The organism is Luteibacter sp. NPDC031894, from assembly GCF_050273135.1.
Taxonomy (GTDB): domain Bacteria; phylum Pseudomonadota; class Gammaproteobacteria; order Xanthomonadales; family Rhodanobacteraceae; genus Luteibacter.
Genome location: NZ_JBNNMV010000001.1, coordinates 903,154 through 1,014,097 on the forward strand (window position 1 = coordinate 903,154; position 110,944 = coordinate 1,014,097).

A 110,944-nucleotide genomic window follows, 5' to 3' on the forward strand; every position below is an offset into this window, starting at 1 on the left:
CACCGACGGGCGTGCCTGCGGCACGCTCGTTGTCCTCGCGCACGTCGACCAGCAAGGCGCCACGGCGTAGCCGCGCGAACGCCTCCGACGCGACGACCTCGTCCACCTTCGCACGAAGGTCGGCAAGCCATCGGTCGCGATTGAGGTCCTCGGTCATGCGTGGCTCCCGTCGAGGGCGCCGCTTACTTCTCGCGGCGTTTCGCGTTGCGGATCATGCGCTGGCGGCGGCGCTGCTGGCCTTCCGTCAGGACGTTCTTGCGGCCCGCGAACGGGTTCTCGCCGTCGCGGAAGTCGATCCGGACCGGCGTGCCCTCGAGGCGGAAGCGCTTCCGGAAGAAGCCTTCCAGGTAGCGACGATACGCCGGCGCGATGTGCTTTGTGCGGCTGCCGTGGATGACGATGGTGGGCGGGTTGGAGCCACCCGGGTGCGCGTAACGCAGCTTTGGCGCGTGACCGCGGACCAGCGGCGGTTGGTAGGCCTCGTAGGCCTTCTCCAGCGTGCGCGTCAGCTCGCTCGACGAAAGCTCCTTCGTCGCGGCGGCATGCGCCCGGACCACGGCCTTCATCAACTCGCGGAGGCCGGAACCATGCAGCGCCGAGATGAACACCGTCTTCGCCCATTCCGCGAACTGCAGGCGCCGCTCGAGGGCCTTCTGGGTCTGTTCGCGCTGGTAGCTGTCCATGCCGTCCCACTTGTTGACGGCGATGACCAGCGCCCTGCCTTCCTCGATGGCATGGCCGATCAGCGTGAGGTCCTGGTCTGCCAGGTTCTCGCGCGCGTCGATCATGACGATCGTGACCTGCGAGGCAGCAATAGACTGCAACGTCTTGATGACACTGAATTTCTCTACTGCCTCTTCGACACGGGCGCGGCGACGCACGCCCGCCGTGTCGACCAGCGTGTAGCGACGGCCATCGCGCTCGAGCGGCACCCGGATCGGATCGCGGGTGGTCCCGGCGACGTCCGACACGATGAGGCGATCCTCGCCGAGGAGGCGATTGATCAGCGTGGACTTGCCGGCGTTCGGGCGGCCGACGATCGCCACGCGGATGCCCTGGTCCTCGAGGGCGGGATCGTCGTCGCGGTCGTCGGGCAGGTGCGGCAGCGCGCTGGCGACGAGCGTGTCGACGCCGCGGCTGTGCGCCGCCGACATCGGCAGCGTTTCCGCAATGCCGAACGAGGCGAACTCGCCGAGCGCGACGATCTCGTCCACGCCGTCGGTCTTGTTGACCACGACGATGATCGGCTTGCCGCTGCGACGGAGTTCCGTGAGGATCGTGGCGTCGAGCGGCAGGATGCCCTCACGCGCGTCCACCACGAAGACGAGCAGGTTCGCTTCCGCGATCGCGGCGCGAACCTGCAGGGCGGTGAGACCTTCGATACCTTCGTCGCTGCCGGACAAGCCACCCGTGTCCACCACCACGAAGGGTCGGGGACCGAGGCGGCAGACACCGTAGTGCCTGTCGCGGGTGACGCCGGGCATATCGGCGACGAGGGCGTCCCTGCTGCGCGTCAACGCGTTGAAGAGGGTCGACTTACCGACGTTGGGGCGGCCGACCAGGGCGACGACGGGCAACATGGGGGTACATCATTCCTTGGATCAGTTCGCCGGGATGCGGTAGGCGCCGATATGGCCCTCGACATCCTCGACGTAAACGGTATCGCCCACCACGACCGGCTGGGCACGAATAGCTTTCTTGGACAGGCGCTCGCGGGCGACGATCTTGCCGTCGCTGCCGTTGAGCCAGTGGATATGACCGTCGAGGTCACCCACCACCACGTAGTTGCCCTGCACCGCCGGACCCGTGAGCCAACGGTACTTCAGACCGTCCTGCTTCCAGATGTTGGCGCCACCGGACTTGTCGTAAGCGACGACCTGGGAGACATCGTCCACGCCGAACACGGCATTGCCGTGGACATCGAGCGAGGTGAAGGTCGACAGCGCGTGGTTCCACAGCGGGCGGCCGCTGGGGCCGTCGATCGCCGTGAGCTGGCCATGGTAGGCCGCGCCATACAGCGTGCTGCCGTCCAGGACGAGCGCGCCGTCGGCATCGGACAGGCGGTCGATCTCGGTACGGCCTTCGCCCGTGGCGAGGGTCTGTTCCCAGAGCTTCTCGCCCGTGTCGAGGCGCAGGGCCACGAGCTTGCCGGCGTCGCTGCCGAAGAACACCACACCGTTCGCGACGAGCAGGCGGCCATTGCCGCGCAAGCTGAGCAGCGGCACCTGCGACTGGTCGTAGACCCAGCGGCGCTCGCCCGACTTGGCGTCGATGCCATACACGCGACCATCGTTGCAGCGGATGACCACGAGGTCGCCCACGATCACCGGCGCGGTGATGACCTCGGAAGACACCTCAGCGGCCCAGCGGCGCTCGCCGTCCTTCGCGTTGATGCCGTAGAGGTGACCGTCGAGGGTACCGATGGCGACGAGATCGCCGGCGGCACCCGGGCCGCCGGAGAAGCGGGCATCCTCGCGCTTGGCATCGCCCCAGCCGAACCAGCCGTGCTGGCGGGTGCTCTTGGACCAGAGTTGCTTGCCGGAGGCCGCGTCGAACGCGGCGATCTTTCCATCGGTGCTGGCGGCGTAGACCACGCCGTCGGCCACCGCGGGACGCATGCGCACACCGGACTCGGCCGCGCCGTCACCGATGCTGGACTTCCAGATGCGCTCGACCTTGAGCGTCGGCTCGAACTTCTTGTCGAGCGGGGTCGGCGGTTCGACGTTTTCCTTCTTGAACGAGTGGCAGCCGGCCAGTACGACCAGCGATGAAGTCAACGCGATTGCCCAAAAACGTTTCATGCACCCTGCTTCCCGGCCACGGCCAGATCATCAAGTTTGGTTTGGACCACACCGCGCTGCGGTGCACTGTCGCCCATGGCGGCGATAGCCGCCTGGTAGGCCTTGCGCGCATCGTCGGGACGACCCAGCTTGACCAGCGCATCGCCGCGGAGTTCCTGCGAGAGCGCTACGAATGACTTGCCCTGCATGGCGTCGAGGGCGGCAAGGGCTTCCTGCGGCTTGCCCTGCGCGTACTTCAGCTGCGCGCCGCGCAGCTCGACCAGCGTCTTCAGCGTGGGATCCTTGGCGTGTGCCTTGGCCCAGTCGATGTCGCCCGCGGCCTTGTCGAACTGGCCGGCCATGACATTGCGCTGCGCCCGCTCACCGGCCGCGAACACCGACCAAGCCGTGTCCGAGTAGTCCTTGAGCAGGGTTTCCGTGCGCATGTCGATCTCGTTGCCGCGGCTCTGCGAGACCGCGAGCTGCAACGCCGAATACTCGGAAGCGGCGGCCTGCTCGTGGTTCGCCCGATGTGCCTTCCACTGCTGCCAGCCAAAGATCAGCGCGAGGCCGAGGCCGATGCCCACGGCAATGGAAATGCCATTCTTGCGCAGCCACTGCTGGACGCGTTCGCCCTGTTCGTAGTCGTCGTATACGTCGAATGCCATGCAATCACCCACTGCGCTCCGCGCAGCAAATCGAGGGAGGGAACGAGCCCGCGCCGGCCATCGGACGAAGGCGGCGGGGGTCAATAGGTAAGGATACCCGAAAGCACGGGCGGGCGGCGCCGCGCGGAGAGCGCGCGGCGGCCCAGGGGATCAGAAGGCGACCGGCGCGGCCTTGCCGTCGCGGACGTCGACGCGAAAACGGGCCACGTTGGCACGGCGGAACGTGTCGAGCTGCACGGGCTGCCCGTCGATCGACACCTGGGCGCCGCTGGCGTTGCCGATGCGCACGTCGAGCTGCGCGTCGCTGCGGTAGGACTTCTGCGTGCCCGCCGGCAGGATGCCGTACTCGAGGCGCGAGCCGTCGGCGGCCGTCACTTCCACCCAGCTGGCGGATGGCAGGTTCAGGGTAAGGCTGTGGGCGCCCTGCCCGGCGCCGGCGTCCGGCGCCGGCGCGGCGGAGGCCAGCGGCGCCTTGTTCGCCGTGGCGTGGTCCAGCGGCGGGAACATGGCCATCGAGGCCATCAGCGGCTGCTGGTCCTCGGCGCGCTGCTCGGGAACCGCGGCCGGCTTCGCATCGGTGGTGGCAGCGACATTGCCGGCAGCGCTGGACGACGCCGGCGCCGGCGCATCCTGCTGCGCGACCGGCGACGCATCGAGGGGCGACAAGCGCGCCATGTCGCGATCGAGCGTGCCGCGCACGCCCAGCCACACCATCGGCACGATGATCACCGCTGTCAGCACCACGTACGTGGCCGCCGTGAGGTAGCGCTCGAACAGGTAGCGGGAATGGGAAATGCCGCCGGTCACCACGAGGTCCGGCTGGCGCGGGGTCAGGCGGGCGAGTTCGGCCTGGATGGCCTCTTCATCGACGCCCACGTGGCGGCCGTATTTGGTGAGGTAGCCGGCCAGGTAGACCTGGTAGTCGATGCCGCCGTATTCCCCGGCCTCCAGCTGGCGCAGGAGTCGCGTCGGCAGGCGCAATGCCTGGCCGCAGGCTTCGATGCTGTAGCCACGAGCCTCGCGGGCGGCGCGAAGACGCGCGCCGAAGCCGGCGGTGGGGCCTGCGTGGTCGATCAGCACCCGGCCCTCTTCAGCTGGGGCGTCGAGTTGGGGGTCCATGGCGTGTTCCCTGTCTGCATTGGGCTCGAGCCCGGCGAACATGTCCTGTTCGCGTCCGTCCCGACCGGAAGAATTCGAAGATACTGGGGTCATTGACGTGCGGTGGCTTCGAGTGCGTGCGCGGGATCCGAATCCGGGAACCTTTCGCGCAGGCGTTTGGCGTAGTCCTGGGCAACCTCCCCGTTGCCCAGACGGAGCTCGATGTCGTGACCGAGCTTCAACGAATCCGGGCTGGGCGCCCCCAGCGCCTCGTAGCGCTGCAGGAAGGCACGTGCCCGGAATGCATCGTTCTTAAGGTACAACACGTGCGCCATCTGATACAGGGCGTCCGCATTATTGGGGTTGCGGTCCAGCGCCTTGCGGAAATAGCCCTCCGCGGCGTCGTAATCCTGCGACTGCAACTGGCAGGTACCGGCATTGGAAAGCGCGAGGTCAGGCGTCTCGTAGAACGGGTCGGCCAGGGCGCGGTCGAAGAACGGCCTCGCCTCGGCGGGCCGATGCTGGGTACACAGGAAAACGGCAAGATTGTTGTTCACCGAGCCCTTCTTCGGGTCGTACTCCACGGCCTTCCGGTAATGCAATTCGGCATTCACCGGATCGCTGATCCGTTCATAGAGCACGGCGATGACGGTATGGGCCGGGACGTACTTCGGGTCGAACTGGAGCGCTTTCTGCAGTTTTTCCATGGCGCCCTTCAGGTCACCGTTCTGCATGTAACGCTGGCCCAGTTCCGTATGGACCTCCGCCCCCTTGGCGCGATCGTCGGCGGCCGTCGAAGGCCGCAGCCCCGAACCGTCACCCACGCAGCCGGCGCACGCGAACGCGAGCGCCGCCAGCATCCCCCACCGCTCAAGCCGCATTCACCACTCCCTCTCCGAGTTTCTTGCGGAACTCCGCCTGGCGGCGGGTACGGTCGACCACTTGTCCCTTCAGCTGCCCACAGGCGGCGTCGATGTCGTCGCCGCGGGTGCGACGCAGCATCGTCAGCACGCCGGCGTTGAGCAGCTGGGTCTGGAATGCGCGGATGTCTTCCTGTCCCGAGCGCTCGAAGCGCGTGCCGGGGAACGGGTTGAACGGAATCAGGTTGACCTTGTTCGCCCCGGGCAGGCGACGCATGAACTTGATGAGCTGGCGCGCGTGCTCGGGCTGGTCGTTCACGCCCTTCATGAGCGTGTATTCGAAGGTGATGGAGGTGCGCGGCGCCCGCTGGATATAACGCTCACAGGCTGCCATGAGTTCGGCCAGCGGATAACGCTTGTTGAGCGGTACCAACTCGGTACGCAATTCGTCGTTGGCCGCGTGCAAGGACACGGCGAGCGACACGTCGCTCTCGGCGGAGAGGCGATCGATCATCGGCACCAGGCCGGCCGTGGAGAGGGTGACGCGCTTGCTCGCCAGGCCGAAGCCCAGGTCGTCGCGCATCAGGCTCATGGCCTTGACCACGTTGTCGAAGTTCAGCAACGGCTCGCCCATGCCCATCATCACCACGTTGGTGATGCGGCGCTGCTGGTGCGGCACGTTGCCGAGGTGTTTGGCCGCGACCCAGACTTGACCGATGATCTCGGCCGTCGACAGGTTGCGGGAGAAGCCCTGGGTCGCCGTGGAGCAGAACTGGCAGTTCAGGGCACAGCCGACCTGGGACGACACGCACAGCGTGCCGCGGGTCGGCTCCGGGATATAGACCGTCTCGATGGCGTTGCCGCCATCCATGCCCAGCAGCCACTTTTGGGTGCCGTCGACCGCGGCTTTCTCGAACACGGTCTTCGGCGGGCCCACGTAACAGCTGGCACTCAGCTTTTCGCGTAACGCCTTGCCGACATCGGTCATGTTCTCGAAATCGCTTTCGAGACGGTGGTAGATCCACTTCATGACCTGCTCGGCGCGATACGGCTTCTCGCCGAGCTGGGCGAAGAAATCGCGCAGCCCCTGGCGATCGAAGTCGAGCAGGTTGACCTTTTCGGCGGGCGTGTTCACGTCATTACTCAGTGCGAAACGACTTCCGAGTCGTTGAAGAAGAACTTGATCTCGATCGCGGCGTTCTCGAGCGAATCCGAGCCGTGCACGGCATTGGCATCGATCGACTCGGCGAAGTCGGCGCGGATGGTGCCGGCCGCCGCTTCCTTCGGATTGGTGGCGCCCATGAGGTCGCGGTTCTTGAGGACCGCGCCTTCGCCTTCCAGCGCCTGGATCATCACCGGCCCGGAGATCATGAAATCGACGAGCGCCTTGAAGAACGGACGTTCCTTATGGACGGCGTAGAAGCCTTCGGCCTCCTCGCGGGTCAGCTGCTTCATCTTGGCGGCGACGATCTTCAGGCCGGCCTTCTCGAACCGGGCGAGGATTTCACCGATGACGTTCTTCTTGACGGCGTCCGGCTTGATGATCGAAAGGGTGCGCTCCAGCGCCATACGGGTGCTCCGGGAAAGATTAAGACGGAAAAAGATAACCAGGACCTCTTTGGGCCCCCGGTGAGAGTTTACGGCTAAAGCCGTCCGGAATGACTGACTTAGCACACGAAATCTTGACAGATTCTAGCTCAAGCGCAACTCGATTGCAGGAGTGTGCGGTCGCAGATTGACCGGCCCGGCCGCCCGGGCGTACTCTCAAACGATCGTTTGATTCAAACTACGCCGCCCGCGGAGTCCGCCGATATGACGAGCGCACCTTACGCCTCCCGTGAACGCAGTACGAAAGAGCGGATCCTGGGCGCCGCCGAGGCCCTTTTTGCCACGCACGGGTTCGCCGGTGCGTCGCTGCGCCAGGTCACGGCTGCCGCGAAGGTCAACCTTGCCGCGGTGAACTATCACTTCGGATCCAAGGACAAGCTCATCGAGGAGGTGTTCCGTCGCCGCCTCGACGAGCTCAACAGCCGCCGCCTCGCCGCCCTCGGAAAAATCTCAAATCAGAATGAGACCCAGCTGGAGGACGTGCTGGACGCGTACATCCGACCTGCCCTGGACCTGTCCCGCACCGACGGGGGCGGCGCGGCGTTCGTTCGCGTCCTGGCCCGGGCTTATGCCGAACACAATGACACGTTGCGGCGCTTCCTTTCGGACAATTACGGCCACGTCCTCCGCCAATTCGCCACGGAGTTCGGCCGGCTGTTGCCGACGCTCGCCAAGGAAGAGATCTACTGGCGCCTGGATATCGTCACCGGCGCCCTGACTTACGCCATGGCCGACTTCGGCATCATCCAGCGCAAGAGCGACGTCGCCGAACGCGACCACCGCGAAGCCGCCGCCGAACATCTCATCCGCTTCGCCGCCGCCGGCCTGCGCAACCCTTCCGTTTCCCCTTCCCCTTCCCCGGCCACGCGCTGACCGCGGAACGATCATTGAGCCATCGGAGATCACCATGACCGCAACACCGTTACGCATTCGCAAGGCCGCGGTTCTCGGCGCCGGCGTCATGGGCGCGCAGATTGCCGCGCACCTGACGAACGCCAACGTGGAAACCGTGCTGTTCGACCTTCCGGCGAAGGAAGGCCCGAAGAGCGGCATCGCCATCAAGGCAATCGCCAACCTCGCGAAGCTCTCGCCTGCGCCGCTTGCCGAAAAGGCGCTGGCAGCCGCCATCGTGCCCGCAAACTACGAGGAAGACCTCGCCCTGCTGGCCGACGTCGACCTGGTGATCGAAGCCATTGCCGAGCGGATGGACTGGAAGCTCGACCTCTACACGAAGATCGCTCCGCACGTGTCGAAGACCGCCGTGCTCGCCAGCAACACATCGGGCCTCTCGATCAACGGGCTGGCCGAGGCGCTGCCGGAGGCGCTTCGTCACCGCTTCACCGGTGTGCACTTCTTCAATCCGCCGCGCTACATGCACCTCGTGGAACTGATCCCCACGAAGCTCACCGACCCGTCGGTGCTCGAGGGGCTCGAGGCGTTCCTCACCACCACCCTCGGAAAGGGCGTGGTGTACGCCAAGGACACCCCGAACTTCATCGGCAACCGCATCGGCGTGTTTTCGATGCTGTCGACGATGCACCACACGGAAAAGTTCGGCCTCGGCTTCGACACGGTCGACGCCTTGACCGGCCCGGCGATCGGCCGGCCGAAGAGCGCCACCTTCCGTACGGCGGATGTCGTGGGCCTGGATACGCTCGCCCATGTCGTCAAGACGATGAGCGACACCTTGCCCGACGACCCGTGGCATGCCTATTTCCAGGCACCCGCCTGGCTGAAGGCCCTGATCGAGAAAGGAGCGCTGGGCCAGAAGACCGGCGCCGGCGTCTATCGCAAGGCCGGCAAGGACATCGTGGTGCTCGACCTGCAGAAGCAGGACTACCGCGTCTCCGAGCAGAAGGCTTCGGATGAGGTCTCCGCGATCCTTGCCATCAAGGACCCGGCCGAGAAGTTCGCGAAGCTGCGCGGGTCGGCCGACCCGCAGGCACAGTTCCTCTGGGCCGTGTTCCGCGACCTGTTCCATTACTCCGCGTACCACCTCGCGGACATCGCCGACACCGCGCGCGATGTCGACTTCGCCATCCGCTGGGGCTACGGCTGGAAGCTCGGGCCGTTCGAAATCTGGCAATCGGCGGGCTGGCAGCAGATCGCGGGCTGGATCGCCGAGGACATCGCCGCCGGCAAGACCATGAGCAGCGCCCCGTTGCCCGCCTGGGTCACCGACGGTCGCACCGGTGTGCATGGAACGTCGGGCTCGTATTCGGCTTCCACCGGCACCGACCGGCCGCGTTCCAGCCATCCGGTCTATCAGCGTCAGGCCTTCCCCGACGCCATCCTGGGCGAGACGTTCGACCAGGGCACGACCGTGTGGGAAAACGAGGGCGTGCGCCTTTGGCACTCGGGTGACGACATCGGAGTGATCTCGTTCAAGACCAAGATGCACACGGTCAACGACCAGGTCCTCGACGGCATCCAGCACGCCATCGGCCTGGCCGAGGAGCAGTTCCGGGGCGTGGTGCTGTGGCAGCCGTCCGAGCCGTTCTCGGCCGGTGCTGACCTCAAGGGTGCCCTCGGCCTGCTGCAGGCGGGCAAGCTGGCCCAGTTCGAGGCGATGGTGGCGAATTTCCAGGCCACCAGCATGCGCATAAAGTATTCGCTGGTGCCGGTCGTCGCCGCGGTGCGCGGCCTCGCCCTCGGCGGCGGTTGCGAATTCCAGATGCATTCGGCCCGCACGGTCGCGGCGCTGGAAAGTTACATCGGCCTCGTCGAGGCCGGCGTCGGCTTGCTGCCTGCCGGCGGCGGTCTGAAGGAACTGGCCGTGCGCGCCGCGCAGGCAAACCCGGACGATCCGTTCGAGTACCTGAAGAAGGTCTTCGAGACGGTGGCGATGGCGAAGGTCTCCACGAGCGCGCTGGAAGCCAAGTCGCTCGGCCTGCTGCGCAAGGAAGACATCGTGGTCTTCAACAGCTACGAACTCCTGCACGTGGCGAAGGCCCAGGCTCGCGCCATGGCCGAGTCGGGCTATCGCCCGCCGATGCCGGCGCGCGCGATCCCGGCCGCGGGCGACACCTCCACCGCTACGTTCAAGGCGTCGCTCGCGAATCTCGCCGAGGGCTATTTCGCCTCCGCGCACGACATCGACATCGCCAGCCGCATCGCGGACACGCTGTCGGGCGGCAAGATCGAACGGGGCTCGGCGGTCGACGAGGCTTGGCTCCTCGCCCTGGAACGCCGCCACTTCGTGGAACTGGCCCAGACCGAGAAGACCCAGGCCCGTATCGCGCACACGATGACGACGGGGAAGCCGTTGCGTAACTGACGCGCCCAGCGCTCTTACCCAACCGACCTCCCCACTTAAAGGAAACACTCCCATGAGCAAGCAAGTGCAAGACGCCTATATCGTCGCCGCCACCCGTACTCCGGTAGGCAAGGCGCCGCGCGGCGTGTTCCGCAACACCCGCCCCGACGACATGCTCGCGCACGTCATCCGCGCCGTGCTCGAACAGGCACCCGGCATCGATCCGGCCATGATTGCCGACGCAGTCATCGGCTGCGCCATGCCGGAAGCCGAGCAAGGCATGAACGTGGCGCGCATCGGCGTGCTGCTCGCCGGCCTGCCCGAGCAGGTGCCGGGCGTCACCATCAATCGGTTCTGCTCGTCCGGCGTGCAGGCCATCGCCATGGCCGCCGACCGTATCCGCCTCGGCGAGGCCGACCTCATGCTCGCCGGCGGCACCGAGTCGATGAGCATGGTGCCGATGATGGGCCACAAGATCGCCATGAATCCGGCGATCTTCGAGAACGACGAAAACCGCGCCATCGCCTTCGGCATGGGCATCACCGCCGAAAAGGTGGCCGAGCGCTGGAAGGTCGGTCGCGAGGACCAGGACGCCTTCGCCCTGCAGTCGCACCAGCGCGCCATCGCCGCCATCGCGGCGGGCGAGTTCAAGGACGAAATCACGCCGTTCCAGCTCGACGACCGCTACCCGGACCTGAAGAACCACAGCGTCCGCGAGGATCGTCGCATCATCGAAATCGATGAGGGCCCGCGTCAGGACACCTCGCTCGAAGTGCTCGGCAAGCTGCGCCCGGTATTCCGTAACGGCCAGTTCGGCGGTTCGGTCACCGCGGGCAACTCCTCGCAGATGTCCGACGGCGCCGGCGCGCTGCTGATCGCCAGCGAAAAGGCGACCAAGGATTACGGCCTCACGCCGCTTGCCCGCTTCGTCGGCTTCTCCGTGGCCGGCGTGGCGCCCGACATCATGGGCATCGGACCGAAGGAAGCGATCCCGAAGGCGCTGAAGCAGACCGGTATCAGCCAGGACCAGTTGGACTGGATCGAGCTCAACGAAGCCTTCGCCGCGCAGGCGCTGGCGGTCATCCGCGACCTCGGCCTCGACCCGGCCAAGGTGAACCCGCTGGGCGGCGCCATCGCCCTCGGCCACCCCCTTGGCGCCACCGGCGCCATTCGAGCCGCCACGCTGATCCACGGCCTCCGCCGCCGCAAGCAGAAGTACGGCATGGTCACCATGTGCATCGGCACGGGCATGGGCGCGGCCGGCGTCTTCGAGGCGCTGTAACTTGCACGCTCCGTTCATGGCCTTGGGGTAACCTGAGGCCATGCACGGCATCCATACCATCGACACCGGCTTCGGCCGCCCCTCCTTCGATGCGGCCTACCTCGTGGTGGAGCGTGGTCGCGGCGCCTTCATCGACACCGGCACGGCACACGCTTTGCCACGCTTCCTCGAAGCGATCGAAGCGGCCGATCTGGAGCCGAAGGACATCGACTGGGTGGTCCTCACCCACGTCCACCTGGACCACTCGGCCGGCGCCGGCCAGTTGATGCAGCACCTGCCGAACGCACGGCTCGCCGTCCATCCGCGCGGCGCGCGGCACATGATCGATCCCTCCATCCTCATCGCGGGCGCGGCTGCCGTGTACGGCGGCGAAGACATCGTCCGCCGCGACTATGGCGAGATCGTTCCCGTACCGGAGGATCGCGTGGTGGAAGCAACGGACGGCTTCGCCATCGACCTCGCCGGCCGCGCCCTGCTCTGCCTCGATACGCCTGGTCACGCACGCCACCACAACGCCATTCATGACGAACGCGCGAATGCGTTCTTCACCGGCGACATCTTCGGGCTGTCGTATCGCGAACTCGATTCGCCCGGCGGCGCCTTCATCATCCCGACGACATCGCCCGTGCAATTCGAACCGGACGCGGCGCACGCGTCCATCGACCGCCTCATGCGCTATGAGCCGGAAGCGATGTACCTCACGCACTACGATCGGGTGACGGACGTGCAGCGTCTCGCCAACGACCTGCACGAGCAGATCGATACCATGGTGGCGATCGCGAAGCGGCACGCGGCCGCGCAGGATCGCGAGCAACGCATCGCGTTCGACTTCATCGACCTTTACGTGGACCGCGCACACCGCCAGGGTGTGACGCTAACGACGGCGGAGATCGTGAAGATCCTCGAGGTCGACATCCGGCTGAATGCGCAGGGTGTGATCGTGTGGCTCGATCGAGGCTCGCGCTGATTTGGATCGACGCACGGCGCGATAGGCAGTGCGATGCCGGTGGGAGCCGACCCTGTCGGCGATGGGAGCTCGTGGCGACGTGGTTATCGCCGACAAGGTCAGCTCCCACCAAGCCTGCTTACCACGCTTCTAAGTGAATACGGCTAGGCCAGTCGCGTCCCGTTCGGCACGGCGCGCTCCGTCGTCGTTATCACCACGCCCTCGTCCGTGTGGAACCCCGTCAGCAGGAACTGCGAACGGAACGGGCCGATCTGCTTTTCAGGAAAGTTGATCACACCGACGACCTGCTTGCCGACCAACTCGTCGGCACTGTAAATCGCCGCCACCTGGGCACTGGTCTTCTTCTCGCCGTACGGGCCGAAATCCGCCCAGATCTTGTAGGCCGGCTTGCGCGCCTCCGGAAACGCTTCCGCGCGTAGGATCGTTCCCGCCACCAGCAACACCTTCTCGAAGTCGGCCCAGCTGATGGCCTCGCTGTTCGCTTGTTCTTGACTCATTCATCCTTCCAATCGCGACTTGAACCAGTCGCTCAGTTCGTATTTCCAGTAGGTGCCTTGTGCCGCCAGGTAGCCGAAGGGCCGATGGACCGGATCCAGCCCGAAGCCCTCATAGGCGTCGAGCGCAGGCTCCCCGCTGGCGATCGCCTCGGCCAGCGCTTCGCCTGCCGCGCAGGTCGGCGCCAGACCGTGCCCGCCAAACGCCTGCGCGTACCACAGGCCATTGCCATGCGTACCAACCTGAGGCATCTCGTGCCGGGCGTAACTCATGAGGCCGGACCATGCTTGCTCGACACGTGCGTCCTTCAAGGAAGGAAAGACACGCGCGAGATCGCGCTTCAGCAACCGCTGCACGGCCCTCGGCGAGCGATCGCGTATCGAGATTCGGCCGCCCCACAACAGGCGTGTATCGGACAGCGGCCGATAATAATCGAATGCAAAACGCGTATCGTAGACGGCGGCGCGCGTGCGCAGGCACTCGCCCAGCCGCTCGCCGAGCGGTTCCGTCACCATCACGTAGGTCGCGATCGGCAGCACCGCCCGGTCGATGTGGCGGTCGAGCCCTGCGAGGTAGCCTCCGCAGGCGAGCACCACGTTCGCCGTTTCCAGTTCGGCGTCCCCGACGCGCAGCACCCATCGTGGCCCGCGCCGTTCCAGCATGCGGACACGCGACGACTCGTGGATGCTCACGCCTGCCCGTTCGGCCGCGTGGGCCAGTCCGCGGGCATAGGCGAGGGGGTCGATGTGCAGCGCGTTCCGTTCATAGAGGCCGTCGTGGTAGCGCGGGCTGCGCACGAACTCGTGCATGGCGTCGCGCGGGATCCACTGCCAGTCGGCGCCATAGTGCTCGGCGAGCAGGCGTTGCCGGGCCCGCAGGACCTCGGCATCGCGGAACCAGTTGGCCCAGACGACACCCGCGTCCACGGCGTCGCAGTCGATCGCCAGGGCCGCGATGCGCTCGCGGATCAGGTTCACCGCGTCCACGGTTCGCGTGTATAGCTGCCGGGCCCGTTCCGCTCCGGCGCGCTCGAGCAACGCTTTCTCGCCGAGCGAATAGCCGGCGAAGACGAAGCCCCCGTTACGTCCGGACGCACCGAAGCCGATCCACTTCGATTCCAGCAGGACGACGTCGCGGACACCTCGCGCCGCCAATCCCAGGGCGGTGTTCAGTCCCGCGAAACCGCCGCCCACGATCACGACCGCGGCTTCGCGGCGGCCTTGCGGCGGCGGGCGAAGCGCGGGGGTGGTGGTTCGATCGTGGTACCACGACGGCATGCGACAGTTCCTGGACGCCAGGGCGCCGTTGTACAAGACAGCGTGGCGGGGCGAAAGGTCCGTTCGACACGCCGTTCAGGGGTATGATCCCCCAACGTCCCAACTCAGCCATGCCATGAGCCTGCTGCCACCCATCGACCTCGAACGTTGGATCGACGAAAACCGCGCCCTTCTCAAGCCCCCGGTCGGCAATAAGTGCATCGTCGACGGCGACTTCATCGTCATGATCGTGGGCGGCCCGAACTCGCGCACGGATTACCACTACGACGAAGGGCCCGAGTTCTTCTACCAGCTCGAGGGCGAGATGGTCCTGAAGGTACAGGACGAGGGGCAGGCCCGGGATATCCCCATCCGGGCCGGGCAGATGTTCTACCTCCCTCCCCGCGTACCGCATTCACCGCAGCGCATGCCGGAATCGATCGGGCTGGTGGTCGAACGTCGCCGCGTCGCCGGCGAAAAAGAAGGGCTGATGTGGTTCTGCCAGGTCTGCAACCACAAGCTGTACGAGCAATACTTCCCGCTGGGCAGCATCGAAACCGACTTCCCGCCGGTTTTCGAGACCTTCTACCGCTCCCTGACGGCGCGCACCTGCGCGAAATGCGGTGCGGTACACCCGGCGCCGGCGAAATATACCGAGTAATTGCCCGGCTCCTACATGGCCGCCTTCCTGCGTAGCCACTTGTTCGCCATGCGACGGAGCGAACCTTCGAGGGATGGGTCGGTCGCGATGTCCACAACGGGCCGCCAGGCCAGTTCCAGCGATTCCTCGTTGACCAGGAAATCCTCGCTGCCACCGGCTACCACGGCGTAGCGGACGTCGTAATGCCAGTGCTCGGGCTCCTGCCCCCGTGCCGGAATGACGTGACGGTCCACGTCGAAGATCTCCGGAAGCACCTCGAGGTCGCGGAGCCCCGTTTCTTCCTCGGCCTCGCGCAGCGCCACGCCCGGCAGGTCCGCTTCGCCGTCGGCATGCCCGCCCGGCTGCAACCAGCGTCCCAGCTTGCGGTGAAGCATCAGCAGGGCGCGCTCGCCGTCCGCGCTGACCAGCCATGCGGACGCGGTGAAGTGCCCTTCAAGTGTCTCGCGGTGGAACGGCCGGGCCACGTCGCGCAGCCAGGCAGCGAAGTGACGGACAGCCTCTTCGTCCGTGTGGCGTCCCGCGTACCGGTCAAGGGCATCCATCAATTGCAGTCGCGCAGCGTCCATCGAGAACACGCCTTCAGAAGAGCCTGACATTTTCGCACGGCTTTTTCGGATTAGTCCGATGTCGCCACCAGTAGAGGCTTGCCTAGGATGTCCGAGGGCGCAAGACGCGCTCCATCCGCAGCGTCCGCTGTGCAATGCAAGGAATCGCGCATGTCGCAGAAACTGAAATCCGCCGCCCTCCTCGCGGCGGTGTGTGCCTGTCCGGCCGCTTCCTGGGCCGCGGCCCTCCCGGGCGAAGCCAACTTCACCGGCCCGCTCGTCACGCCAGCGGTCAATGCCATGCCGGCCGGCATGGTGAACATCGAGCCGTACCTCATCCATACCAATACCCGCGGCAGCTACGACAACGTCGGCGACCGCAGGGAAGGCAAACCGATGGTGCGCCAATGGCAGATCGCGCTGCCCATGACGTACGCACTCACCGACACGCATTCCGTGCAGGTCATCCTCAACGCGGCCCGGACGTCCGGCGCGGGCCAGCATAGCGACGGCTTGCGCATGGGCGACACCACCGTCCGGGTACAGCAACGCCTGAAGGGCCCGAACGCCGACGGCACCGGCTTGGTGCTCGGGCTCGCCTTGGCCCAGCGCCTGCCGACGGGTCGATACCACCGTCTCGACACAAATCCCCTCAACGGTACCGGCAACGGCGCCATGCGCACCACGTTCGCCTTTGGCGCCCAAAGCCTCTACTGGCTGGACGGCGGCCGCGCGATCCGTTGGCGCGGCCAGCTCGCGTGGAGCCCGTCACCGGGACGAGTCCGCGTGCGCGACAGCAGTGTCTATGGCACCGACTCCGGTTTCCGCGGCTTCGCGCGCCTGGGCCAGGCCTGGAACGCGTCGGTCGCGGCGGAGTACGCGATCAACCCGCGCTGGGTCCTCGTCGGCGAAGCCATCTGGAACCGCGCGAGCGCCATCGATGTCACGGGCACGACGGCCGATGCCTCCCACGACGCGCGCCGCCTCGCGCCGAGCCAGGAGTTCAGCCTCGCTCCCGCCGTGGAATACCACTTCACGCCCAATACCGGCCTCATCGCGGGTGTGCAGTTCACTGTCGCCGGTCGGAACACGGCCGATTACGTGGCGCCCCAGGTGGCGCTGAACATGGTCTTCTGAAACATTGCGACGCGAGATGCACAACCGCCGCAAGTCATGGTCGACACTTCCGCCCACCGCAGGCAACGCATTGGCAGGCCTCGCATTGCAGCTTGTACGGCCAAGGCCCCCTGGGCTATGGTGCCGTGCCAGCGCTTCCGGGCAGCGGCGTGTCCACCGTAACTCACGCGGCGGTCCCAATAATAAAAGGCACCATTCCGGCTGTAGGGGATTTACATGTTGAAACACCTGTTCGCGACGCATCCCATCGAGGCAGCGCCGCACGTCGACGCTGGCGAACACATCGAGACCGGCGCGCATGGAGGCGGTGAACTCAAGCGAGTCCTCACGGCGAAGCACCTTGTCCTCCTCGGCGTCGGCGCCGTCATCGGTGCGGGTATCTTCGTCATCACCGGCCAGGCCGCCGCACTGCACGCGGGCCCCGCGCTGGTCATCAGCTTCCTTATCGCAGGATTCGCCTGCGCCCTCGCCGGGCTCTGTTACGCCGAGTTCGCCGCGATGCTCCCGGTATCGGGCAGCGCCTATTCCTATTCTTACGCCACGCTCGGCGAATACGTCGCCTGGTTCGTCGGCTGGAACCTCGTCCTCGAGTACCTTTTCGCGGCCGCCACCGTCGCGGCCGGCTGGTCCGGCTACTTCAACGAACTGCTCGGCATGCTCGGCCAGATGAGCGGCACGAACCTCGCCTTGCCGCTCTCGCTGGCCTCGGCGCCGTTCCAGTTCATCGACGGCCATATCCAGGCCACCGGTACGCTGATCAACCTGCCTGCGGTGGTCATCATCGCCGCCCTGTCCGGCCTCTGCTACGTCGGCATCACGCAGTCCGCCTTCGTCAACTCGATCATCGTGGCGATCAAGGTCACCGTGATCCTGCTCTTCCTCGCCTTCGCCATCCAGGTCATCAACCCGTCCAACTGGCACCCGTTCATTCCGGAAACGGAAGGCCCGGGTACGTTCGGCTGGAGCGGCATCTTCCGTGCGGCGACCATCGTCTTCTTCTCCTATGTGGGCTTCGACGCCGTCTCCACCGCGGCCGGCGAAGCGAAGAACCCGCAGCGCGACATGCCCATCGGCATCCTCGGCTCGCTGGCCATCTGCACCGTGCTGTATATCGCCGTCGCACTCGTGCTCACGGGCATCGCCCCGTTCCGCATGCTCAACACGCCGGAGCCGGTCGCTACCGCGCTGGGCCTGTATCCGCACCTGTCCTGGCTGAAGGCGATTGTGGTCCTCGGCGCCATCACCGGCCTGTCCTCGGTCATCCTCGTGATGCTGATGGGCCTGCCGCGCATCTTCTTCTCGATGGCGAAGGACGGCCTGCTTCCGCAGACGATGGCCAAGGTGCATCCGAAGTTCCGCACCCCGTACATCGGCACGATCATCGTCGGTGTCGCGGCAGCGGCCATGGCCGGCCTGTTCCCGGTGAGCGTCCTGGGCGAACTGGTTTCCATGGGTACCCTGCTCGCCTTCGCCACCGTCTGCATCGGCGTGCTGATCCTCCGTTACACCCGCCCGGACCTGAAGCGCAGCTTCCGCGTGCCCTTCGTCTGGCCGATCTGCATCACCGGCGCCCTCGCCTGCGTCTACCTCTTCTGGCAGGCGTTCGAGGAGCACTGGCGCCTGATGGTCGGCTGGATCGTCATCGGCCAGGCGATCTACTTCGGTTACGGCTACGCCCATAGCAAGCTGCGCAAAGCCCTCGGCTGATAGAACCACCCAGGGAAAGGCCGGCGGCTGTCCGCCGGCCTTTCCCTTTGCAGTTATCCTTTCCGCACCCGACTCCCAGGCTGTCCATGCTCCAGCAGTTACTTGCCAAGAAAGCGCCCCAGGCCGAACCCGACGACGCGCACGGCCCTGCCTTGCGACGTACCCTGGGGCCGTGGGGGCTCACGGCGCTGGGCATCGGCGCGGTCATCGGCGGTGGCATCTTCGTCATCACCGGCGTCGCCGCGGCGGAACACGCCGGGCCGGCCATCATCCTCTCCTTCATCCTGGCGGCGATCTGCAGCACGTTCACGGCGCTCTGCTACGCCGAATTCGCCTCGATGATCCCTGTATCGGGCAGCGCGTATTCCTACGCGTATGCCACCCTCGGTGAAGGTGCCGCCTGGTTCATCGGCTGGAACCTGATCCTCGAATACGGTGTGTCCGCCTCCGCCGTGGCCGTGAGCTGGACCGGCTACTTCGTGAGCCTGCTCGACCACGTCGGCATCCACATCCCCCCGGCACTGACCAACGCACCCGTGGATTGGGTCGACGGGCACATGGTCCTGACCGGCGCGCTGTTCAACGCGCCCGCCGTGGGCATCACACTCGCCCTTACCTGGGTCTGCTACGTCGGCATCCGGGAGTCGGCGGGCATCAACATGGCGATGGTGCTGCTGAAGACCGCGCTCATCATCCTCGTGATCGTGGTCGGCGCCAGCCACATCGACACGTCGAACTGGCATCCGTTCATCCCCGCCAACGAAGGCGGCGACAAGTACGGCTGGAACGGCATCCTGCGCGGCGCGTCGATGGTGTTCTTCGCCTACATCGGTTTCGAGGCGACCTCGACGGCGGCGCAGGAATCGAAGAACCCGCAGCGCGACATGCCCATTGGCACGCTCGCCTCCCTCGCCATCTGCACCGTGCTCTACATCGCCATGGCGGCCGTGTTGACGGGCCTGGTTCCGTTCGCCCAGCTGGGCACGTCCGAACCCGTCGTCACCGCCATCAGCCACCACCCGGAACTCGGCTGGCTGCGTGGCGTCGTCGAGGTCGGTGCGCTCATCGGCCTCTCCTCGGTCGTGCTGGTAATGATCATCGCGCAGCCGCGCATCTTCATGATCATGGGTCGCGACGGCCTGATGCCGAAGGTGTTCACGACCATCCACCCGAAATACCGCACGCCGCACATCAACACGGTGATCACCGGCCTCGGGATCGCGCTGCTGGCGGCTGTGTTCCCGCTCAACGTGCTCGGCGACCTGACCTCGATGGGTACGCTCGTCGCCTTCAGCGCCGTGTGTGCCGGCGTCATGATCCTGCGCAAAACGGCGCCCGACCTGCCACGCACCTTCCGCGTGCCGTGGGCGCCCGTCACGTGCGTGCTCGGCATCCTCAGCTGCATCGGCCTCCTGTGGTCGATGGGCATACGGAACTGGGTGCTGATGGGCGTGTGGACCGCGCTCGGCGTGGTCATGTACCTCGTGTACGGCTACCGCAACAGCAAGCTGAAGCGCCATCCCTGAGGGGGCACGGATTTCCCCTCAAAACCTCGAGCCGTGTCGAGGTTCAGGCCATATTTAACTGTTTCTAAACGATTAATGCGATGAATCGGGCCGTCATTTAATTGCCATTGGCCGGTCGCCGTCGGAGGGGAGTATGATCCCGAGTCCGAGGGTAAATCACTTGGCAGTGGGCCCCGGATTGCCGCCCGGCGCGTCAGGCGGGTCAGCTCCTCGGCCTGGCGCGCTTGGGCTGCATTTTGTGAAGAGACAAGGAAAGGCCAGCCCTCGGCTGGCCTTTCGTCCGTCTGGGGCAGGCCCTCAGATCATCACGGCGTGCGACACGCACCAGCCCTTCGCGGCGACAGCCCTCCCCGGGAACAGCTGGCACGGCCCGTAGGCGGCGCCGGCTTTGCCCTGGTAGAAGTTGCAGTTGAAGCAGGCGTCCTTGGGGTCTTTCCTGCCGACGGCCTTGCTGGCGTCTTCGGTGTACTTCAGGGCCGAAGCGGTGGGATCGGAAGGCGACACGTGCGGCAGGTCCTGGGCCAGGCCCATCCGCGGGATCGTGCCGAGCACGGTGGCCACCGCCACTCCGCCCGTGACCACCTTGAGAAAGCGGCGGCGCCCCTCATCGTTCTGATCGTGTTGCGACATGCATGAACCTCCATCGATGGTGAACCGGTTCCTCCCTCCGGTGCTGACGGGATCGTAACCGGTTACCGGAAAAACGAGTGGTTCGCATTAACCTCGGGCCATACCGCGGCCCATGCTATGATCGGAGCCTGTTTGGACGTCCAAATCCCCATGTCGAAGACCCCTCCGCCAGCCGTGTCCGCCTTGCTGGCCGACCGCGCCGATGCCATCGCCGATGCCGCTCGCGAACTGGCCGCCTTCGGGTGGACGCCTGCCACCAGCAGCAACTTTTCGATGAGGATCGACGACGATCATGCCGCGATCACGATCTCCGGGCGCGACAAAGGGCGCCTTGGCCGTGACGACATCATGCTCATCGACATGGACGGCAAGGCCGTCGGTTCCGACCATCGCCCATCGGCCGAAACCGGCCTGCACACCCAGGTGTATCGCCGCTTTCCCGATGCGAACGTCGTGCTGCATACGCACTCGCGCACGCAAAGCGTCGCCTCCCGGCTGTTCGCGTCCGAGGGGCGCGTGCGGCTCGAAGGGTGGGAGCTGCAGAAGGCCATTGCCGGTTACACCACGCACGAGAGCGTGCTGGACATCCCTGTCTTCCCCAACACCCAGCAGATGCCGGAACTCGAGGCCCAGGTGGATGCGTGGATCGACTCGGGCAAGCCGCTCTACGCCTACCTGATCGACGGCCACGGCATCTACACCTGGGGCCGCGACATGGCCGAAACACGCCGGCACCTCGAGGCGCTGGAATTCCTGCTGGGCTGCGAACTCGACCTGAGGAGGCTTGCACCATGAGCCGTCTGCGCATTTACGACGACACCCGTCACGACACCCCCATCGCGGTCCATGAGGACCACGACGCCATCGCCCGTGCGCTCGGCGCGGTGGGCGTCCGTTTCGAACGATGGGAAGCGAACCAGCCGATCGCGCCGGGCGCGAGCCAGGACGAAGTCATCGCGGCTTACCGCACCGACATCGACCGGCTCATGGGTGAGAACGGCTACAAGGCCGTGGACGTGATCAGCCTGAAGCCGGACCACCCGGACCGCGCGACCTTCCGCCAGAAGTTCCAGAACGAGCACACGCACAGCGAGGACGAGGTTCGCTTCTTCGTGGCGGGCGCCGGTCAGTTCACGCTGCACATCAAAGGCAAGGTCTACGAAGTGCTGTGTGAGAAGGGCGACCTGATCGGGGTTCCGGATGGCACGCCGCACTGGTTCGACATGAGCGAATCGCCCTACTTCGTCGCCATTCGCCTGTTCACGAACACGGAAGGCTGGGTCGCGGCGTTCACCGGTGAAGACATTGCCGAGCGGTTCCCCCGGATGAACCCGCACCCCTCGGCCTCCGCGGTTTCGTAAGCGCGCCCTCTCGTTTATCCTGCGGAGCTACCCGCTCCGCAGGCTTTCCGCATGTCCGATATCCGCGCCATCCTCACCGACATCGAGGGCACCACCAGCTCGATCGACTTCGTGAAGGATGTGCTCTTCCCGTATGCACGGCGGCACCTGCCGGCCTTCGTGGAAACGCATACCGACCAAGCGGAGGTCCAGCACTGGCTGCACGAGGCCGCGAAGGAGGCGGGCATCGTCGAGGCCACACGGGGCGAAATCATCGACCTCCTGGTCCGCTGGATCGACGAGGATCGCAAGTCCACCGCGCTCAAGGCCCTGCAAGGGATGATCTGGCGCGAAGGCTACGAGTCCAACGCTTACGTCTCGCACATGTACCCGGAAGTGGCGGCTCGCCTGCGGGCATGGCACGCGCAGGGGCTGAAGCTCTACGTGTACTCGTCGGGATCGGTACCGGCGCAGAAGCTGCTGTTCGGCTTCAGCGAAAGCGGCGACCTCACGCCGCTTTTCTCCGGCTATTTCGATACACAGACGGGGCACAAGCGCGAGGTCGCCTCGTATCGCCGCATCGCGGAAGCCATCGAACTACCGGCGGAACAGGTGCTCTTCCTGTCGGACATCCGCGAGGAACTCGATGCCGCGCGCGAGGCCGGCATGCGCACGATCCAACTCATCCGCCCGCCCCTGCCCTTGAACGACAACGGTCATCCTGCCGTGGCCGACTTCGATGCCATCACCCCCTGATCCCCGCCGCCGGACGGCCATCTATGTCGTTCTGGCCTTCGTGGCAGGCGTCCTGCTCACCGTGGGCGTTTTTCACCACGGCCGTGGTTCGCTGACGGGAAGTCCTGCCCCGGCGGTCACACCCGCTCCCGCGTCGCCCCTGTCCGCCGCGCCGCCGGCCAGCAGCGGCAGTACGGCGACCGACCAGGCCGCTGTCGATCTCGACGTGGCGGACGCGTGGCCCGATGACGCCCCTACACCCGAACAAGTATTCACGGCCCAGCCGGAGGCGCTACGCCGCGCCGTCAGTACGCTCGCTCCACGGACACCCGGCAAGACAAACATCTATGCCCTCGCCTTCGGTGCGGACGGATCCGAAGACGTCTTCCGCAACGAAGTGGAATACCTCGACGCGCTGGTCGCGAAACGGTTCGGAAGCCCGGGCCATACGCTGGTGCTGGAAAACAATCCCGCGACGCTCGCGAAACGCCCGCTGGCGAGCTGGACAAACCTGGAGTCGGCACTCGACGGCCTGGCGAAGGTGATGGATCCGGACCAGGACGTGCTCCTGCTCTACATCGCCACGCACGGCGGCAACGACCATACGCTGCTCGTCGACATGGACCCCATCCCGCTCGACCAGCTCGATCCGGACGGGCTGGCCGATATCCTCGCCAAGCACCCGTTCCGTTGGAAGGTGCTGGTGGTGAACGCGTGCTACTCCGGTGGCTACGTGCCGAAGCTGCGTGGTCAGGGCACGCTGGTGCTTACGTCCGCGCGCAAGGACCGGACGTCGTTTGGCTGCGGCACGGATTCCGACATCACGTATTTCGGCCGCGCCTGGCTGACCGACGGGCTGAACGCGACACCGGATTTCGTGGAGGCCTTCGGCAAGGCGAAGGCGGAGATCGCGGGTTGGGAGACGCGCGACAACCTCGAGCCATCGGAACCGCAGATCGATATCGGCGAGGGAATCCAGGGCAAGCTCGAGGCGTGGCGGAAGTCAGCCACGATCGGCCCCTCCGTCCCCTTCAAGCCCGCGAACTAGGCAACGCCCATCGCCGACAGGGTCGGCGATGCTCTTATGCCGAGGTATCCAACGAGAAGCGGTCGGCGTCCATCCACGCCGGGAAGCGGTCGCGGTGTGCCTTCAAGGGCGCCGGATCGAGCACGATCGTGACCACCTGCTCCTGCGTGCCCAGTTCGACCAGCGGCTCGCCGACCGGATCGACCACCGCGCTATCGCCCGCGTACGGTAGATCGTTGCCGTCCACGCCGACGCGATTCACGCCGATCACATAAGCCAGGTTCTCGATGGCTCGCGCACGCAACAGCGTGCGCCACGGCTGCCTGCGCGGTGCCGGCCAGTTCGCCACGAACAAGGCCAGGTCGTAGTCCATGCCGCCCGCGGCGTCTTCCCTGCGACCGTTGCGCAGCCACACGGGGAAACGCAGGTCGTAGCAGACCTGCGGCAGGATGCGCCAACCCTTCAACTCGACGATCAGGCGCTCGTTGCCGCCGCCGTAGCGCGTGTGCTCGCCGGCCATGCGAAACAGGTGACGCTTGTCGTACCAGGCCATGGCACCGTCCGGGGACGCCCAGATCAACCGGTTGTAGACCGTGTCCCCGTCGCGGATGACCAGGCTGCCGGTGAGCGTGGCGTTGACCTCTGCCGAGAGCGCACGCATCCACGCCACGCTGGGACCGTCCATCGCCTCCGCGTTCGCAAGCGTGTCGTTGGTGAAGCCCGACAGGAAGGTTTCCGGCAGCACGATGAGGTCGCTCGGGGCAGCGCCGCGCACGAGGTTGCCGTAGTACTCGCGGTTACCGGGGGCGTCGTGCCAGCGCGTGGCGCCCTGGATGAGGGAGACGGTCAGAGTTTGCACAGGAGCTCCGCGGCGGCTTCCATCGTGGCGTCGTTCTTCGCGAAACACAGGCGGACGAGGCGTGTGTCGGGCGCATTTTCGTAGAACGGGCTGAGCGGGATCACGGCGACGCCTCCCTCGCGGACGAGCCACTCGCTGAAGTTGATGTCGTCGACGTCACGGATGGCGCTGTAATCCACGAGCTGGAAATAGCCGCCCGGCACGTCGAGGAGCTTCAGCCGCGACGGCGCGAGCAGCTCGCGGAAGCGGTCGCGCTTGGCCTGGTAAAACGCCGGCAACTCGAGGTAATGCTGCGGCGAGGATTCGAGGAACTCCGCGAAGGCCCATTGCGCGGGGCTGAAGGTGCAGAAGGTCAGGTACTGGTGCACCTTGCGGAATTCGGCCGTGAGCGCCTTGGGCGCCACCGCGTAACCCACCTTCCAGCCCGTGCAGTGATAGGTCTTGCCGAACGAGGACACCACGATGCTGCGGGCCGCCAGTTCCTCGTGGCGCAGCACGCTCTGGTGTTCCTGGCCGTCGAAGACGATGTGCTCGTAAACCTCGTCCGACAGCACCACGATGGACGTGTTGCGGACGATCGCCGCCAATTCGTCCAGGTCGGCCCGCGAAAGCACGGCGCCGGAGGGATTGTGCGGCGAGTTGATGAGGATCATTCGCGTGCGCGGCGTGATGGCCTCGCGCACACGCTGCCAGTCGATGGCAAACGCCGGCAGGGTCAACGGAAGGTGCACAGCCGTGGCGCCCTGCAGTTCGATCGCCGGCTCGTAGCTGTCGTAGCAGGGGTCGAAGACGATGACCTCGTCACCTGCCCGCACCACCGCGGCAATGGCCGAGAACAATGCCTCGGTGGCGCCGGATGTCACCGTGACCTCCGTGTCCGGGCTCACCCGATGGCCATACAGCCGCTCGGTCTTGATCGCGATCTGCTCGCGCAGCTTCGGGATGCCGACGCCGGGCGCGTACTGGTTCTTGCCTTCCGCCATGGCACGCGTGATGGCGTCGCGCAGGGCTTCTGGCGGTTCGAAGTCGGGAAATCCCTGGCCCAGGTTGACGGCCTTGTGTTCCAGGGCCAGCTGGCTCATGACGCTGAAGATCGTGGTGCCGACCTTGGGAAGCTTGGTTTCGAGCTGCATCGAACGCCCTTATTCGTTTGGACGGCCAAACGCCGTCGAATGGCCTGATCCTACCATGCGCGACATCTGGATCGCGCCCGCCTGCTCCGGGTTCGCCGCGACCTTGTCGCAGTCCTTGTGGAACTCGGCCTGGGCCTTGGGCAGACGCTCCGCGAGGAAGTCGACGAAGCTGCGCACGGCGGGCAACAGGCCGCGCCGGCTCGGGTACACGAAATGCAGAGTACCCTGCGCCGTGGTGTATTCCGGAAGCACCCACTCCAGGTTGCCGGTGGCGATCAACGGGCCGCAATAATCTTCGGGCAGCAGCGCCACGCCGCAACATTGCACGGCCGCGGCGATCAGCACCGAGAAATCGCCGCTCACGAGGCGCGGCGTGACTTCGACCGCGGCTTTCTTGCCGCTCGCGTCCACCAGCTCCCAGACCTGCGCGCCCTCGTGCTCGTACATCGAGAGGGCCGGCAGCTTGGCCAGTTCCTCCAGCGTCTTCGGACGGCCGTTCGAATCCAGGAACTTCGGGCTGGCGACAAGCAGGCTGCGTGCGTAGCCGATGCTGCGCAGGACCAGGGTGGCGTCGGTATCCAGTTTCTCGCGCACACGGATGGCGATGTCGAAGCCCTCGCCGATCAGGTCGACGCGGCGGTTTGTCGCCGTCACGCGCACCTGCACTTTCGGGTGCTCCAGCATGTAGGCCGGGAGCATCGGCCCCAGGACGTTCTGCGCCAACGAAATAGGACAACTCACCCGGATGACGCCACGCGGTTCCGTGCGCAGCTCGTCCACCGCATCCTGCGCGGCGCGGGCCTCCTCCAGCACCGCCCGGCAGTGTTGGTAGAAGCGTTCGCCGATCTCGGTCACGACGAAGCGCCGGGTGGTGCGCTGGAGCAGGCGCACGCCAAGGCGGTCCTCCAGCTGGGCGATGCGCTTGCTCAAGCGCGACTTGGGGATCCCGAGGGCGCGCCCGGCAGCGGAAAAACCGCCGTGCTCCACCACCGAAGCGAAGAAATACAGATCGTTGAGGTCCTGCAGGGCACCTTCCATCGGGGTATCCGTCGTTTCGTGTACGAAACAATCAGTCTACTCCAAGCCGACTAATCAAGGGATTGTCTGGCGCGTATCGTTCCTCCCATACCGCCACGGCGGCCCATCTACGAGGGATAACCGATGAAACTCCTGCATATCGATGCCAGCGCCCTTGGTGCCCATTCCGTGTCGCGCGGCCTGACTGCCGCCGTCGTGGCGGAGTTCGTCCGCAATCATCCCGGTATCGAAGTCACCTATCGCGACCTGCATGCGGCTCCCCTCGCCCCCTGGGCCCTGCCCACCGGGGAAGACGATCCCAATGCCCTCGAGGGCGCCAAGGTGATGGACGAGTTCCTCGCCGCCGACGTCGTGGTGGTTGGTGCGCCGATGTACAACTTCGGTATCTCCAGCACCTTGAAAGCCTGGATCGACCGCATCGCCGTGGCTGGGAAGACTTTCCGCTACACCGCTTCGGGCCCCGAGGGCCTGGCCGGCGGCAAGCGGGTGATCGTTGCCTCGTCGCGCGGTGGCATCTATGCCGAGGGCAGCCCGGCGGCCGCCATGGATTTCCAGGAGCCCTACCTGCGTGCCGTATTCAACTTCTTCGGCATCACCGAGGTTGAATTCGTGCGGGCCGAGGGCGTCGCCATGGGCGACGACCACAAGGCGAATGCCATCGGCGGAGCGATCGAAGGTATCGGTGGGCTGCTGCGCAAGGCGGCTTGATCTAAAGGCGAGCACCTCACGGGGAGTTTTGCTTTCCCGGCTTTTCTTTCGGCATGTTCTGGTCTTCCTGCGGATGACCCTCCCCGGGAATCTTGGGATTGCCATGCGAAGGCTTCGGGTTGTCTTCACGATAGCCCGGGGTCTGCTGCTTGCCATCGGTCGTCACGAGGTCACCTCCGTTCGCTCAAGGGCGTTGTTGGCAGGCTGCGTGCCCGCACTCGCAGGCGCTACCCACGTTCTGGCTTTCGGCCGCCATGCGGCAGCTCTCGCTGCAGAAGTCCTGCGAGACCGGGACCTTGCAATGGCAACCGGCGTGGTCGCAGGGTTTTGTCGCTTCGTTCATGCGTTCGCTCCGTGCTGTATGGAGACGAGCGTGCGCGGGCCGACGTCTATTTTTCGTTACCGCGCGGCGAAACAACGTGAACGTCGAGGGCTGCCCAACCATGGGCTTCGACCAACAGTCCACTCAGGCTGCGCACGTCCTGCAGGTTGTGCTCAGCGACGCGGACGAGGTTCGTCGACGGACCGCCCCGCAGGTAGGTAAGCCATGCCCGTGGCGCCTCCGAACCCGGCAGGTCGTCCTCGCGCACCACGCGCAACAACCGGCGTTCGGCCGTCTGCATGCGGCAGTTCTCCCACACGTGGCGATAGCGGCGGCGCATCGGGTGCAGCAGGTCGACGTGCGGCAGGCCCTTGAGCGGATTCTCCTGTCGCGCGAGTCGGTAGCGCGTGGCCAGCAAGGGCGCGTCGTAGGATTTGCCGTTGTAGCTGACCAACACCGTGTCCGGGTCGATCCAATCCGCGAAGGCACGCAGCATCGCGGATTCCGCTGCCATGGTGGTGATGTAGAGCTGGCGGACGCGGAGCGATCCGTCGTGCCAATCGGCGGCGCCGACCATGAACGCGCGCGTGCCGGTGCCGCCGGCGAGGCCGGTCGTCTCCGTGTCGAAGTGCAGCAGGTGCTCACGCCGCGCCGTCGTCATGCGGGCGAAGGTGAGGTCGAGCTCGTCCGGTGGCTCGGGCCACGCGAAACGCTGCTCGAGGTAGCGAAGGCCCGGGGCGATCTCTTCGCCGGGTACCTCGCGGCTATGCGCCGGCGCGAGCGTACGCGGCTGGGCCAGTCGTTCGCGCACACCCGCCATGCGGCGCAGGGCTGCCAGGTCGGGCCTGGGACCCTTCGCCGCCTGGGTTGGCGAGGCCTGCGGAGCGCCCACGCCCGCTTGCTTGCGGAGGATAGCCAGACGGGAAGCGAGATCGCTCATGCGGCCGTGGCGCCCAGCAAGCGCAGCACGCGGGTCGCGAGCACACGCGGTGTGTCTTCCCGACCCTCGTCCGCCGCCAGTACCGGCCCGACGCAGCCGGGGCACCCGGCCTTGCAGGCGCACCCTTCCACCGTGGCCAACGCGTGCCCCAACAACTCCTGCGCGCGGTGGAACAGCGGCTCGCTCAGGCCGACGCCACCGGGGAAGTTGTCGTAGAGGTAGACCGTGGGCAGGAAGCGCTCGAGCGCATCGGGCAGCGCCAGGCTGCCATCCGGCGCGCGCAACTGCCCGCGACCGGCCGCATCGACCTGCGCCGACCAACCGCCGTCGCCGGAGCCCACGGCCTTCTGCAAGTCGCGGGGCTCCGCCATGACCGCGACGACCGCCGCGGTGTGCAGTGCGTAGGCGGCGCCAAGGAAGCCATCCAGCGCGTGCTGGCGCGAGCGGAATGCGTCGTCGAGCACGGTCTGCGGCAACTGCCACCAGACCGCGGTCGAATGCAGTTCCTGGTCGGGCAGGTTCACGGGGCCGTAGCCGATGTTTTCGTGTGTGTAATAACGGATCTTCTTGTAGCCGGACACGCGGCGGACCACATGCACCTCGCCATGCCGAGCGCTGCCCTGGCCCGAGGTCCTGCCGTCGAAGCACTCCAGCTCCTTGAGCTTCGTATAGTCGATGGCGTCGGTGTAATAGTCGACGCGGGTGCGCGTGCAATATGCCTTGCGCCCCTCCCAGTCGAGTTTCTCGACCTGGTACGGCACCGACTGGATCATGTGGATGGCGCCCTCGTAAAGCGTGAGCGCTGCCGCGGAATAATCCACTTCCGCGATGATCGTCTGCCGCCCCTCGGTCCGGTCCACGACGACGAAGTTGCCGTCGGCCACCGAGCGGAGGCTCACCGCATTGGCGGGATAGCTGTCGGCAATCCATTCCCAGCGGTCGCCCTCGCGATGCAGCACCTCGGACTCGGCCAGCACCTGCAGGTAATCGCCCGCGTCATCGGGACCGAAGCGGTCGCCGGCGAGGAACGGAAGTTCGAACGCCGCGCAGCGGATATGGTCGAGGAGGATCAACGGCTGGTCGGGCTGGATGCGCGCATGCTCCGGGCTGGCCTCCGTGAGGAACGCCGGGTGCCGCATGAGGTACTGGTCCAGGGGTGCACTGCTCGCCACCAGCACACCCAGCGACGGTTGCTGCCTGCGCCCTGCCCGGCCGAAACGTTGCCATGTCGCCGCGATCGATCCGGGATAGCCATTGAGCACCACGGCATCGAGGCTCCCGATATCCACGCCCAGTTCGAGCGCCGACGTGGACACGATCCCGTCCACGTTCCCCGCACGCATCTCACGCTCCACCTCGCGACGCTCGGTCGGCAGGTAGCCGCCGCGGTACGCGCGAATGCGCGCGGGCTTGCGCGTGTCGTGGTCGAAGACGTCCTTGAGGTACTTGGTCAGCACTTCGACCATCAGCCGCGACTGCGCGAACACGAGCGTCTTCATCTTGGCCTTGATCGCCACACGGGCGATGAGGCTGGTCTGTGATCGCGCCGAGGCCCGTAGCCCCAGGTCCGGGTTGATCACCGGCGGGTTCCACAACAGCACGTGCTTGTCGCCGCTGGGCGCGCCGCTGCGGCTGATCGTGACCACATCGTCCTCGATCAGCGCCTCGGCATGTTCCGTCGCGTTGCCGATGGTGGCGGAGCAGAGGATGAATTGCGGACGCACGCCATAGAAGGCGCAGATGCGCTTCAGCCGGCGCAGCACGTTGGCGAGGTGCGAGCCGAACACGCCACGATACGTGTGGATCTCGTCGATCACGACGTAACGCAGGTTCTCGAAAAATTGCGCCCACTTCGTGTGGTGCGGAAGGATCGCCTGGTGCAGCATGTCGGGGTTGCTGACCACCACATCGCCGTGGAGGCGGATGGCCTGGCGCGCATCGCCCGGCGTGTCGCCGTCGAAGGTGAATGCCTTGACGCCCAGGTCGCCCGCGCGGTTGATGTCGAGCAGCTCGGCCACCTGGTCCTGCGCGAGCGCCTTGGTCGGGAACAGGTACAGCGCCTTGGCGCCAGCCTCGAGCACCGACGAAAGCACCGGCATCGTGTAACACAGCGTCTTCCCTGAGGCGGTCGGGGTGGCGACGAGCACGTGCCGGCCTTCGCGCGCCGCCGCCCACGCCTCCTGCTGGTGGCTGTAAAGACGGTCGATCCCGCGCGCGGCGAGGGCACGGGAAAGCCGAGCGGGCATGTCTTCCGGCAAGGGGGCGAAGGTCCCCTCCCGCCCGAACACGGTAAAGGCGGAACAGACCCGGTCCCCGTACTTGTCGGTGAGGCGGTGCGCCAGGGTTTGCCCGTCGTGCCGGGTCGCAAGGACGGCGTCGGCCTCGTCGGCGCGGAGGGCTTTGAGGTAGGCGGCCATGCGGGATACCGGGCGGCGGAGGGACGCCCGTTATGACCTCCTGTCGTCTCAGATGCTGCGACGGCCTCAGATCACTTCGCTGTCGGCACCCGCATCGGCGTCCGCGGAGTCCGCGTTCGCAAGACGCCAGACCCCCGATTCGTCTTCAACCTTGATGTCGACCACCTGGCCTTGGTTGCGGATGGCGGTGGTGAGCGTCAGGGCGTGTCGAATGGCCTCCTCACGCGTCGGGAACTGCCCGACGAGGTCGGCATTGCGCCTGAGGCTCCACTGCCCACGGGACGATGCATTGAACGGTACGTAGAGGATCGTGCGCTGCAAGACATGCGGCTCCGTCGGGAAGGGCCCCCTCGGCCCTTGACGGCACGAAACTAGGTGCCGCGCCGTCGCGGGCGCGTTATGGCGGAGTCGCCAGCGCGGTCACGTCAGCCGGTATAGGTCCGGCGAGCGTTGTCCAGCCAGTCGGCGTGCCGCGTGCCCTTCTCCATGGCGGCGTCCACGGCCGCGCGCTCGTCGGCGAACTCGTCGAGGAGGGTGATCATCACGAAGTCGCGCGGGCCCGCGTGGCCGACAGGCTCCACGATATAGGCGGATTTCCAGACCCCGGTGGGCGTCTTCAACGTGCGCACTTCCACCGAATACTGGCCGACGGTACGTCGATGCACGATACAGCCCCCTGTACGGTGTCTAGGCGACGGTCGATTCTTGCGCCGTCGCCGTGGAAATGACAAGTGGCTAGGCGTTGGGTGCCGCGGCGGCCGTCAGGCCCGACCCGCTGGCCGGGATGGAGAAGTTCTTCGTTTCGCCCTGGCCCAGGGTGGCGTCCACGTCCACGCGGTCCGGACTACATGCCCCATGGGCCATCATGCCCAGCTTGCGCGCGCCCGAAGGCACGTGGAGCACGAGCTGCTGTCCGATCTCCATGTCCGCGACCACCTTGTCGTCCACGTAAATGGCGCTCGAGCAACCGGCGCCCCAGAGGCCTTGTTCCCGAACGATATTCAAGGTGGCATCGCCGCCATTCGGATTCTGGTAATCGAAGACGGTGCTCGATGGAACGTCGTGGATGCCGACGTGGCGCTCGTTCTGGGTGGCGCAGCCGGCCAGCACGACGAGGCCGGCGATGGCGAGATAACGCATGGCGTGACTCCTCTGGGACCAGGGAAGCATTGGTTCGGCCATGTCGAAAGGGAGTGAAATCCGCTATGTCCTTCGGTTATAACCTGACCACGGCGCTGCGCCAGAAGCTAGAATCCCACCCATGACCGCCGATGCTCCCTCGCCCCGAACAGCCCTCGTTTTCGACCGTGCCCACATGGTCGCGGAGACCATTGCCATGGTCCTGGACGATGCCGGCTATGCGGCGCATCCCACGGTGACGTACCGGGACGCCAAGCGGGCCTTTCACGAATTGCCGGAATTGGCCCTGCTGGTCATTCACGCGGACACGCCAGGCGAGCGCCGGGGCCGCATGCTCCTGCAAGCCGCCTTGCGGGAACGGCCCTCCACAGGGATGGTCGTCATCTCCAGCCGCCTGCCCGAAGATCTCGAACCGTTCCCGCGGACGGCCGTTTTCCTGGAGAAACCGTTCGATCGGGCGCAACTGCTCGAGGCAGTCGAGCGGGCACGCGCGTCGCGCGCCTACGCCTGAGCGGAAAGTCAGCGTTCCAACCGCGCCAGCGATTCCCGGGCCATGCGCCACCCTTCGGACAGCGCCATCTTTTCGGAGTCGTAAGACACGCCTCCACTGTCGCTGGTGTCGATCACCGTCGTCCCGTCCTGTGCGAACACCCGGTAATCCCAGGTGAAGCGCGGCACGCCGTCCGCGCTGCTGTCGCGCATGCACTCCACGTCAATGCGGGAATCTTCATCGAGTTCGTGGCTCATGACTTGCTCCGGTCGCCCTCTGGGGAACCGATGCAACCAATGCGGCGATCAAGACAGCGCGAAAGGCCGGGGAAGAAAGCGTGGGACGGTGCGGATCAGAGGCAGGAAATGGCTTCGTCGCGGAAGCGGCCGTCGTAATCCGGGCTGTCTTTCGTGCGCTTCTGGATTTCGTACATCACGACCTGGGCACCGGCGCCGCTTGCCTTCACGTCCAGACGCTCGTGCTTGCCGTCGTCGTTCGCGGTCACCCGGCCCTCGTCATCCTTGGCATTGCCCTTGGCACTCTTGGCCAGCGCCTGCCACTTCGGCTCCACGCACTGCACATAGGCCGTCACGCTCTTGCCCGTCTTGCTGCTGAGCTTGGGCAGGGTATCAGTCATGCCGCTGGTGGCGCAGCCGGCGAGGACGGTGCAGGCGGCGATCGCAAGAACGTATTTCATGCTGGATTCCACGGTGAGGTTCCGGGAATTCTAGCGCGACGGAGCGCTGCTGCGATCAGCTGCCCGCGCGAGCCATCGCGGTCGACTCGGCCTTCGCAAGCTGCCCGTTGCTGCACTTGAGGTAGTGCGACGACGAAAGCCAACGCTTGTCCGGGTAATACGAGAACACCATCTGGCCGCCCTTGAGGGCGTCGATCAGCTTGTGCGCGATCGCCGTGCGCACCGCCGGACAACCCCAGCTGCGGCCGATCCGCCCCGCGACCTTGGCCATGGCCTCGTTCACGTAAGCCGCTCCATGGATGACGATCGCGCGGGCCATCGCCTGGTCGTTCACGCCCGGCTCCAGGCCTTGCATGCGCAGCGAGTAGCCGTTCTTGCCGGTATAGGTATCGGACGTGCGAAAGAGGCCGAGGCTGGATGCCAGGCTGTTTTGCGCGTTGGAGAATTGGGTCGCTTTGGCGTCGCCGCTGTTCTTCCCATGCGCCACCAGTTCCTGGAACAGGAGCCTGCGGTTCACTGTGTCGAATACCCACAGGCGCGGCTCGGACGACGGCTTCGAGTAGTCGATCACGGCCAGGCGATCCGCCGGCGGGCCGCCCTGTGTCTGCGCGCACTCGGCGGCTTTCACGGCAAGGCCGATGACATGCGGGTCCGCGGCCGGGGCCAGGCGAGCCAGGGCGTCGCCGAGCGAGTCAGCGGCGTGCACCGGTTGGGAGAGGAAGAACGAGGCGCCGAGAAGGGGCGCCGACGCGAGGAGCGTGCGAAGCGATCGGATCATGCGGCCAGCCGTGTAAGCACCAACGGACATCCTAACGTGCTGGTCATTTCTTGACCACAATATCGTCACACCATGGCCCTTCAGATGTGTGAAAGCCTGATAGGGCATCGCATGAATTTACGGATACGATAGGCAATGACTATGGAAAAGACGTTGCGCGGCATGGTTGCCGCGGCATGCATGGCTGCCCTGCCCCATCTGGTTCTCGCCCAGGATCTTGCGCCAGCCGCTTCGGCGGCCGCCCCGCCACCGATCGTGGCGCAGAACCCAGCGCCGGCGATGAGCGCGGCTACCCCGCCGCCGTCGGACGATCCCCTGGCCCAGGCGATCTTCGCGCGGTTGCAGCAGATGACGCCGATAGGCGGCGGCCCGCTGCCCCGTTCTGACGCGGCGCTTGGCAAGGCCGTCGCCGACTTTTACGCGCAGCGCCACTATGCCTCGGCATGGTCGGACGAAGCCAACGTCCGGCAACTCCTGACCGGGCTGGCCTCCGTCGATGCCGACGGGCTGCTGCCTGAGGATTACCACCTCTCCGAACTGAGCCTGATGGCGGAAGCACTGGAAGATCCTGGCCTGTCCCCGGCGGCCCGTGCGGAGTTCGACGTCGCGGCAACCAGTGCCTATATCACCGCCCTCGTGCAACTCGCCCGCGGCAAGGTGGACCCCTTCCGCCTGGACCCCACCTGGAACTTCGACCCGGCCGCGATCGACCCGCAACAAGGCATGTCCCTGCTGCAAACCTCCATCGACGAACGCAGTGTGGACCAGGCCTTCGCCATGGCGCGTCCGCAGAACCCGCTCTACGCGAAGCTCCGCGACGCGCTGGCGCAGCTGCGCGCCACCGCCGCCGATGGTGGCTGGCCACCGGTACCGGGGGGCCCCACCCTCAAACCGGGCATGAAGGACCCACGCGTCTCAGCCTTGCGCGCCCGCCTCGTTGCGGGCGGCTACCTGGACCCGACCCTGGCTCAGGGCGAAACGTACGACAATCCGTTGAAGGATGCCGTGCGGCGGTTCCAGGCGGACCAGTATTTGGACACCGACGGCAACGTCGGTGCGGACACGCTCGTCGCACTCAACGTGCCGATCGCGGTACGTATCGGCCAGGTCCGCGCCAACCTCGAACGAGCGCGATGGCTGCTCCATGCGTTGCAGGGCACCTTCGTCGTCGTGGACGTCGCCGGCTACAAGGTCAGCTTCTACCGCGACGGCCAGCCCGTGTGGAAATCCCGCGTGCAGGTCGGGAAGCCGTATCGGAGCACGCCGATCTTCCGCTCGCAGATCACGTACGTCACCTTCAATCCCACGTGGACGATCCCACCAACGATCCTGAAGAACGACGTCCTGCCCAAGATCCGCAAGAACCCTTCGTACCTGGCAAACAACCGCATTCGGGTGCTAGACCGCAGCGGCAACGTCATCCGTCCGTCCAGCGTCGATTGGGCGCACCCGCGCGGCATCACGTTGCGCCAGGACGCCGGCCCCGGCAACTCCCTCGGCCAGGTGGTCATCCGCTTTCCCAATGCCTTTGCGGTCTACCTCCACGACACGCCGCACCAGGAATTGTTCGAGAAGGCGCGTCGGGACACGAGCTCCGGATGCATCCGCGTCGAACACCCGCTCGACCTCGTGGAACTGCTGTTCAACGATCCCGAGAAGTGGAACCGGCAAGCGATCGGCGAGCGCATCGCCCAGAAGACCACACAGAACGTCACGCTTCCCACGGCGATCCCGGTATTGCTCGCTTACTGGACGGTCGACATCGGCGACGACGGCAAACTGGCGTACAAACCCGACGTCTACCAGCGCGACGGCGCACTGCTCGCCGCCCTGGACAAACCGCAGCCGTTGCGCACGCCTTGATCCTGCACGACTCAACCGGCGCTGGATCCGTGCGCTTCATCCTTCCGGATAAAGGTGATCTTTCCGTTGGGTTCCAGGCGGGCGATCACCACCGAGCCTTCGTGCTCCATCCCTGCCGCGTGCAACGCGCGATTGAAGGCCGCTTCCGGAAGGGCCTGTCGTCGTAGCTCCTCCACATCCCGGCGACCGTTGCGCACCAGGACAGCCGGCAAGCCTTCCACGATGCGGTTGAACCGTGGGTGGCGGGTGCATATCCAGGCCAGCGCCTTGTTCGTCAGCAGGATGCTCGCCACGCCGATGAAGGCACCGAGGTAGGTGTGGTCGTCGCCGATGATCGCGGTACGCAAGGTGCCGCCGGCGAGCACGAGGACGAGCAGGTCGAAGGCCGACATTTCCCCGAAGCTGCGCTTCCCGGAAAGTCGCATCAGTACCAGGAGGCCCAGGTAGGTGAGCACGCCGCGGACCGCGAAATGCCACCACGGCTCCGACAGTTCAAACCATTCGTTCATCGCCAGACTCCTAAGGGGACGCTTAACGCCTTCGCTCGTGCTTCACGGATCGCGCAACACGCTTTGCATGTTGTCGTCGCTACGGCGCATTGGCGAAGTGAACGTTCCCGGGCTTAGCAGGAGACCGACATGGCACAGAACAGCAAGGACCAGAGCTTCTTTACCCGCATGGCGATGGCCGTGGCGAAGGCCTCCGGCAAACCGGCCACGTTCGCCATCGCGGTGCTGATCGTGGTGGTGTGGGCGGCGAGCGGGCCGCTGTTCGGCTTTGGCGATACCTGGCAACTGGTGATCAACACCGGCACCACCATCGTCACCTTCCTCATGGTGTTCCTGATCCAGAACACGCAGAACCGGGACACCGAGGCCATCCAGATCAAGCTGGACGAACTCATCTATGCACTGGAGGGCCCTAACGCGGCGCTGCTGGACCTGGAGGAGCTGGACGAGAAGACGCTCGACAAGATCCGCGGCACGTACATCAAGCGTGCGCTGGAAGCGCGCCGGAAGCTCGGTTGCGAAGGCGCGCCGGAGCGCGAAGCCGACGCCTCGCGCAACGGGGGCTGAAAGCCGACGGAGGTGGCTGGTCGTATACTTCGCGGATGAACGTCCCCCAGGCAGCGACCGAAACCTCCCTCCACGACCAGGTGCGCGACGAGGGCTTCGCCTTCGTGCACGGCCCGGAGATGCGTGCGCTGGTCGAGCACCTGGCGCCGCTGGCGGATTGGGAGGCCTTCGCCGCCAGTTGGAACGCCCTGGAGCCGGATACCTACCTCGCCGCCACCGGCCGGTTCCGGCGCCGCCGGCATGCGACCTTCGCCGCGTCGCGCTTCGGCCACGTGGAGCCACGCCCACACCAGGCCCACTACCAGACGCTGGCCTATAACACCTTGCAGGGCGACATCGAGCGCTGGTTCGAACCCGTCCTCCCGGAAATCGCCACCGGCGCCACGATGGGGGCCATCCTCGATTTCTGCCGCGACTTCTTCGGCGGCCTCTCGCCGGACGTGGCGCATTGGCACGTCGAGGTCCACCAGTTCCGCATCGAGGCTACCGCGGGTGCCGCCGGCGAGCCCACGCCGGAGGGCAGCCACCGTGACGGCGTCGATTACGTGCTGGTCCTGCTGGTCGACCGCGAGAACATCGCCAGCGGCACGACCACCATCCACGGACCGGACGGACGTGCCCTCGGCGAGTTCACCCTCGCCCAGCCGCTGGACGCCGCGCTGATCCATGACCCCCGCGTCTTCCACGGCGTGACGCCCGTGACCCCGCTGGATCCTGCGAAAGCCTCGCATCGCGACGTGCTCGTGGTGACCTTCCGCGCGGCCGACCCTGGCTGAATCCGTAACGGGGCACGCCTCCGTCGCGTGGTTTGCACCAGCGGTTCACGCCGGTCCCGGCGTACTGCGGGCCACCGCAGCCACCTCACGTCGACGACCGGGACCGCCATGAAAGCTTCCGTTTATTGCATGACTCGCACCGTGGAACAGGCCGAGAAGATCGTCCTCGAACTGAAGCAGGCCGGCTTCACCAGCGACGATATCTCCGCCCTCCTGCCGGATCGCCGCGGTTCTCGCGACTTTGCCCACGAGCACCACACCAAGGCGCCTGAAGGCGCGACGGCCGGCGGCGTGGTTGGGCTCGGACTGGGTGCGGGCCTCGGTTGGCTGGCCGGCATCGGCGCACTCGCCATTCCTGGCATCGGGCCGTTATCGCCGCCGGTCCGATCATGGCTGCCTTGAGTGCCGCCGCCGTGGGCACGGCCACCGGCGGCGTCATCGGCGCCCTGGTCGGCATGGGCATCCCGGAATACGAAGCGAAGCGCTACGACGCCAAGGTGCGGGAAGGCAGCATCCTGATTTCCGTGCATACGGAGAGCAGCAAGCAGCGAGACGCCGCCAAGGAGATTTTTCGGGCCAACAACGCCGACGACATCTCCACCGGGTCCGAGGCCAGCGCGACCTGATATCCACAGCCACTGTGGAAAGAGGCTGGACAACCGTGTGGATAACTCTTTTGCCGCCTTTCGCGGCAAGGACTTGCATCGCATTGGTTACATACTGCTCAAGAGTAACGGCTGGGTAAGGCGCGAGACTGTCCCTTCGTCTCAAATGCCGGTCCCGAGGGCATGCCACAATAGTCGTTCCACCGGTTCCAACCAGCGTGATGATGAATTCGTCCGGCAAATATGACTTCAGGCAGTTCCAGGAGGAGCTCGCCGCCCTCGAGCGCAAGGCCGCCGAAAACAAGCCTGCTGCCGCCAAACCCCCGGCTCCCGAGCCTCCCGCCCCGAAGCGACGCGGCCGACCACCCAAGGTCGATCCGCTGGCCGGTGCACGGGCCGAGTTCGAGGTGCTCCGCCTTCGCCACGGGCTGACGGTCGCGGATGTCGTGTCCTGGTTTCCGGCCGAGGAAGGCATCGCCTACCTGCAGGGACTGATCGCCGCCAGCGAGCCGAAGCCAAGGCGGCGCCGCAAGACGGACGCGCCGGCTGCCGAGGGCAGCGAGGACTGAGCCCCCCGGGGGCCGTCGGATGACGTGCCGGCCCCGGTCTGATATCTAGAGGGCATGAGCCCTGACAAAGCGCCGAGCATCGCGGCCGTGCTCGCCTCGTTCGCCGCCAGCGAATGTCGCAAGGCCGTCCGTTCCCTCGCGGACGCCAGACAGCAACACCGGGGCATCCACGAGGCGCGAAAAGCCATTCGCCGGCTCAAGAGCCTGCTGGTCCTGGCGGACGAGCCGTTCGCCGACGCGATGCCCGTCATAAAGGCAATCCTGGGTCACCTTGCCGAGGGCCTTTCGCCTCTGCGCGACGCCTATGTCGCCCTGAACACAGCGCGCACGCTGGCGGGTCCGAGGCCGTCACCCGAATGGCGCCATGTGCTCGTGAAGCTGGAACATCGAAGCGACGGCCGGTTGGCCGCCGCCCTCCACGCCGATCCCCGCTTCCTGAAGCGACGCCGCCAGCTGCGCGAGCTGGCTGTCCTGGTCGAAGGCCTTCCCTGGCGCACGATACGCCAGCGCACGATCGACGCCGCGCTCGCACGCTCGGAGCGACGCGTGGCCAAGGCGCACAAGCGGGCGACCAAGGCAGCCACCCCCGCCAACGTGCACGATTGGCGCCGTAAGGCCCGTCGTCTGCGCATGCAACTGGACCTGTGGCGCCGCGTGCAGAAGGCGCGGGGAAAGACGGGACACCGCCACGTGCAGGGAACGAAGGAACGCGCGCACGAGATGTCCAGGCTTTCCGATGCCCTCGGCTTGAAACAGGACCTCCGCGCCCTCCGCGTCGTGCTTCGATCGTTCCGCGAACCCGATGCGGTGGCGCCCCTGCTCGAACAGATCCGGGTGGAGCTGAAGAAACATCGTAAGAAATCGTGAGGACGGATGGAAGTCCAGACGTCCGTTCTGCGGTACGCTCGCCCTTCCATCCCCGGAGTTACCTCATGATCCGTACGTCCCTGAAGATCATTGCCGCCTGCTGCGTGGCCGCCCTTCCCGCTTACGCCGCCGCCGATGGCGCCGCGAAGTCCGAAGGATGGACCAGCCTGTTCGACGGAAAGACGCTGTCCGGCTGGCATTCGTTTGGCCAGAAGGGCGTGGGCAAGGACTGGAGCGTGGTCGACGGCAGCATCGAGCTGCATCGCGATCTGAAGGCACCGCGGGAAGACTTCGCCGACCTCGTGACCGACAAGGAATACGAGAACTTCGACCTCAAGCTCGAATGGAAGATGACCCCGTGCGCCGACGCCGGCATCATCTTCAACGTGCAGGAGACGCCCAAGTATCGCGAAACCTGGGAGACCGGGCCGGAGATGCAGATCGCCGACCTCGTCTGCACCAAGCCCGACAGCTATACGCTCTACGAGCGCTCGGGCGATCTCTTCGACCTCATTTCGTCCGACATCGAGAACGTGAAGGAGCACGGCAACTGGAATGCGGTCGAGATCATCGTCGACCACGGCCACGTCCAGTTCTTCCAGAACGGCCACAAGACCGTTGACACGACCTTCTGGACGCCGGAGTGGAATGCCCTCGTCGCGAAGACCAAGTTCGCGAAAATGCCCGACTACGCGCGCTTCCACAAAGGTCGCATCGCGTTGCAGGGCGGCGAGGACAAGGGCATCGAGCCGATCCGGATTTCCTTCCGTAATATTCGGATCAAGGAGCTCTGAGCCTCTGAGCTTGCTTACGGCGCGAAAATAAAAAACGCGAACCACGCGAAGACCAGCAGGTGGACCGCGCCCTGGAGCAGGTGCGTGCGAGGGCTGGAGAAGGTGACGACGGACAGGACCAGGGTCAGCACGAAGAGGACCAGGTCCGTCCTCTCCAGGCCGAGGGTCACCGGGTGGTCGGTCAGCCGGCTGATGATCAGGATCGCCGGTATCGTCAGCCCGATCGTCGATAGCACCGACCCCAGCAGCACGTTGACCGAGCGCTGGAGCTGGTTGCGGTTGGCCGCGCGAATGGCTCCCATGCCTTCGGGCATGGCGACGAGCACGGCCATCGCGAGGCCACCGAGGAGTGCGGGAGCTCCCATCGTCTCCACCACGTAATCGACCGGTACGGCGAGCTTATCCACGAGGAACACCACGGGGACCATGTACGCGACGAGGAACGCGGCGGCCACCCTAGGCCCTCGTCCCGCCGTCCGCTCTGGCCTCTCCTCGTGCGGTGCCGGCTCCGCGGCGGTGAAATAACTGCGCATTCCCCGTGTCTGCAGGAACAGGAAGGTGGCGTACACGGCAACGGCGGACACAGCCAGGAACAGCTGGTGGGACAGTTCCGACCGCGAATCGATCGGGTCGTGCGCGAACGTCGGCATCACCATGCCGAGGACACCGAGCGGAATGATGAGCCCAAGGTAGGCGTTGGCGCCCTGCAGGTTATAGGACTGCTCACGATGCTTGAGGCCGCCCAACATCAGGGCGAGCCCGACCATGCCGTTCAAGACGATCATCGCTACCGAGAACAGGGTGTCGCGCGCGAGGGTCGGATTATTCGCGCCGTGCAACATCACGGCCGCGATGCTCATGATCTCGATCGAGGTCACCGCGAGCGTCAGGATCAGCGTGCCCCGGGGTTCGCCCAGATGGTGGGCAAGGTGCTCCGCATGGCGCACGACGGCGATCGCCGAGCCGAGGATCACCACGAACAGCCAGGCGAAGATGATGACGAGGCGGCCGGGCGACTCCATGCCGGAAAGCAGCACCTCGGGAGCGATCAGAAAGATGGCGCAGGAGACCAGGCTCACCGGAAGGAAGCTCTCGCCGCGCAACGCGAACAAAAGGCGACGCAGCGTGGCGCCCCTTGGCGCCGTCCCGACGGGTCCTGGCGATGCGTCCATCTCTGCCTTCCGATCCTGGCGGCGGATGAGCGCATCCTAGCATCGGCCGATGGGGGAAGCAGAACGCGACAAGCCGGCCCCTCGGCGCCCTGCGACAATCGAGCATATGCCAAAGTGTCGCGCCGGCAGCCCGCCCGCGCGCAACGGCCTAGACTGTGCGCGAGACGGAGATTCCCATGAACGTTCCCGACACGGCACTCCTCCTGGCACGTTGGCAGTTCGCCTTCACGGTGTCATTCCACATCATCTTCCCGGCCATCAGCATCGGCTTGGCGAGTTACCTCGCCGTACTCGAGGGCCTGTGGCTCAAGACGGGCAAGGTCGTATACAAGGAGTTGTTTTTCTTCTGGTCGAAGATCTTCGCCGTCGGCTTCGCGATGGGCGTCGTGTCGGGCGTGGTGATGAGTTACCAGTTCGGCACGAACTGGTCCGGCTTCTCCGCTGTCGCGGGCTCGGTCACCGGCCCGCTGCTTACCTTCGAGGTCATGACGGCGTTCTTCCTGGAAGCGGGCTTCCTCGGCATCATGCTCTTCGGCTGGACGAAGGTTGGCCCGAAGGCGCACTTCTTCGCGACGCTCATGGTCGCCACCGGCACCCTCATCTCCACGTTCTGGATCCTATCGTCCAACAGCTGGATGCAGACGCCTCAAGGGCACGCGCTGGTCGATGGCAGGATCGTTCCCGTCGACTGGTTCAAGATCGTCTTCAATCCCTCCTTTCCCTATCGCCTGGTGCACATGTCGCTGGCGGCGTTCATCGTGGCCGCGTTGCTCGTCGGGGCCTGCGCGGCCTGGCACCTCTTGCGCGGCCGGAAGGACGCGGGGATTCGAAAATCGTTCTCCATGGCGCTGTGGATGCTGCTGGTCGTCGTGCCGATACAAGTAGCCGTCGGCGATGCACACGGCCTCAACACACGCGAGTACCAACCGGCCAAGATCGCAGCGATCGAGGGCATTTGGGAAACCGAAAAAGGCGCATCCCTCAATCTGGTGGGCTGGCCCGACATGGAAGCCGAGACCACGCACTACGCCGTGCAGGTACCGCACCTGGGCAGTGTGATCCTCACGCATAGCTGGGACGGCGAAATACGCGGACTGAAGAGTTTCGCGCCGGAGGACCGCCCCAACTCCACCATCGTTTTCTGGAGCTTCCGCATCATGGTGGGCATGGGGCTGCTGATGCTGCTCCTCGCTCTCCTCGGCCTCGTGCTACGGCGTCGTGGGCGCCTCTACGAGGTCCGCTGGTTCCAGCGCTTCGCCTTGCTCATGGGACCGTCCGGCCTCGTCGCACTGCTCGCCGGTTGGGTGACCACGGAGGCCGGACGACAGCCGTGGGTCGTGTACGGTGTGCTGCGTACGCGGGATGCGGTGTCGTCGATCACGGTGCAGCAGGTGGGCACCTCACTGATGATCTTCGTGATGGTGTACTTCCTCGTCTTCGGTACCGGCATCTATTACATGCTGAAGCTGATGGCGAAGGGACCGAACCTGCCTCAGGACGAAGCGGACGCGGAAGCCGGGGACACCGGCCACGGACGGGAACGTTTCGATCATCGTCCGCTGTCGCGGCCCACCGATCCCATCGACGAGTAACCGCCATGACCATCGACCTGCCAGTCATCTGGGCGGCCATCATCGGCTTCGGCGTCTTCCTCTACGTCATGCTCGATGGCTTCGACCTCGGCATCGGCCTGATCTTTCCCTTCTTCGATCGCGAAGGCGAACGCCAGGTCATGCTCAATACCGTCGCTCCCGTATGGGACGGCAACGAGACGTGGATGGTGCTCGGCGGCGCCTCGCTGTACGCGGTGTTCCCCCTCGCCTATTCGATCCTGTTGCCGGCGACCTACCTGCCCATCGTGGCGATGCTCTGCGGCCTGATCTTCCGGGGCGTGGCCTTCGAGGTGCGGGCGAAGGCACGCCGCACGCAGCACCTCTGGGACCTGGCCTTCATCGGTGGCTCCGGCGTGGCGACCTTCGCCCAAGGCGCGATCCTGGGCACCCTGCTCCAGGGCATCGAGGTGCGCGACGGCAAGTTCGCGGGCGGTCCCTTCGACTGGTTCACGCCCTTCAACCTCTTCACAGGGATCGGCCTGCTGGTGACTTATGCCACGCTCGGCTGCGGCTGGCTCCTGATGAAGACGGACGGTGAACTGCGCCGACGCATGGGCGTGCTGATGCGGCCGCTTACACTCGTCCTCGGCGCGACCATTGGCATCGTCAGCCTCTGGACGGTCGTGGGCCAGCCGGCGGTAGCCGCGCGCTGGTTCGCGATGCCCGACCTGTTCTTCTTCCTGCCCGTACCCGGGCTCGTCGTGGTCTGCCTCGTCGGCATCTTGATGTCACTGCGCCGCGGCGCGGACCGAACGCCGTTCCTGCTCACCCTCGCCATCCTGTTCCTCGGCTATACCGGGCTGATCATCAGCATCTTCCCGAACATCGTGCCGCCGTCGCTGGACATCTGGACCGCGTCCGCGCCGCGGTCGAGCCAGGTGTTCACCCTCATCGGCGCGGCCATCGTGATCCCGATCATCCTCGTGTACACCGCGCTGGCTTACTGGGTCTTCCGCGGAAAGGTCCGCGCGGACGATCCGGGCTACCACTGATGGCAGCGCGGCCCCGCTGGAAGCAAGTTGGCTGGTTCGCGGTGCTTTACCTCGGCGGCGTTCTAGCGGTTGGCATGATCGCCGCGCTGTTCCGGGTGCTGGTGCCGCACTGAGTCAGGCGTCGTCGCCCGCGACGAAGCCCATGAAGCTGGCTTGCGACCCGTTCAGCGCCGATGCCGGCAGCGGCGCCGTGCCGGCGGACTGCAGCAGGTCGAGCGTTGCGCGCCGGTGCGAGACGACATGCCATGTCGTACTGGCTGCATCGCCGTCGGCCGAGAGTACCGCCTGCTCGAGTGCCGCTAGCAAATCTTCGCGAACGGGTGCGTGGACCACGACGCCTTCGTTCGCGAGCCCGCTCGAAGAAATGCCGAGGATCGCGCACAGGCGTGCCTTGACCGAGGCATCTCGCGCATCCGCTTCGCGCATGCCCACGATCGCACCCGCCACTTCGGCGTCCTTCCATTGCCCGTCATCCCCCTGCAAGACCTCCTGGGTTCGCCAGGCTTCCGGCGGACACAGCTTCGTATCGCGGTCGAGCGCGAAGAACGGATTCACTTCGGCGGGATACACGCGGCACGCGCGCGGACGCCGCTCATAGATGCCGCAGCGAAAATCCGGTTGCAGGTTCGGACAGGCACCCTCGAAGATCGCCATCAGCGACACGATGACTCGCACCGGGAGCTGCCCACTCGTGGCGGCGAACGAGCGACGCCGCTTGTACCAGGCGAGGTGGTTATCGGCGGGTGGTTCTTCCGGCCACGGTATAGCCTCGCAAAAGAGCTGCACATCGCCCCCATCGCGAAGCCAGGCCACGGCCTCTTCCACGCCGACCGGCAGGCGCAGTCCGTGGCAGCATCGGCCACACATGGTGCAGGAGAAGTGGATCGTCATGGAAATCCCTGGTCGGTACGTCCGCGGCACGAACGATGTCGATGTCATTCGTGCCACGCCAGCCAAAGGTTACAACCACTCGCGAACGCAAGTTTTCGCGGGGCAGTCTTGGCCACAGTAATCCGCACCCTGAGCCGCCCGGTCCGTTTCGTGCGGCCGACGCTAGAGTCTCGGTTTCCCGCCGTACCCTACGAGTTCGAGGTAGCCCCGGCCGCCTTCCACGCGTACGGCACCTTCCCAGTAGACGGGCGTCATCGTCGTGTCCAGCTCCTGGTCGTCCATCAACGGGCGCAGGGTGAAGCGCTTCACCCCGGAAGGGGTCGTGACGGAAATCGTCGTTTCGACAGGGTATTGGGCGCCGCTGCGAGGCGAGCGCCAGGTGCGGCGCGTCTCGAATGCCACATCGTGCGGCCCGAGGGTCACCAGGGAGCTGTCCGCGCTTCGCACGCTACCGCCTGCCCAGACCGGGTGACCCTCGGCGTCGCGTACTCGAAAGACAGTCACGGCGCTACCGTCGTCCATGTTCAGGCCAGCCCAATCCCAGCCCACCGAGCGCGCGTTGAGCAGGCTGGACGACCATTCGCGATCGAGCCACGCCGTGCCCCGAATGGTTTCCGTCCGCATGCCACGCGTCAGTCGGCCACTCACCGACAGATGCGGCACGCTGAAGTACGCACTGGCCGCTCCTTCGTCGGGACCCTTGCGGCTGTAACCGCGGTCGCCCTGCAGGAGTGGCGCTTGCGTGGGCGTCAGGGCCAGGTCAAGGGAAAAGCCATTCCCTCCGAAACGCGTGGCGAAACTGCCATCCCGATTTCGCACGAGCCGCCAGTCGTCGATCCGCACGTTGGTGTCGCCCGTCGCCGAAGCGGCCAGTCCGAAGCCTTCGCGGGCGAGCCGCTGCGCATGCTCGATATGGCCCACGGCAGGATCGGAAAGCGCGGCATGCCCGAGGATCAGTTGCCGGGGCGCGAAACGGCTTGGGTTGCCGTCGTCGTACGGCTGACGCGTGCGAAAGAAGGTGATTTGGAAGCCCACGGGTCCACCGCGGGTCTCGAGCCATCCCGTGACATACCACCATTCGAGCCGGTAGTCCGGGTGCGCACCGTAATCGCGCGGCAAGCTCACTGGCACATCCCTCGGCACCGGCGGATACGCCACGCGATCGCTCGCCAGGGCCGGGGTGGCCATCATCAACAGGACAGGCAACCACCAGCGTATCCGCATCACCAGTCCTCCCTGACGGCACGCACGGGATCCGTGGACAGCACGCTGCGACCCACGACCAGCGCGACACCGGCCGTCGCCACGACCAGTCCCGCGACGACGCTGCACAGGAAGGACCACGGCAGGATCGTGTCCATCGTCCAGTGGAACGACTGCGGGTTGACGACGTGGATGAGCACCTGCCCCATCGCCAGTCCCAACGCGACGCCCGCGACGCCACCCACACCCCCCAGCAGCGCGCCCTCGATAAGCAGCATCCTCGCCAGCTCACCGCGTGTCGCACCGACATGCCGCAGCATGCCGAACTCCTTGATGCGCGCGAGCACCTGCGCGCCGATCGTGGCGGCGACGCCGGCCAGGCCGACACACACGGCGATGCCTTCCAGCAGGTAAGTGATGAGGAAACTGCGGTCGAACGCGTCGAGGGCCTTCCGACGTATTTCCTGTGGACGGCTGACGGTGTAATCGTTGCTCGCCGAACCGACGGCGGCACGCAAGCCCGCAACGACCGCTTCCGTGTTTGCGCCCGGCGCCACGAGCACGGAAATGCCGGTGCGCGTGCTGTCGCCGGTCCAGCGTGTGTAGGTTCGCTCATCGACCACCATGGCGCCGTGTTGGCGGGCATAGTCTCGCCACACGCCCGCCACCGTGACCCGCGGTGTCCCCGGCAGCGGCAACGCGAGCGAGTCGCCTGCATTCCAGCCGTACACGCGCGACGCCGGCTCCGATATCCAGATGGGAACGGCACCCGGCGGAATGGGCACCGACGCCCCGAGCAGCGAATGCTGGGCGCCGGGGCCATCGAGCGTGCGCGCGAGAAGCGTGACGTCCGGACGGCGCACATCGAAACGTAGCGGCGTTTCTTTCAGTACGCCCAGCCACGCCACGCCCGGCACGTTGCGCATGCGCGCCTGGGTGGCCGCGTCGAAACCGCCGGCGGTCGTATCGTTCGCCTGGAGGTAGATGTCCGCCCGCAGCACATCTCCGAGCCAGCGGTCCACCGAGCCGCGAAAGCTGGTCACCATGACCGCCATCGCCACGGTCAACGCGGTCGCGGCGAGGATACCCGCCAAGGCGACGGAAGCCTGCGACGGCGCGCCCCACAGGCGCGCAGCGGCCAGGTGGAACGGCACGCCGCCTGCTCGCAGCCGTTGGAGCGGAGACACCAGCGCACGTGCCAGCCACGGCATGAGCGCGACGCCACTGGCGAGCAGCAGTGCCATCGCCACATAGCCGAACACCGAAATGCCGTGCACGGCGGGGAGCACCGAAGCCACGCCTGCGCATGCCAACAGCACCAGGGCCAGCCAAGGGCGCGCGCGAACGCGAGGGTCCACGCTGTCGCCGGAATGCTTGATGGCGATGCCGGGCGCCATCTTCGCCACGGCCAGAGCGGGCACCATGCTTCCCAATACCGCCGCCGCGACGCCCAACGTGGCGAAGATGCATGCGGCCCACGGCGCGAAGACGAGCGATGGCGTGCCACCGCGGAAGTACCCGCCACCCAGGTCCCCACCGAGCAGCTTCAACGCCAGCGATGCCAGTCCAAGACCGAGGCCGATACCCGCGCCAGCGCCGACGAGCCCGAGCAGGATCGCCTCGGTCAGCACTTGTCCACGCACGGCGCCCCGTTCCATGCCGAGCACGCGCAGCAGCGCGAACTGGGCGTTCCTGCGGGCCACCGACAGCGACTGCGCGGAATACACGAGGAATCCGCCGGTCAGCAGGGCCACGAGGGCGAGCATGTCGAGGTTGACGCGATAGGCGGCAGAGAGGCTGCCGTTCTGCGCGGCATCGTTCGCCGCATCGACCACGATGGCGCCGGGCGGCGCGATCCTGGCAATCTCTCGTCTGGCTTTCGCCGGATCGGCAGTGCCCGCGAAGTGGATGTCCAGCCGGTGGATACGGCCCAGCATGCCGAAGCGCCATTGGACGGCCGCGATATCCATGATGGCGAGTCGGGTTCCTGCCGCGGGTGGCAACGTGCCCTCGACCTTCGCCGCGAACACATGCCCATTGGCACGGATATCGACGGTGTCCCCCACATTGCGCCTCGAGGCGGCCAGCGATGCTGCCGAGAGGTAGATCGTCTTGCCGGCCAGGAATGCATCGACGCCTGTCCCGCCGTTGCCACCGAACCCTTGCCCAAACCCACCTGCGCGAAGGACATCGATGCCCTCCAGGGTGACGGGAGTCGTGCCATCGACCGTAGCGGCAACGGTCACGACGGGCGACACGGAGAGACCTGGCATGCTCGCGACACGTGGATAAAATGCCTCATCGAATCCGAAAGCGCTGGTCGAGCGCACGGTCAGGTCGGCCGCGCCGCTGACGGATCGCACCGCCTTGTCGAATTCGCCCAACGCCGATGCGTTGATGAGGTGCACGGCGAAGCCCAGCGCGACGCCAAGCGCGATGGCAATCAGCGCGGAGAAGACTCGTCCCGGATGAGCACGCCATTCGCTCCAGAGCAGCCAGCTCCGCGCCGGGGGAAACAGTCGCTTCTCAGCCACGTTCGACAAGGCCCGAGGGTGACAGCACGAGCGAGCGATCCGCCGCGGCAGCGGCCACCGCGGAATGCGTCACGAGCAGCACCGCGGCGCCGGCGTGTCGCACTTGCTCGACAAAGAGGGCCAGCGTACGGGCCGCGGTTTCCGGGTCCAGGTTACCGGTGGGCTCGTCGGCCAGAATCAGGTTCGGACGATGGACCAGGGCTCGCGCAACGGCCACGCGTTGCAGTTCGCCGCCCGACAACTCCCGGGGGTAGGCACCGCCGCGTCCGCCGAGTCCCACCGACGCGAGCATGGCGTTGGCGGCGGCCAAGGATTCACGCGCGTCCCGCCGTTGCAGCGCCAGGGGCAAGGCAACGTTGTGCGCAAGGTCGAGGTGCGGCAGGACATGGAACGCCTGGAACACGAAACCGATCCGGTCGCGCCTCAAACGCGTACGGCTATCGTCGTCGAGACTGGCGATATCGGTTCCGCCGATACGGACGCTTCCGGCATTCGGGGAGTCGAGGCCGGCGATGAGGTTGAGCAAGGTCGACTTGCCGGCCCCCGACTCGCCGGTGATGGCGACGAACTGGCCGGGCGCCAACGAGAGGTCGATCCCTTGGAAGAGCGTCCGGCCGCCAGGCACGCTCTTGACCAGGCCGTTGACGTCCAGCATCGGGAACTCCCGCGCAAAGGAAAGAGTTTACCTTGCCAACGCACGTGGGTTCGTCCAGCCGCGGACACGATATGTACACATAATCGGACCGTTGCACCCAACCCCATGACTTCCGTCCCCTCGTGACGAATGGCTCATGGTGCGCCGGCGTGTGGCATCTACCGTCCTCCCTTTCGATGGAGGTGAAAATCATGGCCATGCGCATCGCTTGCGGCGTCCTGTTGTTCCTCGCAGGGGCGTCGGTCGCCTCGGCGAACGACGCCGTGCTGGATGAAGCGCTCGCGCGGAAAGCCCTTCCAGCCGCGGAGGTCCAGGGCTCCGTACGCACCACCACCCTGGTGACGGGCGGCGACGAACCGGAAACCGAGACGTCGATCGTCGATCCGCGCAAGCGACCCGACAAGGCCCTCGCGTCGTACGCCGAGTTGAAGGCCGTGATCGGCACGGGCGCGCACGTCGTCGAAAGGCAGACCGGTCGCACGATCTACGCGTTCACCACGCGGCACGTGCCCCGTACGCTCGCGCGGGCGGGCAACGTGAGCATCGACATGGACGGCAAGGACGACGACGAGCAGTTCGACGGGAAGGCCGAGGTCAGCCTCGATGCGACCGGCCGCCCTTACGTCAGCCGGCTCGACCTGCGTCTGAGCGAGCCCGCGGGCAACCTCCTGGCCAAGGTGAAGAAGATCGACCTGAGCTACACCTTCGGACCCGCGGCCCATGCGGACGCCATGGTGGCGACCGCGATGTCAGTCGACGTGGACGTCCGCGCCCTCCTCTTCGTTCATCGCACGGCGCATGCCGAGGCGGTTTTGATGCCGGACGCGCCGGAAGCATCCAAGACGCCGGCACCGTCGACGAAGTAAAGAGGGTCCGGCGTCACGCACGTACCGGCACCGACACCCCAAAGAAGGCGAATCCCATGTACGACATGAAGAACCTGGCCCAACTCAAGCGCCTGGACGAGAACGCTCCCGAGGCGATGAAGGCCTTCTGGGCATTCGACAAGGCGGCGTTCGCCGAAGGTGCCCTGAGCGTCCGTGAGAAACAGCTGATGGCCGTCGCGGTAGCACTCACGACGCAATGCCCATACTGCCTCGAAATCCATACCAAGGCAGCGCGGGACGCTGGCGCCACCGACGAGCAATTGTCCGAAGCTGCGCTCGTCGCGGCGGCGATCCGCGCCGGCGGTTCAGTGACGCACGCGACCCATATGTTCAAGGGCTGAGCCTGTCGTTCGGCGCGTCCATGCGCCTGTCGCTGCTGCTCAGTTATTTCCTTTCACGACGAACGTGGCGTCGGCGGCCTGGCCGAGCGTGCCCACCTCGAAGCGACGCTTGATCTCTGACGCCCAGATCTGCGCGATCACCTTGTAGACCTCCTCGGTGGGATGGGCCTCGTCGCTCGTGGTCGTGCAGAAGGCGGCGCGCTGGTTTTTCGGTGCGGCACCGTAACGAACTTCGATACCCTTTGGTTGCGCCTCCTTGAAGAACCCATAGGAATTCAGGTTCTGGCAGACGTGATACATCGGTGTATAGATGTCGACGATGCCGCCGGGGTTGTCCTTGGGGAAATCTTCATTGATGTGCTTGGCGAGTTCGTGGCCGAAGTTGAGCGAGCCGGTGGAGAAGTCCACCACCTTCTTCGTGGCCTCCTGGCCGTAGTAGCGCACGGCGTCCTGCGGATCGGGAAGGTTTCCGAACAGGAAGGCGGCATGCGGATCCAGCTTGATGATGTCGCCGCAGAGCCGGGCCATTTCCTGGGCGACCTTGAGCATGTCCGACTTGTCGCGCTCGTTCGTCACAAGGTCGTTCAGGCCAAACCAGATGAGGTAAAGACCGACGCCATGTTCCGGTGTCAGCGGGTAAGCCTTGAGATCCTTGACGTACCGCGCGACCTGCTCCTTGAAGTAACCGAGACCCGTACTGCTGCGGTCGGAGCCGCCCATCGCCCCGCCTTCCGCATAGTTTGCATAGTAGAGCGGCGAGGCAGTCGACGAGCCGCTCTTGGAATTCGCGCTCCAGCTTAGGTGGGGTGCCGCCGCGGCCAAGGACGTTGCCTGGTTCACCGTGATCAGGGGGCTGCCGCCCGCCCACTCCCAGATGAAGTCGGTCCAGTTCCTGTTATCGCTGAAGCGCTTGACCTGGTTGGTGCGCATCAAACCGAACAGCGAAGCGAACATGCCGGTGGGCGTCTCGCGCTTGACGCCGATATCCGAGAGGCTGTCACCGAAAATAATGAGTCTTTTAACCTTGACGGTCATGGCGGGGATCCTTGCAATGTGAGCGATCAGGTGGAGTAGCGGGCATTAGCCGGGGCGGCACACCGTCCCCGGGCAAGCACTATCGCTATCGCCTGAGCGCGCTCACATCGGGCAAATCCCGATTCGCGCCGTCGTTTTTCCTGCCTCCTACGCCTAGACCGTTCGCGTCGCCGCCACGGGCGGGACATTGGACGCCCGCCGCGCCGGAACGAACACCGCGAATTGGCCCAGCAGGAGCACCGCCGCCACGCCGACGAGGACCCACGGCACAGGGATGCGATCCATGCCGAAATTACGCATCAACCAGAAGTTGAGCATCAGGGCCATCAGGATGCCGATCGCCGCGCCGCCGGAGGCGATCGTCAGGTTCTCCAACTGGAAGTAATGCAGGATGTCGATCTTGCGCGCACCCAGCGCCCGTCGCACGCCGATCTGCTTGCGCCGCTGGCCGACCCAGAAACTCGTCAATCCCACGATGCCAGCGGCGGTCACGCCGATGAGGATGATGCACACGACGCCCATGAGGATCGCCATGCCGAGGTCGGATTGGTAAGCATGGGACCGGATCTGTGCGAACGACTTCACTGACTCCTCGTCATCGAGCACACGCATCGGGTTGACTCCGAAAAGGACGGAAGGAACGGCCTTCATCACAGCATCCAACCTTCCCGGTTTGGTGCGAACCACATAGCGGGAGTAGCCCGAATTGAGGCGCGCGGGTATGACCACCGCGTTCCAGGCGAAGGTCTTTGCCCAGACCGCGCCCTGCAAGCGGTCCACCACACCGATCACCGTGCTCGGTACCGAGGCACCATTCAGGTAAAGCACCTGCCCTACCGCGCCCTTATCGGGGAGCAGCTTCTCCGCCAGGCCCCGGGTGATCACGATGACGCTGGCCGTGCGATCTTCACCGACGGAGTAATGCTGCACTTCGTCCGGGGTGAAGAATCGCCCGGCGATCACCTTGACGCCGAACGTCGCCAAGGCCTGGTCATCCGTGAAGAAGTAGCTGACACGTGCCGTGCCCTGACTGGCGCCGTCATACGAGCCATCGCCCGGACGGATGCCTGCCGAGCCGGCACGCGAGGACGTGTAAAGCGGCAGGGAATTGGTCGGCGTCACCGAACTCACGTCCGGCATGTTGCGCAACGCGGCCAGGTCTTCCTTCATCATGGCGTCGAGCCGTTCCGCGCCGGCAGCCTGGTCCGGATTGGGCGCGCCCACCCATTGCTGGGACACCATGAACAAGTTGTCCTCGACCAGGCCGGTGGGTCGGTTGATGTTCTGGACACGCTGGCCAATGATGAAAAGCGCGTTACAAACAATCGCCAGGGTCAGTGCGATCTGCAGTGCGATCAGCACGACGCCGGCCTTGTGCTTGCGCAGCGCCGCGAACATGGGGTGCAGGGTCATATCCTCGATCCTCAGTTCGATTTAAGTTGCCAGGCGGGCTGCACGCGGGACGCGCGAAAGGTCGGGTAAAGGCCGGCGACCAGGGTGGAGACCAACGCCAGCGCGAGCGTCAGCAACAAGAGGGGGACGTCCAGTGTCGCCAGCTTCGCGATGCCCTTCGGCAAGACCATGCCCATGCCGAGTATCCCGAAGCCGGTCAGCGCGAGGCCCAAGACACCTCCCGCCAACCCGATCATTCCTGCTTCCGTCAGGAACTGCGCGTAGATGGCGAAGCGCCCAGCCCCCAGCGCCCGTCGCACGCCTATCTCGCCACTGCGGCGCAGGAACTTCGCCAGCAGGAGTCCCGACGTGTTCACGAGGCACACGACCAGGAGCCCGAGTGCCACGAGCAACGAGACCTTAGTGTCCGACGGGACGACTTCCTCGCTTTCCAACCATGCGGGCAGATCGCGCAGCCGGAAGTTCGGCGCCCAGTTGAAGCGGCCCGCCTTCTGCTGCTCGCGGGTATAGTTTTCGAGGTAATCCCGATAGGCCGATACCGCCTGCGCATCGTCCAGTTGGGCCAGGTAACTGATCCATACGCAGGACGAGCGTTGCAGGCCCACGAAGCCCGGTTCCTTGGGTGGCTTCGCGCAATTAGTGTTGCCGTCGTTCGGCACGCCCGATTCGATGGCGCGATCGAACGGCAGGAAGAGATCGTCGGCCGCCGTCGAGAAGCCTCCCGTGTTCTGCACGTCGTAAAAGACAGGCTGAGGATTCCAGGAGTCGAGCACGCCGACCACGCGGTAGCTCTTTCCCTCGACATTGATCGATTTGCCCACGCTGTTTTCGCCGGCAAACAGCTTCCCGTTGAGTTTACTGCTGATGACGGCTACCGCCGAACGTTGCCTGTCGTCGTCGGCGCTCCAGCCACTGCCGTATTTGAACGGCGCTTCGACCATGGGGAAGAATTCCCCGTACACGGCGTGGCCGCCGACGTTGAACGGATGCGCGCCCTGCCGCGTCGGTACGACCGAGGACGAGATGATGTACAGCGCCGATTGCAGCTTCGCGCGGTGGTCGCGCATCAGGGCCATGGCATCGGTGTACGAAAGGGCATCGACCGGTTCGGCGTTGCCATCGCGTTGGGTGCTCGGCCCCCAGGCATCGATCTGCGGGACGAACAAGCGCGACGACTTCCAGGGGATCGGGTCGCCCGACACCGCCCGGAAGACGGAGTACGTCGTCATCGAGGCAGCGACACCGAAGCCGATCGCGAAGACCATCAAGGCCGTGAGGCCGCGGCTGCGCTTCAAGCTGCGCAGGGCCAGTTCGACGTAGTAACCAAGCATGTTCATCCCCTTCTTTCCCTGCCCCGATGTGATGCCACCGCTGTCTCCCTCTCGGCGGACACACGCCCGCCCCACCGGCTACTCAGCAAGTGACGTGCCAGAACGAACACGGATTGAAATGTGTGAACGTGCAGTGGTTTAGCGCGCGGGTCCGCGGGCGGCCGGGTGTCCGCGGACACCGAAAACGGACGTTGCCCGGACATCGTCAACTTCTCTGCACGACGGTTTGACGGCGTCATCGGGCCGGGCGGTCGACGATGCACATTTTTAAAAGGACGCACTCCCCATGAGCACACTGCACGAGGTATGCACGTTCCAGCACCAGGTCACCGGCGTGACCGTGACGCCCGATGGACGGATCTTCGTCAACTTCCCCCGTTGGACTGAGGACAACGAGGTGTCTGTGGCTGAAGTACTCGATGGCGGTGAACTGCGTCCCTACCCCGACACCCAGTGGAACGCCTGGCGCAACGCGAAGGCGACACAGATGCCGGTGGGCGAGCACTTCGTCTGCGTGCAGTCGGTGGTGGCCGATGGCCGGGGCGGCCTCTGGGTACTGGATCCGGCCGCTCCGGGTAATGAGCGCGTGCTTCCGGGTGGCCCGAAGCTGATTCGCATCGATCTGGCGACGGACAAGGTCGACAAGAACATCGCGATCCCCGAGGACGTCGCGCTCCAAGGGACCTACCTCAACGATGTGCGCTTCCACCCCAACGGACGCACCGCCTATATCACTGACTCCGGCACGCGCGGCGCGATCATCGTCGTGGACCTCGAGTCAGGGAAGAGCTTTCGCGCCCTCGACGGGCATCCGTCGACGCAGCTTGAAAAGGACGTGGTGGTCGAAGTCGACGGTGCGCCGCTGCGACGGCCCGACGGACGGCAGCCGGCCTTTGCTTCGGACGGCATCGCGCTGTCCAACGATGGCGACACGCTCTATTGGCAGGCGCTGACGGGGCGCACGCTTTATTGCGTCGACACCGCCGTACTCGCGCCGGACACGCCGAAACACCAGGTGGAAAGCGCGGTGCGGAAAGTCGGAACGACGACCGTGGCCGACGGTCTTTGGCTGAGCAGCACGGGCACGATCTACGTGACCTCGGTCAGCGACAACGCCGTCAAGCGCTGGAACGGCAGTTCGCTGGAAACCGTCGTGCGCGACGACCGTCTGCGCTGGCCGGATACCCTGTCGGAAGGGCCGGACGGCACCATCTACGTCACGGCCTCGCACATCCAGGACACCTACTGGTTCAAGCCCGACGCACCGCCGGCGCTGCCCACGGCGCTGTTCTCATTCAAGCCATGACCGTCGTCAGCCCTGAGAGGGTTCGCGTCGCGCCGCCTTCATCGCCCGGGCCCGCCATTGCATCAACGGCGTCACGCTGATCCCGTGGATAACGACGCTCACGGCGACCACCGTGAGCACGATGCCTTCGAAGGTCCGTGCGGGCAGTCCGGTAAACCCGTGTCCGACCGCGAATGCCATGTAGTTGAGGCTGCCCAATCCACGGATGCCGAACCAACCGATCAACAGGCGTCGTTGCCAGGGTGCCTTGCAACCGATGGTCGCGAGCCAGACGGACATGGGGCGGATCACGAGGAGGAGCACGGCGGCGACGGCGACACCCTGCCATCCGAACACGGGCACGACGGCGACGCCGACGGCGAGCACCAGAGAGACCGCGATGAGCCGCTCGATCGTCTCGCCGAACGACAAGGCGTCGGAGACGACCCAGCCCACGGTCTCCCCCGGATGGTCGACGCTCGCCTGCGCGCGATCGTTGGGGTTGATCCGCATCTCGGCAGGTTCGTCGGGAAGAGCCTCCCCCTCGACTTTCGAGCTGCCGACCTTGTCGCTCACCTGCCATTCGACGCGACGCAAGCCGACGCCCGCGGCGAACGCCGCGATGAAACCCGATGCCTCCACCAGTTGGCTCACCGCGTACACCACGACCATGATGCCCAAGGCCAGGAAATCACTGGGTGCCACGTCACGTGCGGCGTGTCGCAAATGGATCCCCACGGAGCCCAGTCCCCAGCCGCCGATGAAACCAATGAGAAGGCCGCCGATAAGCCCCCAAAGGACATCGACGGTGAGCCAGTGCGCGATGACGTCCGGCATGTCCATGCCGGGGCTCATCAGGGCCAGGGCGAGGAACAGGAGCGGCAGCGCCGTCCCATCGTTCAATCCCGCCTCGCCGGACAGCGCCACCCGGAGCGCGTCGTCATCGCGCGCGTCATCGACCGAGACCAGGGAAGCCAGGACAGGATCGGTCGGACTCACGACGGCGGCCAGCGCCAGCGCAGCGGCAAACGGCCAGCCCATGCCGAAGTAAGCCACAGCGGTCACGCCACTCGCCGTGATCAGCATGGCCGGCAAGGCAAGCCGAACCGCCATGCGCCATCCCGGGTCGCGGAACGGCAGGCGCAGCTTGAGACCGGTGACGAACAGGGAAACGACCAGCGCGGCCTCGGTTGCCAGATGCAGCCAACGGATATGATCTGGCGATGAGGGAAGCGCCGCGAGGCCCATGACACCCGGGCCGATAAGAACGCCGACGACGAGGTAAATCGAGAATGTCGTGACCGGCCCACGATGGATCCATCCCGATAGGAATGAAGTGGCCAACAGGAGCGTGCCGGTCAGCACTAGCCACCAGAGCGGGGTCATGGGCTAATGATTGCGGGCGCTGGGTCAAGGCGGTGCGAAAGGTCATTTGTCTGACTAATGGCGCACTTTCGCCGATTGCGTTGACGCAGTTCTCAATTTGGCGACAGCGCGTCTGCAACACTCGGACGACTTAGGGAAGTCAGAGGAGTGCTTGCGATCATGAATCCCGTGGTCCCGTCCCAGCTGTTCGCGCGTCGGTTGAGCCGTTTCCCGACAAGAATCCACACCTTGATCGCCGTGGCCGCCTTGACGGCCATGGCCGCCTTCTCCGCCGCGGCGGGGTCGTCCAACGCCTCGCATGCGCGTACCGACGGCCCTACCCCCGTCGCCCGTGCCCGCGTGGCGGCCGACGTCCTGATGGGCTCGTATGACCCAGAGAAGGCCTGGTTCCCCTCCAGTTGGTGGAACTCGGCGGTCGCCTTGCAGACCATCGGCGACTACATGCAGCGCACCGGCGACCGCCGCTACCTCGGCCAGCTCGACAACACCTTCGAGAAAGACAAGGGCGCGTTCCCCGCCGGCGTCCTCTCCGGAGACCCCTTGCTTGGCAACTTCACCAGCCGCGCCATCGACGATTCCGAATGGTGGGGCCTCACCTGGCTGCAGGCGTACGACCTGACGCGTAACCCCAAGTACCTCAACATGGCGGTCACCATTGCCGAGTACGTCAACGGCTACTGGGACACCAGCACCTGTGGCGGCGGCGTCTGGTGGGACGGCGAGCGTACCTACAAGAACGCCGTCACCAACGGCTTGTGGATCCGGCTGACCGCCGAGCTGCACAACCGCATTCCCGGCGACACGCTGTGGCTGACCCGTTCACGCACGGCGTGGGCGTGGTTCCAGGGGAGCGGCATGATCAATGCCAACGGCCTGGTCAACGACGGGCTCACCAACGCCTGCACCAACAATGGCCAGACGGTGTGGAGCTACAACCAGGGCCTGGCCATCGGCGCCGGCCTCGAACTGTGGCGGGCCACCCGTGACCCGCAGATCCTGACGAGCGTGCGCCGCCTCGCCGACGCCGCGATCGGTCCGGGTGGCCTCACCGCCAACGGTGTCCTCAGCGAAGAGTGCGACGCCACGGACCGGACCTGCGACGACAATGGCAAGCAGTTCAAGGGCATCTTCACGCGCTACTGGACCGACCTTGTCGATACCACGCATGAATCGCGCTATGCGGATTTCCTTCACCAGCAGGCCGAATCCATCTGGACGAACGACCGCGATGCGGCCGGTCGCCTCGGTACCCGTTGGTCGGGCGCCACCAGCGACGACCACCCCAACGTGTTCGACTGGCGCACCCAGGCCAGCGCGCTCAGTGCGCTGATCGGCGACGTGCCGACCTTGACGCCGTGGGCATCGCTTGCCGCGACCATGTCCCCGGCACAGCCCGTGATCATGCCGGCCGCGTCCGGCACCACGGTCGTCCCCATCGATCTCGGTGTCTCGGCGACGGGTTTCTTCCCGCTGTTGACGCTCGCCTCCGTGGACGCGCCTTCCGGCTGGAATGCCACGCCGCGTGCCAAGCTCCTGCCGCTGCATCCCCATGGCAACGCGTTCCCGGTCAGCGGCACCATTCCGCTGCAGGTCAGCGTGCCGAGCACGGCAACCGATGGACACCACTTGGTCACCGCGAACGTGATGGCCGCCGGACTGCGCTTCAGCACTCAGGCGGACGTGCTGGTCGCGCACACGATCGACTTCGACACCGGTACGGTCGACGAGAACCCCTGGCTGTTCGATCCCGATCATTCGCAAAGCAACGGCGTGCAGAACCGCTTCGCCGACGGCAATGCGCACTTCACCTATCGCTTCCCCTTCCCGGCCGACACGACCGCGGCGCACGTCACCCTGACGATCGACGCCGAGTTCCTGGTGCAGGCCAGTTCCGATAACGAGCATTGGACCACGGTGCTGGTCGAGGATCGTCCCATCACCGATGGCTCGAACAAGGCCGATCGCACCATCGACCTCACCCCCTACCTCGGCAGCGGGGCCGATGGTTCCAAGCCGGTTTACCTGAAGGTGTCGGACAACTTCCCGAATGACGGCTGGGGCGGGCGCGTGTATCACGTGACGGCGAATATCGTCGAATAGCCGTAGCGGGTGCCTCCGTTCCCCATCGTGGGCGGAGGTACCCGTCCTCAGCGGTACAAGGTGGCGCTCAGGGTCAATTGAATGGAGCGGGCTCGGCCCTTCGCGCCGCTAGTTGTCGCCAGCCTTCCGACAGCGTCGCCAATGCCGCTAGCGCGGCGAGCGCATCGCGGTCGTGCCGATCGACATAAAACGCGCGCCAAACGCGATGGACGGTCCATTCCGGCGTCGGCCGATCGATGCGTTCAAGCATCGCATCGGGCGATACCTCCCCTTCCTCGAGTACGCGGTAATACCAGCCCGTGCGACCGGACATCTGCACGCGGGCCGCCATGTCGTCGACCTCGAAGCGGGCATTGAGCTTCCAGCAGGGTTGACGCCCCTGGCTCACTTGCAGCGTTGCCGTCCCGAGGCGGAATACGTCGCCGACCGCCACGTCCAACTCCGTCAGGCCGGTAGTCGACAGGTTCTCGCCAAAGCCGCCTGGATGGTTGAGTTCCGGTGAATTGCCGATCTCTTCTCGCCATCCCCGGTAGTGATCGAAGGGATAGTGGTGGACGGCCTTTTCCCGTCCGCCGTGATTCTTCAGGTCGGCCTGGCTATCGGCATCGAAGCCGGTGTGAGTCACACGCAACGTGCGATCCGTAGGCATCTTACGAATGGCGCTCGGCTTGCCGGAATCGCCGAGCGGCGCGATCACTCCGACAAGGATCTTTCCCACGGGGAATGCTTGGCCCATCGCGATAGCTGCCTTCGCCGGTCTTCATGGATGCAATTTGCGCATTGTACGGCTCGGCAAGAGATGCCGTCGCATGAAAGCAGGCACAGTTGCACTGTGCAACTAACTCAGTCTATGCTCTGGTAAGTTGCATTATGCAACTTACGGACGACCCCCATGAAACCGCGTACCTCGACGGCAGCACTGCTACCACTGGAGATCTCCAGCACTCCGAGGATGTCAGCTTCCCTGCTCGCCCTGTTGGCTTGCGCAAGCGGGCTGAGCGTGGCGAACGTGTACTACGCCCAGCCCTTGCTGGACGCGATCGCGGCCGACTTCTCGATTACCCGCGCCGCTATTGGCGGTGTCGTCACAGCCACCCAGGTCGGTTGTGCGCTGGCACTTATCTTCCTTGTGCCGCTCGGCGACCTGGTGAGCCGTCGTCGCCTGATGCTCATGCAGGCGCTGGCGCTTGTCGCAGCATTGGCACTCGTGACGTTATCGAACAGCGCCGTGGTGCTCCTCATCGGCATGCTCGCCACGGGATTGTTCGGTACGGCAATGACACAAGGGCTGATCGCGTATGCCGCGAGCGCCGCCGGCGACACCGAGCGAGGTCACGTGGTGGGTACGACCCAGGCCGGCGTCTTCATCGGTCTGCTGCTCGCGCGCGTCGTGTCGGGTGGCGTCAGCGACGTCGCCGGATGGCGCGGCATCTATGGGGTGGCGTCCGTGGCGATGCTCATCCTTGCGACGATGCTCTACCGTGCGCTTCCCGATATCCCAACGTCCTCATCGCGGATGAGCTATCCGCGACTTCTATCGTCCCTGCTTGGTCTGCTCCGCGACGAGCGGGTGCTACGCATTCGGGGCACCCTGGCGTTCCTGATGTTCGCCGTGTTCAATGTCTTCTGGAGCGCTCTCGTCCTGCCCCTCAGCGAGGCGCCCTACCGTTTTTCCCACACGATCATCGGCGCGTTCGGGCTTGTTGGTGCCCTGGGCGCACTCGCGGCGGGTCGCGCCGGGCGATGGGCCGACCGCGGGCTGGGCGAACGGGCCACCGGTTGGGCGATGGGTCTGCTGGTGGTTGCCTGGCTCCCCCTCGCGTCCATGCACGCCTCCCTATGGTGGCTGGCTCTCGGCATCGTGCTGCTGGATGCGAGCGGTCAGATCATCCACGTCACGAACCAGAGCCTGATCCTGCGACGGCGCCCGGACGCGCACGGCCGTCTGATCGGCGTGTACATGCTCTTTTACGCGACCGGAAGCGGCGCGGGTGCCATGGCCACCACGGCAGTCTACGCGCGGTTCGAGTGGGTGGGCGTCTGTGCGCTCGGTGCGGCGGTAGGTCTCGCGGCCTTGCTGTTCTGGGTGGCTACCGTCGACCGAGCGGAGCTCACGCGGGCGAAGGTTTGATGCGCGACGCTGAAAGCCATGCGACGGCCGCCTCGATGGCGGATGCCAACGCCGACTGATCGAACGGTTTCGAGAGGCGGGTGATGCCGGGGCCGGACGGCGAGAGTGCTTCCGCATACCCCGTCGCGACGACGATCGGCAGGTCCGGCTGGAGCTGTCGCAGTGCCTCGGCAAGTTCCGCGCCCGTCATGCCGGGCATCGAGAAATCCGTCAGCAGCAGGTCGAACTTTCCGGGCGTCTCGAAGGCCACGAGGGCGTGCTTGCCCGACTCGGCCTGGACCACGACGTGGCCCATGTCCTCGAGCATCGCGCAAAGCGTCTCGCGCACCAGGGAATCGTCATCGACGGCCAGGATCTTCAGCGAGGGCCTGTTCGATGGTGTCCGCCGCTCGTCCTCGACCCGGTCCGAGGCCGCTTGCGCGGCCCGCGGATTGCCGGCAACGGGAAGCAGCAGGGTGACCACGGTCCCCTGTCCCGGCGTGCTCTCGAGCATCAGACGTCCGTTGGACTGTTCCGCCAGGCCATGGACCATGGAGAGCCCAAGGCCGGTGCCCTTCCCGACGCCCTTGGTCGTGAAGAACGGATCGGCCGCGCGCGCGAGCGTTTCGGGAGGCATCCCCTGCCCGTCATCGGACACGGAGAGACGAATGTAGCGGCCTCCAGGAAGTCCCGAGGGGTGCCGCGCTCCGACGACGTCGACGGTTGCCGCCACCTCGATGTTGCCTCCGTTCGGCATGGCGTCGCGCGCATTGACGAGTAGATTGAGCAACGCCAGTTCGAGCTGGTGGGGGTCGACCAGCGCGGCGTCCAGCGACAGGGGAAAACGCGTCGTGACCGAGATACGAGATCCGAGCGTGGTCTTCGTCATCTCGCTCATCCCGTGCACGAGCGCCGGGATGTCCACCGCCGTGGGCTGGAGCTCCTGGCGCCGGGCGAAGGCGAGCATGCGTTGCGTCAGGGACGCACCGCGGTTGAGCCCCGCCATGGCGGTCTGGAAGATGGATTGCGTCCGGGCATCGTCGGGCAAGCGTTGACGAAGCAGTTCCAGCGCGCCCTGGACAGCCATCAGGAGATTGTTGAAGTCGTGCGCCATGCCGCCGGTCAGCTGGCCGATCGCTTCCATCTTCTGTGCCTGGAAAAGCGCTTCGCGAGCTTCCTCGAGCTGTTGCGCGGCCGCGCGCTGTTCGGTGACGTCCCGGGTTACCTTCGCAAAACCGATGAGCGTGCCGCTCTCGTCGAGGATGCGGTCGATGATCACGTGCGCCCAAAAGCGCGTCCCGTCCTTTCGCACGCGCCACCCTTCGTCTTCCACGCGTCCCGTGGAAGCGGCGATCGAGAGGTTGCGCTGCGGGATACCCGCCGCGCGATCTTCTTCGGTATAGAAATCCGAGAAGTGATTGCCGATGATCTCGTCGGGCAGATAGCCCTTGATGCGTTCGGCACCGGGGTTCCAGCTCGACACATGGCCGTTGGGGTCGAGCATGTACACGGCGTAGTCGGCAACACCCTGCACGAGGATCCGGAATTGGGTTTCGCTCGTTCCCAGGTGGTTCGACGTGGTCTGCCCACCCTGCTGCTCATTCATGGTCACGCTCACGCCTTCGGTCAATGTCACGGTCGACTTCGCAGTCGCGCCGAGGGTGGAGAAATGGTCGTTAAATCCGCGTCAAGCCGCGCTGAGGATCGGTACCCTCGCGTTTCAAGTACCTTCCCTGCTCGAGAACGCAACGAACAAGCCAAGTGCAGCCATCGTCGCACCCGAAATCTTCGTGAGCACCTTCTCTCGCGCCGCGCGTGCCGCGCCCGACACGACGAAGCGATGCGCTGCAGCGACGACGATGAGATCCGCCGTCGTATTGAACGCGACGCAAAGCGTGCCGAGTACGACGAACTGCAGCGCGAACGGGTGCGCGTGCGATACGAATTGGGGAATGAAGGCCAGGAAGAACATGGCCGTCTTGACGTTGAGCGCTTCGACCACGACGCCATCGCGGAACGCCTTGCCCGCTCCCGCGCGGCGAAGCGTCGGGACGTCGGCTGCGGGCGCCTTCTTCATCAGGGTCCTGACGCCAAGGTAGAGCAGATACGCGGCACCAAGGTACTTAGCCAGCGAATACGCCACGGCCGATTCCGCGATGAGCACGGACAATCCGAGCGCCGCCGCCACCACATGGACCATGCCGCCCGCGGCGGTGCCGAGCGATGAGGCCACGCCCTCGGCTCGTCCACCCGCGACCGTTCGCGCCACGACGTATGCCATGCCAGGTCCGGGCACGATGGCGAGAAGGATGGCTGCGGCGATGAAAGCAAGCGATGGGAGCATGGGCTGCGATCCGGGGTAATATATCGACTGATTCAGTCAGGATAATGACTTATGACCATTACGGTCAATATATCGACCGCGACGGAAGACACCCTCGAAGGTCTCACGTCGGCCGTCTCGGCCAGGATCAAAGCGCTGCGCACCGGCAGTCGTTTAAGTCTCGACGCGCTTTCGAAGCGCTCGGGTGTGAGCAAGGGGATGCTGGTCGAAATCGAGAAAGGCGCCGCCAACCCCAGCATCGGCACCCTTTGCCGCGTCGCGTCGGCCTTTGGCGTTTCAGTAGCCGATCTGGTCAGCACCACGGAGTCCAGCGGCGTCCGCGCCGTCCCCTCCGAAGACATTCCCACCCTGTGGTCCGGCGATCGAGGCGGTACGGCTCGACTATTGGCCGGCACGACGGGCCCCGACATGATCGAGCTCTGGCGATGGGTGCTGATGCCGGGCGAGGTCTACGAAGCTCAAGCCCACTCGGCCGGAACGATGGAACTTTTCCACGTGGAAGAAGGCACGCTCGATCTTGTCGTGGACAAGACCCGACTGGTGATCGAAGAAGGTCATTCGGCCGTTGCTCGAACGGACCGGCCGCACAGATACTCGAACATGTCGGATCGCGCCGTCGTGTTTACCATGGCGGTGGCGGAGTTGTCCCGTGGTCGGACCGCTCTCTGACGGAAACCTTGCGGAGGAAAGGCGTCGCATGCCAACACCCTCATTCGCGCGCATTGCAGGTTACTTTGCTATCGTCGCCGCCATGGCTTTCGGGGGCGCGTTCGCTGTCGCGGTATTCGTGCCGGCACGCGTGGGCGCGGATGTCGCCTGGTTCGTGAAGTGCGTCCTAGTCATGTGTCTCGTAACGGCGGTCACGTGGTTTTACATGCGTCATGACGGCGTGACCTGGAAGCGGTATGGCGTGGCTCGCGGCGCTGGCATCCGCGTCATCGGAGGCCTGGGCGCAGGCCTTCTGCTGGCGGGAGCGTGGTCATCACCGGTGTACCTCGTTACGCCATTCCATTGGTCCTTGAACGACGGATTGAGCTGGACGCCCTTCGTCCTCGGCACATTTGCCAGCGTCGGCATGGGTATCGCGGAGGAAGTCGGCTATCGCACCTACGGCATGGACTGTCTCCTGTCCCGTGCCGGACCGATGGCAGCCGTGCTCGTTCCCACAGTGATCTTCGCCGGCATGCACATCGCCGGCGGCGTCCCATGGCAAGCCGGCCTGCTCGTCGTCGGTTCGGCGAGCGTCATGTACGGCTGCCTCATGCTCGCCACGCGCAGCCTTCCCTTCGTCGCTGCATTCCATATCGCCAACAACGTCGGCCAGGATGCCTGGTTGCGCACGGGGACGGGCTCCCTTTGGCGGCCCGTCTTCGAGTCTGACATACCAGCTTCTTCCCAGCCGACCATCTGGACTGGGATGATGGTGTTGAACCTGATCGTTGCGACGGGGGCGTGGGCCATCTGGCGTGCGGCGCGGAAGCAAACCGACAATCGGTAAACATGCCGTTTCTTACATCCAGCATCGAGTAGCCATGAACGAGGGGAAAGCATCGGCCGGTGCCGTGGTGGCGCTAGGCGCCACCGTCGTCATCTGGGCGTCCAGCTGGATCGTGATGAAGCTGGTCCTGCGCTACGCGGGCCCGTTTGATTTTTCAGCCCTGCGCTACAGCATCGGCGCCGTCCTGCTTTTCCTGGTGCTCGTCGTGTTGCGGCGGCCGCTGGCGCCGCCACCGCTGGCGGGAACCATCATCACCGGCCTCACACAGACGGCTGCCTTCCAGGGTCTTGGTCAGTTCGCATTGACCAGTGGCGGTACCGGTCGTGTCGTGCTGCTGGCTTACGCCATGCCCTTCTGGGCCGTGCTACTTGCCTGGCTGATCCTCGGCGAGCGCCCGGTGCGCCGCCACTGGATCGGTCTGGCGTTGGCTGCCATCGGTCTCACCTGCGTCATTGCTCCGTGGCGTGGCCTGGGTCATCCCCTGAGTACGGTGACCGCCTTGCTCGGCGGGGTCTGCTGGGCCCTCGGAACCGTCACCAGCAAGGCCATGTTCCAGCGCCATCAACCGGACCCGCTCACGTTCACTGCGTGGCAGATGGCATTCGGTGCGGCCGCGCTGGCGATCGTGGCGTTCTTCGTCCCGGAACGCAGCATGGAGTGGACGCCTGCCTTCATTGCCGGACTGGTTTTTTCCGTCATCTTCGCCACCAGCCTGGCATGGACGTTGTGGCTACTGGTAGTCCGCCGGCTTCCGACGACCGTCGCAGCATTGTCGTCGTTGGCCGTACCCGTGCTCAGCGTGCTGATGGCGTGGGTCGTGCTCCACGAACCGCCCACTTCGAATGAATGGGTCGGGATGGCGTTTATCGTGACGGGACTGCTGGCCGTGACCGGCGTGAGGTTGACACGGCGGTGACGGCGGTGACGGCGCCACTCAATCTAACGCAGTCATTTGGAGACAAACGCGGCAGGCCGTCGGACGTACCAACCCTTCGACACATTCACGATACGAACCAGCGACAGCATCACCGGCACCTCGACCAGTACCCCCACGACGGTCGCCAATGCCGCCCCCGAGTTAAGACCGAACAGACTTATCGCGGCCGCCACAGCCAATTCGAAGAAGTTGCTGGCACCGATCAGGGCGGACGGCCCGGCTACGCAATGCTCCACGCCCAACCAGCGGTTCAACAGGTACGCGAGGCCCGAGGTGAAGTACACCTGCACCAGGATGGGCACCGCGAGCATGGCGATGATGAGCGGTTGGGCCAGGATCTGTTTGCCCTGAAAGCCGAACAGCAGTGTCAACGTCACCAGCAGCGCGACGAGCGACACCGGGCCGAGGCGTCGTAGCCACGTCGCTAATGCCGTCTCGCCGCCGCGTGCAAGGATTGCTCGCCGCCAGACCGTCGCCCCGATGACCGGCAGCACGATGTAGAGCGCGACCGACAGAGCAAGGGTCGCCCAGGGGACCGTGATCGCGGATACACCGAGCAACAGTGCCACCAGGGGTGCGAAGGCCAGCACCATGATGCCGTCGTTGATGGCGACCTGACTAAGCGTGAAGTTCGGTTCGCCGCCGCACAAGTTGCTCCACACGAAGACCATCGCGGTACATGGCGCCGCTGCCAGCAAGATCAGCCCGGCGACGTAGCTGTCCACCTGCTGCGCTGGAAGGTAGCCGGCGAAGACGTGACGCAGGAACAGCCACGCCAGCAGTGCCATCGAGAAAGGCTTCACCGCCCAGTTGATGAAAAGCGTAACGCCCATGCCTTTCCAATGCCGGCCCACCTGGCGCATGGCACCCAGGTCGATCCGCAACAGCATCGGCACGATCATCAGCCAGATCAGCGCCGCAACAGGCAGGTTGACCTTGGCGACTTCCATGGCGCCCAGCGCGGAAAACGGTTCGGGTAGCCAGCGACCTAGCAGCGTGCCGAGGACAATGCAGGCGGCTACCCAAAGCGTGAGGTATCGTTCGAAAGATCCGATGGCCGGCCGCGTTGCAACCTCAGACATGGGTGGCCTCTTCGGAGGGAATGAACGCGATGCGATCCAGCGCACCCTTCAATACCTCGCGATCTGCCCAGGATTCCGGCGGTAGCGTGAGGAAGGCCGTGAGACGCGCTTTGATGGTGGCGTGGGCGCGTAAAAACGCCGCGTGTTTTGCGGTGTCGTCGCCTTCCACCGCCGCGGGATCCGGCAAGCCCCAATGAGTGCGCACGAAGTCACCGAAGAAGACCGGACACGGTTCGGACGCGGCGCTATCGCACACGGTAACCACCAGATCGATCGGTGGTGCTCCCTCTCCAGTGAATTCGTCCCACGACTTGCTGCGCAAGCCTGCGATTGGCATTTCCGCGTCGGAAAGTATCTTGAGGGCAAAGGGATTGATGCGGCCAGTGGGTTGGCTGCCAGCGCTGAATGCCTCGAACCGCCCTCCTCCCCACGCACGCAACGTGGCCTCGGCGAGGACGCTGCGCGCGGAATTTCCGGTGCAGACGAACAGAACCCGATAAGTCATAGAAGAATCATCTCTGGAGGTCAGCAGACGCCGCCGCGCGAGCGACCCGCGCCGGCGGGAGCGCAGACGGCGTGGGGGCTGTCCGCGCAACAGTTGTGAGTGAGGTAAGCGATCAGGCCGTCCATCGCATCGAATGCGGCGCGGTAGCAGACGAATCGGCCCTGGGGTTCCGCCGTGATGAGACCCGCGCGCACCAGTTCCTTAAGGTGGAACGACAACGTCGCCCCCGGCAGGCCCAACGCGTCACCCAAGTCCCCCGCCATGCGTCCGTCAGGTCCGGCAACCACCAGGAGCCGAAAAATGGCGAGACGCTTGGCATGGCCGAGTGCGGTCAAGGCGCCGATTGCATCGTTTGTTTCCATAAAACTAGAATAGTCGAAACATTAGCGCCCGACCACCCCAATGCCGACCGACCTGCCCAACCTTCATTTCGATCTGCTGCCTAGCCCCGAGGCCGCACGCCTGCACGCGGATGGCGACGCAGGCCACGCACCCCGCATTCTCATCCTCTATGGCTCCCTTCGCTCGCAATCGTTCTCCTGGAAGCTCGCACTCGAAGCCGAACGAATCCTGCAGCATCTAGGTGCGGAGACCCGGGTCTTCGATCCCCATCAGTTGCCACTGCTCGATAGCGTGCCGGCAAGCCACCCAGAGGTGCGACGACTCCGCGAGTGGTCCAGTTGGTCCGAAGGCCATGTGTGGGTAAGTCCAGAGCGCCACGGCACGATCACGGGCGTCTTCAAGAACCAGATCGATTGGTTGCCCCTGGAAGACGGCAGCGTGCGTCCCACGCAAGGCCGAACGCTGGCGGTCATGCAGGTTTGCGGCGGCTCCCAATCGTTCAATGTGGTAAACACCCTTCGGGTGCTCGGCCGATGGATGCGCATGGTGACCATCCCCAACCAGTCGTCGGTCGCGAAGGCTTGGCAGGAATTCGACGAGCATGGGCGCATGAGGCCCTCGGGTTTCTACGATCGCGTTGTGGACGTCATGGAGGAGCTCATGAAGTTCACGCTGATGGTGCGCGGGCGTAGCGATTACCTGGTCGACCGTTACAGTGAGCGCAAAGGCGGTGCCACTCAGCGTGCCTTGGCACGTGCCGCTGGCGCCGCGTAGGCAGTCTGAGTCTCCTCCACCCACCCAACCGCATCAGGAGTCGCCGCCCATGAAGTGCGTGGAACAGTCCCAGCCAGAAGATCGCGACGCGATCCTGGCAGTGTTGACCGCCGCTGGCTTGCCCACTTCGGACTTGGTGGGCGGTACAGCTGTGGACTTCCTTGTCGTGCGTCACGACGAGAACGTCGTGGGCGTCGTTGGGCTCGAACATGCGGGTGCGCACGCACTGTTGCGGTCACTGGCGGTGCATCCGGATGCGAGGGATCGTGGTTTGGGACATACCCTGGTCGATGCGATCCAGGAGCACGCGTCCGATAAGGGCTTCAGCATGCTGTTCTTGCTGACGACGACAGCTGCTGATTTCTTCGTGCGACGCGGCTTCCGGCATGTCGAGCGAATGGAAGTGCCCGCCGACATTCAGGGTACACAGCAGTTTGCCGGGTTGTGTCCGGCCAGCGCTGTGGTGATGGTGAAGGAACTCGACAGAAGATGCGCGTAAAGATTGCCTTGATCGGGCATCCACGCCTGACGTGGGTCCTCAGCGATGTGACGTGCGGAACGAGCGTGAGCTCGACTGGGTGTTCCTGAGCCCGGCTGCCATGCTGGTACCGAGCGAGCGCACCGGACTGTATCGCACCGGTCAGGATCACCTTCTGACCGATGGCCAGGGCGATAGCCGGATTTCTCTGGAAGATTTCGCGGTGGCGATGCTCGACGAAGTGGAGACGCCTAAGCACCATCGTCAGCGGTTCACCGTCGCCTACTGATCGGATGTGTTGACAAGCGTCCGAGTTTGCAACATCGTAAGTTACATGAAACGCGATAGCCGCTTGTCGTCCGTGCTGCATGCGCTCCTCCACATGGCCGAGCAGGATGGCGCCGTTACTTCCGACGTCCTCGCCAAGTGTCTGGGGACCAACCCCGTCGTCGTTCGTCGCACCATGGGGTACCTGCGCGACGCCGGAATCGTCACCTCCGAGCGGGGTCACGCGGGCGGGTGGCGGATCCAGGCCGACCTTGCCACGGTCACGCTTCGCCAGTTGCACGAAGCCCTGGGTGAGCCCGCGCTGTTCGCGATCGGCAACCACGACGAAGCGCCCGAGTGCCTGGTCGAGCAGTCGGTGAATGCCGCGCTCGAAGGCACGCTTGCCGAAGCCGAGGCGCTCTTGCTCCAGCGGTTCTCCGAAATCACCCTCGCCGACCTGGCCGCCGACTTCGCGCGCCGGCATGCCGCATTACGACGCCATCGGAGATGACCATGCACTACGACACCATCATCGTCGGCGGCAGCTATTCGGGGATGGCCGCAGCCCTGCAATTAGTGCGGGCGCATAAGTCGGTGCTCGTGATCGATGCCGGCGAGCGACGCAACCGCTTCGCCCGCCAGTCGCATGGTTTCCTCGCTCAGGACGGCGCGGACGCGGCCGTGATCGCGGCTAATGCGCGACGTCAGCTGGAGGCCTATCCGACGCTGTCATGGCTGGAGGGTCGGGCCGATGCCATCGATGGCGATCTGGACCATTTCACCGTCTCGATAGCGGGAAACGAACCGCGACGAGGCCGCCGCATCCTGCTGGCGACGGGTGTATCCGATCAGTTGCCACCTATCCCTGGGTTGGTCGAACGCTGGGGCAAAGCGGTGTTTCACTGCCCTTACTGTCATGGCTACGAACTCGGCAGCGGCCGCCTCGGCGTCATCGCCACCGGCCCGATGGCGCTACATCAAGCGCAGTTCCTCACCGAGTGGGGCGAGGTGACCCTGCTGGTAAATCATGCCTTGCCACTTGGCACTGAAGACCGTGCCGATCTGGAGCGTGCCGGCGTGACGATCGAGGAGGTACCGATCGCCACGCTCGAGAACCATGCCAGTGTGCGCCTGTCGGATGGCAGGCTCTTGGATTTCGCGGGCCTCTTCGTGGCCGCCCGTTGCCTGCCATCCAGCCCCTTGGTCGAGGCGCCGGGTTGCGCGTTGGAAGACGCTCCGATGGGCATGGGCAAGCAGATCCAGATCGACGCCGAGCACAAGACCTCGGTGCCCGGCATCTTTGCGTGCGGCGACGTCGCGCGATTCCCTCATTCGGTGTCGCTCGCCGTCGCCCACGGCGCCTGGGCCGGAGCCCAGATCCATCGCTCGTTGTTCGCGTCCAAGTTCGCGCTACCCGCGCAAGAAGCAGCAGCCGTTCGATGAACGCGTTTTCCGACGAGACGCTGGTGTCGGCTTATGTGAAGAATGCCGAGCGGATGGTACCTGGCCTGCACGACCTGCCGAAGATGGCCGTCGCACTGCTGGCCGAGCGTGTGCCAGTCGATGCGCACATCCTTGTGTTGGGCGCCGGTGGCGGGCTGGAGTTGAAGGTGTTTGCCGAGGCGCAAGCTGGGTGGACCTTCAACGGCGTGGACCCGTCAGCCGAAATGCTCGCGCTGGCACGCAGGACCCTCGGACATCTTGCTTCGACCGTGAACTGGCATGAAGGCTATATCGATACGGCATCCACAGCGCTGTGCGATGGCGCCACATGCCTTCTGACGTTGCACTTCCTTACGCGGTGTGAACGCCTCGAGACGTTGAAACAGATACACCGTCGGCTCAAGCGCGGCGCCCCTCTCATCGTCATCCACCACAGCATTCCGAAGGCGGCTCCCGATCAGGATAAGTGGCTTCAGCGCAATGCTGCGTTCGCCATTGCGTCTGGCATGCCGTCGGCGCAAGCCGGGAATATTCTCGCGCTCAAGGACCGCCTTCCCATGCTCTCGCCGGAGCAGGATGTCGACCTGCTCCGCGAGGCGGGTTTTGCAGACATCGAGCTGTTCTACTGCGCCTTCACCTTCAAGGGCTGGGTGGCGTACGCCGCGTGAGTTGCAGCTTCCTCGATGAGCTTCGCGACCTCGGCTGGGTGCGAGAGGAAGGCGACGTGGCTGGAGTCGACTTCGATCGTGGTGCTACCGGCACGCTTGGCCATGAAGCGCTCGAGGTCCGGATTGACGGTGCGATCGGACTTGGCGACCAGCGCCCAGCTGGGCTTGTCCTTCCAAGCGGCCTGCGACACCGGATCGGTGAAGGCATGCACGGACGGCATCACCTGTGATGCGGCCATGAACCGTGTGACGCTGGCGGGGACATCGGCGGCGAAGTCGGCGCGCAGCTGCGCCGGCTCGATATAGAGAAAATCGTCGGCGGTCTTCTTGATGGCCTTCGTCGCGCCGGGATTCTTCTCCGTGAGCGTGGCGAGGCTTTCGCCAGCGTCGGGCTGGTAGGCCGCGATATACACGAGGCCTTTCACCTGCGGGTCGTTGCCGGCCTGCGTGATCACGGCGCCGCCGTAACTGTGGCCCACGAGGATGCTCGGGCCTTGCTGCATGTGGAGCACGCCCAAGGTTGCCTTCACGTCATCGGCGAGGGATGTCTCCGGCTGCTGGACGATGGCAACGTTGTAGCCGTCTCGCGTCAGGATATCCGCGACCGGTTTCCACCCCGAGCCATCGGCGAAGAAGCCGTGGACCAGGACGATGTTCTTGACCGGCTGCGCAGGTGCGGCGTGGGTGGCGAATGCCGACAAGGCGAGAGCGAGCGTGGCCGCGATGCGGGTACGACGGAAAGCGTTCTTCATGGGTTTCTCCTGGGAATGAAACGTAGGATGGGATGGAAGGAAGCGCGGAATCAGGCAGGGAGCTGCTTCATCAGCACGGCAGCCGCTTCGGCGGACGACGCCGGGTTCTGACCCGTGATCAGCAGGCCATCCGTGACGACGTACGAGCCCCAATCCGGACCCTTGGAATACAGGCCGCCCTTCGCCTTCAGCTCGTCCTCGACCAGGAACGGCACCACCTTCGTGAGGCCAACGCCCTCTTCCTCGGTGTTGGTGAAGCCGGTCACCTGCTTACCTTCGACCAGTGGCCTGCCATTGGCAGCCTTGACGTGGCGAAGCACGCCCGGCGCATGACAAACCAGCGCCACCGGCTTTCCTGCCTTGATGAACGACTCGATCAGCGCGATCGAACGGGCGTCTTCCGCGAGGTCCCACAGCGGGCCGTGGCCGCCCGGATAAAAGACGGTGTCGAAGTCCGACTGGGACACGCTGTCCAAACGGACGGTATTCGCCAGCTGCGCGTTGGCCGCGGCGTCGGCTTCGAAGCGGCGCGTCAGATCGGTGCGGAACGACGGCTCGTTGCTCTTCGGGTCAAGCGGCGGCTGGCCGCCCTTGGGCGAAGCCAAAACGACTTCCGCTCCCGCATCCGTGAACGCGTAGTACGGCGCGGCGAGTTCCTCGAGCCAGAAGCCCGTCTTGCGGCCGGTGTTGCCCAGCTGGTCGTGGGAGGTCAGAACGATGAGAACCTTCATGTCAGTTTCCTTTAGTGTAAGTAGACCGGTCGTCTAGTCGATCGGCGTTAAAAAAAGCACTCACGGAGTGCCTCGAACAAACCCTCCCCGCTCAGTCGGGGAGGTGCAAAATCTGTCGCGTCGTTACCATCGCCTGCTGGAACGGTGCCGTGTCACGGACGATCTTCACCATGACGCTAGCCCCCAGCCACAGCTGATACAGGCTCTGCGCCACCTCATGCGGCGGCTGGTCTATCGACACCGACCCATCCGCGACACCCGCTTCGATCGCCCGTGACATGCCTTCCACGATGCTCGCCGTACCGCGCTTCATGGCATTGCGCATCGATTCGGAGAGATCGGCAACCTCGGCGCCGAGCTTCACCGCCAGACACTTACCCTGGCAATCCTCGAACGACTGGTTGTCCTGCCACGCCTGGAAATAGTTCTCCAGCCGTTGGGAACCGGTACCGCCCGCTTGAACGAGGATGCGGTCCATGTCGCTCAGGTAATCCTCGAAATAAGCGTCGAGCATCGCCTGACCAAACGCTTCCTTCGAACCGAAGTAGTGGTAGAAGGAGCCCTTCGGGACACCCGCGGCCGCCAATACCTCGTTCAAGCCAACCGCCGAAAATCCCTTGCCGCCCATGATCCGCTGGCCGGTGGCCAGGATCTTCTCGCGGACGTCGGAGGATTCAGTAGTGGCGGCGGCTGGGCTCATGGGTAGGGACTATACACACCATTAGACCGGTCGTCTAGTCATTTCTTCAACGTCTTGGCGTGGGCGGGAGGACGGTTAATTCTGCGACGCTGCAAACTGACCCCTTGGCCCCACAGCGGCCACACTCCGGGTCGTTTGCGGGGGCAAAAGGTCACTGCGCGGAAGATTCTTACCTTGCCGTGCTGATCCGATACATCACCGTCGCATGCGGCGCCAGCGTCGCCTTGATCGACCCGTCGCCCTTCGCGTCGGTATGCGCCCAAAGGTCACGCATGGTGTAAGTCCCGCCGGCCTTCAGTCCGATCTCGGTAGGCGCCACCGTCACGTCCTTCGCCGTATCGCCTTCGTTGAACACCGCCACCGCATGGCCGCCGTCCTTGAGCGGCTTCACGATGACGTGGATGCCGTCGGCGTCGCGCACCTGTTTGCCCTGGACGCCGAGCGGATCCTGGTCGATGGCGATCACGTCCTTGTTGAGCAGGATCTTCAGCGCGTCCGGCTTGATGGAACGCAGGTCGGTACCGATGAGGAGCGGCGCCGCCATGATCGACCACAGGCTGAAGTGGCTGCGGTATTCGACGTCCGTCATGCCGCCATTGCCGACCTCGAGCATGTCCGGGTCGTTCCAATGGCCGAGGTGCGCGTACTTGTCGAGTACGACGTTCTCCTTGAAGATCTTGAGCATCGAGGCGTAGTTGTCGCTGATGTCGCCGGTGGTGCGCCAGGACCCGGCATTCACCGGCGCCTTCCCCGCCCAAAGCCATGGCTTGTTCTCGCCCCACTCGCACATGCTGAAGAAGATCTCCCGACCGCTGCTGCGCAGGGCTTCCGCCATGTCCGTATAGCGCTTGTGCGCATCGACCTTCTGGTTGTTGCAGTTGTCGTACTTGAGGTAATCCACATGCCACGAGGCGAAGGTCTTCGCGTCGTCCTTTTCGTGACCGAGGCCGCCCGGAAAGCCGCGGTTCTCCTGCAACGGCTCGCACGTGGAGGTCCCCGCGCTGGAGTAGAGACCGAACTTCAGGCCGCGCTGGTGGATATAGTCGGCCAACGCCGCGATGCCGCTCGGGAAGCGCTTCGGGTTCGGTTGCAGGTGGCCATCCTTGTCGCGCTGCCAATTCGCCCAGCAGTCGTCGATGTTCACATAGCGGTAGCCAGCGTCACGCAGTCCGAGGCTGATGAACTTGTCCGCGATGCCGCGGATCATCGCTTCGTCGAATTCCGCGCGGCAATGCGTGGAGTTCCAGTTGTTGAAGCCCATCTGCGGCAGGGCGTATGCGGTTTCTTCCGCATTCGCCGGCGCGGTGGCGAGACCCGCCGCGCCGATCAGTCCGCATAGAACCGCGCCCCGCAGCATGCCAGACAGCGTATCGCTCATCGTTACTCCTCGTGACGGTGTCATCAGAACGTTCCCCGCAGGCCCACTGTGTAAACGGTGCCGTCCGCTTCGGCGTACAGGAAGCGATTGCGGTACACCGAGTAGTCGTAAAGGTGCTCGTGGGTCAGGTTGGTACCGGACACGAAGACCGACAGGTGCTTGTCCACCGCGTAGCTCGCGCTCAGGTCCACCTGGCCGTAGTCACTACGCGTGGCCGGCTGGGCGCCCGCACCGTACGAAAGGCTCTCCAGGTACTTGCCGCGCCAGTTATACGCGACGCGGACCTGCACCGGACCCTTCTCGTAGTACAGGCTTGCATTGGCCGAATCACCGATACCCGGTACCGCGAACTTACCCGATGCCGCGATGATGCCCGGGCTCAGGTTCGTGCTGCTCTTCACGTGCGTGTAGTTGAGCGCCATGCCCAGGCCGTTGAACGGCTCGGGCAGCAAGTGCGTGAACTGGTAATTGAACGTCAGCTCCTCGCCGTAGATGTTCGAGGAGTTCAGGTTGATCGGCTGGGTGAGCGACCAGATGAACGGCTGTCCGGTGTTCTGGTCGGTCAGGAACGGCACCGGCGTGCTCACCAGGGTGCTGAAGTTGCTGACCTTCTTGTAGAAGCCTTCCAATGCGATGTAGCTGGCGTCGTCGATGTACCACTCCAGGCCCATGTCGTAGTTGCGCGAGGTATACGGCTGGAGCTGCGGGTTGCCCTGCGAAATGGTCAGCGAGTTCGGGCGTGTGCCGAAACTCTTGTTGTAGTACAGGTTGTTCAACGCCGGCGGCGTCAGCGTTTTCGACCACGAGAAGCGGTAGATCAGGTTGTCCAGCAGGTTCCACTTGAAATTCAGCGACGGCATCCACTTGTGGTAACCACCGTTGGCCGACTGCGGTGCCAGCGGACCATAAGTCACCTGACCATTGCTGGTGTCGTTCGGGTCGACGCGATACGCGATGGGCGGCTGATTGACCGCCGTGGAGGTCGAGGCCACGTGGAGGTACCGGAGGCCCACGTCGACGGTCCAGGGCATGTTCCACATGTTGCCCTCGAAGACGGCCCTGGTGAAGAACGCCTTCTCCTTCTCGCCCACGTTGTTGTAGCTGCCCGGGTTGGGTATGGCATCGAACGTGCCTCCGTTCGCAGCCAGGCCCGCAAGCAAGGCATCGCGCTTCTCGGGGGACAGCTGGTTGTAGGCCGCCGGCGACGCCAGCCAGCTGAGGTAGGCGCGCGGATCGTACTGGATCCATTCCGCGGGAAGGCCCGGGGATGACACGCCGCTGATCTTCGGCGGCGCCTTGTAGACATAGGCACCGATCGCGTCCGCCGGTACGTCGACGGAATAGCCGCAATAGGCATTGCACAGGATGCTGTTCGGCGTGCCCCAGCTCACCGACTTCACCCACTCGTTGGTGTACTGCACGCCGGCCTGCAGCCGCGCGAGCACGCCGTCGTTGAAGGACTTGTCCAGCTTCAACTGATAGTTGTTGACCTTGTTGGTCACGTTGTTGCCGGAACCGGCGTTACAACAGTGCGCCGTGAGGTTATCCATGTTGGTGGGCGAGAGGATGTTCGAATAGCTCGGCGGCCGGCTGTCGCCGCCGTTGGTCCACGTCGGATTGGTGCCGAAGTTCTTCGCACCGACCACGAGGAAGTACCCGTTCGGGCTCTCCTTGTTCCAGGCCTTGGAACTGGATACGTCGAGGCTCAGCTTGGTCGATTCGTCGATGTCGAAACCGAGGTTGAGGCCGTTCTGGTAGCTCTTTTCATAGCTGGGCGCGTACGACGCCACATAGTCGTTCGCCATGACGTTAGGGCCTTCGCCCTTGCGTACGAAGTTGAGCACCGTGTTGTTGGGGTCGGTCGTCAACGACTGGATGTCGCCCGTGTTCCCGTACTCGCCGAACTCGTGCTCGATCGAATCGACCTTATAGGCCGAGTACAAGGTGTCGAACTGGACGGTCAGGCGGTCGATCGGCTTCCAGTCGATGGCGCCGCTGACGCCCTTGCGGGTGCGCGTCTCGTCCAGCACGTTGCTCGCCAGGGTCTCCGGCACCGCCACATTGGTGTAGTTCGGGTTGCTCAGGCCGGACAACTTCGAGATGTCCTGGCCGGCGTACCACGAACTGGCCTGTGTGTTGAGCTGGGTGTCCTTCCGCTTGTAGTACCAGGCCGATCCCATGAAGCCGAACGTGTGGTCCGCGTTCGTCCAGCCGAACAGTCCCGACGCCTTGGGCGTGGTCTTGCCCTTCCAGTCGCCAGTGAGGTTGCTGTTGACGCCGGCGGCACTCCACGCGCCGTGGTAGCCGCTGAAGTCGAGCGGTCGCGCGGTCTGGATGTCCACCACGCCGCCGATGTCGACTTCCGAGATATCCGCGGACGAGGTCTTGTTGACCTGGGCAACGCTGATGATTTCCGAGGGCAGCACGTCGAAGTTGAAGGCGCGCGTGCCGGAGGCTGTCGCCATCGGCCGCCCGTTGATGGTGACAGCGACGAACTCGGGTCCGAAGCCGCGGATGGCGATCTGGCTGGACTCGCCACCGCTGCGGTTGACGGAAACGCCGGGGACGCGCTGCAGGGCGTCGGCGACGTTGGGATCGGGGAACTTGCCCGCTTCTTCGGCGGAGATGGAATCGACGACGTTGACCGCGTCCTGCTTGATCGCCTGCGCTCTCTGGAGCGCCGCCAGCTGGCCGGTCACGGCCACGGCCCCCAACTCGGTCACTTTCTTATCTTCGGTGCCCGCGGCGGCCGGCTTGGCCGGCGGGGCAGACGTACCGGCCGGAGCCGGGTCTGGAGCTGTGGCCGTCGCTGTCTGCGCTAAACCTGGTGCCCCGTACCCCACCATCCACGCGACACCCATTGCCACAACCAATTTCGTTAGCTGCATGGCTACCCTCCCCGACTTTGTGGAAAACTCCGATGAGCCCACACGGCTGCCGCCCGACGCTCATCGGCACCCTTCCCCACGAAGGCGCCACAAAGCTTCGTAACCCCCCGGTCCGCAGCTGCCGCACTTTTGTACGACTTATTCATCGTTGCCTATGTTCAAGCACCGCCACAAGCTGCGGCGCAGCATGGCAAGATCATGCGGCGCGGGGTCGGTTGATTTTGTCTTACAAAACGGCTTTGCCTGAAGCGGAACCGCGTGAGACGCGTGTGACTTGGATCACGGTTGGGCAACTTGGCGGCTATGCTGCCGGACGTGCGGCAGATGCAGGTCGTTCGCTCGAATCGCTGGCCCGCTGACCCATTTGGTGCTATGACGAACAGGTCGATGCTTTCGTCCAAGGGCTCATGGCCCGTGGAGGTAACCATGTCCGCACCTGCGCCGCTTTCGCCCTGGCCTGCCCTGGATTACCCGACCTTCGTCGAGACCCAGCACTTGCTGCACATGGGTCTTCAGGCCATCGGCAAGCTGAAACTCCACGAGCCCTTCCAGCCCCAGTGGGCGGGCGTCGCCTTGTGGCTGACCGCTCGCGGCTTGACCGCGGGCCCGCTGACGAGCCACGACCGCACCTTTGAAGTGCAGGTCGACTTCGTATCGCATGAGGTCAGCTGTGCGACCAACGACGGCCGGCAGGACCGCTTTGGACTGGCAGCCATGTCGGTGGCCCATTTCGTCAAGGCCCTCCTCGGGATGCTGCGGCGTGTTGGCATCGCTACCCGGATTACCATGCTGCCGCAGGAAGTCAGCGACCGCACACCCTTCGACCGTGATGACCAGGTACGTGCTTACGATGCGTCCATGGCCAACACCTGGTGGCGCATCCTGCTCCGCACGCAGCACGTCATGCGGACGTTCGAAGGGACATTCGAGGGAAAGACACAACCGATCGGCCTGATGTGGGGCACCTTCGACATCCGCATGGCGCTTTACAACGGTAAGCCGGCTACACCCGCACCCGACTCGGACTTCATTCGACGCAACGCCATGAATGCGGAACTCATCGAGGTCGGCTGGTGGTCCGGCAGCGAGGCCTACCCAAAGCCGGCTTTCTACGCCTTCGCCTATCCGCAGCCTCCGGGTATCGAGCACGCTTCGATCCTGCCGTCGGCGGCGCGTTGGGACAGCGCGATGGGCGAGTTCATCCTGGACTACGACAGGTTGGTGGCGTCCGAACGGCCCGACCATGATCTTCTGGCCTTCATTCGGACGACCTACGAGGCCGGGGCACGCTCGGCCGGCTGGGACGCTTCCCTCATTGGTTCAGGGCGGCCGACTTAGGCGCCTCCGACGCCGCGGTAACCAAACGGCTCGCACGGAGCACACATGACATGCTTCCGAATGCCGATTTGCACGAATCCACTCCTGAGCGTTACGACCGCCCCACCATCGTCATGCATTGGCTCATGACCCTCCTGGTGATCGTGCAATGGACCATCGGCCGCACCACAGGGCTGCTCCCGAGAGGGCCGCTGCGCGTGGATATCTGGTCGGTGCACGTGCTCCTTGGCGTCAGCATCGCGCTGGTACTCGTGGCACGTATCGTCTGGCGACTGCGGCGCGGAAGGCGCTTGCCAGGCGTCGGAACGGCGCTGGAACGTGCAGCCGCGAGCATTGTTCATATCGGCTTATATGTCGTGCTGGCGGTCGTGGTCGTGTTGGGCTTCGCCAACACGTATGTTCATGGGTTCCCGTTGTTCAATGTGCTTACGCTGCCGGGCAAGCAGGACTTGGCGACGATCCTTCGGGTGAACAACTGGCATGGTTTTGCTGCCAATGTACTTGCTGTGTTGATACTCCTGCATACGGTGGCGGCCTTGTTTCACCATTATGTGAGACGCGATGGGGTTCTACGGCGCATGGGGCGACATCCCGAAGCTGCGACGCAGCATGACAAGCCTGACCTTAGTCCCTAGATTTATTTGTCCCACAAATTGTGGCAGCGGGGCGTCTGGGACCAATGGCGAAAGCGGAGCATGTCGACCCCATGGATCGGCGCCGATTCCTCCGGCTTGCCGGAGCGCTCGGGTCCGCGCTGCCTTGGCTTACCCTCCCCCCATTTCTCGGTGGTTTATCCCGCTTTTGATGGAACGCCACTGGACATCGGCGCCTTTCGCACCCTTGCACCGTCTAATGCACCGATCCGATGGGCGAAGCCCGGCGCTTGCATGCAACGCATGCTAAGTGTGCACGCAACCCTTCGGCGGCCGGCGTGCTCGAGGCCAGTGACCGGCGTATCGAACAGCGCGGCCAAAACGTGCGCTTCGCCGACTTCGGCTAAGGTATGAAACACCGCGCTGCCACCTACGATTTGGCGCGCCCTTTCTTAGCCCGAGCCGCTGCCCGGAGATGACATGGACACCGAGTTTGACAAAAGCTTCTTCGTCATCGTGCGAGAGAACGACCAGGAAATCATTGGATCTGCCTCTAACCGGAACAGGCTGAAGCCATGCGCCTGGACGCCCAGCGCGCCTCCGGCGAGGCTCACCGCACCTTGGCTGCGACGCAAGAGCTTGCTGAGAACTTCAGCGACTGGGCTTGGCGAGTGACCGTTGTGAGCGAGGCGGCCAGGAAACGGAACTCGCCATCGTGGATCGGTGATTGGCGACGCCGAGACGAAAAGCCCGGCTTTCGCCGGGCTCGTGGTCACTTCTTCTTTTTGTCCGGGCGTTGACTCAATGCCGACCCGGCCGCTGATTTTGAGTCATTCGAAGTGGGACCCGTTCTTCAGCACCTTGCTCGCCGATGATCCCGCATTCTTACCCGTGTGTTCCCGTTAGTAAGGACGGACTCCAGTCTTAAACACGGCAGCTGAGTTATTGAACGGCGAGGTCGCGAAGGCTTCGGCACCTACGCCGTGTCGAGGGCTGGCCTAGCGCACCCGTCTCGCGACATCATCTGCCATCTAGACGGATGACAGGGACAAAGATTTTGAAGAAGACCGATGAAAGGCTCCAACTCGGCAAGAGCTACCAGTTCGGCGTTGTGGTTAAGGATAACGGCACCTCATTCGCTGGCAACCTTAGCTTGAGTCCCGAAGGATGCTCACTCGTGGTCCGGGGCGATGCGTTCGAAGGTCGCACTTCGACGCTGGATTGGTATGAGATCGACGAACTCCAGTGCACCTCGTTTGAAGGAACCTTCGTTCTTCGGGGGTTAACAGGAATGGGCGGGAGCAGCCGCACGCTTGAACGTCACCCACTGGCCATCAATCACTTCGAAATACAATACGCCGTGGCGCAGGTCATCTTCGGTCGCGGGCACATCGCCAGTCCGAACAAATATCGAGGCTTCGAGATCAGCTCGCCCTCCATTGCTCAATGGATAGGCTCCACTACCACACAGCACCGTATCGTCGCGGCGTCCGAACGCAACACACTCTTCTCAGACGATGCACCGCCCAACGCCGAGTTCGAAGTCGACGTGCCCGGCGTGGGGAACATGAGTGTGACCTACCAGCTCAGCATGGGGTATCTGAAGGATTTCTCAGTGGGCGTTCATTTTCCGCCCGTCGTTTCAGTGATCTTCGATGCCTCAAAATCCGCCGCGGAGACCATTTCCACCATCCAGGAAATTGAGACACTGCTGTCGTTCTTGTTTGGTTATCCGTTGGCGGCAGAACAGATCCACCTCATCACGCGGGACCGTGGCTTCAATCTGTCGTCCTTATATGTCGCCCGAAAAGATCAGGACATAGTTGGAGCGGAACACCGCTACCCTTTGTTCCCCCTGGGACACAACCTCAGTTACGACCAGTTGGGGTTGCCGCCGCTGCCGATTGAAGTCTTTCCAAACTACTTGGGCCTCCCTGACGGAAGCCGGGCATTCTTAAAGAAGTATCTTCGATACCGCCAGCTGGCTAACCCGGAAGAGCGCTTTCTGGGCTTCTTCCGGCTGCTTGAAAAGCTCTGCTACCAGAGCGAATCCTTTCTCCCAACCGAGCCATTGCAGAATCTGCTGAATCGAGCGACGCCTTTTCTCGTCAGGCATTTCAACGACAAGAAGAATGTAACGAGTCTCCTCAAGCGAATGTATAGACTCAATCAGTTTAAGCTCGACACCGCCGGCTGCATCAGGCGGTTCATGGTTGACATGCCCGCAGCAACACTCAAACTGTGGCGATACGGACCGGATGACCTACAGGCGATTTGCAAGCTGAGGAACGACTTGACGCATGCCAATGAGCTTGAGCCTGATACCGACGACATCGAGACGAAAGCCAAATTCATTGAAGTCCTTCTCGTTGTTCGGCTCCTCGTCCATGTTGGCGTTTCGCTGGCGAACGCGTCGGCCATCAGCGCGCGCCTCTATCGCCACAATCTCATCGAGAAACCTGTCGAAACGCCGCTGACCGAGATGGGCTGATACCCCCAAACTTTTCAGCACAACTGAAAAACTGCGGCGACTGGCCTGTGCGGCCGTCCCGGCTACCTCCATCTTCCAAGATTACTTATTGTGAATCGCATATACGGCCAGTTGCCATTGGATGGCGCCCATTGCGGCCGAATGTTGTGGGTGTCCCTGGGGCGGCAGCACATGACCTTGGGCGATACCGATCTCGTGACCACACTTGTTACACCGATAGATGCCCGCATGGGGGGCGCTAATGCCCGGAGCATATAACTTGTCGTATTCCGGGCTGTTGTTCTTGATGATAAATGCCGGGTTTTTATAGCCTGCCATATGTGCCTCTCTGAGGTTGTATTGGACCCAGTTAAACGGACAGAGGTCTCAAGCGACGTGGCCGCAATCGGAACCATGGTGGACGCGGCGCTGCTAAACCCCCGATTCAGTCCGCCGCCTGGCAAGGAAACCGTCTGCATGCGCTGGCTCGGCGTTCCTTCTTGCCATGGAGAAGGGGGCGCGCCACTTGCGCATGTCGGCGTCCATGCTCCCACGCTCACTGGTTGTGCATGGCAAACGGGGCCAGTTGCCATCGGATCGGACCCAGACTGACCGGGTGCTGCGGGTGGCCCTGGGGCGGCAAGGTGTGCCCTTGGGCAATGCCAATCTCGTGCCCACAGGCGGTGCAGCAATAGATCCCCGCGACGGGTGCCGCACTGCCCGGCGACCACGCCGTGTCGTAGGCGGCGGCGTCCTGCTTGGTCAAAAATCCCAGGTAATTGTATCCGGCCATCGAAGTCCCCTGTCATGGCGTGATGGATCGGGCAACCCGGTGCAGCGGACTCTTTATGCGGCGCTTTGCCTGCTGCTGACAAGTGCTGCATCATCGGCTCAACGTCGTAGGCATATCCCTACATAAAATCGGCCGCATCCGAACCGCGTGTCGCGCACGCGCGCGCTGCTACGGGTGGATAGAATGAAGCACGCCGTGGATAGGAGGTTGGGAATGGCTGCGCCTTGGGAAGACACTATCGTGATGGCATTGCGCGATGCGCAATGGTTGAAAGACGAACCTGGCTCCGTGCCACACCTTCCCCCCATGTTCGTCAAGCTCGATGGCACCACCGAGCAGAGCCTGGGTGACCTGATCTACCAAGCCGGCGAGCGCTTCTACCTGTTCGAGGTCAAGTCGGCGGCGGCGGCGATTGCGTCCGAATGGAACAAAACCGTCGACGGAAAGCCGCGACCCAAGCTGGCCTATCGAACGTTGTCCCGTTTGGCCCGCGCCGTCGCGACGCCCCGCCCTTCCATCGAAGACCACGAGGCGTTCTGGACCTCGCTGCGCTGCCATCATTTGGTCTACTGGTCGGACGCCATGTTCAACATTGACGATACGATGGGCAACATCCTCGTCGAGCCTTACATCGGTGCTTGCGTCCGTCGCGGTGCACCGCGCGGGACCGGGCCTCTTGAGATGCCTTCCCTGGCGATCCAGACGGCTGTGGACGGCGCTACGAATGACCTGCTGGTGGCCCCCATGGCTCCGCTGTCCGCCGTGCGAGCGCAGCAGGCCACGGTGCTCATTCACGACGGCCAAGGCGGGCTCAATCCTGCCCACATGGCCGCGTTCGGTGAGGACCTGGAACGTTTCCGCGCCTATCTTCAGTTCCTTGTAAAGGCGGGCGGCGCTGGGGATGGCGCCATCCATGCTGTGATCTGCTCGGACCGTGGCCGATTCACCAAGCTGATCTCCTCGGTTGATCAGTTGGCCCGCGAACTTCGTCCAACGTCAAGCGCGGATCCCAAGCCACCGCAGGTGCTCAAACGAAACGTTTACCCACGGCCCTCGCTCGTATCAAGCATGGCCCATCGGAGCGCACCTGCAGTTCGGCCGGCGTTCCCCGATTTCTCCCCACCCGCTCCGCGGCCTCGCCCGCTCACGCCCGGCCGGCCTTAATCCTCAAGCCCCCAATCGGGAAACGGGGGCCGGACTCCGGGCGCAAGATCGCCTACAGGGATGCCCAAGCTGTCGAAGCGACCACCGGCATCGTCGCCCTGACCCGGATCGGCGTCGTCGGTAAACACCTCGTTCGATGGGTGATGCACCGTTTGCGCTTCGGCATATTGTCGTAGGGTCAGCTCGGCCAAATCGGCCCGCGACCGCGCGCTCAATGGAGGCTCACTGTCGAGCGCACACAGGTGGGCCCGCAGCCAGGCCTGGGCGGGCACGGGAACGAAGACAGGTTGGGCAACGGTCGGTCCATGGGCACTCCGAGCAGCAGGCGGGCGCACCTTAGGCCGAAATCACCAGCCGTCAAGCGCTCACGGGATCTCGGTGGTGGAATCTCATAACGTGAGATGGCTCCCCCGCAAGCTGCCGCCACCATCTACAGGGGCTTGCATGATGTCCGAATCTCCCACTCGTCCGGCGCTGACTCGCCTGATCAAACGCCACTTCCTGCTGGCCAATGCGGTTATCACCGCTACGGTGAGTGTTCTGGCCTGGTTCGCCTCGGGTCAAGCGAGCGTCGTAGCGCTTGCGTCGGCGCGGGAACAAGTGAATGGCTTGACCACGAACGCGGCCGGCCTGCGTGCCGATCGCGCTGAGGATCGCGTCGATTTGGACCGGCTTCGCACCGCCGAAGCCGATCTGCGTGAAAGCTATGCCTCCTGCCAACAGGCACGCGTCACCCTCACCGCTCAAGTTCAACCTTTACCGGAGTTGAAGAGCCAACTGGCCGACGCGCAACGTCAGGTGGCCCAGCTGACATCCGACGCCGCTCTCGCACGCATGGCGGGCGGCCTCTTGCGTGACGAAACGGCACTGAATGAGCAGATCCGGAATCACATGACGATGGCGTCGTTCAATGCGGAGCACCCGACCGACGGGTCCGACGATCCCGTTGCGCGACAGCTCATTGTGCAGCGCCAAGACCTCACTGCCCACATTAACATCCTCCTCGGCGTCCGGCCCGATGTTCTCTCCCCAGCGCCCGGGAGGGGCGCAGCTGCGCGCGTCCCGGTCAACGAATCGACACCCGACGTCTTCTGAACCACTCAGTCTCACTAAAGCAAGAGATTAGGCACATGTGGTGTCTTTACTTCGTAGAAACCCCCACATATAGTTATGTCTAGCACTCCAATCTAGAGAGTGCCAACTTTTGGAGAGGCACATTCTCATGGCAGCCCAGCAGCACAAGATTGTGTTTTACCCGGTCGGAAATGGCGATACGACGCACATCATCCTTGCCAATGGTCGCCGCATCCTGCTCGATTTTCGTCACTGTTCGGATGCTGAAAAAGGCGAGCGTCCCGAGATCGATTTGAAGAAGCGTCTGAAGGATGAACTCGACGCGGCCGAGCGCGATTCGTTGGATGTGGTGGCCTTTACCCATGCGGACGCCGATCACATCCAGGGCAGCACCGAGTTCTTCGAGTTGCGCCACGCCAAGAAATATCACGGTGACGGCCGCATCAAGATCAATGAGCTCTGGGTGCCTGCGGCAATGCTGCTGGAAGTCGCCGACCGTGACCATCAGCAGGAGGAATTCGTGCTGTGGCGCCAGGAAGCGCGTCATCGGCTTCTTGAAGGCGAGGGAATTCGCGTCTTCTCCCAGCCGCAGGTGCTGATGGACTGGCTGGAGCCGTTGTTGGAGCAGCGCGGCGAGCCGGCCGAGGCGCGCGACCATTTGTTCGTGGACGCCGGCACGGTCGTGCCGGGCTTCTCACTGGACGACGATGCCGTAGAGTTCTTCTGCCACTCGCCGTTCATTGAGCACTGCGAGGGCGGTGATCAGATCCGCAACGAAGCGGCATTGGTTTTCAACATCCGATTCGTAGCGGGAGGGGAACGCTTCGACTACCTGGAGGTGGGTGACGCGAACTGGGAAGCGATGAAGGAGATCGTGGATATCACCGACTTCCATGGCAATAATGACCGGCTAGAGTGGGATCTGTTCAACATCCCGCACCATCTCAGCTACACGGCGTTGGGGCCGGACAAAGGCGACAAGGAAACGAAACCTGAAGAAAGTGTGGAGAAGCTTCTGCGCATGGGTAAGCCCGATGCCTACATCGTCAGCTGCAGCAAGGCGTGCCCGGACGTTAAGAAAGCTTATGACCAGATCCAGCCGCCGCACATCCAGGCTCGCCACACCTACGAGCGCTATTTGGAAGAGGTCGGTGGCCGCAAGTTTCTGGTCACGGGTGAGGAACCGAACGCGAACAAGCCCCAGCCCATCGAGTTCGAAATCACGGCAGACGGCCTGAGTTGGAACCGCGTGGCGACCGTGGCAGCGGCTCAGGTTTTGTCGAGCAAGCCACCGCGCGCCGGATCGTGACGTTCTTCGCGCTCCCGCGTGCGACCACCTTGCCGGGCCCGGAGGCGCTCACGCACCCTCGGGCCCGCGAAATTTTCGAAGCGACCCATCGCTTACCGGACGTCGAGGTCGTGGAACTGCTCCAGCAGACCCGCCAGGATGGTGTCATCCTGGAAACCATCGTGGTGGACCTCTGCTGCGATCGCGTCCCGTCGCGAAACACCGTCGGGATCCGTTACCGCGAACGGTTGGGGCTGAGGGTCTCGCCTAATCTGGGCAGCCTGCCCGAAGTTTTCGCGTTGCGTCGCTCGTTTCCGCTGCTGATCCACACCAATCACGTCGATGCCGACCATCCGGTCCATCTGTGCCTCTACTTTGACTCGGCGCGGGCGGTGTTGCGCACCTGGACGGCGGCGGGATTTGTGCATCGCATCCGATGGTGGCTCGAACAAGCGGCTCGGGGGGAGCTTCACCCTGCAGATCAACCGCTGGAGCAGCTGTTCTTCGACTCCCCCCACGACCTGATCCTGCCGTGGAACATAGATGACCTTCGCAACGCCGGCACGCCTCTTTATGCAAGCCACGACGGGCCGCGTGGGGATGGTGGCTACACGATCGTCCTTCGCCCCTCGGGCCCGGCGGCTCCGCAGCATCAACATGCCCGTCTCGTTGATCTGGAGTTGCCAGCGATTGTCCACGGGTTGGTTGAGCGCGATCCAAGCACCGTCGAGAACCTGCGTGAGCTTCTGGCCCGCCGCGGTGTGGACCTGATTGCGCATTTGAAGGACGCGCTGAGCGGGATCGCCGGGGAACAAGGGGCCAGTGGAGATCAGGATGACTCCATGGTCGTCCTGCTTCTGCGCGTGCCGATGAAACTCACCGAAGACGCAGCCCCATCCGCGATGGCTCATCGGGGCTACCTCCTCTTTCACGGCGGCCTGGCGATCGGCGGTGCGGTCGGCGCGCTGTTCAAACTAGGAGGCCTCTACTATTCCTCCGTCGGGGTCGAAACGCCGGTCGATGCTGGGGCCATGCGCGAGATGTTGTTATTCCCGATGAACGTGCTTCGCCGCAATCAGCCTGCGGACGCGCGCCGACAAGCGGGTATCGCCGAGGAGGGCCCCTCGGGCGTCGTGGTGGGAGCGGGGTCGCTCGGAAGCGCCCTGCTGAACATCTGGGGACGCGAGGGCTGGGGGCGCTGGACGGCGGTGGACAAAGACCATATCCGACCGCACAACCTCTCCCGCCACACGGCGAACGCCCACCACGTCGGGCAGATGAAGGCCAAGATCGTCGCGCAACTCCACGACCAGGTGATGCTGGGCGCCAACACCATCACGCCGATCGTGGCCGATGTCGTTGAACGCCCCAATGAGGTCCTTGCCCTGCTGACGCATACCGAGTTGGTCGTCGACGCTTCCACGACGTTGGAGTTTCCCCGAAGCATCAGCACAGTGGACGGCGTAGCACGGCACATGTCGGTTTTTGTGACCCCGGCCGGCAACGCGTCGGTGCTTTTGGCCGAGGATGCGGATCGCCGCGTGCGCCTGCGCACCCTGGAAGCCCAGTATTATCGAGCGTTGATCACCCAAGAGTGGGGCGCGACGCACCTCCCGCAGGAGCCAGGTGCGTTCTGGAGCGGCGGCAGTTGCCGTGACTTGTCCCTAGTATTGCCCTACTCCCACATCCTTGCACATGCCGCGACGCTCGCCGAGCAGATCCCGTCGGCGCGTGCGGACGCCGAAGCGCGCATCCGCATCTGGCAGCGCGACGCAGCCACCGGCGCCGTCGTGACCCATAACATCCCGGCCTTCCCGGAGCGGCAGCTGCGACTCGGCGACGCTCAACTTTCCCTTGACGAAGGGCTGGTGGCGCACCTTCACAGCATGCGCATTGATGCCCTGCCGAATGAAACTGGCGGTGTGCTACTCGGCTATTACGATTTCAATATCCAAGCCGTGGTGGTCGTGGCGGCCTTGCCGGCGCCACCCGATAGCATGGCAACGCCCCATTCGTTCGAACGGGGCACCGACGGCGTGGTCGAAGCAGTTCAACAAGCCACCCAACGAACGGCCGGCGTGGTCGGCTACCTCGGAGAGTGGCACAGCCATCCGACAGGACATGGCGCAAGGGCCAGCCGCGATGATCTGATCCAACTCACACACCTGGCACTAGGGATGTCGGCGGATGGCTTGCCGGCGGTCCAGCTGATCGTCGGCGACCATGGGGACTTGCAGGTGCTGCAAGCCCGTGTGGTGTGACCAAGGACCCTCGTATGTCGGAATCGAAACCCGCCGCAATGCTCAAGCCGCGCACCCTGCCTTGGTTGGTCGCAGCACTCGTCCTGGATGTTCTCCTGCTGGCGCTTGCCACGTTCCCCCAGGCGATGACCCGCCTTACCCCGGAGGCGGCGCTCAGCTGGCGCGGCGCACTCGCCGCATTGCTGCCGCTTCCCGCGTTGGTGCTGACCGCAATACCGAGCGGCCGCTGGAAATATGTGCTGGTGTTCTGGCGATGGAGTGATCCGTTACCAGCGTGCCGTGCATTCTCGGTCCACGCGCCGGCCGATCCCCGTATCGACCTGGATCAACTGCGCCGGCACGTGGGGACATTTCCAACCGAGCCACGCGCTCAGAACACACGCTGGTATGCGCTCTACAAAGACGTGGAATCCGAGCCGTCTGTCGCCGAAAGCCAGCGTTCGTTCTTGCTTTTCCGCGACCTGGCGACCCTTTCGGCGCTCCTGTTGGTTGTGGTGCCAGCGCTGTTCTGGTGGTGGGTCCACAACGCGCCGGGCGCGAAGGCTTCCGCGCTGCTGTTTCTGGTCCAGTATCTAGGGGCTGCCTTGGCCGCTCGCGCCACAGCCATACGGTTTGTCCGCAACGTGCTGGCTATCCATAGTGCGCGGAAGGTAGCGCGCGGGGCTCCGCGAAAAGCACGAGCGCCGAAGGATACGCCTTAACTTATAGCGTTCCGCCGCATCCATCGTTCTTGACTAGTGTTCCACGAGGCGTGATTGCTCTGTCCACGAAGGCCGGTTTGAGCCCGTCGAAACGACGCCTCAGGCCCTCACCTTAAGAGGTGGTAGCACAGACGCTTACGCTTTGTCTGATGCGCCACCGTCACTGGTGCCACCACCAGTGCTTTAGGGTCTCTATAAACGTGCTGAGCAAGTGCGGCAAGCAGCTGCCGCGGGGTTTCGCTGGGTCGCGACCGAACCCACCCTCTCGATCCAAGTAACGATCGAGGAGGTCGGCAACCTGGACGGACAAGGGCATGTCCGCAGGAAGCCCTTCCAATGCGACGCGGATGTGCACGGCGCGATACGCCCGAGCCGCGGCCGGGTCTTTGGGCCATAGGGAGATCTTGACGATCTTTTTCCCGAACGTAGCGCGAAGATCCGCCGGGACGACAAGGCGAAAATGGAAGGTGCCAGATGGGTGACGCAGAAGGGGTGCGCAAGGCGAATCGGCATGGCGGAGTGACCAACCGGATTGACCAAACGCCACTTTTCTCCCGATTTTCGGTCCGTAAGAATCAGCAGCTTGGAATCGTTTGGCAGAGAGTTCAGGCTGGCGGAGAGAGTGGGATTCGAACCCACGGTAGGCTTACACCTACGGCAGTTTTCAAGACTGCTGCCTTAAACCACTCGGCCATCTCTCCGTATTTTGTCGCCCTACCCCGGCGCGCCCGATTGTACCTCAGGCGATAGCTTCAATCCCCGCCATATAAGGCCGCAACACCTCAGGCACCTCAATCGACCCATCCGCCTGCTGGAAATTCTCCATCACCGCGACGAGCGTCCGCCCCACGGCCAACCCGGACCCATTTAGCGTATGCACCAACTCCGGCTTGCCGGTAGCCGGGTTGCGCCACCGAGCCTGCATCCGTCGCGCCTGGAAATCCGTGCAGTTGGAACAGCTGCTGATCTCACGGTAGGTATTCTGGCTGGGCAGCCAAACCTCGAGGTCGTACGTCTTGGCCGCCGCAAACCCCATATCGCCAGTGCATAGCTGCACCTTCCGATACGGCAACTTCAGCGCCTGCAGCACAGCCTCGGCGTGCCCGACCATCTCCTCCAGCTGCTGGAAGCTGGTTTCGGCGGTGGCAATCTGCACCATCTCCACCTTCTCGAACTGGTGCTGCCGAATCATCCCGCGCGTATCTCGCCCGTAGCTCCCCGCCTCGGCGCGGAAACACATGGAGTGCGCAGTCATCCGCAGCGGCAGCTCGTCGGCTTCGACGATGCTCTCGCGCACGAGGTTGGTCAGGGCCACTTCGGCCGTGGGAATCAGGTAGCGCTTGGTATCGCCCACCTGGGTGCCGAAGAGGTCTTCCTCGAACTTCGGCAGCTGGCTGGTGCCTTCCATCGCGTTGGCATTCACGATCAGCGGCACGTTGTGTTCGAGGTAGCCGTGCTGGGTCGTGTGCAGGTCGAGCATGAACTGCGCGAGCGCGCGGTGCAGGTGCGCGAGCTGGCCGCGGAGGACGGTGAAGCGCGAACCGGAGAGTTTCGAGCCGGCTTCGGCATCCAGCCAACCGTGACGTTCGCCGAGGTCGACGTGGTCCTTGACCGGGAAGTCGAACGGGCGCGGGTGACCCCAGCGGACGAGTTCGACGTTGTCGTTCTCGTCCTTGCCGACGGGCACGGATTCGTCCGGGAGGTTCGGGATACCGAGGGAGATCTCGGCGAGCTTGGCCTGGACGTCAGCGAGGGCATGCTCGTTGGCCTTGAGCTTGTCGCCAATGCCGGCGACCTCGGCCATCAGCGGCGCGACGTCCTCGCCCTTGGCCTTGGCCTGGCCGATGGCCTTGGAACGGGTGTTGCGCAGGTTCTGCAGCTCCTGCGTCTCGGTGGAAAGCGCCTTGCGCTCGGATTCGAGGCGTTCGATCGTGGCCACGTCGAGGTCGAAGTTCCGGGCGGCGCGGAGGCGTTCTGCCGTTTCGGCGAGGCGGCCGCGCAGGAGGGCGGGATCCAGCATGTTCTTGGCTTCCGTGGGTATCGAATGCGGGATTATCGCAAATTCGGGGCGGAAGACGCTGGGTCCCTGCCTGCGCAGGGACGACGTGAGGTGTTATGGCGTGGATAAGGTCAGGCCATGGGCTTGATCGTGGCCGGATGCGCCTTCCGCCCCAGCCACCACCCCATGGCGGCCCCAGCCAACAACCAACCAAAGGCCTGCTCAACCAGCGTTCCAGCAGTGAACGCCCCCGGGAACCGATACCAGTTCCAGTACGGCACGCTCATCGAGAGCCAGGTAAACACACCGAAAGCCAGGCCGATGCAGAGGCCGCGCACGACACCGAGCCCCGCGGCGCGGACCAGCACGAGGGCCACCATCAGGGCGGCGAGTGTGTCGGAGAGCCACTGGTGGAACAGGTTGTTGCCCATCGCCAGCGGGTCTTTTCCGCTGGGCGCGTAGACGATGAAGGCATAGGGATTGGCCATGGCCTTCTGCGAGTACGTCTTCATCGCCTGGTCGTTGCCGTGCATGGCCGAATCGAAGTGCGGCAGCATGTAGATCCCATGTTCCGCCGGGAGGCCTTCCCGCAGGGCCGTCAGGACGGTGTCCTCGTTCGTGGGCGCCCGCATGGACAGCTCGCCCAGTGGCAGGACCATGTGCGCGAACGCACCCCAGAAAAACATCACCAGGCCGCCGATCAGGGTCGCAATGGCGATACGCATGGTCCTCTCCTCCCCAGGATGGTGGCCCGAGCGTACGACTGCGGCGGGCCCGCCGGTATCGGACTTTTGGCAGGGGCAGGGAACGGGCGATGAGGAACGAGACGCCGGCCTGTACCTGGGCCGGCGAATCGGGGAGCCATGGCGGCCTCCCTTACGGGCTGGGCTTGTCCTGGCGGAGCGTGCCGCTCCAACTGCCGCGCCCGGTCAGCCCGACTGATTCGAACGTCACGACCAGGACCTTGGCATCGCTGCCCTGCTTTACCTGGAGCTTCGCATCCGCCAGGCCATCGCAGAAACCGCCACCATTGCCCGAGGTGCCGAAGATGTAGGTCGAACCGGCATCATCGCCACCGCTCTCCAGCGGAACGGCACAGCGATAGGGCGAACCGAAGTGGACGTTGCCGCCCTTGCCGTCGAACCGTATGTCCATCGGCACCGGACTGGCCTTTCCCCTCTGCACGCTGCCCTTCCACACGCCATCCGGCTGCCCGGCGAAGGCAGTCGCGCTCAACAGGCAAAGCAGCGCGGCAAGGCCGAGGGTTCCTACGTTACGCGTATACATGGTGGTCTCCTTACGTGGTGGATGGCGAGGCTCGGTCTAGCGACCGACCCACACCGCGATGCCGGCGATACCGGCGAAAACGACGAGCACGAGGCACACGATCAACACCCACCGACGCTCGCGCGGACGCCGCGGCGGCACGTCGAGGCAGGCGATCAATGCGGCTTCCCACTCGGGCGGGACCTGCAACCGGGAGAGCTTTTCCATCACCCCCTCCCCGCCATGGGCAGGTTCACCACCCGCCCGTCGAGCGACACGTTCGGCTGCCAGGCCTCGCTCGCGCGAAACGCGATGCGCATACGGTGCAGCGGCCGGCGACGAAACCAGGAAAGGCGTGGCAGGCGCATGTCGATCACCAGCCCTCCCGTTGCCGCGCTACTGCCGCGCTCGTAGCGTAGGCGGCAGTCGAAGGCCACGGAAAACTCCGTCACCAGCGGCACGTGCGGGTCGCGAAACCAGTTCAAGGGAATGACGACGGATTCGAGCGGCGCGTCGAAAGCAGAATCGCGCGGCACTTCCACGTGCAGCGCCTGCCCACCGGCATCGCCCGCCGCGTACTGCATCAGGCGGCGGCGGTGCAAGGACTCGTTGGCCGCTTCGACCGAGACGCGCAGCGCATAAAGCAATTGGTTGAAGGTGCAGGTAGCCATGGGCCCTACCCCTCGCCCAGCCAGACCGGCTTGCGTGGAAACCCCACGTGGTAGGACAGCCATTGCAGCACCACCTGGTGCTCGCCGATCTGCAAGATCGTGAAGCTCTTCTCGACGCCGATGATGGCGCCCTTCGGCGTGTCGGTCAGGCAGCGGTTGAGCAAGGCGCGCGCTTCCTCGATCTGCGTCTCGCTGGTCATCTGGTTCGGGTTGTCGCTACCGACAACCACGCGTTTCACGAACTTCACGTCGGTCAGGTCGAACATCCTCTTCTCCCGGAAATAATCGCGACGGCCTCACGGACGCCGCGATCGGAACGTGGAACGAAGCACCGGTGATCACGTAACGTCGGTGGTTTCCTTCGGGTCCGTGGCTGGCACCGCCGTCGGCGGACTGATCCGGCGCGGGGCGCAGGCCGTCTGGAGGATGTCCATGACACGCGCCAGGCCTTCCGGCATACCGTTGTCTTCGGCATGCACTTCCACGTGGTACTTCGCGGAATTGTCCGACGTGCGGGTGTTTTCCTTGTGCGTGGCGACCGACCCGGACACGTGCGCCGTCGCCTTGAAGATGCCCCAGCCAATGGACATCTCGGCACCGAACTCGCCCTTCTTGTCCTCGCTTTCGACCTGACTGAAAGACGACTTCACTTCCATGTCGAAGGTGATGTCCACCTTCGTGACGCTGAGGTTCGGGACCTTCACGATGGCAAGCAGCGGCACTTCGAGCTCGACGTCTTCCTCGGCGATGCCACCCGCGGTGGTCGGATCGTCGACGGGACGCTTGAAGCGAAACTGCGCGGTACGGGTGGCACCCACGCCAGTCGGATCGTTCGCGGCCGGCGGCATGAAACCGATGACCTTGATGAAATCCGCGGTGGCCTGGGCCAGCTTCACTTGCGCTTCGCAGGCGGCGCTGAGCGGCGAGCCGATCAGGTCGCCCATGGGCAGGCCCTTGAACTGGCTCGACATATTGACGAGTTCGTCAGCCATGATGTGACTCCTTGTGATGTGCGACGCGACGGGCGATGTGCCCACCGCGGTTCAACGCGGCCGACCCCTTAGTCGCCCGGTTTGAACGTCTTGAAGACCCCTTGCGTCTGCGACAGGTGGTTCATGAGTCGCGCCGCGCCGTCGGTGGGCTCGCTGCCTTCCACGCGCAGCACCACGTGCACGCTGCCGGACTTGCGATCGTTGCCACCCGCGCTCGGGTCCACGCTCAGGTGCGGTCGCGCGGCCGGGGACTTTCCTTTCCAACCGGGCTCGACATGCGTCTCCGCAGGCACGTCGCCCTCCACCAGCGGCCCGATGTCGGCATCGAAGGTGATTTCCACCTCCTTGATGCGCAGCACGTTGGTCGACACCAACGGCAGGATCGGCGCACGGTAGAGGTCTTCGTCCTGTTCACCGGCCTTCGGGTGCAGCGACGGCATGCGGATCACGACGCTCTTCGGACGGTTGTCTTCGTCGAAGAAGTCGCTCAGATGCGACATCTGGTGCTGCTCGATGCGGTCTTGCGCATCGACCACGGCGCTGGCGATGGCGGCTATCAGCGTGTTGAGCGAGGTCTGCGCGGCCATGGCTCAGTCACCTCCCTGGGCGGAGCGGAGTTGGTCCGGGAAGGAATCGACGCGTGCCAGCCACCCCTTCAGGAACTTGCCCAGCGCGGGGCGTTGGTTCACCAGGTTGATGTAGTAGTCCTTGCGACCCTTCTTGTATGCGATGTATAGCTTCTGCGGGTCCGTCTTCGCGATGGCTGCCAAGGTGCCGCGCCCGATGACGCCGTCCACGGTAATCTGCGGCATCGCCCCGAGATTGTTGAGCACGCGCTGCAGGAGTCGCGCGGCGTTGGCGCCGGCGTTGACCTGGAAGTCGAAGACGATGTTCGCGAGTTCTTGCGGCTGCAGCTTGTCGCCGCACACCTTGTCCCAGTACAGGGCCTTGTAGATAGTGGCCGCCTGCGCATCGGTCAGGCCTTTCAGGTTGGCCAGGGTCGGCTCGATGTTGAGCAGGCTCTGCGCGCACTGCTTGAACGTCGCGAGGGTCACGCCCTTGTTGGTGGCACCGCCCGGATCGACGGGATCGTTGACGAATCCGCCTTCATGCTTGAGCAACGTGGGGAAGAAGCGGTCGAAGTCGGCCATGGACGTGGTCTCCTGGTTCGGCGCGGTAGCGCCGGTGCGGTTACTCTCCGCTTGCGTCCCCGCGCGCGGCATCCGGAAAATGCTGATTACCGTGACGCCGCATGCTGATTGCCGCTCACTGCTCGAGGGTCGTCAAGCCTTCGCGCAGTGCATAGCGCGTGAGTTTCGCGATGCCGCTGATGCCTAGCTTCGCCATGATGTGTTCGCGGTGCGTGCCCACGGTCTTCACGCTGACGTGCAGGCGTTCCGCGATGTCGCGCGCGCTGAGTCCTTCCGCGAAAAGTTGCGTGACCTCGCGCTCCCGCGCACTGAGGACCTCGCCCTGTGCGAAGGCCGGCCCGTCGTGACGTCGCAGTCCACCCACCAGCAGGTGGGCGATGTCGGGACTGATGAAGTAGCGTCCGCGCAATACGCTGTCGATGGCATCGTGCAGCACGATGAAACCGTCGCGTTTCAACACGTAACCGTGTGCGCCGGCATCGAAGGCGGCCCTGACCCATCGTGAGTCTTCGTAGGCCGACAGGCAGAGCAGCCGCGTCTGCGGGCAGCGCGGGACGATGCGCCTGATGGCCTCCAATCCGCTCAGTCCGCGCATCGCGCAATCGAACACGATGAGGCTCGGCTGGCAACGCAAGGCGCTGCGTACGCAGTCGCGTCCGTCGGCGGTGCTGCCGATGACTTCGTAGCGCGGCGAACCGGCCAGCAACGCGGCGACGCTCTCCCTGAGCAGTGCCTGTTCATCGGCCAGCAAAACGGTGACCCGCGTCATTGGGCACGCTCAACGAGCGCCCCGTCGGCTACACGACGGAAGTCACCGCCGCGCCTGGCAGTGGTGTGCTCTTGGGAATGCATCCTGGGCCCCTACCCTTGTCGACTCCCCAACCGGCCTGCTCCAGTCGGTGGATGGAAGCGCCACGGTATGCCGCGGCGACCCACCGGCCGTATCAGCCAAATGCTGATTTTTCGAGCTGCGTTGCCGAACTGCTACGCGTGTCGCATCAGCGCTTTTCGCCGCGTGCGAGAGCACGCGCGGCGCGCAACGCGTCGAGCTTCTCGCGCAACTTCACTTCGAGGCCGCGATCGACCGGCTCATAGAACGTCATGCTGGCGAGCTCGTCGGGAAGGCATTGCTGGCTGAGCGCGACGCCACCTTCGGCGTCGTGGTCGTACTGGTAACCGCTGCCGTAGCCAAGGCCCTTCATGAGCTTGGTGGGCGCGTTGCGCAGGTGCATGGGCACGTCTAGGCTGCCCATCTGCTTCACGGTGGCGCGCGCCTTGTTGTACGCCATGTAGGCGGCGTTGCTCTTGGGCGAGATGGCGAGCCAGATCGCCAACTGCGCGAGGCCGAGTTCGCCTTCGGGACTGCCGAGGCGTTCGTACGTGTCCCAGGCATCGAGAGCCATGCGCCAGGCGCGCGGCTCGGCCAAGCCCACGTCTTCCACTGCCATGCGCGTCATCCGGCGAGCGAGGTACAGCGGATCGCAGCCACCGTCGAGCATGCGGGTAAGCCAGTACACCGCGGCGTCGGGATCCGACGAACGCACCGATTTGTGCAGTGCCGATATCTGGTCGTAGAACTGCTCGCCGCTCTTGTCGAATCGGCGCGTGCGATCGGCGAGCACCTGCTCGAGCGTCGTGTCGTCGATGCGACCGTCCTCGGCGAGTTCGGCGGCGATTTCCAGCAGGGTGAGCGCACGACGCACATCGCCATCGGCGGCACTCGCGATGAGCTTGAGCGATGCATCCTCGACCGATAGGCCCAGTTCGCCCAGGCCACGCTCCTTGTCGTCGAGGGCGCGATGGAGCGCGGCGACGATGTCGTCGGGCCCCACGGCATCGAGCACGTGCACACGACAGCGCGAGAGCAAGGCGGAGTTGAGTTCGAAGGACGGATTCTCCGTCGTGGCGCCGACGAAGATGATCACGCCTCGTTCGATGTGCGGCAGGAAGGCATCCTGCTGTGCCTTGTTGAAGCGGTGCACCTCGTCCACGAACAGCACGGTGCGCCGCCCCTGGGCGAAGTTGCCCTCGGCCTCCGCCAGCGCCTTGCGCACGTCCGGCAGGCCGCTCATCACCGCGGAAATCGCGCGGAAGTCAGCGTCCGCGTATCGGGCCACCAGCAAGGCTAGCGTCGTCTTGCCGCACCCGGGCGGACCCCAGAGGATCATGGAATGGACGCGCCCCGCTTCCAGCGCACGGCGCAACGGCTTGCCCTCGCCGACCACGCGCTGCTGCCCCACGATCTCGTCGAGCGCGCGCGGACGCATGCGCTCGGCCAGCGGTTTCAGGGCTTCGGGTTCGGCGAACAGACCGGGGGACTGGAAAGACATGGGACCAAGGCGGGCGACAATGGGACATTATCGCCCTTCTGGCGTGCACGGTGCCTCAAGGGGCGGCTTCCGGCGTCAGGTCCTGGGTTTGCGCAGGAGGCTGGCAGCCATGGCGGCCACGACGGCGGCCCCGAGCAGGAGGACGACCCAGAGCAGCGGCCGGGTCCAGTCGAAGGGCGCATCGGCGGCGTCCAGCGCCTTCTGGCCGTCCAGTGCCTCGAGCGTGCCCGTGGTGGCCCGCTCGGGGCGCCAGTCAGGGCCGGCAGCCTTGCGCAAGGCTGCGATCGCGTCATCGATGGGCCAGGCGGCGCGACGCGCCGAATGGCTGCCGACCAGGAGGCGGTAAGGCGCGTCGCCCTCGGGGAGGAACACGATGCGGTCCGGCTGCCAACCCACCAGCAGGTGCGGCGGTTCGCGCAACGGCGTCGCCGAATGCAGGCGCAGGACGTCGCGCCGACCCGCGGCGACGTCGAGCGTGTGCGCGCTATCGTCCTGCGGCGACGTCACCACCAGCGTGCCGAGCTGTTCGCCGGTCATCGCTCCCTGGATTCCGATGGCGTCGAAGCGCGCCACGATGTCTCCCCTGCCAAGCCTTGCACGCAACGCGGTGACTGGCAGCGCCGCCAGCAAGCGGTAGTCATAGTCGACGCCCTGCCCGCTCTGCGTGGTGCCGGTCGCGGCAAGGTCGAGCCAGCGACGCGACGCCTCGTCCCTTGCCGCGACGTCTTCGACCGTGCCGGATAGCGTCACCGTGGCGCTGGCGTCGTCGGCCCAGGGGGCTTCGCCCCGGGTCACGCGCACGCGGTAGTAGCGTGCCGCGTCGCCGGCGAGCTTCACCACGCGTGCATCCACGGCGCCATCGCCCTTGCCGAGCGTGACGACGGTGGCGCCGCGCACGAGCGGCGTCCATTCCTGCAGGTCGGTGCTGGCGTCGATGTCGACCCGGAGGTCCATGTCCTGGGCCGACGGTGCGAAAGCGATGCGCTCGGGGGCGATCGGTTGGCGCGCGTCGAACAGCCAGTCGCGCGGCGCGCCGGTGACGGCCGCGGCGCCGGGAACGATGAGGATGTCGCCCTGGATGCTGCGCTGGATGCGCGCGCCCGCGATGCCGCCGGCACTTTGTGGCACGGCAAGCAAGCGTGCGTCGAGGGTCACCGGGTGTGAGGTCGGCGCCGCCGGGCTGTACAGGCCAGCCGCCACCTGACGACCCTGCTTGTCGACGACGACCACATCCCCGAGCCCGGCGTCGCGGCTGGCCCACGCATAAGCATCCTGCGGTAGCTCGACGACATACGCTTTCGAGCCGGGCTGCACGTTCAGCGGATAAGCCACGGCGAAGGACGGTGGCGCTTCCGCACGCGCGGCCATCGCGATCACACCAAAAACAAGCAGACAACGACGCCAGTCACGACGCATGCGAAGACTCCGAAGGCTCCACGGCCGCCAGGCGCGGCGGCGCGGGGGCGAGGTAACCGATGACGGTGCAAAGCAGGCCATAAGCCATGAACGAGGCGATGCCGAACAGGTTGCCCAGGTGCGCGCGATCCACGATCAGCAACTTGAGCAGCACGAGCGCCATGGTCGCGGCGCCGGCGAGCCAGAGCAACCGCTGCCCGCGCTTCGAACCGAGCACCCACGCGACGACACCGATCGCGCTCCACACGACGGTGAGCGACAGTTCGGCGAGGCTCGACCCGCTCATCGCCCCGTTCCACGGCACGCCGCCCAGGTGGTGGACCGCGCGCAGCGTCATGCTGGTCGCGGCGATGAAGAACAACGCGGCCAGGATCGCCGGACGCGTGACGCGCACTTCGCGCGGCAGTGTCTCGTCGGAGAGCGCGCGCGCCACGAACAACAGCACCGCGATCAACAACAGGTCGACCGGATTGAGCACCGGCACGAAAGGCAACGGCAATGCGCTACCGGCCGTCCCGAGTGCGACCGCTCCCGCCGCGACCATGGCGAGGGCGACGCACGCACCGACGGCGTGGCGTATGTCACGCGCATGTTCCCGCAACGGCGATGCCAACCAGCGCACGCCCCACAGCACCAGCGCGGCCAGCAACAGCGTTGGCATGGCGCGCGCCAGCAGGTGCCAGCCCTCGCCCAGCCGGGGCGCGCTGTCGAGTGCGATCGCGATCGCGGCCGTGAACACCGCCAACCAGCGCACCCACCACACGGTACTTGCCGCCACGGCAGCGATCCGATGCGAGGACACGCCGCGCAAGGCGAACCATCCCGTCACGGCCATCAGCACCACGCTCGCCAACGGCCAGCCGGCCAGCCACTGGATGCCTGCATTCGCGGCCGAGAGCACGACGACCATGCCACCGAAGAGGAAGAGCGGCAGCGCGAACGCCAGCACGACGCCCAGATCGAGCTTGCGCGCCAACGGACACGCCAGCGCGAGGAGGCATCCGCTCACCGACAGCAAGGCGAGCCAGCTCGCCGCCTCGGGAGCCTGCTCGGTCACGAACGCATCGATCTCGTTCGCGAAACCGACCAGCCACCAGAGCACCGCCCAGACCAGCAGACCGATGCGCGCCAGGCTCGACACACCGCGCGATACGCCGTGCCGGTCGAACTGCCACACGCCGATGCCTGCACCGACGACCAGCAAGACGCTGCCGATCAGCGACGCATTGAGCAGCGGCGTGTCGAGCGAATGCTGGTGGAACAACGAGGCGATCACCCACGCGACGCCTGCCGCGACTTGCAGGAACACACCGGCCCAGCGAGGCAGGCGGCGGCCCTGGCGGAAACCGAGCCAGATAAGCCCCGCGCCTTCCAGCGCGAACACACTCGCCGTGACGCTGGCACTCAACGCCAGCGGCACCGCGATCGTCGCGAAGGCCACGGCAAGGACAGCCCAGGTCTCCCGCAACAGCGACATGTCGTCGCGACGGCGAATCGCGAAGGCGATGGCCACGTAGATTGCCGCGGCCACCAGCGCCGAGAGCGCGAGCGGCATCGGCCGCCAGTCCAGCAGCGCGCCTTGCAACAGCAGGCACGCGATGGGATTGCCGAACATCAGGCAGCCGTCGAGGATGGCGCGCCCCCGGTTGGGCGAGCGCAGCACGTGCAGCCATGGCACCGCGAGGTAAAGCACGAAATGCAGGATGAGGAACGGTTCCGTGCTGGCGAACAGGTCCGACCGGTAACGCAGCACGCCCCACGCCGTTCCCACGCCGAACGTCGCGACGAAACCGAGCACGTTGAGCACGCGCCACGCACGCTTCCAGGCGATGCCGAGGATGCCGAGGTTGAGCACCGCGTAGTACGAGAACAAGGCGACGTGGTTGCCCTCGCCCGTCGACGCGATGATCGGCGCGGCGAAGCCCGCGACCAGGCCGAGAACGGCGAGCGCCATCGCGTCCTGCAATACGGCGAGCACACCGAGTGCGCCGACGAAGACGATCAGCAAGGCGAACGTCCAGCCGGCCGGCAGCAATCCGTACAGGCGGTACGCCGCGAAAACGGTCATGACCAGCACGCCGATGGCGCCACCCTGCAACGAGAGCGCGAAGGCGCGGCGCTTGTCGCGCTGCCACCAACCGAACGCCGCACCCGCGATCGCCACGAGGGCCACGAGGCTGAGGCGTACCGATACCGGGACGCGGAAGAGGCCCTGGTCGGCGGCGTATTTGAGGAACGCGGCGACGCCGGCGAACAGCACCAGCATGCCCACCTTCACCGGCACGTTGCCTTCGGTAAACCAGCGTTTGATGGCGGCGGTGAGGCGGTCTGCCAGTGTTGGCCCGCTAGGCAGGGGTGGCGGTGGTGGCGAGGCCGTATCGCCGACAGGGTCGGCTCCCACCGAGGCTGGGGACCGGGGCTCGGGCGCGGTTGCCTGTGTGCGGCGCTGCGCGGGTTCGGGCATGGCTGCCCAGGGCTCGTGCGGACGCTGGAGCGGTGGGGGTTCGGAGGCCGCTGCGGTCGGCTCCTGCGCGCGCAGCGGCTGGGCGCCATCGATGAGCCGGCGCGCCTCGTCGAGATCGCGACGCAATTGCGAGGTGCGTCCCCAAAGGAAACCGATGGCGAATCCCGCCACGCCCCCGGCGACGCCCTCACCCACGAAGGCGCCGACGACCGCCCCGACGATGGCCCATACGAGATACATGCCCTTGCTCCCCAACACATCCGATGTTGGGCGGAGTCTGGCATGAACCGCAGTATTTTGTGGACCGACAGTCCATCATGGACACTCCGACGCTCCCGCCGATACCGATCGATGACCCACCTCTGCCGCCTCATGCTTTTCATGGTCGTGCTGGCCGGCTGGAGCGCGACGGCGGTGGCGACCGATCCCGAACGGAGCCTTGCGCAACTGCACCACACCCCTCTGCGCGCCGAAGACGGCGCACCGGGTGGCGCGGCGTCGATGGCGCAGACCGAGGATGGCTGGCTCTGGATGAGCACGCGGATGGGCCTGTACCGCTACGACGGGTTCGTCTTCGAGAAGGTCCGGCTCCTGCCGCCGGGAAGCAACGGCAGCGAAGCCACGTGGACCATCTACGCGGCACCAGGCGGCGATCTGTGGGTCAGCCGTGCCTATGGCGGTCTGGCGCGTGTACGGGCTGGCGAGGTCACCCTCTACGGTGCGACCGAGGGGCTGCCCGACCTTGTCGCCGTCGATGAGTTCGGTAGCGACGGCGAAGGCCGCCTCTGGGCTTCCACCGAGACGGGCTTGTATCGCTTCGACGGCACGCGATGGAACGAGGTATCGGCGGCGTCCGGCATCCCCGAGGCGGTCGACCAGTTCCTCGAGGACGCGCGCGGCAACCTCTGGGTCACGACAAAGGACGCTGTCTACCTGCTGCGCAAGGGAGCCGCGCGCTTCGAGGACGCGCACATCCCGAACGCGTATCCGGGGCACCTGCTGAACAACCCCGACGGCAGCGTGTGGCTGCGCACCAACGCAGGCATCCGCCCGCTTCCCGGCGAGTGGGGCCGTCCCTACGCCCATGCCACATCCCGCCGTGCCAACGGCACGACCACGACGTTCGACCGGGACGGCAATCTCTGGACCGTCGCCTGCGAGGCGAACCTCTGTCGCATGGCCGGCAAGTACGTTGGCGCGACGACGACGGGCGATGTCGAAGAGCCGCGTATGCAGACGTACACGGACAACCTCGGCATGACGTCGCAGGCCACGATGACCCTGATGGAGGATCGCGACGGCCATATATGGGTGAGCACGAAGGTGGGCCTCGACACCTTCCGCGACAGCTGGCTCACGCGTGTGCGCTTTCCGAAGCTGGAGGTGTATTTCGCGCTGGTGGAAGACGGTGAAGGACGCACGTGGACCGGCACCGCCGCGCGTACCGCCTATCCCGACATGCTCTGGAAGCTCACGCCGGATCCCGCGCCGGTGCCCGGCTTCGAGGGCGCGGTGAATTCGGCGTATCGCGATGCCGATGGCTCCGTCTGGCTGGGCGGCAACGGCAAGCTCTGGCACATGCGCGATGGCACACCGCTTCCTGTCCCGCTGCCCGACGACGCCGAACGGCGCCGCACGATCGTCCAGGCGATCGCGCGCGACGGCCACGGTCGTCTGTGGATTTCGCTCCGGCTGCGCGGTGTGTACATGCAAGGAAGCGACGGCTGGTTGCCGGCGTCGACCGTCGCGACGTTCCCCGCCCTCGCGCCATCCGTGATCCACGTCGATCCGGCCGGCAGGGCCTGGTTCGGCTACCTCGACGGCACGATCGCCATGCTCGACGGTAACCGCTTGCGCCGCTTCGCCGCCGCGGACGGTCTGGGGCAAGGGCCTATCGCGTCCATTGCCACGATCGGCGGACGCCTCGTGGTGGGCTCGGAGCGCGGTCTTTCCTTCTTCGATGGCGAGCGCTTCCGCTCGGTGGCCCCGCAAACGCCGGGGCGCCTGGATGCCATCACCGGCATCGTGCAAAGCAAGGACGGCTGCGTGTGGGCGTACGGCGTCGCCGGCGTGATCCGCTTCAGCGCGGAAGCCTGGCAGGCCGCGCTCGATCGACCTTCCGTCCCCGCGCCGACCCGGCTCCTCACGATGGAAGACGGCGCACCGGGACCGGTGCAACTCGTGCGACCGCTGCCCACCGTCCTGGCCGCCGCCGATGGCCGCCTCTGGTTCGCAGGCTCGCAGGGGCTGGCGTGGCTCGATCCGTTACGGCAACCGCCACCGCCATCCCCGCCGCCGGTCGTGATCCGTGCGGTGATCTCGGGCGACGCGACCTTCGACCCGGGAGCGACGGTGGCCTTGCACGACAACCGCGACCTCCGCGTGGCTTACACCGCACTGGCGCCCGGCCAGTCGCGCGGCCTGGCCTTTCGTTATCGCCTGGAAGGCGCGGACGCCACCTTCCAGGATGCCGGCTCGCGTCGCGAGGCGATCTACACCGACCTCGCGCCGGGCCACTACACCTTCTACGCGGAAGCCTCGTATGACGGCCGCCATTGGAGTCGCTCGCAACCCTTGGCCGTAAGCGTGGCGCCGCGCCTGTTCGAGCGCACGGCCTTCCAGGTCTTCTGCGTCGTCGTGGCCGCGTTGCTCGCGTGGCTCGCGCACCGCTGGCGCGTACGGCTGCTGACGCGACGCCTGCGCTGGCGCCTGGACGAACGCCATCGCGAACGCGAGCGCATCGCGCGCGAACTCCACGACACCTTGCTGCAAGGTGTGCAGGGCCTGATCCTGAGATTCCAGGCATTCGCCGACGGCCTCGGAAAAGACGATCGTTCGCGTGCTTCCCTCGAGCGGACCATCGACCGCGCGGAGGCACTGCTGGTGGAAGGCCGCGACCGGGTGAAAGGCCTGCGCAGCCACGCCGAAGAGGAAGGCTCGCTGGAGCAGCGCATCGCGGCCGTGACCGAGGAACTGGAATTGCCGGTGCACCTCGCCACACCCTCAGGCCACCGGCGGCCGCTGAATCCCCTCGTCGTCGACGAGGTCCACAGCATCGTGCGCGAGGCGGTCCTCAACGCGGCGCACCATAGCCACGCCCGTTCGATCCGCATCACGATCGAGTACGCGACGCGCTACCTGAAAGTCTGCGTGCGAGACGACGGTGACGGATTCCCGGTCGGCTCGGCGTCACCGAAAAGCGACAACCACTTCGGCCTCGTCGGCATGCGCGAACGCGCCGCGCGGATGAGCGGACGACTCGAGGTGCTGTCGACACCGCAGCGCGGCGTGGTGGTGAAGCTGAGGGTTCCGGGCCGCGTGGCGTACGAGGCAAATCCGTAGGAGCGTGCCCTTACTTCACCGGCTGCGTCTGCAGGACGGGTGCGTCGCCGATGACGTCGGTGCCCGCGGGTGGTACGAAGGTGAACGTGTCCGGCGGCAGGTCGGCATTGCGCTTCCAGCCGGCGAAGCCGATCTGCGTCGTGTTGCCGAGTTGGTCACGGAAGACCATGCGCGCGAGGCCGTTGGCGTCGAAGCCGAGGTCGGCGTATTCGAACTGCGGGTCCTTGCCCGTGGAGGTAAGGCGCAGCCATTGCAGGCCGTCATGGTCGCCCTGCTCCGTCACCTTGAAGTCCTTGTCGAGCAACGAGAGGTCGGTGAGGACCGTGAGCGGGCTCTGTGCTTCCTCGCTGCTCTGCTTGCGTACCGTGACCTGTTCCAGGTCCGGATCGTAGAGCCATACGCGGCTGCCGTCGGCGACGATGGTCTGCTTGTACGGCGCCGTGGTTTCCCAACGGAACTGGCGCGGCGCCTGCAAGGCCATCGTGCCCGAGCTGGTCTTGCCGGCGTCGCCGTTGGCGTTCGACATCGTCTGGGTGAAACGGCCGGCAAGCGAATGCATGCCCTTGGCGAAGGTATCGAGGCGCTCGCGCGCCGGGCCCGCCGCGAAGGCAGGCAGGCTGAGCAGGGACAGCGTCGCGGCAAGCAGGAAACGTTTCATGGGCGGATTCCGTGGGGTTCGGCGCACTGGGCGGCGAACTCAGTCCTTCGGGGGCGGCGGCGCGAGGACTTCGCGGTTGCCGTTGTGCTGCGGAGCGCTGACGATGCCGTCCTGCTCCATCTGCTCGACGAGGCGGGCGGCACGGTTGTAACCGATGCGCAGGTGGCGCTGCACGCCGGAGATGGACGCGCGACGCGTCTCGGTGACGACGCGTACCGCGCGGTCGTAGAGCGCGTTGTCGCTGTCGCTATCACCATCGGCGTCCTGCGGAAGGCCGGCGTCGTTGATGATCTTGCCGTCCGAGGTGGACTGCACTTCCTCCAGCACGCCGTCGATGTAGTTCGGCGTGCCCTGTGCGCGCAGCCACTCCACGACGTTGTGCACCTCGTGGTCGTCCACGAAGGCGCCGTGCACGCGCTCCGGCGTGGCGGTGCCCGGCGGCAGGTAAAGCATGTCGCCGTGGCCCAGCAGCGCCTCGGCGCCCGACTGGTCGAGGATGGTGCGCGAATCGATCTTCGAGGACACCTGGAAGGCGATGCGCGTGGGAATGTTGGCCTTGATGAGGCCGGTGATGACGTCCACCGAGGGACGCTGCGTGGCGAGGATCAGGTGCACGCCGGCGGCGCGCGCCTTCTGCGCGAGGCGCGCGATCAGCTCTTCCACCTTCTTGCCGACGATCATCATCATGTCGGCGAATTCGTCGATGATGATGACGATGTGCGGCAGCGGTTCCAGCGGCTCGGCGACCATGCCCGGCATGTCCGGGTTCGCACGGAACAAGGGGTCGAGCAACGGCTGGCCGTTGTTCTCGGCGTCCTTCACCTTCTTGTTGAAGCCACCGAGATTACGCACGCCCACCGCCGCCATGAGCTTGTAGCGACGCTCCATCTCGGCCACGCACCAGCGCAGCGCGTTGGCGGCTTCCTTCATGTCCGTGACCACCGGCGCCAGCAGATGCGGAATGCCCTCGTAGACCGAGAGCTCCAGCATCTTCGGATCGATCATGATCATCCGGACGTCTTTGGGGCTGGACTTGTACAGCAGGCTCAGCACCATCGCGTTCACCGCGACGGACTTGCCCGAGCCGGTCGTGCCGGCCACGAGAAGGTGGGGCATCTTGGCGAGGTCGGTGACCACGGCCTTGCCGCCGATGTCCTTGCCGAGCGCGAGCGCCAGTGGCGACTTCACCTGATCGTAGCGCTCGGAACGCAGGATCTCGGAGAGGTAGACGATCTGCTTCTTGGTGTTCGGGATTTCCAGGCCGATGACGTTCTTGCCCGGAATGACGTCGACCACGCGCACGCTGACCACGGACAGGCCGCGCGCGATGTCCTTGTCCAAGCTGGACACCTGGCTGCCGCGCACGCCGGCGGCGGGCTCGAGTTCGAAGCGCGTGATGACCGGACCGGGATAGACGCCGACCACGCGGGCATCGACGCGGAAATCCTTGAGCTTCAATTCCACCTGGCGGGAGAGGACCTCGAGGGTTTCCTCGGAATACCCCGGACCCTGCGGCGGTGCCTCGTCGAGCAGCGACAGCGGCGGAATCTCGCCGTCCATCGATGCGCCGGTGAACAGCGGGATCTGGTTTTCGCGCGTGGCGCGTTCGCTCTTGACCACCATCGGCGTGGGGGTCTCGATACGCACCGGCTCACGCTTGGCCTGCTTGACCGCCTCCGCCTTCTTGACCACCTCGCGCTCGGCGCGGGCGGAGCGCGCGGCCATGACGTCGGGCGCGCGGCGCAGCTTGCCACCGAACCAACCGGCCAGCCGCATGACGAGTTCGCCAGTGGCGTCCATCAGGCGGAACCAGGAAAGGCCCGTGGCGAGGGTGATGGCGATGAGGCAGACGGCGAGCAGCAGAAGCGGCGCGCCCTTGTCGCCGAAGGCGTTGTGCAGGCCGTGGCCCACCCACTTGCCGACGATGCCGCCGGGGCCTTCAGGCAAGACGACCGCGTCGACGTTGAGATAGACCAGCGCCGGTGCGGTGATGAAGAAGAAAACGAAACCGATGAGCCGCAACGACGGCTCCCAGGGCTGCACGTTGCGCTCGCCGCGCTGGCGGATCACCTGGATCCCCAGCGCGAGGAGCAACAACGGGAAGCCGTACGACACCAGGCCGAAAATGTACCTGAGCAGGTTGGCGATGTTCGCGCCGACCGCGCCACCGAAGTTGGTGGCATGGTCGGCGACGCCCATGTGGCCCCAGCTCGGGTCCTGGTCGTTGTAGCTGAGCAGGCATACGAGGAGGTAAAGGGCGAGCGGCAACAGGAGCAGTGCCCCGGCTTCACGCAGGCGGCGCTTGAGCTCGTCGCTCAAGCCCTCACGCTGGGCCTTGACCTGCGCCTTGGCCTGCCTCTTTACGACTTTCGCGCTTCGCGCCACTAACGAGCGACCTCGGTCCCGGTTTTCGGCATCATGCCACGCCCTGGAGGGCCGGGTGCACGATCTTGCCGTTCTCGATGTTGATGCCCGCGGCGAGCGGAGCGTAGTCGCGCCACTCGTTGCCGGCCGCCAGGCGCTGCACGTACGGCAGGATCGCGGCGGAGATGGCGGTCGAGGACGTCTGCGGCACGGCGCCCGGCATGTTGGTCACGCAGAAGTGCGTCACGCCGTGGACGTCGTACGTCGGCTCCTTCCAGGTGGTCGGACGCGAGGTCTCGAAGCAGCCGCCCTGGTCGATCGAGATGTCGACGAGCACCGAGCCCTTCTCCATCGTCTTGACCATGTCTTCGGTAACGACGCGCGGCGCCTTGGCGCTCGGGATCAGCACGGCACCGACGACGATGTCGGCGTTGCGCACTTCCTCGGCCACCGACGACTCATACGCGTACAGCGCGGTGACGTTCGGGCCCAGGGCCATCATCTCGGCCATGCGGTCCGGGCGCTTGTCGAACACGACCACGTTGGCACCGGCCGAGGCAGCCAGCGCCGCGGCGTTGCCACCGGCCGCGCCGGCGCCGAGGACGACGACCTTGCCGCGCGGGGTGGAGGCCATGCCGCCCAGCAGCTTGCCCTTGCCGCCGTTCGGCTGGTGCAGGAGCGTGGTGCCGATCTGGGTCGCGATGCGGCCGGCGATGACCGACATCGGCAGCAGCAGCGGCAGCGCGCCGTTCTCGTCCACGGACTCGAAGGCGACGCCGGTCAGGCCGATGTCCAGCAGGCTCTTCGTCAGCGCCGGCTCGGCGGCCAGGTGCAGGTAGCAGAACAGGAGGTGGTGCTTCTTCAGCAGCGCGAGGTCGCCGGCGATCGGCTCCTTGACCTTGACGATCAGCTCGCCCTTCTCGTAGACGGCGGCGGCGTCGGGAACCACGGTGACGCCCAGCGCGGCGTAGTCGGCATCGGCGTAGCCGCTCTTGGTGCCGGCGCCAGCCTGGATGAAGACCTCATGGCCGCGGCGGACGAGGTCGGCGGCGGCGGCGGGGATGAGGGCCACGCGGCCTTCGAGGGTCTTGGTTTCGGAGGGAATACCGATGCGCATCTTGTTGGAGGGTCCTGAAAGTACAGAATAAAGCCGCTCCGTGGGGACGGGGCGACCGCCGTCTTTGAGGCGAATGTCTTGAATCGCACCTCTGTCTTCCCCATTCTTCCGGGTCGACAACGTCCGTACGACCGAACACGCCGCAGTAAACCCAAGGATTATACATGAGCACCCCCAAGCACAGCCGCCTGCTGATCCTCGGCTCCGGCCCCGCCGGCTATACGGCGGCGGTGTATGCCGCGCGCGCCAACCTGAAGCCGACGATGATCACCGGCCTGCAGCAAGGCGGTCAGCTGATGACCACCACCGAGGTGGACAACTGGCCGGGCGACGAAAAGGGTGTCCAGGGCCCGGACCTGATGCGCCGCATGGCGGAACACGCCGAGCGCTTCGAAACGGAGATGGTCTTCGACCACGTCCACAGCGTGGACCTGTCCAACCGCCCCTTCCGCCTGAAGGGCGATAGTGGCGAGTACACGGCCGACGCGCTGATCATCACCACCGGCGCCACGGCCAAGTACCTGGGCATCGCCTCCGAGGAGAAGTTCAAGGGCCGCGGCGTCTCCGCCTGCGCCACGTGTGACGGCTTCTTCTTCCGCGACCAGGACGTGGTCGTGGTCGGCGGCGGCAACACGGCCGTGGAAGAGGCACTGTACCTCTCCAACATCTGCCGCAAGGTCTACCTGGTGCACCGCCGCGACAAGCTGCGCGCCGAGAAGATCATGCAGGACAAGGTGTTCGAGAAAGCCGCCGCCGGCAAGATCGAGCTCCTCTGGAACCACCAGGTGGACGAGGTGCTGGGCGACGATTCGGGCGTCAACGGCGTCCGCGTCAAGGACGTGAATACCGGCATCAAGCGCGATCTAGATGTGCAGGGCTTCTTCGTCGCCATCGGCCACACCCCGGCCACCGGCATCTTCGAAGGCCAGCTCGAAATGAAGGACGGCTACATCCAGATCCAGTCCGGCCTGAGCGGCATGGCCACGGCCACCTCCGTACCGGGCGTGTTCGCGGCGGGCGACGTGGCCGACCACGTGTATCGCCAGGCGATCACCTCGGCCGGCTTCGGCTGCATGGCCGCGCTGGACGCCGAACGCTGGCTGGACC

At 65.1% G+C, this 110,944-nt stretch carries 113 protein-coding genes, 1 tRNA gene and 1 pseudogene (2 of these 115 running past the window's edge); 49 read left to right on the forward strand and 66 right to left on the reverse strand.

Annotated features, from left to right (window positions below; all coding sequences use genetic code 11):
- The 8 genes from moeB to ndk all read right to left on the reverse strand — a co-directional run.
- On the reverse strand, positions 1–157 hold the 5' end (the start) of the coding sequence (moeB, locus tag ACQKIE_RS04280; RefSeq protein WP_427456120.1) for a molybdopterin-synthase adenylyltransferase MoeB. It extends 1,013 nt beyond the left edge of the window; 157 of the gene's 1,170 nt are visible here — the first part of the coding sequence; its start codon is at positions 155–157; its stop codon lies beyond the left edge, outside the window.
- Between the two features lie 25 nt (positions 158–182).
- Complete coding sequence (der, locus tag ACQKIE_RS04285; protein WP_427456122.1) at positions 183–1,580, reverse strand: ribosome biogenesis GTPase Der; 1,398 nt, start codon at positions 1,578–1,580, stop codon at positions 183–185.
- 21 nt (positions 1,581–1,601) lie between these two features.
- Positions 1,602–2,801, reverse strand: a complete 1,200-nt coding sequence (gene bamB, locus ACQKIE_RS04290; protein ID WP_427456125.1) for an outer membrane protein assembly factor BamB — start codon at positions 2,799–2,801, stop codon at positions 1,602–1,604.
- Positions 2,798–3,448 (reverse strand): YfgM family protein, encoded by a 651-nt coding sequence (locus ACQKIE_RS04295; protein WP_427456127.1) that lies wholly within the window; start codon positions 3,446–3,448, stop codon positions 2,798–2,800. The genes bamB and ACQKIE_RS04295 overlap by 4 nt, the downstream gene beginning before the upstream one ends.
- Before the next feature lie 150 nt (positions 3,449–3,598).
- On the reverse strand, positions 3,599–4,567 hold the full coding sequence (locus tag ACQKIE_RS04300) for a helix-turn-helix domain-containing protein (protein WP_427456129.1): 969 nt from the start codon (positions 4,565–4,567) through the stop codon (positions 3,599–3,601).
- 89 nt (positions 4,568–4,656) lie between these two features.
- On the reverse strand, positions 4,657–5,427 hold the full coding sequence (pilW, locus tag ACQKIE_RS04305; protein ID WP_427456131.1) for a type IV pilus biogenesis/stability protein PilW: 771 nt from the start codon (positions 5,425–5,427) through the stop codon (positions 4,657–4,659).
- Positions 5,417–6,541 carry a 23S rRNA (adenine(2503)-C(2))-methyltransferase RlmN gene (gene rlmN / locus ACQKIE_RS04310; protein ID WP_427456133.1) on the reverse strand — a complete coding sequence of 375 codons (1,125 nt, stop codon included), beginning with the start codon at positions 6,539–6,541 and terminating at the stop codon, positions 5,417–5,419. Before rlmN ends, pilW begins: the two co-directional genes overlap by 11 nt.
- An 8-nt stretch (positions 6,542–6,549) precedes the next feature.
- Positions 6,550–6,975 (reverse strand): nucleoside-diphosphate kinase, encoded by a 426-nt coding sequence (gene ndk, locus ACQKIE_RS04315; protein WP_427456135.1) that lies wholly within the window; start codon positions 6,973–6,975, stop codon positions 6,550–6,552.
- A 243-nt stretch (positions 6,976–7,218) separates the two neighbouring features.
- Between ndk and ACQKIE_RS04320 the strand changes: the two genes are divergently transcribed.
- Genes ACQKIE_RS04320 through ACQKIE_RS04335 form a run of 4 tightly spaced genes read left to right on the forward strand, consistent with a single transcriptional unit; the run spans position 7,219 to position 12,519 of the window.
- On the forward strand, positions 7,219–7,887 hold the full coding sequence (locus tag ACQKIE_RS04320; protein WP_427456800.1) for a TetR/AcrR family transcriptional regulator: 669 nt from the start codon (positions 7,219–7,221) through the stop codon (positions 7,885–7,887).
- A 34-nt stretch (positions 7,888–7,921) separates the two neighbouring features.
- Positions 7,922–10,291 carry a 3-hydroxyacyl-CoA dehydrogenase/enoyl-CoA hydratase family protein gene (locus ACQKIE_RS04325; protein ID WP_427456137.1) on the forward strand — a complete coding sequence of 790 codons (2,370 nt, stop codon included), beginning with the start codon at positions 7,922–7,924 and terminating at the stop codon, positions 10,289–10,291.
- Between the two features lie 52 nt (positions 10,292–10,343).
- Positions 10,344–11,552 (forward strand): acetyl-CoA C-acyltransferase, encoded by a 1,209-nt coding sequence (locus ACQKIE_RS04330; RefSeq protein WP_427456139.1) that lies wholly within the window; start codon positions 10,344–10,346, stop codon positions 11,550–11,552.
- Between the two features lie 40 nt (positions 11,553–11,592).
- Complete coding sequence (locus ACQKIE_RS04335) at positions 11,593–12,519, forward strand: MBL fold metallo-hydrolase (protein WP_427456141.1); 927 nt, start codon at positions 11,593–11,595, stop codon at positions 12,517–12,519.
- Between the two features lie 143 nt (positions 12,520–12,662).
- Here ACQKIE_RS04335 and ACQKIE_RS04340 read toward each other — a convergent pair whose 3' ends face one another.
- On the reverse strand, positions 12,663–13,016 hold the full coding sequence (locus ACQKIE_RS04340) for a tRNA-binding protein (protein ID WP_427456144.1): 354 nt from the start codon (positions 13,014–13,016) through the stop codon (positions 12,663–12,665).
- Positions 13,017–14,291 (reverse strand): NAD(P)/FAD-dependent oxidoreductase, encoded by a 1,275-nt coding sequence (locus ACQKIE_RS04345; protein WP_427456146.1) that lies wholly within the window; start codon positions 14,289–14,291, stop codon positions 13,017–13,019.
- 115 nt (positions 14,292–14,406) lie between these two features.
- Between ACQKIE_RS04345 and ACQKIE_RS04350 the strand changes: the two genes are divergently transcribed.
- The gene (locus ACQKIE_RS04350; protein ID WP_427456148.1) at positions 14,407–14,931 is read left to right on the forward strand and encodes a 3-hydroxyanthranilate 3,4-dioxygenase; all 525 of its coding nucleotides are present in this window, start codon (positions 14,407–14,409) and stop codon (positions 14,929–14,931) included.
- A gap of 11 nt (positions 14,932–14,942) precedes the next feature.
- On the opposite strand, the gene ACQKIE_RS04355 is transcribed toward ACQKIE_RS04350, so the two are convergent.
- On the reverse strand, positions 14,943–15,497 hold the full coding sequence (locus ACQKIE_RS04355) for an NUDIX hydrolase (RefSeq protein WP_427456150.1): 555 nt from the start codon (positions 15,495–15,497) through the stop codon (positions 14,943–14,945).
- Positions 15,498–15,647: 150 nt separating this feature from the next.
- Here ACQKIE_RS04355 and ACQKIE_RS04360 point away from each other — a divergent pair, with 150 nt between their 5' ends.
- The 3 genes from ACQKIE_RS04360 to ACQKIE_RS04370 all read left to right on the forward strand — a co-directional run bounded on the left by ACQKIE_RS04360 (position 15,648) and on the right by ACQKIE_RS04370 (position 19,846).
- On the forward strand, positions 15,648–16,613 hold the full coding sequence (locus tag ACQKIE_RS04360) for a transporter (protein WP_427456152.1): 966 nt from the start codon (positions 15,648–15,650) through the stop codon (positions 16,611–16,613).
- 216 nt (positions 16,614–16,829) lie between these two features.
- Positions 16,830–18,320 carry an amino acid permease gene (locus ACQKIE_RS04365; RefSeq protein ID WP_427456154.1) on the forward strand — a complete coding sequence of 497 codons (1,491 nt, stop codon included), beginning with the start codon at positions 16,830–16,832 and terminating at the stop codon, positions 18,318–18,320.
- Between the two features lie 86 nt (positions 18,321–18,406).
- A complete protein-coding gene (locus ACQKIE_RS04370) occupies positions 18,407–19,846 on the forward strand; it encodes an amino acid permease (protein ID WP_427456156.1) in 1,440 nt (479 codons plus the stop codon).
- 297 nt (positions 19,847–20,143) lie between these two features.
- On the opposite strand, the gene ACQKIE_RS04375 is transcribed toward ACQKIE_RS04370, so the two are convergent.
- Complete coding sequence (locus ACQKIE_RS04375; protein WP_427456158.1) at positions 20,144–20,476, reverse strand: high-potential iron-sulfur protein; 333 nt, start codon at positions 20,474–20,476, stop codon at positions 20,144–20,146.
- Positions 20,477–20,626: 150 nt separating this feature from the next.
- On the opposite strand from ACQKIE_RS04375, the gene ACQKIE_RS04380 reads away from it, so the two are divergent.
- The 4 genes from ACQKIE_RS04380 to ACQKIE_RS04395 are packed head-to-tail and all read left to right on the forward strand — an operon-like array spanning position 20,627 to position 23,599.
- Positions 20,627–21,271 carry a methylthioribulose 1-phosphate dehydratase gene (locus ACQKIE_RS04380; protein WP_427456160.1) on the forward strand — a complete coding sequence of 215 codons (645 nt, stop codon included), beginning with the start codon at positions 20,627–20,629 and terminating at the stop codon, positions 21,269–21,271.
- Positions 21,268–21,837 (forward strand): 1,2-dihydroxy-3-keto-5-methylthiopentene dioxygenase, encoded by a 570-nt coding sequence (locus ACQKIE_RS04385; protein ID WP_427456162.1) that lies wholly within the window; start codon positions 21,268–21,270, stop codon positions 21,835–21,837. Before ACQKIE_RS04380 ends, ACQKIE_RS04385 begins: the two co-directional genes overlap by 4 nt.
- 51 nt (positions 21,838–21,888) lie before the next feature.
- A complete protein-coding gene (mtnC, locus tag ACQKIE_RS04390) occupies positions 21,889–22,572 on the forward strand; it encodes an acireductone synthase (RefSeq protein WP_427456164.1) in 684 nt (227 codons plus the stop codon).
- A complete protein-coding gene (locus ACQKIE_RS04395) occupies positions 22,556–23,599 on the forward strand; it encodes a C13 family peptidase (protein WP_427456166.1) in 1,044 nt (347 codons plus the stop codon). The genes mtnC and ACQKIE_RS04395 overlap by 17 nt, the downstream gene beginning before the upstream one ends.
- 34 nt (positions 23,600–23,633) lie before the next feature.
- Here the strand turns inward: ACQKIE_RS04395 and ACQKIE_RS04400 are convergent, their stop codons facing one another.
- Genes ACQKIE_RS04400 through ACQKIE_RS04410 form a run of 3 tightly spaced genes read right to left on the reverse strand, consistent with a single transcriptional unit; the run spans position 23,634 to position 26,608 of the window.
- Entirely contained in the window at positions 23,634–24,437 is an 804-nt protein-coding gene (locus ACQKIE_RS04400) for an amidohydrolase (RefSeq protein ID WP_427456168.1), read from the reverse strand.
- Entirely contained in the window at positions 24,425–25,570 is a 1,146-nt protein-coding gene (locus tag ACQKIE_RS04405) for a pyridoxal phosphate-dependent aminotransferase (protein WP_427456170.1), read from the reverse strand. Before ACQKIE_RS04405 ends, ACQKIE_RS04400 begins: the two co-directional genes overlap by 13 nt.
- 9 nt (positions 25,571–25,579) lie before the next feature.
- Complete coding sequence (locus ACQKIE_RS04410; protein WP_427456172.1) at positions 25,580–26,608, reverse strand: LysR substrate-binding domain-containing protein; 1,029 nt, start codon at positions 26,606–26,608, stop codon at positions 25,580–25,582.
- A gap of 123 nt (positions 26,609–26,731) precedes the next feature.
- Between ACQKIE_RS04410 and ACQKIE_RS04415 the strand changes: the two genes are divergently transcribed.
- A complete protein-coding gene (locus ACQKIE_RS04415) occupies positions 26,732–27,316 on the forward strand; it encodes an FMN-dependent NADH-azoreductase (RefSeq protein ID WP_427456174.1) in 585 nt (194 codons plus the stop codon).
- A gap of 16 nt (positions 27,317–27,332) precedes the next feature.
- On the opposite strand, the gene ACQKIE_RS04420 is transcribed toward ACQKIE_RS04415, so the two are convergent.
- From ACQKIE_RS04420 to ACQKIE_RS04445, 6 genes are all read right to left on the reverse strand, one after another.
- On the reverse strand, positions 27,333–27,482 hold the full coding sequence (locus ACQKIE_RS04420) for a hypothetical protein (RefSeq protein ID WP_427456176.1): 150 nt from the start codon (positions 27,480–27,482) through the stop codon (positions 27,333–27,335).
- Positions 27,483–27,705: 223 nt separating this feature from the next.
- Positions 27,706–28,578, reverse strand: a complete 873-nt coding sequence (locus tag ACQKIE_RS04425) for a ribonuclease H-like domain-containing protein (protein ID WP_427456178.1) — start codon at positions 28,576–28,578, stop codon at positions 27,706–27,708.
- Positions 28,575–30,995 (reverse strand): DEAD/DEAH box helicase, encoded by a 2,421-nt coding sequence (locus ACQKIE_RS04430; RefSeq protein ID WP_427456180.1) that lies wholly within the window; start codon positions 30,993–30,995, stop codon positions 28,575–28,577. The genes ACQKIE_RS04425 and ACQKIE_RS04430 overlap by 4 nt, the downstream gene beginning before the upstream one ends.
- A gap of 66 nt (positions 30,996–31,061) precedes the next feature.
- Positions 31,062–31,316: a hypothetical protein gene (locus ACQKIE_RS04435; RefSeq protein ID WP_427456182.1), complete on the reverse strand. Its 255-nt coding sequence runs from the start codon at positions 31,314–31,316 to the stop codon at positions 31,062–31,064.
- Between the two features lie 104 nt (positions 31,317–31,420).
- The gene (locus ACQKIE_RS04440) at positions 31,421–31,660 is read right to left on the reverse strand and encodes a hypothetical protein (protein WP_427456184.1); all 240 of its coding nucleotides are present in this window, start codon (positions 31,658–31,660) and stop codon (positions 31,421–31,423) included.
- A 70-nt stretch (positions 31,661–31,730) separates the two neighbouring features.
- Positions 31,731–32,135, reverse strand: coding sequence for a hypothetical protein (locus ACQKIE_RS04445; protein WP_427456186.1), 405 nt, complete (start codon positions 32,133–32,135; stop codon positions 31,731–31,733).
- 175 nt (positions 32,136–32,310) lie between these two features.
- Between ACQKIE_RS04445 and ACQKIE_RS04450 the strand changes: the two genes are divergently transcribed.
- Positions 32,311–32,646: a hypothetical protein gene (locus ACQKIE_RS04450; RefSeq protein WP_427456188.1), complete on the forward strand. Its 336-nt coding sequence runs from the start codon at positions 32,311–32,313 to the stop codon at positions 32,644–32,646.
- A gap of 8 nt (positions 32,647–32,654) precedes the next feature.
- Here the strand turns inward: ACQKIE_RS04450 and ACQKIE_RS04455 are convergent, their stop codons facing one another.
- From ACQKIE_RS04455 to ACQKIE_RS04465, 3 genes are all read right to left on the reverse strand, one after another.
- On the reverse strand, positions 32,655–32,882 hold the full coding sequence (locus tag ACQKIE_RS04455; protein WP_427456190.1) for a hypothetical protein: 228 nt from the start codon (positions 32,880–32,882) through the stop codon (positions 32,655–32,657).
- 95 nt (positions 32,883–32,977) lie between these two features.
- Positions 32,978–33,322 carry a hypothetical protein gene (locus ACQKIE_RS04460; protein WP_427456192.1) on the reverse strand — a complete coding sequence of 115 codons (345 nt, stop codon included), beginning with the start codon at positions 33,320–33,322 and terminating at the stop codon, positions 32,978–32,980.
- A gap of 55 nt (positions 33,323–33,377) precedes the next feature.
- Positions 33,378–34,100, reverse strand: coding sequence for a murein L,D-transpeptidase catalytic domain family protein (locus tag ACQKIE_RS04465; RefSeq protein WP_427456194.1), 723 nt, complete (start codon positions 34,098–34,100; stop codon positions 33,378–33,380).
- Positions 34,101–34,235: 135 nt separating this feature from the next.
- Between ACQKIE_RS04465 and ACQKIE_RS04470 the strand changes: the two genes are divergently transcribed.
- The gene (locus ACQKIE_RS04470) at positions 34,236–35,963 is read left to right on the forward strand and encodes a L,D-transpeptidase family protein (RefSeq protein ID WP_427456196.1); all 1,728 of its coding nucleotides are present in this window, start codon (positions 34,236–34,238) and stop codon (positions 35,961–35,963) included.
- Positions 35,964–35,974: 11 nt separating this feature from the next.
- On the opposite strand, the gene ACQKIE_RS04475 is transcribed toward ACQKIE_RS04470, so the two are convergent.
- Entirely contained in the window at positions 35,975–36,472 is a 498-nt protein-coding gene (locus tag ACQKIE_RS04475) for a DUF421 domain-containing protein (protein WP_427456198.1), read from the reverse strand.
- 129 nt (positions 36,473–36,601) lie between these two features.
- Between ACQKIE_RS04475 and ACQKIE_RS04480 the strand changes: the two genes are divergently transcribed.
- From ACQKIE_RS04480 to ACQKIE_RS04510, 7 genes are all read left to right on the forward strand, one after another.
- Positions 36,602–37,039, forward strand: a complete 438-nt coding sequence (locus ACQKIE_RS04480; RefSeq protein WP_427456200.1) for a low affinity iron permease family protein — start codon at positions 36,602–36,604, stop codon at positions 37,037–37,039.
- A 35-nt stretch (positions 37,040–37,074) separates the two neighbouring features.
- On the forward strand, positions 37,075–37,815 hold the full coding sequence (locus ACQKIE_RS04485) for a 2OG-Fe dioxygenase family protein (protein WP_427456202.1): 741 nt from the start codon (positions 37,075–37,077) through the stop codon (positions 37,813–37,815).
- A 108-nt stretch (positions 37,816–37,923) separates the two neighbouring features.
- On the forward strand, positions 37,924–38,217 hold the full coding sequence (locus tag ACQKIE_RS04490; RefSeq protein ID WP_427456204.1) for a hypothetical protein: 294 nt from the start codon (positions 37,924–37,926) through the stop codon (positions 38,215–38,217).
- On the forward strand, positions 38,205–38,441 hold the full coding sequence (locus ACQKIE_RS04495; RefSeq protein WP_427456206.1) for a hypothetical protein: 237 nt from the start codon (positions 38,205–38,207) through the stop codon (positions 38,439–38,441). Before ACQKIE_RS04490 ends, ACQKIE_RS04495 begins: the two co-directional genes overlap by 13 nt.
- 200 nt (positions 38,442–38,641) lie before the next feature.
- Positions 38,642–38,989, forward strand: coding sequence for a 2-hydroxyacyl-CoA dehydratase (locus ACQKIE_RS04500; protein WP_427456802.1), 348 nt, complete (start codon positions 38,642–38,644; stop codon positions 38,987–38,989).
- A 54-nt stretch (positions 38,990–39,043) separates the two neighbouring features.
- Positions 39,044–39,856 carry a CHAD domain-containing protein gene (locus tag ACQKIE_RS04505; protein WP_427456208.1) on the forward strand — a complete coding sequence of 271 codons (813 nt, stop codon included), beginning with the start codon at positions 39,044–39,046 and terminating at the stop codon, positions 39,854–39,856.
- A gap of 65 nt (positions 39,857–39,921) precedes the next feature.
- Positions 39,922–40,650, forward strand: coding sequence for a 3-keto-disaccharide hydrolase (locus tag ACQKIE_RS04510; protein WP_427456210.1), 729 nt, complete (start codon positions 39,922–39,924; stop codon positions 40,648–40,650).
- A 14-nt stretch (positions 40,651–40,664) separates the two neighbouring features.
- Here ACQKIE_RS04510 and ACQKIE_RS04515 read toward each other — a convergent pair whose 3' ends face one another.
- The gene (locus ACQKIE_RS04515; RefSeq protein ID WP_427456212.1) at positions 40,665–41,822 is read right to left on the reverse strand and encodes a calcium:proton antiporter; all 1,158 of its coding nucleotides are present in this window, start codon (positions 41,820–41,822) and stop codon (positions 40,665–40,667) included.
- A gap of 176 nt (positions 41,823–41,998) precedes the next feature.
- Here ACQKIE_RS04515 and ACQKIE_RS04520 point away from each other — a divergent pair, with 176 nt between their 5' ends.
- Genes ACQKIE_RS04520 through ACQKIE_RS04530 form a run of 3 tightly spaced genes read left to right on the forward strand, consistent with a single transcriptional unit; the run spans position 41,999 to position 44,540 of the window.
- Positions 41,999–43,414: a cytochrome ubiquinol oxidase subunit I gene (locus tag ACQKIE_RS04520; protein ID WP_427456214.1), complete on the forward strand. Its 1,416-nt coding sequence runs from the start codon at positions 41,999–42,001 to the stop codon at positions 43,412–43,414.
- Between the two features lie 5 nt (positions 43,415–43,419).
- On the forward strand, positions 43,420–44,427 hold the full coding sequence (cydB, locus tag ACQKIE_RS04525; protein ID WP_427456216.1) for a cytochrome d ubiquinol oxidase subunit II: 1,008 nt from the start codon (positions 43,420–43,422) through the stop codon (positions 44,425–44,427).
- Positions 44,427–44,540, forward strand: coding sequence for a DUF2474 family protein (locus tag ACQKIE_RS04530; RefSeq protein WP_427456218.1), 114 nt, complete (start codon positions 44,427–44,429; stop codon positions 44,538–44,540). The genes cydB and ACQKIE_RS04530 overlap by 1 nt, the downstream gene beginning before the upstream one ends.
- Position 44,541: 1 nt before the next feature.
- Here the strand turns inward: ACQKIE_RS04530 and ACQKIE_RS04535 are convergent, their stop codons facing one another.
- The 4 genes from ACQKIE_RS04535 to ACQKIE_RS04550 all read right to left on the reverse strand — a co-directional run bounded on the left by ACQKIE_RS04535 (position 44,542) and on the right by ACQKIE_RS04550 (position 49,710).
- Positions 44,542–45,318: a YkgJ family cysteine cluster protein gene (locus ACQKIE_RS04535; protein ID WP_427456220.1), complete on the reverse strand. Its 777-nt coding sequence runs from the start codon at positions 45,316–45,318 to the stop codon at positions 44,542–44,544.
- A gap of 162 nt (positions 45,319–45,480) precedes the next feature.
- Positions 45,481–46,542 (reverse strand): lipocalin-like domain-containing protein, encoded by a 1,062-nt coding sequence (locus ACQKIE_RS04540; protein ID WP_427456804.1) that lies wholly within the window; start codon positions 46,540–46,542, stop codon positions 45,481–45,483.
- Positions 46,542–49,055: an FtsX-like permease family protein gene (locus ACQKIE_RS04545; RefSeq protein ID WP_427456222.1), complete on the reverse strand. Its 2,514-nt coding sequence runs from the start codon at positions 49,053–49,055 to the stop codon at positions 46,542–46,544. Before ACQKIE_RS04545 ends, ACQKIE_RS04540 begins: the two co-directional genes overlap by 1 nt.
- A complete protein-coding gene (locus ACQKIE_RS04550) occupies positions 49,048–49,710 on the reverse strand; it encodes an ABC transporter ATP-binding protein (RefSeq protein ID WP_427456224.1) in 663 nt (220 codons plus the stop codon). Before ACQKIE_RS04550 ends, ACQKIE_RS04545 begins: the two co-directional genes overlap by 8 nt.
- A 191-nt stretch (positions 49,711–49,901) precedes the next feature.
- On the opposite strand from ACQKIE_RS04550, the gene ACQKIE_RS04555 reads away from it, so the two are divergent.
- Complete coding sequence (locus ACQKIE_RS04555) at positions 49,902–50,576, forward strand: hypothetical protein (RefSeq protein WP_427456226.1); 675 nt, start codon at positions 49,902–49,904, stop codon at positions 50,574–50,576.
- A 56-nt stretch (positions 50,577–50,632) separates the two neighbouring features.
- Positions 50,633–50,938 (forward strand): carboxymuconolactone decarboxylase family protein, encoded by a 306-nt coding sequence (locus ACQKIE_RS04560; protein WP_427456228.1) that lies wholly within the window; start codon positions 50,633–50,635, stop codon positions 50,936–50,938.
- Positions 50,939–50,977: 39 nt separating this feature from the next.
- On the opposite strand, the gene ACQKIE_RS04565 is transcribed toward ACQKIE_RS04560, so the two are convergent.
- From ACQKIE_RS04565 to ACQKIE_RS04575, 3 genes are all read right to left on the reverse strand, one after another.
- Complete coding sequence (locus ACQKIE_RS04565; protein ID WP_427456230.1) at positions 50,978–51,973, reverse strand: SGNH/GDSL hydrolase family protein; 996 nt, start codon at positions 51,971–51,973, stop codon at positions 50,978–50,980.
- 153 nt (positions 51,974–52,126) lie between these two features.
- A complete protein-coding gene (locus ACQKIE_RS04570) occupies positions 52,127–53,386 on the reverse strand; it encodes an ABC transporter permease (RefSeq protein ID WP_427456232.1) in 1,260 nt (419 codons plus the stop codon).
- A gap of 11 nt (positions 53,387–53,397) precedes the next feature.
- The gene (locus ACQKIE_RS04575; protein WP_427456806.1) at positions 53,398–54,717 is read right to left on the reverse strand and encodes an ABC transporter permease; all 1,320 of its coding nucleotides are present in this window, start codon (positions 54,715–54,717) and stop codon (positions 53,398–53,400) included.
- A gap of 286 nt (positions 54,718–55,003) precedes the next feature.
- Between ACQKIE_RS04575 and ACQKIE_RS04580 the strand changes: the two genes are divergently transcribed.
- A complete protein-coding gene (locus ACQKIE_RS04580; RefSeq protein WP_427456234.1) occupies positions 55,004–56,023 on the forward strand; it encodes an L-dopachrome tautomerase-related protein in 1,020 nt (339 codons plus the stop codon).
- Between the two features lie 6 nt (positions 56,024–56,029).
- On the opposite strand, the gene ACQKIE_RS04585 is transcribed toward ACQKIE_RS04580, so the two are convergent.
- Positions 56,030–57,388, reverse strand: a complete 1,359-nt coding sequence (locus ACQKIE_RS04585; protein WP_427456237.1) for a cation:proton antiporter — start codon at positions 57,386–57,388, stop codon at positions 56,030–56,032.
- A gap of 159 nt (positions 57,389–57,547) precedes the next feature.
- On the opposite strand from ACQKIE_RS04585, the gene ACQKIE_RS04590 reads away from it, so the two are divergent.
- Entirely contained in the window at positions 57,548–59,488 is a 1,941-nt protein-coding gene (locus ACQKIE_RS04590) for a glycoside hydrolase family 76 protein (RefSeq protein WP_427456239.1), read from the forward strand.
- Between the two features lie 73 nt (positions 59,489–59,561).
- On the opposite strand, the gene ACQKIE_RS04595 is transcribed toward ACQKIE_RS04590, so the two are convergent.
- Positions 59,562–60,206, reverse strand: a complete 645-nt coding sequence (locus ACQKIE_RS04595; protein WP_427456241.1) for an MOSC domain-containing protein — start codon at positions 60,204–60,206, stop codon at positions 59,562–59,564.
- A 174-nt stretch (positions 60,207–60,380) separates the two neighbouring features.
- Between ACQKIE_RS04595 and ACQKIE_RS04600 the strand changes: the two genes are divergently transcribed.
- On the forward strand, positions 60,381–61,619 hold the full coding sequence (locus ACQKIE_RS04600; RefSeq protein WP_427456243.1) for an MFS transporter: 1,239 nt from the start codon (positions 60,381–60,383) through the stop codon (positions 61,617–61,619).
- On the opposite strand, the gene ACQKIE_RS04605 is transcribed toward ACQKIE_RS04600, so the two are convergent.
- The 3 genes and pseudogenes from ACQKIE_RS04605 to ACQKIE_RS04615 form a co-directional block, all read right to left on the reverse strand.
- Positions 61,600–62,082: a response regulator gene (locus tag ACQKIE_RS04605; protein WP_427456808.1), complete on the reverse strand. Its 483-nt coding sequence runs from the start codon at positions 62,080–62,082 to the stop codon at positions 61,600–61,602. The genes ACQKIE_RS04600 and ACQKIE_RS04605 overlap by 20 nt on opposite strands.
- Positions 62,062–63,204, reverse strand: a pseudogene (locus ACQKIE_RS04610) (ATP-binding protein); the annotation flags it as partial. The gene ACQKIE_RS04605 and the pseudogene ACQKIE_RS04610, both read right to left, overlap by 21 nt.
- A 114-nt stretch (positions 63,205–63,318) precedes the next feature.
- Entirely contained in the window at positions 63,319–63,942 is a 624-nt protein-coding gene (locus tag ACQKIE_RS04615; RefSeq protein WP_427456245.1) for a LysE family translocator, read from the reverse strand.
- Between the two features lie 51 nt (positions 63,943–63,993).
- On the opposite strand from ACQKIE_RS04615, the gene ACQKIE_RS04620 reads away from it, so the two are divergent.
- Genes ACQKIE_RS04620 through ACQKIE_RS04630 form a run of 3 tightly spaced genes read left to right on the forward strand, consistent with a single transcriptional unit; the run spans position 63,994 to position 66,356 of the window.
- On the forward strand, positions 63,994–64,611 hold the full coding sequence (locus tag ACQKIE_RS04620) for a helix-turn-helix domain-containing protein (RefSeq protein WP_427456247.1): 618 nt from the start codon (positions 63,994–63,996) through the stop codon (positions 64,609–64,611).
- A 28-nt stretch (positions 64,612–64,639) separates the two neighbouring features.
- On the forward strand, positions 64,640–65,440 hold the full coding sequence (locus tag ACQKIE_RS04625; protein ID WP_427456249.1) for a CPBP family intramembrane glutamic endopeptidase: 801 nt from the start codon (positions 64,640–64,642) through the stop codon (positions 65,438–65,440).
- Positions 65,441–65,474: 34 nt separating this feature from the next.
- Positions 65,475–66,356 carry a DMT family transporter gene (locus ACQKIE_RS04630; protein ID WP_427456251.1) on the forward strand — a complete coding sequence of 294 codons (882 nt, stop codon included), beginning with the start codon at positions 65,475–65,477 and terminating at the stop codon, positions 66,354–66,356.
- A gap of 32 nt (positions 66,357–66,388) precedes the next feature.
- On the opposite strand, the gene arsB is transcribed toward ACQKIE_RS04630, so the two are convergent.
- The 3 genes from arsB to ACQKIE_RS04645 are packed head-to-tail and all read right to left on the reverse strand — an operon-like array spanning position 66,389 to position 68,326.
- Positions 66,389–67,459: an ACR3 family arsenite efflux transporter gene (gene arsB / locus ACQKIE_RS04635; RefSeq protein WP_427456253.1), complete on the reverse strand. Its 1,071-nt coding sequence runs from the start codon at positions 67,457–67,459 to the stop codon at positions 66,389–66,391.
- Complete coding sequence (locus ACQKIE_RS04640) at positions 67,452–67,964, reverse strand: arsenate reductase ArsC (protein ID WP_427456255.1); 513 nt, start codon at positions 67,962–67,964, stop codon at positions 67,452–67,454. The genes arsB and ACQKIE_RS04640 overlap by 8 nt, the downstream gene beginning before the upstream one ends.
- Before the next feature lie 20 nt (positions 67,965–67,984).
- On the reverse strand, positions 67,985–68,326 hold the full coding sequence (locus ACQKIE_RS04645) for an ArsR/SmtB family transcription factor (protein ID WP_427456258.1): 342 nt from the start codon (positions 68,324–68,326) through the stop codon (positions 67,985–67,987).
- Positions 68,327–68,366: 40 nt separating this feature from the next.
- On the opposite strand from ACQKIE_RS04645, the gene arsH reads away from it, so the two are divergent.
- From arsH to ACQKIE_RS04675, 6 genes are read left to right on the forward strand one after another with little or no spacing between them, the layout of a single operon-like run.
- A complete protein-coding gene (gene arsH / locus ACQKIE_RS04650) occupies positions 68,367–69,080 on the forward strand; it encodes an arsenical resistance protein ArsH (protein WP_427456260.1) in 714 nt (237 codons plus the stop codon).
- Positions 69,081–69,129: 49 nt separating this feature from the next.
- Positions 69,130–69,579: an arsenic resistance N-acetyltransferase ArsN2 gene (gene arsN2, locus ACQKIE_RS04655; protein ID WP_427456263.1), complete on the forward strand. Its 450-nt coding sequence runs from the start codon at positions 69,130–69,132 to the stop codon at positions 69,577–69,579.
- Positions 69,580–69,631: 52 nt separating this feature from the next.
- Entirely contained in the window at positions 69,632–69,847 is a 216-nt protein-coding gene (locus ACQKIE_RS04660; protein WP_427456265.1) for an NAD(P)-dependent oxidoreductase, read from the forward strand.
- A gap of 45 nt (positions 69,848–69,892) precedes the next feature.
- Entirely contained in the window at positions 69,893–70,336 is a 444-nt protein-coding gene (locus tag ACQKIE_RS04665; protein ID WP_427456267.1) for an Rrf2 family transcriptional regulator, read from the forward strand.
- A 2-nt stretch (positions 70,337–70,338) separates the two neighbouring features.
- Positions 70,339–71,268, forward strand: a complete 930-nt coding sequence (locus ACQKIE_RS04670; protein WP_427456269.1) for an NAD(P)/FAD-dependent oxidoreductase — start codon at positions 70,339–70,341, stop codon at positions 71,266–71,268.
- Positions 71,265–71,936 carry a class I SAM-dependent methyltransferase gene (locus ACQKIE_RS04675; RefSeq protein WP_427456271.1) on the forward strand — a complete coding sequence of 224 codons (672 nt, stop codon included), beginning with the start codon at positions 71,265–71,267 and terminating at the stop codon, positions 71,934–71,936. Before ACQKIE_RS04670 ends, ACQKIE_RS04675 begins: the two co-directional genes overlap by 4 nt.
- Here the strand turns inward: ACQKIE_RS04675 and ACQKIE_RS04680 are convergent.
- From ACQKIE_RS04680 to ACQKIE_RS04700, 5 genes are all read right to left on the reverse strand, one after another.
- Positions 71,891–72,688 carry an alpha/beta fold hydrolase gene (locus ACQKIE_RS04680; protein ID WP_427456273.1) on the reverse strand — a complete coding sequence of 266 codons (798 nt, stop codon included), beginning with the start codon at positions 72,686–72,688 and terminating at the stop codon, positions 71,891–71,893. The two genes, ACQKIE_RS04675 and ACQKIE_RS04680, sit on opposite strands and share 46 nt — an antisense overlap.
- A 50-nt stretch (positions 72,689–72,738) precedes the next feature.
- Entirely contained in the window at positions 72,739–73,419 is a 681-nt protein-coding gene (locus tag ACQKIE_RS04685; protein ID WP_427456275.1) for a type 1 glutamine amidotransferase domain-containing protein, read from the reverse strand.
- Between the two features lie 91 nt (positions 73,420–73,510).
- Positions 73,511–74,119: a TetR/AcrR family transcriptional regulator gene (locus tag ACQKIE_RS04690; RefSeq protein ID WP_427456277.1), complete on the reverse strand. Its 609-nt coding sequence runs from the start codon at positions 74,117–74,119 to the stop codon at positions 73,511–73,513.
- Between the two features lie 169 nt (positions 74,120–74,288).
- Positions 74,289–75,497: an alpha-galactosidase gene (locus ACQKIE_RS04695; protein ID WP_427456279.1), complete on the reverse strand. Its 1,209-nt coding sequence runs from the start codon at positions 75,495–75,497 to the stop codon at positions 74,289–74,291.
- A gap of 23 nt (positions 75,498–75,520) precedes the next feature.
- On the reverse strand, positions 75,521–78,220 hold the full coding sequence (locus tag ACQKIE_RS04700; RefSeq protein ID WP_427456282.1) for a TonB-dependent receptor: 2,700 nt from the start codon (positions 78,218–78,220) through the stop codon (positions 75,521–75,523).
- Between the two features lie 468 nt (positions 78,221–78,688).
- Between ACQKIE_RS04700 and ACQKIE_RS04705 the strand changes: the two genes are divergently transcribed.
- The 3 genes from ACQKIE_RS04705 to ACQKIE_RS04715 all read left to right on the forward strand — a co-directional run bounded on the left by ACQKIE_RS04705 (position 78,689) and on the right by ACQKIE_RS04715 (position 82,807).
- On the forward strand, positions 78,689–79,723 hold the full coding sequence (locus tag ACQKIE_RS04705) for a DUF5996 family protein (protein WP_427456284.1): 1,035 nt from the start codon (positions 78,689–78,691) through the stop codon (positions 79,721–79,723).
- 50 nt (positions 79,724–79,773) lie between these two features.
- Positions 79,774–80,358, forward strand: a complete 585-nt coding sequence (locus ACQKIE_RS04710) for a cytochrome b (protein WP_427456286.1) — start codon at positions 79,774–79,776, stop codon at positions 80,356–80,358.
- Between the two features lie 1,015 nt (positions 80,359–81,373).
- Positions 81,374–82,807: a hypothetical protein gene (locus ACQKIE_RS04715; protein WP_427456288.1), complete on the forward strand. Its 1,434-nt coding sequence runs from the start codon at positions 81,374–81,376 to the stop codon at positions 82,805–82,807.
- A gap of 81 nt (positions 82,808–82,888) precedes the next feature.
- Here the strand turns inward: ACQKIE_RS04715 and ACQKIE_RS04720 are convergent, their stop codons facing one another.
- Together ACQKIE_RS04720 and ACQKIE_RS04725 are read right to left on the reverse strand one after the other, a co-directional pair.
- Positions 82,889–83,125 carry a hypothetical protein gene (locus tag ACQKIE_RS04720; protein ID WP_427456290.1) on the reverse strand — a complete coding sequence of 79 codons (237 nt, stop codon included), beginning with the start codon at positions 83,123–83,125 and terminating at the stop codon, positions 82,889–82,891.
- 217 nt (positions 83,126–83,342) lie between these two features.
- Complete coding sequence (locus tag ACQKIE_RS04725) at positions 83,343–83,579, reverse strand: hypothetical protein (RefSeq protein WP_427456292.1); 237 nt, start codon at positions 83,577–83,579, stop codon at positions 83,343–83,345.
- A 213-nt stretch (positions 83,580–83,792) separates the two neighbouring features.
- On the opposite strand from ACQKIE_RS04725, the gene ACQKIE_RS04730 reads away from it, so the two are divergent.
- The 5 genes from ACQKIE_RS04730 (at position 83,793) to ACQKIE_RS04750 (ending at position 90,067) form a co-directional block, all read left to right on the forward strand.
- Entirely contained in the window at positions 83,793–84,743 is a 951-nt protein-coding gene (locus ACQKIE_RS04730) for a hypothetical protein (protein WP_427456294.1), read from the forward strand.
- 444 nt (positions 84,744–85,187) lie between these two features.
- Positions 85,188–85,838 carry a hypothetical protein gene (locus ACQKIE_RS04735; RefSeq protein WP_427456296.1) on the forward strand — a complete coding sequence of 217 codons (651 nt, stop codon included), beginning with the start codon at positions 85,188–85,190 and terminating at the stop codon, positions 85,836–85,838.
- Positions 85,839–85,965: 127 nt separating this feature from the next.
- Positions 85,966–87,126, forward strand: coding sequence for a hypothetical protein (locus ACQKIE_RS04740; RefSeq protein WP_427456298.1), 1,161 nt, complete (start codon positions 85,966–85,968; stop codon positions 87,124–87,126).
- A gap of 110 nt (positions 87,127–87,236) precedes the next feature.
- Positions 87,237–89,366, forward strand: coding sequence for a ThiF family adenylyltransferase (locus ACQKIE_RS04745; RefSeq protein ID WP_427456300.1), 2,130 nt, complete (start codon positions 87,237–87,239; stop codon positions 89,364–89,366).
- Between the two features lie 14 nt (positions 89,367–89,380).
- Complete coding sequence (locus ACQKIE_RS04750) at positions 89,381–90,067, forward strand: hypothetical protein (protein WP_427456302.1); 687 nt, start codon at positions 89,381–89,383, stop codon at positions 90,065–90,067.
- A 160-nt stretch (positions 90,068–90,227) separates the two neighbouring features.
- On the opposite strand, the gene ACQKIE_RS04755 is transcribed toward ACQKIE_RS04750, so the two are convergent.
- From ACQKIE_RS04755 to ACQKIE_RS04825, 15 genes are all read right to left on the reverse strand, one after another.
- On the reverse strand, positions 90,228–90,614 hold the full coding sequence (locus ACQKIE_RS04755; RefSeq protein WP_427456304.1) for a DUF6538 domain-containing protein: 387 nt from the start codon (positions 90,612–90,614) through the stop codon (positions 90,228–90,230).
- Positions 90,615–90,678: 64 nt separating this feature from the next.
- Positions 90,679–90,768: transfer RNA gene (locus tag ACQKIE_RS04760), tRNA-Ser, on the reverse strand.
- A gap of 38 nt (positions 90,769–90,806) precedes the next feature.
- A complete protein-coding gene (serS, locus tag ACQKIE_RS04765) occupies positions 90,807–92,087 on the reverse strand; it encodes a serine--tRNA ligase (protein ID WP_427456306.1) in 1,281 nt (426 codons plus the stop codon).
- A 110-nt stretch (positions 92,088–92,197) separates the two neighbouring features.
- The gene (locus ACQKIE_RS04770; protein ID WP_427456308.1) at positions 92,198–92,791 is read right to left on the reverse strand and encodes a hypothetical protein; all 594 of its coding nucleotides are present in this window, start codon (positions 92,789–92,791) and stop codon (positions 92,198–92,200) included.
- Between the two features lie 151 nt (positions 92,792–92,942).
- Positions 92,943–93,353, reverse strand: a complete 411-nt coding sequence (locus ACQKIE_RS04775; RefSeq protein ID WP_427456310.1) for a hypothetical protein — start codon at positions 93,351–93,353, stop codon at positions 92,943–92,945.
- 36 nt (positions 93,354–93,389) lie between these two features.
- Positions 93,390–93,560, reverse strand: a complete 171-nt coding sequence (locus ACQKIE_RS04780; protein WP_427456312.1) for a hypothetical protein — start codon at positions 93,558–93,560, stop codon at positions 93,390–93,392.
- On the reverse strand, positions 93,560–94,003 hold the full coding sequence (locus ACQKIE_RS04785) for a hypothetical protein (protein WP_427456314.1): 444 nt from the start codon (positions 94,001–94,003) through the stop codon (positions 93,560–93,562). Before ACQKIE_RS04785 ends, ACQKIE_RS04780 begins: the two co-directional genes overlap by 1 nt.
- 5 nt (positions 94,004–94,008) lie before the next feature.
- The gene (locus ACQKIE_RS04790; protein ID WP_427456316.1) at positions 94,009–94,269 is read right to left on the reverse strand and encodes a hypothetical protein; all 261 of its coding nucleotides are present in this window, start codon (positions 94,267–94,269) and stop codon (positions 94,009–94,011) included.
- 72 nt (positions 94,270–94,341) lie between these two features.
- On the reverse strand, positions 94,342–94,995 hold the full coding sequence (locus ACQKIE_RS04795) for a DUF2589 domain-containing protein (RefSeq protein WP_427456318.1): 654 nt from the start codon (positions 94,993–94,995) through the stop codon (positions 94,342–94,344).
- 68 nt (positions 94,996–95,063) lie between these two features.
- The gene (locus ACQKIE_RS04800) at positions 95,064–95,582 is read right to left on the reverse strand and encodes a DUF2589 domain-containing protein (RefSeq protein WP_427456320.1); all 519 of its coding nucleotides are present in this window, start codon (positions 95,580–95,582) and stop codon (positions 95,064–95,066) included.
- Between the two features lie 3 nt (positions 95,583–95,585).
- Positions 95,586–96,146: a glycoside hydrolase family 108 protein gene (locus ACQKIE_RS04805; RefSeq protein ID WP_427456322.1), complete on the reverse strand. Its 561-nt coding sequence runs from the start codon at positions 96,144–96,146 to the stop codon at positions 95,586–95,588.
- 115 nt (positions 96,147–96,261) lie between these two features.
- The gene (locus tag ACQKIE_RS04810) at positions 96,262–96,915 is read right to left on the reverse strand and encodes a response regulator (RefSeq protein WP_427456324.1); all 654 of its coding nucleotides are present in this window, start codon (positions 96,913–96,915) and stop codon (positions 96,262–96,264) included.
- A 229-nt stretch (positions 96,916–97,144) separates the two neighbouring features.
- Entirely contained in the window at positions 97,145–98,476 is a 1,332-nt protein-coding gene (locus ACQKIE_RS04815) for a replication-associated recombination protein A (protein WP_427456326.1), read from the reverse strand.
- Positions 98,477–98,551: 75 nt separating this feature from the next.
- Positions 98,552–99,892, reverse strand: coding sequence for a DUF3999 family protein (locus ACQKIE_RS04820; RefSeq protein ID WP_427456328.1), 1,341 nt, complete (start codon positions 99,890–99,892; stop codon positions 98,552–98,554).
- Positions 99,882–102,596, reverse strand: a complete 2,715-nt coding sequence (locus ACQKIE_RS04825; protein WP_427456330.1) for a DUF2339 domain-containing protein — start codon at positions 102,594–102,596, stop codon at positions 99,882–99,884. The genes ACQKIE_RS04820 and ACQKIE_RS04825 overlap by 11 nt, the downstream gene beginning before the upstream one ends.
- Positions 102,597–102,707: 111 nt before the next feature.
- Here ACQKIE_RS04825 and ACQKIE_RS04830 point away from each other — a divergent pair, with 111 nt between their 5' ends.
- A complete protein-coding gene (locus tag ACQKIE_RS04830; protein WP_427456332.1) occupies positions 102,708–105,698 on the forward strand; it encodes an ATP-binding protein in 2,991 nt (996 codons plus the stop codon).
- A gap of 10 nt (positions 105,699–105,708) precedes the next feature.
- Here ACQKIE_RS04830 and lolA read toward each other — a convergent pair whose 3' ends face one another.
- From lolA to ACQKIE_RS04845, 3 genes are read right to left on the reverse strand one after another with little or no spacing between them, the layout of a single operon-like run.
- A complete protein-coding gene (lolA, locus tag ACQKIE_RS04835; RefSeq protein ID WP_427456334.1) occupies positions 105,709–106,356 on the reverse strand; it encodes an outer membrane lipoprotein chaperone LolA in 648 nt (215 codons plus the stop codon).
- A gap of 39 nt (positions 106,357–106,395) precedes the next feature.
- A complete protein-coding gene (locus ACQKIE_RS04840; protein ID WP_427456336.1) occupies positions 106,396–108,741 on the reverse strand; it encodes a DNA translocase FtsK in 2,346 nt (781 codons plus the stop codon).
- Positions 108,742–108,772: 31 nt separating this feature from the next.
- Positions 108,773–109,837 carry an alanine dehydrogenase gene (locus tag ACQKIE_RS04845; RefSeq protein WP_427456337.1) on the reverse strand — a complete coding sequence of 355 codons (1,065 nt, stop codon included), beginning with the start codon at positions 109,835–109,837 and terminating at the stop codon, positions 108,773–108,775.
- Between the two features lie 164 nt (positions 109,838–110,001).
- Here ACQKIE_RS04845 and trxB point away from each other — a divergent pair, with 164 nt between their 5' ends.
- Positions 110,002–110,944: the 5' portion of a thioredoxin-disulfide reductase gene (trxB, locus tag ACQKIE_RS04850; protein ID WP_427456339.1), read on the forward strand. 20 nt of this gene lie beyond the right edge of the window; only the first 943 of its 963 coding nucleotides appear in the window; the start codon lies at positions 110,002–110,004; its stop codon lies off the right edge, out of view.

Coding starts and splice junctions, on each gene's coding strand:
- ACQKIE_RS04475 (WP_427456198.1), bottom strand. CDS start 36,472: ATGAACGAATGGTTTGAACTGTCGGAGCCGTGGTGGCATTTCGCGGTC.
- ACQKIE_RS04345 (WP_427456146.1), bottom strand. CDS start 14,291: ATGCCGTCGTGGTACCACGATCGAACCACCACCCCCGCGCTTCGCCCG.
- ACQKIE_RS04680 (WP_427456273.1), bottom strand. CDS start 72,688: ATGAAGAACGCTTTCCGTCGTACCCGCATCGCGGCCACGCTCGCTCTC.
- ACQKIE_RS04640 (WP_427456255.1), bottom strand. CDS start 67,964: ATGACTTATCGGGTTCTGTTCGTCTGCACCGGAAATTCCGCGCGCAGC.
- ACQKIE_RS04685 (WP_427456275.1), bottom strand. CDS start 73,419: ATGAAGGTTCTCATCGTTCTGACCTCCCACGACCAGCTGGGCAACACC.
- ACQKIE_RS04385 (WP_427456162.1), top strand. CDS start 21,268: ATGAGCCGTCTGCGCATTTACGACGACACCCGTCACGACACCCCCATC.
- ACQKIE_RS04535 (WP_427456220.1), bottom strand. CDS start 45,318: ATGACGATCCACTTCTCCTGCACCATGTGTGGCCGATGCTGCCACGGA.
- ACQKIE_RS04805 (WP_427456322.1), bottom strand. CDS start 96,146: ATGGCCGACTTCGACCGCTTCTTCCCCACGTTGCTCAAGCATGAAGGC.
- ACQKIE_RS04380 (WP_427456160.1), top strand. CDS start 20,627: ATGTCGAAGACCCCTCCGCCAGCCGTGTCCGCCTTGCTGGCCGACCGC.
- cydB (WP_427456216.1), top strand. CDS start 43,420: ATGACCATCGACCTGCCAGTCATCTGGGCGGCCATCATCGGCTTCGGC.
- ACQKIE_RS04465 (WP_427456194.1), bottom strand. CDS start 34,100: ATGATCCGATCGCTTCGCACGCTCCTCGCGTCGGCGCCCCTTCTCGGC.
- ACQKIE_RS04600 (WP_427456243.1), top strand. CDS start 60,381: ATGAAACCGCGTACCTCGACGGCAGCACTGCTACCACTGGAGATCTCC.
- ACQKIE_RS04670 (WP_427456269.1), top strand. CDS start 70,339: ATGCACTACGACACCATCATCGTCGGCGGCAGCTATTCGGGGATGGCC.
- ACQKIE_RS04645 (WP_427456258.1), bottom strand. CDS start 68,326: ATGGAAACAAACGATGCAATCGGCGCCTTGACCGCACTCGGCCATGCC.
- arsH (WP_427456260.1), top strand. CDS start 68,367: ATGCCGACCGACCTGCCCAACCTTCATTTCGATCTGCTGCCTAGCCCC.
- ACQKIE_RS04580 (WP_427456234.1), top strand. CDS start 55,004: ATGAGCACACTGCACGAGGTATGCACGTTCCAGCACCAGGTCACCGGC.
- ACQKIE_RS04455 (WP_427456190.1), bottom strand. CDS start 32,882: ATGAGCCACGAACTCGATGAAGATTCCCGCATTGACGTGGAGTGCATG.
- ACQKIE_RS04485 (WP_427456202.1), top strand. CDS start 37,075: ATGAACGTCCCCCAGGCAGCGACCGAAACCTCCCTCCACGACCAGGTG.
- ACQKIE_RS04480 (WP_427456200.1), top strand. CDS start 36,602: ATGGCACAGAACAGCAAGGACCAGAGCTTCTTTACCCGCATGGCGATG.
- ACQKIE_RS04395 (WP_427456166.1), top strand. CDS start 22,556: ATGCCATCACCCCCTGATCCCCGCCGCCGGACGGCCATCTATGTCGTT.
- ACQKIE_RS04730 (WP_427456294.1), top strand. CDS start 83,793: ATGGCTGCGCCTTGGGAAGACACTATCGTGATGGCATTGCGCGATGCG.
- ACQKIE_RS04515 (WP_427456212.1), bottom strand. CDS start 41,822: ATGGACGCATCGCCAGGACCCGTCGGGACGGCGCCAAGGGGCGCCACG.
- ACQKIE_RS04330 (WP_427456139.1), top strand. CDS start 10,344: ATGAGCAAGCAAGTGCAAGACGCCTATATCGTCGCCGCCACCCGTACT.
- ACQKIE_RS04615 (WP_427456245.1), bottom strand. CDS start 63,942: ATGCTCCCATCGCTTGCTTTCATCGCCGCAGCCATCCTTCTCGCCATC.
- serS (WP_427456306.1), bottom strand. CDS start 92,087: ATGCTGGATCCCGCCCTCCTGCGCGGCCGCCTCGCCGAAACGGCAGAA.
- ACQKIE_RS04425 (WP_427456178.1), bottom strand. CDS start 28,578: ATGAGCGATCTCGCTTCCCGTCTGGCTATCCTCCGCAAGCAAGCGGGC.
- ACQKIE_RS04810 (WP_427456324.1), bottom strand. CDS start 96,915: ATGACGCGGGTCACCGTTTTGCTGGCCGATGAACAGGCACTGCTCAGG.
- ACQKIE_RS04570 (WP_427456232.1), bottom strand. CDS start 53,386: ATGACCCTGCACCCCATGTTCGCGGCGCTGCGCAAGCACAAGGCCGGC.
- lolA (WP_427456334.1), bottom strand. CDS start 106,356: ATGAAACGTTTCCTGCTTGCCGCGACGCTGTCCCTGCTCAGCCTGCCT.
- ACQKIE_RS04365 (WP_427456154.1), top strand. CDS start 16,830: ATGTTGAAACACCTGTTCGCGACGCATCCCATCGAGGCAGCGCCGCAC.
- ACQKIE_RS04340 (WP_427456144.1), bottom strand. CDS start 13,016: ATGAGTCAAGAACAAGCGAACAGCGAGGCCATCAGCTGGGCCGACTTC.
- ACQKIE_RS04705 (WP_427456284.1), top strand. CDS start 78,689: ATGCTGCCGGACGTGCGGCAGATGCAGGTCGTTCGCTCGAATCGCTGG.
- arsN2 (WP_427456263.1), top strand. CDS start 69,130: ATGAAGTGCGTGGAACAGTCCCAGCCAGAAGATCGCGACGCGATCCTG.
- ACQKIE_RS04735 (WP_427456296.1), top strand. CDS start 85,188: ATGATGTCCGAATCTCCCACTCGTCCGGCGCTGACTCGCCTGATCAAA.
- ACQKIE_RS04540 (WP_427456804.1), bottom strand. CDS start 46,542: ATGCGGATACGCTGGTGGTTGCCTGTCCTGTTGATGATGGCCACCCCG.
- ACQKIE_RS04710 (WP_427456286.1), top strand. CDS start 79,774: ATGCTTCCGAATGCCGATTTGCACGAATCCACTCCTGAGCGTTACGAC.
- ACQKIE_RS04585 (WP_427456237.1), bottom strand. CDS start 57,388: ATGACCCCGCTCTGGTGGCTAGTGCTGACCGGCACGCTCCTGTTGGCC.
- ACQKIE_RS04620 (WP_427456247.1), top strand. CDS start 63,994: ATGACCATTACGGTCAATATATCGACCGCGACGGAAGACACCCTCGAA.
- ACQKIE_RS04355 (WP_427456150.1), bottom strand. CDS start 15,497: ATGGACGCTGCGCGACTGCAATTGATGGATGCCCTTGACCGGTACGCG.
- ACQKIE_RS04665 (WP_427456267.1), top strand. CDS start 69,893: ATGAAACGCGATAGCCGCTTGTCGTCCGTGCTGCATGCGCTCCTCCAC.
- ACQKIE_RS04490 (WP_427456204.1), top strand. CDS start 37,924: ATGAAAGCTTCCGTTTATTGCATGACTCGCACCGTGGAACAGGCCGAG.
- ACQKIE_RS04320 (WP_427456800.1), top strand. CDS start 7,219: ATGACGAGCGCACCTTACGCCTCCCGTGAACGCAGTACGAAAGAGCGG.
- ACQKIE_RS04830 (WP_427456332.1), top strand. CDS start 102,708: ATGACCCACCTCTGCCGCCTCATGCTTTTCATGGTCGTGCTGGCCGGC.
- ACQKIE_RS04445 (WP_427456186.1), bottom strand. CDS start 32,135: ATGCGTTATCTCGCCATCGCCGGCCTCGTCGTGCTGGCCGGCTGCGCC.
- ACQKIE_RS04590 (WP_427456239.1), top strand. CDS start 57,548: ATGAATCCCGTGGTCCCGTCCCAGCTGTTCGCGCGTCGGTTGAGCCGT.
- arsB (WP_427456253.1), bottom strand. CDS start 67,459: ATGTCTGAGGTTGCAACGCGGCCGGCCATCGGATCTTTCGAACGATAC.
- ACQKIE_RS04505 (WP_427456208.1), top strand. CDS start 39,044: ATGAGCCCTGACAAAGCGCCGAGCATCGCGGCCGTGCTCGCCTCGTTC.
- ACQKIE_RS04825 (WP_427456330.1), bottom strand. CDS start 102,596: ATGTATCTCGTATGGGCCATCGTCGGGGCGGTCGTCGGCGCCTTCGTG.
- ACQKIE_RS04325 (WP_427456137.1), top strand. CDS start 7,922: ATGACCGCAACACCGTTACGCATTCGCAAGGCCGCGGTTCTCGGCGCC.
- ACQKIE_RS04695 (WP_427456279.1), bottom strand. CDS start 75,497: ATGAGCGATACGCTGTCTGGCATGCTGCGGGGCGCGGTTCTATGCGGA.
- ACQKIE_RS04750 (WP_427456302.1), top strand. CDS start 89,381: ATGTCGGAATCGAAACCCGCCGCAATGCTCAAGCCGCGCACCCTGCCT.
- ACQKIE_RS04560 (WP_427456228.1), top strand. CDS start 50,633: ATGTACGACATGAAGAACCTGGCCCAACTCAAGCGCCTGGACGAGAAC.
- ACQKIE_RS04295 (WP_427456127.1), bottom strand. CDS start 3,448: ATGGCATTCGACGTATACGACGACTACGAACAGGGCGAACGCGTCCAG.
- ACQKIE_RS04725 (WP_427456292.1), bottom strand. CDS start 83,579: ATGGCCGGATACAATTACCTGGGATTTTTGACCAAGCAGGACGCCGCC.
- der (WP_427456122.1), bottom strand. CDS start 1,580: ATGTTGCCCGTCGTCGCCCTGGTCGGCCGCCCCAACGTCGGTAAGTCG.
- ACQKIE_RS04375 (WP_427456158.1), bottom strand. CDS start 20,476: ATGTCGCAACACGATCAGAACGATGAGGGGCGCCGCCGCTTTCTCAAG.
- bamB (WP_427456125.1), bottom strand. CDS start 2,801: ATGAAACGTTTTTGGGCAATCGCGTTGACTTCATCGCTGGTCGTACTG.
- ACQKIE_RS04450 (WP_427456188.1), top strand. CDS start 32,311: ATGGTCGCGGAGACCATTGCCATGGTCCTGGACGATGCCGGCTATGCG.
- ACQKIE_RS04300 (WP_427456129.1), bottom strand. CDS start 4,567: ATGGACCCCCAACTCGACGCCCCAGCTGAAGAGGGCCGGGTGCTGATC.
- ACQKIE_RS04815 (WP_427456326.1), bottom strand. CDS start 98,476: ATGTCTTTCCAGTCCCCCGGTCTGTTCGCCGAACCCGAAGCCCTGAAA.
- ACQKIE_RS04820 (WP_427456328.1), bottom strand. CDS start 99,892: ATGCGTCGTGACTGGCGTCGTTGTCTGCTTGTTTTTGGTGTGATCGCG.
- ACQKIE_RS04770 (WP_427456308.1), bottom strand. CDS start 92,791: ATGCGTATCGCCATTGCGACCCTGATCGGCGGCCTGGTGATGTTTTTC.
- mtnC (WP_427456164.1), top strand. CDS start 21,889: ATGTCCGATATCCGCGCCATCCTCACCGACATCGAGGGCACCACCAGC.
- ACQKIE_RS04780 (WP_427456312.1), bottom strand. CDS start 93,560: ATGGAAAAGCTCTCCCGGTTGCAGGTCCCGCCCGAGTGGGAAGCCGCA.
- ACQKIE_RS04550 (WP_427456224.1), bottom strand. CDS start 49,710: ATGCTGGACGTCAACGGCCTGGTCAAGAGCGTGCCTGGCGGCCGGACG.
- ACQKIE_RS04800 (WP_427456320.1), bottom strand. CDS start 95,582: ATGGCCGCGCAGACCTCGCTCAACACGCTGATAGCCGCCATCGCCAGC.
- ACQKIE_RS04520 (WP_427456214.1), top strand. CDS start 41,999: ATGAACGTTCCCGACACGGCACTCCTCCTGGCACGTTGGCAGTTCGCC.
- pilW (WP_427456131.1), bottom strand. CDS start 5,427: ATGCGGCTTGAGCGGTGGGGGATGCTGGCGGCGCTCGCGTTCGCGTGC.
- ACQKIE_RS04795 (WP_427456318.1), bottom strand. CDS start 94,995: ATGGCTGACGAACTCGTCAATATGTCGAGCCAGTTCAAGGGCCTGCCC.
- ACQKIE_RS04625 (WP_427456249.1), top strand. CDS start 64,640: ATGCCAACACCCTCATTCGCGCGCATTGCAGGTTACTTTGCTATCGTC.
- ACQKIE_RS04410 (WP_427456172.1), bottom strand. CDS start 26,608: ATGGAAGGTGCCCTGCAGGACCTCAACGATCTGTATTTCTTCGCTTCG.
- ACQKIE_RS04565 (WP_427456230.1), bottom strand. CDS start 51,973: ATGACCGTCAAGGTTAAAAGACTCATTATTTTCGGTGACAGCCTCTCG.
- ACQKIE_RS04775 (WP_427456310.1), bottom strand. CDS start 93,353: ATGTATACGCGTAACGTAGGAACCCTCGGCCTTGCCGCGCTGCTTTGC.
- ACQKIE_RS04405 (WP_427456170.1), bottom strand. CDS start 25,570: ATGCAGCTCGAAACCAAGCTTCCCAAGGTCGGCACCACGATCTTCAGC.
- ndk (WP_427456135.1), bottom strand. CDS start 6,975: ATGGCGCTGGAGCGCACCCTTTCGATCATCAAGCCGGACGCCGTCAAG.
- ACQKIE_RS04495 (WP_427456206.1), top strand. CDS start 38,205: ATGGCTGCCTTGAGTGCCGCCGCCGTGGGCACGGCCACCGGCGGCGTC.
- ACQKIE_RS04470 (WP_427456196.1), top strand. CDS start 34,236: ATGACTATGGAAAAGACGTTGCGCGGCATGGTTGCCGCGGCATGCATG.
- ACQKIE_RS04430 (WP_427456180.1), bottom strand. CDS start 30,995: ATGGCCGCCTACCTCAAAGCCCTCCGCGCCGACGAGGCCGACGCCGTC.
- ACQKIE_RS04335 (WP_427456141.1), top strand. CDS start 11,593: ATGCACGGCATCCATACCATCGACACCGGCTTCGGCCGCCCCTCCTTC.
- ACQKIE_RS04370 (WP_427456156.1), top strand. CDS start 18,407: ATGCTCCAGCAGTTACTTGCCAAGAAAGCGCCCCAGGCCGAACCCGAC.
- ACQKIE_RS04530 (WP_427456218.1), top strand. CDS start 44,427: ATGGCAGCGCGGCCCCGCTGGAAGCAAGTTGGCTGGTTCGCGGTGCTT.
- ACQKIE_RS04350 (WP_427456148.1), top strand. CDS start 14,407: ATGAGCCTGCTGCCACCCATCGACCTCGAACGTTGGATCGACGAAAAC.
- ACQKIE_RS04500 (WP_427456802.1), top strand. CDS start 38,642: ATGATGAATTCGTCCGGCAAATATGACTTCAGGCAGTTCCAGGAGGAG.
- ACQKIE_RS04675 (WP_427456271.1), top strand. CDS start 71,265: ATGAACGCGTTTTCCGACGAGACGCTGGTGTCGGCTTATGTGAAGAAT.
- ACQKIE_RS04575 (WP_427456806.1), bottom strand. CDS start 54,717: ATGCTTGGTTACTACGTCGAACTGGCCCTGCGCAGCTTGAAGCGCAGC.
- ACQKIE_RS04630 (WP_427456251.1), top strand. CDS start 65,475: ATGAACGAGGGGAAAGCATCGGCCGGTGCCGTGGTGGCGCTAGGCGCC.
- ACQKIE_RS04460 (WP_427456192.1), bottom strand. CDS start 33,322: ATGAAATACGTTCTTGCGATCGCCGCCTGCACCGTCCTCGCCGGCTGC.
- ACQKIE_RS04555 (WP_427456226.1), top strand. CDS start 49,902: ATGGCCATGCGCATCGCTTGCGGCGTCCTGTTGTTCCTCGCAGGGGCG.
- ACQKIE_RS04360 (WP_427456152.1), top strand. CDS start 15,648: ATGTCGCAGAAACTGAAATCCGCCGCCCTCCTCGCGGCGGTGTGTGCC.
- ACQKIE_RS04845 (WP_427456337.1), bottom strand. CDS start 109,837: ATGCGCATCGGTATTCCCTCCGAAACCAAGACCCTCGAAGGCCGCGTG.
- ACQKIE_RS04510 (WP_427456210.1), top strand. CDS start 39,922: ATGATCCGTACGTCCCTGAAGATCATTGCCGCCTGCTGCGTGGCCGCC.
- ACQKIE_RS04690 (WP_427456277.1), bottom strand. CDS start 74,119: ATGAGCCCAGCCGCCGCCACTACTGAATCCTCCGACGTCCGCGAGAAG.
- ACQKIE_RS04790 (WP_427456316.1), bottom strand. CDS start 94,269: ATGTTCGACCTGACCGACGTGAAGTTCGTGAAACGCGTGGTTGTCGGT.
- ACQKIE_RS04415 (WP_427456174.1), top strand. CDS start 26,732: ATGAAACTCCTGCATATCGATGCCAGCGCCCTTGGTGCCCATTCCGTG.
- ACQKIE_RS04720 (WP_427456290.1), bottom strand. CDS start 83,125: ATGGCAGGCTATAAAAACCCGGCATTTATCATCAAGAACAACAGCCCG.
- ACQKIE_RS04785 (WP_427456314.1), bottom strand. CDS start 94,003: ATGGCTACCTGCACCTTCAACCAATTGCTTTATGCGCTGCGCGTCTCG.
- ACQKIE_RS04740 (WP_427456298.1), top strand. CDS start 85,966: ATGGCAGCCCAGCAGCACAAGATTGTGTTTTACCCGGTCGGAAATGGC.